This is a genomic window from Herpetosiphon geysericola, assembly GCF_001306135.1.
In the GTDB taxonomy this organism is placed as follows: domain Bacteria; phylum Chloroflexota; class Chloroflexia; order Chloroflexales; family Herpetosiphonaceae; genus Herpetosiphon; species Herpetosiphon geysericola.
Genome location: NZ_LGKP01000042.1, coordinates 1 through 115343, shown reverse-complemented (window position 1 = coordinate 115343; position 115343 = coordinate 1). Strand labels below are relative to the sequence as shown.

Sequence of the window (115343 nt, the reverse complement as noted above, 5' to 3'; positions counted from 1 at the left end):
CCAACGGTATATGGGCCAACCCATAAGTGGCTCTGGAATGCGCTTGAGGACGAACGAATGGAGCGGCTTACAGCCGCATACTATCGCCCTGCTGCACGCGACTTTGCTGAGCTTGGCTTGCGATGTTGGATGAATATTCAACCTGAGAAAGGTGATCGAAACAGCACCTTGTTGAACAGCTGTCTCTCACATCGTTGGGATCATGAACGCCCAGCTGCGAGCACGTCAAAATTGACAATTCCACCCGATGATCACGATTTCTGGCATGAAACAATTAAGCCACTCGTCGAAGCAGCTTGGGTTGCGCCTACAAGCCAGCGTGTCTCAGAAATAGCACTTGACATCCTGCAACACCTTGATATTGCACCTGAAAATAATACGATAGCCCTTGTACTTCAAGGCAACGCACCCGACGGTAGTCCAATGGGTCTCCGTGATAGTGATGATCCGATGATCGTCCTTGATGGACATATCGACAGCGAGGCAGCACCCACGCTTGTCGATGATCCTGATATTGAAGATATGCTCCTCTCCTCTGGAGCATTAGACATCGATCCAAGCGGTGGCACCTTATGGCCACAGCCCTATCATGAGCTTCAAGAATCCATCCTGGGAGATGTACGTCGGCTCACCAAGGAACTCAAAGTACAGACTCCAGATAGAGACCCTATTGCGAACAATCGGCGTGGGCGGTTTGATAGCCGTACATGTGTCCGATCAAAGGGAGGGACTCCGGTTGTGCGTGAGGAAGATGAATCCGATGATCCAGGAGGTATGGCAATTGTCCTTCTCTTGGACGGAACAACCTCAATGGGGGGCGGATTGGAGGGCATTACTCCTGATGGCCGCCCGAGCGATATGAACTCCTTTAATCATGGCCGACTTCCCCACATGCGGAGGGCTACCCTACTGTTTGATCGAGCGTGCGCCAATCTGGCTATTCCACTCTGTATTGGTTATGCACGGGATCGCATTCAATCACCCCACTTGGATCGCTACCATGTCTATAGTCCTCCCTCACCAGTCATGTGGATTCGTGATTGGGCAACCCCACCTAATGCGGAAGGGCCACGCGCGCTTATCGCAGGGATGTATGGCGATGGTGGTGTTGAAGCAGTAAGCCAATCACTTGCCATTGCTCAGCAGAAACTCCGTGAACGAACAGAGGCGCGTAAACTCATTATTTACATTCATGACGGCCAGCCTGTCGATGAACCCTGGGAAACAGTTCGCGACAATGTTGTCCGTGTGCGGCGACAACACACGCTGGTCATTGGCCTTTTTATCGGAGATCAAGGCTCTATCAGTTCTGTTCAACGAATCTTCAGTCCGGAATGGACCATTGGTGTTGCCAATCTCAATGAATTGCCGACTCGACTGGGCCGTATTCTCAAAAAATATCAGACCACCAAATAACATCTTCGGAATGCCTCCTGTTTCATCGATACGTGCGGTAGGCATTCCGCACTGGAGCACACAATGACCATGTCATGGAATGACCTGTTGGATGGTGTTCATGCACGTCGTGCCCGCATCGCGGAGCTGGAACAAGAAATTCGGGATGCAAAGACGGTTTTTGAAGCAACCATTGCGAAACAGAAAGCAGAACTCAAGCGGCTTGAGGCGGCTGATAGTGTGGATATCCAACGACTAACAATAGAGGCATTAGCCAACGTAGGTGCTGGCGCTTCCAATACGTGGGGAGGGGTACAGCTGCGGCGAACCCTCAAGCTTGTAGTTAGTGATGAAGAACTCGCAATAGCAGCGCTTGATGGAATGGATATCGATGGGAAACCATTGATCAAGCGGACACTGGATAATCGCCTTGCATTAGCCTTTGTCCAGATGCGACTGCGGGAAGGATTCCTAGTAGACGGCCTTGAGGTCTGTGAAGACATCACGGTCGCGATCCTCAAACACACGGAAAATCCGCAACTCCAATTGCCGGAGCATAAGCGCTGAGCAGCAATCAAAAGCACACCGAAGCTGTCACATCATGGAACAGCCTCGCCCATCCTCATGATAATAGAACAGGAGAATTGTACACCATGGCTGATCATACACTGTTGAAATGGCAGATCCTCGCTGATGCGAGCACATTAGTGGTGGCCGTAGCTGAGGCAGAAGCGCATGCGATCGCCAAAGCCGCAGCCCTCTTTATGATTCGTGGCGATGAATTTATACAGCTGGATGGAACGCTTATAGCAGCTTCATCATTGGATGCCAAGCGCCTGAAGTCACCAGAAGGTTCAACCAATATGGTAATGGCAGCCATTGGTCTGTTATATAAGCGCAACAAGGCACAGACGACTATCAGTGATTATTGGGAACAGTTTGGTCTTTGGTTCAGCTACGTTGCGGAAAGCCTGAGCAGAAAACAACAACTTGATACCTTGATCCTTCTACTGTCTGGCCATGCCAAGCGCATCAGCGAAATAGTGTTTGAAGTCCAGGGATCACGGCTGACACCCTATACCGTTACATTAATGGATAAGGATGGTAATCTCGAACACGGATACAAATGCACCTGTATGGGAGCTATACCGGCGTTTTCCGCTGGCGCTCCATGTAAACACGCGGCAGCCTCCGCTATTCTCGCCTATGCTGCCCAGTGGGATAACCATACAAACATCATTGATACCAATGAAGCAGTGATGGCTGCTTAATCAGAACAACTCGGGGTGGTCAAGACCACCCCGAGTTGTTCTGATTTAAAGTCCTGAATTTAGCTCACAGCTTATTAATCATAGGCAGATCGAAATCGAAGATACTTTCATAGATCCTCTTTAATGGAATACCATATGTGTGAGCATAGTATCCGGAAACTTTCTCACATATACGGTATAAATATACATAGATACGCCTGATGTGAGTTAGACTTCTTTGATCACGGTAAAGGTGAGGACATCAATGCCAAATCGCGCACGCAACACGGCCTTCACGACGAGATGCGTCACCTTACTGGCAATGCGCGTTACCAAGCCTTCCACCGTTTTGGCCAACAAGCGCTCACTGTTCCGTCCCGTGTTTTGCAGTTCATGAAACGTCCCTTCGATCCGTTCGCGGATCGACCCGAGCAGGGAATCAAATGGCGCAGGATTCTGCCGTTGGTTGTGGCGTTTGGCCGTCCAGATGCGATTATCGGTGGTGGCTCGGACTTCCTGATGCCACTGTTCACCGAGAAATCCTTTATCCGCCCACACGTCGGCATTGGTGATCTGGTCCAGAATTTCGTCCGCAGCGGCGCGCTCATCGGTATGGGCCGGTACAAGGTCATAGGCCACCGGAATGCCATCGAGGGTCGTGAGCATCACCAGTTTATACCCAAAATACGGTAATTTTCGGCTGGCACAATAGCCATAACTCGCGCTTCCAGCGAAATCGCTGCGGGTTTTCGGACGCGTATAGCCCATGACCGGAATCGGTTTGGTATCAAGGATGACCTGTGGGCCGTCCACCATGGCCCATGACGCGAGCCATGAGCGACGTACGGGTTCGAGCAGACCACACAGTCGGCGGGCATGGCGATTAAATTGACTTTGGTGCGGCAGGGTTGGAAATAGATCGCCATGCGTTGACCGGAGAAATCCTAAGAAGCCGCGTTCGCTGGGAAAGGGTACCAGATCCATTGCCAACAAAATGGTGAGCACCTCGCTTGGCGCGAGGGCGGGAGCCGGCCCTGGGGCAGCTGCCTTGGGAGAACGGTTGGTTGATTGATACCAATCATCAACCAGCACATACAGCATGGTCATCACATCAGAAAATGGTATACTAGGCATGGACGGAACTCCTGTTGATGGTTGGTAAGCACATCCATCGTCGGACTTCCGTCTTGCTTTGTCAAGCGTTTCTTTCGTCATAACTCACATCAGGCGTATAGATCTTACCGTATATGCTCTTGAATGTAGGAGCTATCATCAACCAGCAAATCAGCTCCTCGCACAGTAATGCGATGATCACGAATCCCTTCAACCTCATGGATGAGGGCATTTATATGGTTAATGGCAACATTAATTTTACCTCGCTGATACGCAGTAATAGCCCCATCAACCTTCGTGGTAAGACCATTCACAATACCATCACGATCAATTTCTTTCAGCACTCGAAGACGCAGTATCGTTGCTCGTAAGCGTTCGAGATTCGTTGATAAGGAAAATGGAAGAGACTGGCTTGACGTCCACCCCGCAAAATCCTGGGCAACGACAGAAAGTGTGTGTTGTCCTACAGGTGGCCATAAGAGTTCATACGGGCGATTTTTGGTGATTGCATCTCCCAACAGATTTGCTGTCACTGTATACACACCTGAAACTCTGTCAGTGGCTGTATAGTTGAGTGTGAGCATATCGAGACGAAGGTAATCTAACTGATTCAACCATGCGTCTAACTGTGGTGGAGTTTTATCGATTTTCACCTGTTGGGAATGATCTTGCTCAATATTTCCAGCACGATCAACCGAGCGAAATTCGAGTATATGGACACCTTCACTTTCAATATATAATCTCTGGTTATACTTCATCCACTGACTACCATTAATGCGATATTGGGTATAGTCAATGCCTGATGTTGCATCATAGGACTGAAATATTACTTCCACCGTTGAGGTAAACCAGCCATTCTGCCCCAATGTTCCAGTTATGGATACTGTTGTTGTTGGTGGCGTTTTATCAAGTTTGAAGAAAGCCTTTTGCAGATCCTCTTGAGCTCCTGCATTATCAGTAGAATAACAGGATGCTTGATTATCGCCTCGTTCCTCAGAGATAATAAATTGCTGTGTGTAGGTAAACCATGTCGTGTCATTTATCTGACAAAGCGTATGTGCTATACCAGTCAAATTATCAAAAGCCTGCGTGGTGATAGTAATATCTTGGGTATACCAGCCATTATTTCCATTCGGAATGATAGGATCAGGAATAATGTTAGTCTTAGGAGAAACAAAATCAACCGGCCAAAGATTCTGACCGTTTGGTAATTGAAGTGCAGGGACATAACCTTCACTAGGTATCACGAGAGAGAGGGTTTGACTTTGTTGAATCGGGACTTGATCATACAAAATGCCCTGCCATTTACCTTGATATGGACGAATAAAGAAAAGGGAAAATGGAGCACTCGCAACTCCATGAATGCGATACGTGTAATCGGACGAAGGTCCCCAAAGATCTTCCCCAATGCCTCCATCCGACTCTGGAATGACACTATACATGCCACCGAGCGTATTGGTGTGTTTATCAAGAATATTTCCATTCGTATCCTGGGCTTGAAGTTCAATTGGTGAAAAAGATTCGACACCCATACAGGCTTCGGGATTGAGGACTGAACCATTCCAAGCCTGACAGTCCGTAAATTTAACTTGGGCACTTGACCCAATAAGCCAACGCGGATAGCCATGCACGATTCCCTGCCATACTCGTGGCTCAATGATAGGAGGCGTTTGTCCTTCTGGACTCGTCACAATTCTCCGACCATACATCACATAATATGAGCGGTGTGCTGTTGCTTGGCCATTAACCCCGACACCGGCGATACTATATACCGTCCACTTTACGTTCTCATTATCGATTGGAATAAAGTTATCGATAGTAGAAACATCGGCTTCATCGAGATTATTGTATCCTAGTGCTATTTGGCCAACCGTCAACGCCACACCAAACCAATATGGCGCTGGCAAGAAACCAAACGCATTGAGCATTGCATCGTCGGTCCATTTCCGCTTGGCCTCTTCGTCTTTAATGCTTTCCCAAAGGCGGACATCCCCCTCTGTTACCTGAAATTGCCCAGTACTGAGGGGAGTGGGACGATATGAGAACCGGACATTTCCATATTTTTCAGTTGCTGTATTACTTGGACATATGCCACTTTCATGACCGTTGTACCGACCACGACCTCCTGTAATAGAAAGGTTAATGCTTAAGGAACGCACATCAATCGACTTAAACACTGGCAACGAATAATAAATATCGGTGCCGCCATCAGAAGCGATGGTTCCTGACTTCGTTAACTGATAGCGCCCTACTGTATCACCGTAGCTGCGGAGGCCACCATGCGTAAAATCAGGAAGGGACGCTTGATAAGAGAGATCGCCAATATGAGTTATTGTATGTGGCTCCCACCGTGCAGACGAACTTGCTGCTGCAGCAGTATCAACCAGCGCTCGAATGCGAATTTGATACTGTTTTGGGGATACACCACCAATATCTAGGCGGATTGGTCTATCCCATTCATTATTCCACCAATCAGGATTTTGCAACCTACCATCATGAAAGAAAGATATTTGGAGGCACCCCGGCTTCGTTGTAAATGCTGTGGAACGAGTAGCGCTACATCCAACGCTATTACATGATCGAAATTGCACGCTATAGGTATCACCAGGATACAGGCGCGAAATCCACAGCTTGTGTTCATAGCCAATAACGCTTTTAATCACCTCAATGTTATCATCTGGATCAATATCAATTAGCTCCGTACTTGCAGGTCGATCAGTAGTCCATCGAACTTCGGCTGAGGTGGAATGAACATTAATAAATGGACCACTCAGGATAATCGGAGGCGCTTCACCCGGTTGCCAATCCATCTCATAAAGTGCAGAAGTTGTCACAGATCCTGGCATTGATGAAGAGAACGTTGGACAGGTTGAGGGATTCTGAGGTCGAAAGTAAGCTGAAATTCTGTACTGCTGATTTTGTGGAGCCGGAGGAGATTCAAGCGGAAAGGAGAGGTCATAGCGTTGTGATGCTATAGCTGTATATGTTAAGCACTGATAGCTAGTATATCCTCCAAGATGCGACGAGCTTGGTGGTCCTATGGTGACTAATAAGGTCCCTTGCGAAGGAGCTGAGAGATTGACAGAAAGATTTATGGTCGTATCCGTTCCAACTTTACTGGTGCCTGGATTAGGAGAATTAATAGTAATAGCAATATAGGGATCAACCGCAAGAGCGCGTTGTGGGCGTATGAATCCACTTAACATGAGAAAGATTAGGATACCAAAGGAGAATAAACGGCGTGAAACGGGGCTCATGGAAACCTCCTTTGAATGTGAATGGTTGTCATTGACAATCACTTTACGTAAAAATATCTTAATATGTTTCAATATTCTTTCTATTCATGTAAAGGTTTGGCCATATCCTCGTTCGGAGGGTAGAAGCAGAATAACAAGAGTCTCGACATTTGTCCTTGCCTCTCCCTAAGATCATAGTGTATAATCAAACCTGTTGCTTGATTGGCACATACTATTTGGCTGTGATTAACAATTCATTACCTAACCAGCGCCCATTAGCAGCCGTTAGCGCCCATCACCAGGCCGATTTTTAGGCCAACATGATCGCCCTGACCGCCCTAATCGCCCTGATTCTGTGATGAAGACCTTCATCATTGCTTATGGTTATTCCATCAAGCAGCCTATGGCTCCTTGACAACCATCCATTATGGACATCCTTACTCATTGTGAGCGATGTACAGGTTATGGAGTCATAGCTCCGAGCCAACCGTAGCGTCCGCAGGACTGGGATAATACCTCGCTGACTCGCGTGTTGGTACGTTTCTTCATGTTCCCCCGATCCCAACGGGGTTGAGCTTTTATGGATTCGGTGCTCGATCTGCCAACGCCAAACGTTGCGAGGTGATCGCACTCCCATCTGCCAGCATCACACGACGCTGGTTTTCACACCTTCGCCAGAGTACAAGCAGGCTAATTACCACTGGATAATCAATCCAGCGGTGTGTCGCATTGCACTTCCGGCGTTTTTTGTTTTAGTCATGCGGATCTACTCCTAGCAACCTCTGTGGTGTCACTATGTGCGCCCATACGGGCGCAGGAGGCTAAGGAATGGCCAACCCAAAGTTCTATGTTGGGTTGCCAAATCCTGCGCACGCAACCCATTTTACCCATGCAATGATCAGCATCAACCGACTGATTACCCGATCCCAAGATGGGACATATGCACGTCGGCGGGATGGATTACTTAAAATTCGGCGCAAGCCAATTAAAAGTTCTATCTTCCTCGACTGCGGTGCATTCACCATTCTTTCCGACTACAAAGACTACCCAGAAACAGTCGAAGAGTTCTGTGAAGCAGTGCTCCATATTGCGAATTTATGCAATGTGGAGGCTGTCTCGTCACAGGATTTTCTTTGTGATCCGCATTTTGTAACACTCACAGGGCTGAGCGTGATAGAGCATCAACGCCGGACTATTGAGCGGTTTGATGCCATTCGGGCTATCCTCCCTCCAGAAATCACTGTGGTTCCAGTGCTACAAGGCTACCAGCCTTGTGAGTATCTAGAACATCTCGCTGCATATGGCTCTCGACTGACCCTTGGTATGCGGGTTGGCATCGGCAGTCTCTGTAGGCGCAGCGCAAAACCGAAGCTCATTGAGCAGATTCTAGTGCCTATTTTTGATGCACGACCAGATCTTCAATACCATGGTTATGCCCTCAAAACACGCAGCCTCAGCAGCAGTATCATTCAGTGCATCCTTCACAGTGCAGACAGTATGTCTTGGAGCTACGCAGCCCGACGTGAAAAGCGCAACCAGAATGACTGGCGCGAAGCAGAAGCATTCCGAGATCGAATTCAAACACAGTCAGCTACCGTACGTTCGTATCAGTATAAGATGGCCATATAAGCCATATCGACTCCGCTATTCTATTCTTCTATTTCCCCTTCGCCGGGATTGCCGTTGCGCAGTCACTTGGCGATGCGGTGACTGTAGAGGATTATTCAGATGTGTTATGGAAAACAGGCGCGGGCTAACTACTTCGCAGTCAGAGATGTATCAGCCTTCGAAGCTTGGTGTACATCGCTTGGTATGAGGGTTCACTCGAACCCTCATCAAAATCCAGGCCTAGTCAGCGTTTTCTTTGAAAATGGAGTCCCTATGGATACCCGTGATACAACAGGTAAGTATCATGAGCTTGATTTCTTTCAGGAATTAGCACCGCATCTTGCTGACAATCAAGTAGCAATTATTCTTGAAGTTGGAATTGAGGATGACTACCTATGCGCCTATGGGGTGGCTATGAATGCCGACGGCGAGATGCGGGAGATCACGCTTGAATCCATCTACGAGTTGGCACAAGAAATTGCGCCAACGCAAGCGGAGATCATTCGAGCCGAATATTAGATCATGGCCGCACGCCAGGAAATTATATATACAGCTGGAAAAACCAATCATACGATGGTCGGGCCGCTCTCATATATTGCTTGAGTGTCCCGATTAGGGTCATTCCATGGAGGCCTTACTCAGCCTCGTTCATCATATCGTTATACGCCGTCCCCTGCTACTCCAGGTGAACAGTCATGTTCCCGCCTAGGGTAGTAGGCGGACAAGGAGCAATTGCGATGAGCCTCAAAAAACCACCCACAAGACGAAAGCCAATTGAGAGAGCAACAATTGGACAGATTAAGGCTTGGCTCAGCGATCAGGAAGCCGATATGCTAACTGCTCTAGGGAAGGCAAATCGTATTCCCTCTTGGCCAATAACCTTTGAGAACTTGGCAATTGCTTTGCGCAGAGCCGGAGTGAAAAATACGGATACCATTCTCAACTCAACCGAGACATCCATTAATTATCTGTGCACGAAAACTACACTACTCAAGGAGTATGTACTGGTCGTGGGACATGTAAAGAATAACAGTACTTGGGTTCAAATAAGTTCGAGTGTCAGCACCGATGTGTATATCTGGGGAGCAAGATCAAGTTCGCTTCCACTCGCGTTGGGATTGCTGGTGTTGTGTGTGGCTTGCTATCCGCCTCCGAAAAACGCATTTGATGAAGGATACTTCTTTCAGGCAACACTGACTTGAAGATCTTCCTGCGCTGATCATTCAAGCTTGAATAAATCTTCTTGACTAATCGATCACAACGGGTGATGCAGAGCTGCATGACCCGTTGTGGGTTAGCAGTGCCACTCGTTCCTAGCCATAAAGGAACATGAGTATGAAAGTTTTGGTAGCAACAAACGAGACGCAAGGCCAACGATTGAATGACTTTTGTTGGACAAACATGTATGAGCCGGTTGGTTTCTCAAGTGAATGTGACCGAGAGGACGTTGATGGACGCTGCGGTTGCCGCCGCTGCATGGTAGGAATGCTTACAGGAAAGACCACAACCACAATGACCATTATTGATGATCCCACCGCAACGGCGCAGACACTTAAAGAATTGCTGCACCAACGAATGATCACAGGCGGCTGGGACAAATTTCTCTCAACAGAGGAGCTCCAAGCAATCATTGATGAAGAGATAGACATTCTTATCGCCGTGGCTAATTTCTTCACACTCGGAAGCATCGTTGAGCGACGGGGAGATCAATTCCACACCCGTATTCCTCGCACTTAAGGTCACAATGTAGCCTTTGCTCTCATTCTGCACGAGGGCGGCAATAATACCCCTGATGTCCAGAAGGAAAGTAAAAGAAGATTAATTCAATAATTATGTCAAATAAATATAATATGTTCATATTCCTCTCATTGGGGAATGCTTGACGAGGATGGTAAGAATGCAAACATCGATGTTTGATATGCCATGGCCACTCTCTATGAATCCAAACCGTAACATCGATTTGTTGCTGGCGACATACGAACCAACCAGTATCTGGATCAGCGTATCTGGAGGCATTGATAGCGATGCTACAGCTATTTGGGCGCGCCAACGGTGGCCAGATCTTCCTCTCGTTTTGTGGCACGCTTATCTCGCAGAGATGGATTGGCCGCAAACGCAAGACCACTTAGAACATCTTGCTATCGCTCTTGGCAATTGCCGTCTCATGATTCGACAAGCGGTGTATGAGAGAAGCGGCGGCATTACACCAGGTGGTCATGCAAGTCTGCGGCTTCGCCGCAGTCATGATGTGGACAAATTTGGCCCAGCAACCGATTCGGACTCTGCGGCGGTAAAAACGCTGTGGGATCTGGTCGCAGCTCGGTCTAATATGCCACCTACTTCGGGAATTCGATATTGCACGAAGTATTTAAAAGGCCAATTATGTGACCATGATCTCCGATCACATCGCAACGAACTTGGTAATCGGCCCATCCTCTTATCAGGTGAGCGCTGGGCGGAATCTTCCAAGCGTGCGGATGTGCTACACGCCGAGTGGCGGATACCACTCCAGCCCTCACGCCGCCGACCCGATGGACATGCGGTGTTGTGGATGCGTCCTGTTGTGGACTTAGCACTCTATCAAGTCACGCGAATGGTTCTCAATGCTGGAATATCTCCGCATTCAGGTTACGAACTCCAAGGAGAAACGTTGGCTGCAATGCTTGATCCATATCGCCCGGAGCGTGGCCGGGCACGTCTGAGCTGTGTAACCTGCATTTTCTCAAATCAAACCCACCTCCAGCATGCTTACAACACTGCGCCAGACTTAATAGGACAATACATAGATCGCGCGAAGGATTTTGAGATGGCAACAGGCTACACGTGGCAACAAGCAGGTCCTCTGCTCATCCATTAAAAACCACCTAATTGGGCGATGCACATATCTCGCCTAATGCAGACCATGGAGCATTGATAAGAAGTTCCATCAGATAGCTATCTCTATTAACCCTCGATCCATAGCTTCGCCTGGCCAAGACTGTATATTGAACAGCTCCCGGCCAGGGGGAGCTGTTGGAGTCTAACTATCATGACACCCACCTTAACTAGTCTCGTTGACACACAGCGATTTCGTCAGTCGGTCGTTCGTCGATTATTTACCAACAAACTTCCGGAAGCAATTGGTGAGTTGCTCCAAAATGCGCAGCGTGCTGGTGCAAAGAACATCTATATCACAACCCATGAAACCGGCTTTCGATTCCAAGATGATGGGCATGGACTCCGCGATACAACAGTATTCCACACGCTGCTCCAAATAGCGGCAACACACTACGATGATCCTACCGTCGAGTCGAACCAGGATCCCATGGGAGTCGGGGTTCATGCATTGCTTGCCCATACCTCGATTAAGTCCATTACCTTCTGCTCAGGCATCCTTAGATTAACAATTGATACTCATCAGTGGTGGACTGACGAAGTATACGCCTCCACATGGGCAGAGCGAATGGAATACCACCCCGAATCAGTCCAAGGTCTGTCCATCGAGGTGACCTGTACGTCCGAGTTAGTTTGTGAGCTACGATTGCTCTTTAATAAAGACCAGAACTATTATTACACCCCTCAGATTTGGATTGATGAAAAAAAGATCATCCCTCTACTCCCGCAATGGGCACAACTAGACCACGTCTTGGTGAGGACAAAGTTTGAAGGAAATACGCTCATTATAGGCTACAAATCCCGAATCGGCATTTGGGGAGGAGGACTTTCATGTATTAATTGGTACGGCCAGCTTATCAAAACATCACTCAATGCAGGAGGACTTTGTTTCTACCTCCACGTCACTAGCGGACGCCCAGTTAATCCTGTTGCTCCAACACGTGCGTCTCTTATTCAAGATGAGGCACTCAATATTCTGCATCGGTTTATTGGGCAGAAATTATCCAACTATCTCTTCGATCCACTCAATGAGGCATTTATTCAGCCTTCGTGGGTTCATGACTACTATCTATTCGCACCTAGCGATGCAGAGCAAGTTTCACCATACTTCGTTGCACGACAGTGGCCCAATGGAATGAAGGTTGAATCCGTGGATGATATGGGCCCTGAAGAAAACCTTATTCTACTTCGGTACACAGATCAACCACGCATTATAAACTCAGAGATTATGATCCAACATGGATCAGATAATAAGGGACAAGTCTACAGATATGGGATTCCAAGCTTCATACCGATGATTGGGACATCCTATGAGTGTCTTTGCGGCAATCGCGATCGGTTAAATATTCAAACGATCTGGTGGAATCCTGGTGATCGCCGTGCAGATAGCTTTAATGAGCCTGGTATATGGGGATTAAGTACGAATGCAAATCCACCAGAGATATGGAGTGAGGTTACCCGAGCCCCTGTTTATGGTTTTAACGATGCCGATTGCTGGGAGGTTGGTGCGGTTGATTTCATGGTTGGTTGCACAGATCCTCTAGCATTCTATCGACATAAGGCGTGGGCTGGATTTGATCAACACCATGAAGATCACTCATATGATGAAATTTATGAGTCATATGATGAATCGCGTATGGTTTACATTCGCCAGTTAATGGGTAATTGTATATCACCAGATTGCAATCTCTTTGATATTCAGCGCCATATGGAGAATAAGAGTTCACGAATAATCTCTATTCATTACCACTACACAGATGGATATATATTGCCATCAGCTATTACTACTAGAAATGAGGTAGGGCAAGAAAAAAAGCTTTCGCTTGTTGGCAGAGAGTAGAAGACAATCCCATTTTCTACCGTGCAGATCGCGTTCACCGTACACTAGTGACGCAATCAGCGCATCATTGGTGATAAATATAGTATGACAACTATAACTGATATACGTTTACCTATCGTGATAGAAAATGCAGATAGCATTATCGCTGTATTGCACACCACACTCATCAATCAGCACGTCTGTATTTTCTATCATAATGATAGCAATTCGCCAAACACATCGGTACTCACAGAATATACGCTAGTGAATATTGACCTAGAACATGCTGCCTCAGCATCCAGAAATGCCTATCTTCTTCTCAATTTCCGCAACTCTGATAATCGGTTGTACCAACTGGACGTTGATTTCAATAGTCAGCCATTGTTACCTTCCACGATGACAATTCAGCCTGATATGATCACAATTACGGATTACCGACGCAATTGTCCCTCTATTCAGACTGAATCACGTGAATGTGGATGGACTATCATCACGTGGATACCTGAAACGAAGATACCACAATCTTCAACATGAACGATCAAGTTCACACTAATACTTCTTTTTCTTCACGGGTACTTAAGATAAAGATAGAGCAGCAGTTGCCTGCATACAAACTAGCACATGCTAATTTGTATGCAGGCAACTGCTGTTGGGGAGTTAGACATCTTGGCTCGGCAACGCGTTTTGTACGAAGTATCTAAACAAAAAAATCACCGAATGAATGGTCAATTAACTATGCGAATCAACAAACCACGCACATCTAAGATGAGTGTAGCGAAAGTACAGACGATAAGCGATAGCATAGGTTCAATCTTTGACAAACGGTCACTAGCACAGCAGATTTTGGACATTCAGTCCGTTTATCTCCAATCAACAGTCCCGTGGGTCATCATGACCAGCCTTGGTAAAGACTCGACTGCAACACTCCAACTCATCTGGAGTGCCATCGAGGCACTACCAGCAAAACTCCGAAAAAATCATCTGTATGTTGTGGCTGGAGATACGCTCATTGAACTTCCGGCCTTTGCTGCACGCATTGACTCTATACTTATGCAGGTAAACGTTAGCGCTAAAACGAAAGGCCTTCCTATCAGTGCCCATAAAACTATCCCGGCCGTAAGTGACCGCATGTGGACTTGTGTTGTCGGCCGCGGCTATGGAATGCCAACAGCCCGCTTCCGTTGGTGTACCAGCCGCTTAAAAAGTACACCAAATGAGCGTTTTGTAAAAGATCATATAGTAAAGAGCGGTCAAGTAGTTATGGTTCTTGGTGTTAGATCAGCAGAATCGGCAGCGAGGGCCGCAAGTATTAAGAAACATCGAATCGATTCCACTTTTAGCCGGAGTGCTACCATGCCTGGAGCTCTGGTGTACACTCCCATCTCCGACTGGACGACAGATGATGTGTGGACATATCTACTTCAAGTTCAGAGCCCATGGGGAGCGAGCAATCGTGATCTCCTTGCGCTCTACCGACAGGCCAGCACTGCTGGTGAGTGCCCAATCGTTGTTGGTGACATTGGCAAAGGCCAAGCGTGCGGTAATAGTCGTTTCGGGTGTTTTCCGTGTACAGTTTCAAGTGGGAACCAGTCATTGCTTAACATTGTTGATCAGGAGCCTTGGATGGAGCCGCTTTGGGATATATATGAATGGCTTCGCGAAACCACGAAACCAGAGCGAAAACTAGAGTTTCGTGAGATCAACGCCACACCGTCCATTGTGGCACAAAAAAAGCAGCGACAGGACGGCAGCGCAATTCCAGGTCGTTATAAGCTTAATTTCCGTAAAAAGCTGGTACGCCGACTGTTGGAGATCCAACGTGATTTACGACGAGATAGTCCTTATCCAGGCCTGACGCTTATCGATGATGAACAACTGAGAGCCATTCGTTATCTTTGGTGGGTTGATGGTCTCGACGATGGTACGTACATCCCTCAGATCTACCACGAGGTTACTGGAACCAACCTCAGCTGTGCTAATGATCCGGTTACTGATGCCTATCTTCTAGAAAAGCCGATGCAACTGACGCAAGTATCTCTAGCTGGTTTTCAATCTAGCCTAGACCTTACATAATTCAAAGGCCGTGATCGTGGTGATCACGGCCTTTGAATTTTCTAATATGAGAGCAACACTATGATGAAAAAAAGCCTTTGAAAAAGAAATACGAATAGCGTATTCCGGCATCTAATATCACTCGAGCTGGAGGTGCTGTGTAATAAGTCTAGCCAACTTACCAATGGTTAATTGATCAAATGCAAGACGAATACCGGCAGCGGCATAGAGATCTGGCAATGATTTGGAACTTCCAAGAGAAAGAGCAGTCCTGTAATCTTCCAAAGTTGCAGGAAGATCATGTTGAGCTTTTTCCCATAACTGCAAGGCTCCAACGCCTGCAATTGCATACTCAATCATGTAGAAAGGTATTAGGAAAAGATGGGATACTACATGCCAATCACTACGTTGAACTTCTTCTAATCCGGTCCAGTCGATACCAGGCATAAATCGGTTAATAAGTTCAGCCCATTTCGTATTGATTTCATCGATTTCAATATTATCTGAAGCTTCCACATAAAGCCAATGTTGGAATATATCACTTATAGTGGACCAAAGTATTGATTTAATTAGCCCTTCAAGCTCATCAAAGGTCGCTTGATTTATTTCTTCCTCATTATAAAACCCACCATGTTGCGAGGTAAGGTAAGGAAGAATAAGAAGCTCTAATCCTTGCGAAGCAACTTCAGCAAATTCAATAGGCAGATCAATAGTAAACCAACATAAAGAATGGTTGTGATACGACAACAATGCATGAAAGGCATGGCCAGTTTCATGCAGAAAAGTCATAATATCTTGATTTGTTCCTACAGCATTCATAAAAATGTATGGGTGTCTACTGATTGGCAAAAAATAGCAATATGCACCTGGGGCCTTTCCAGGACGTGCCATTAGATCGAGCGGACCATTGCATATATATTTAAATAATCCTGATAGTTCAGGATCCAATTCGGTAAATATGTAACCAATACATTCTTGTAATCTATCAACTGAGGTAAAGGGACGTAGAGGCGACAGATTCTGTGGATAGGCACGCATATCCCATGGGCGGAGGATACTCAACCCTAGTTGGTTTTTACGCTTTTGAATCATCTTCAACCATAAGGGGACGATTTCCAATTCAATTGAATTATGGAGCTGGAAGCAATCATCAGGATTATAGTCTAGACGATTCATTTCCATCCACCGATAGGCTCTGTAATCCGGTAAATCTTTATTAGATGCGAGTGCTCGACGAAGATGAAATAACTTCAAGAAAAGAGAATCTATATTTTGTTTATCTTCCATACGACGATGAGTAACAAAACGCCATACTTTCTCACGTACATGGCGATCACCATCTTCCAATAAACTTTCCGCCTCGGGTATTGTTATTACCAACCCGTTATGGATAATAGTCATGCTTCCGGTGAGAGTCATATATTCCTGCGCAGTTATGTTAATAATGGACTGCAAATTAATATTTTCTTCATGGAATAGCTGTATCTCACAACGGAATCGTCGAAGTAGTTCTTGCATATTGACATTCATTTGAAGGTCGTGAATACTAAGTAAACGTTGCTTCAGCACATAAGCGGCGCTTTTCGCGCGGGGAGTTATCTCGTTCATAAGATGTCGATAGTTTTTCAATGCCTCACTATTGGTTATATCCTCGGTAGTCATTCGATAAGCCTGTGCAGAAGCCTCATGTAATACCATCTCAATCTTGCTCCAGCGCTGGAGCCATTCTTCGACCGTAGTTACCTCAAGATCACATTTTTCTAGATCTAGGTAAAGAGGCTCAATAGTACTCCAGTTATAGGGATCGATAAATAGAAGATCCATGGCAGATACAATCTTTCTTTCATAATTATTAGACTATCTTATAGAAACTCTCTTCAAAATGCCCAGATCTATAATAGTATGCATATGATCAAGATAACTACGACTTCAGGTGGAATATCACATCAATAAATAGTTAGAATGATGGATGGGGAAGATGAAATTGTGTACTTTCAGTGCAGACCTTCAATTTTAAAAGGCCTCTCCACAGCTTATTATGGGAGTAGGCCTTTTAAAAATTTATTCTTTAGAGAGTTCTCCGTCCGCCCACTATATCCGGGAATCCATTTCGTCCATCACTGTTCTCAACTTTCGTCCATCTAGCAAGATCCAATTGTCCCAATGCATCCAATTCTTCCTGACCAAGGTTATAACCCGCTAATGCTTGCTGAGGTTTTAGCATCATTTGGTTACGAAAACTATTATCTGTGAGAAGCCGCCCCAACACCTGTTCAATTGCAGATTGCATTCCTTTTAGACTCCTTTCAAATATAGAGATTGGTATATTATACAGAAATTACTACGAAGGAATAACCTTCTCTAGGAGATAGTAGTCTGGAATTCGGTTAAGCATCTCAAGGATACGTAATATATCCTGAAACTCCACCATTTTAGGTGCGTCTTGATGAAGAAGTACGGCTAGACTCAAGAACGAGTCACCCTCATTGAGCATCATCTTTAGATCAACAAAGCTCATCATGAGCATTTTTATTTGATCTTTGACAATAGGCCCTAGATGGAGTTCTGAGACTTTTGCTAGCTCAGTAATACCTTGAACAGCATCACAAGCAAGGTAAAGATCTTTTTCTAGACCGCCTAACCTTATGATCATGGTTTCTGCTATTGGACGCAGATCCCACAAGAGAATATCGCTACCGTAAGGGACAATATACAAATCGCTTTTAAAGTGAATCTGCTTCCACTCATCAACACTAGTTGGAATACACTTCGTATATTCGGCTACGTTCCGCTCATCTACATAGTCATATGTGAAGTAATATGCTAGGTTAGCTCTGCTTTCGTCAGATAATGCAGGATACACATAAGAATATGCAGGATACGGCCTAATATTCATTACTCCATTTTGTTCGCCTTGGACATAAAGAGGACTAAATCTATCAAGACGAACAGCTCCCGCCGTAATGGGGGGAGTAAAATGTGCAAGTAATGGAAGGACACTTGCCATAACTCTATATTCTTCTGGATCTTCACCTGGAAATCCCCACAGAATATTCCATGACGGCTCAATCCCAAATTCCTTGCACCATTTCAAGAGTTGAATATTTTGTAGAAATTTTATCCCTTTGCGCATTCCTTGCAAAATGGAAGTGCTGAGACTCTCAATACCTGGTTGAATCTTGGTTATACCAGCCTCACTTAATAATTGAAGCTCATGCTTCTTGAGGTTCGCTTTTACTTCATAGAACAACTTCAAATCCAGATTATGCTCTATGAGCGCTGGAATAAATGTCCTAAAGTATTTAGTATCTAAGATATTATCTACTGCAGCAATGGGTTGACCTGGATGATTATTAGCTAAATGTAACAATTCATCCAGCGCTCGCGAGCCCGTTTTACTGCGGAAATTCATAGTTATTCCATTAAGTCCACAGAAGGTACAGTGATTCTTTGCGCCCCACCAACAACCCCTTGATGTCTCAAAGGGGATAATTGATTCCAGATCATCAAGGCCTAAGCTGGATTTTTGGGCAAAATACTCTTCATAATTAGGAACTGGCAAGGAATCCATATCTCGTACAGAAGTAGCGTTCAGATAAATATTATTAACACCAATAAAACCAATGTTATTAGAAGTGTATACACCAGCTAAATCTGATAATGATTTATGCTCCAATATTCTGGAAATCAGTTCAGGAAAAACAATATCTCCTTCACCAGAGACAACAGCATCAATAAAAGGGAATTGTCGTATGACTTCAGCCCCCATGACACCTTCGCAGTTAGCACCACCGAGAATAATAGACACATCAGGGTTATGTTGCTTTATCCGCTGAGCCAAAGCTAATGAGGCCACCTGTTGCTGAAATACTGATGTAAACCCCACAACCCTTGGCCGAAGCTTCATTACTTCTTCTAAGCACCAGGCTAAGAATCCATCAACTTTATCTCGCAATTCGAGAATGCTACGGCAAAATTCCTTCACCTCGTGAGTCAGATCAGGAGGATTAGGAGAATTATTTTCAAGAATTACGTTGTCTATATAGTCATCGGTGTTGTAGCCAGGAAAGAAGGCCTTACTAAATATCCACTCCCCAACCTGATCGATAGTAGAATGCCTACCAAGTGCAATACTTTTATAGAGCGAGGGGCCAATCATCTCTGCAAAAGGGAGTGTAAAATGGATAATTTTCGAGGACACTTGCATAGAACTTAGGCTTCCACTAAGCAGACTTAGTGCTATCGAGGGATGGTTAAGAATACCAAAGGGCATACTGATTAATACGAGATCAATACCATTACCTTCATGCCGATCACTTCTATGTTGTGACATAATACATCTCCCTATTGGTTGGTAGATAAAGGCTCTCTATAAATTACCTGTTCAGCACTCAATATACACACTATTGGGTCGATTCTATTCTCTCGATAGACTTCACTATGGAGGCCTCCTTCAATATACTATGACAATGACGCATTTTTACCTATCTTAGAGGCCTCAACTATGTTGAAAATCAGGAGATTAAAAACTTTCCTTTTTTATAGCAGAGTTCTTCGTCAGCATAAACCTCACCGTTTCGTAGGTCACAAACGAGATCCCAGTGAAGATTCGATTCATTCGTTCCACCAGATTCAGGGTATGCCCACCCTGGAGCCAGATGCATGGTTCCACCAATTTTCTCATCAAATAATGTATGTCCTGTAGCATGTCTGATTCCATAGTTCAAGCCAAAAGCACACTCTCCAATATATCGAGCGCCAACGTCCATATCAAGCATCGAATTTAAGAAGTCCTCACCCCGATCTGCAGTAGCTCTTACAATTCGACCATCTTGGAGAGTTAATCGAATACCATCAACCAAAGTACCATTATAGATAGAAGGATAAGAAATAGTAATATGACCATTAACAGAGTTCTCAATAGGTGCCGTATAGACTTCTCCGTCTGGAAGGTTTTGCTTTCCTGCACAGTTAATCCAAGTTCTACCCTCGCAGCGATATGACAAATCAGTCCCTTCCGCAACAATACGAATATGTCGACTATTGTTGAGGAAATCAGTAATTTTCTGTTGATCAGCATATACTTGTTTCCATGCAGCAACAGGATCTGGCTGATCTACAAGACAGGCACTAAAAACAAATTCCTCAAAGCTCCATAGTGACATACCTGCATCCTGTGCATATCCTTCAGTTGGGTATAAAACATTACACCATTGTATTCTTCCTTCAGCACTATATTGGTTGAATAATTGCTGCTCTTTTTCTGAAGAACTATTATTTATAGCCATTTTATCTGAATCAACATGATTGAACTGCTTTGTATTTGTATCGCTATATAGATCTAGGTATTTGGTGAAGTATTCTATTTCTTGTCTCAATAAAGCAGGTACAAATTGAAGCTGCTCTGCCGTACCTTCTTTGAAGAGAATTTCATCAAAGAAGGGGTCACTTAGTCGTGGAACAACGAAAGCACCAGCATGCAACGCTTCCCTATAGATCTCGTAAAGGAGCGGCAGTGCGATTGTGCTACCTTTTATTCGTACAACATCTCTCGGCTTAAGATCCAGAGAGTATTGAGTAATAATCTGAGCCAATTTTTGTAGACGTGGATCAAACATATTTCTTACCCCTTATTAAGCAGAAAAAATATCATCTATAACGAACTGTTCAATGATCTCAGCCAATGACTTAGAACAGCCATTTTTCCATAGTATATCCCATTCATTCCCTAAATTTATCCGACCTATGTCTATCGTTTTCTTCATTAGCTCATGGGTAGGATTATGGGCAGGTATGCCAGAGCGATTACGAATCTTGTCAGCGGCACCAAATAATATTGCAGCTTGAGTCATTCTATCTAGCGATGCAAATGACAATGCTATACCTTCTAAACATAAAGCATTGTTATCCATATCAGCTAAATCCTGATTTATTATCAATGACTCCCTATACATTCTGTAAGATTTTAAATAATCCCGTTGATAATATGCAATTGCCCCAACATTTCGCAATGTGCAAACAATAGCTTGTGTATTACCTGTTTTTCTATCAATCTCGAGTGCCTCTTCAACATAAACCAATGCTTGATCGTATTTTTCTTGTAGAGTAGCCACATTACCCAGATTCGTAAGAGATGCTGAAATACCATCAAGATCGTCAATCTCTCTACGAAGTTGTAGACTTTCGCAGAACAGTTCAAACGATGTATCATAGTCTCGTAAGTACATGCATATCATAGCAAGGGATTCCAAATTACCAGATATACCTTTTTTATTGCCTAGGCCGCGATACACCTTAAGAGATTGTTCGTGATAATCTCTCGCCAGCGAATAATCAACCTGTATCATAGCAAAAATACCTGAAGCATCTAATGCTTTAGCAAATGCTATATCTTCTTGATAATTTCCTTTATTAGCAAGCACTTGATCAAGCCAATGGCGACCTTCTGTTATATACCCCCGTGTATACCAGAACTTCCATAGGCTACCGCTCATTTTAACCATAACATCCACAATGGTATGACTAATAGACCACTCTAGTGCAGCTCGTATATTCCCGTGCTCCTTCTCTAGGAGATTAAGCCAAGTAACCTGATTTTGACCACTTAAGTGCAGCTCAGCTTCCTCAACAAATGCCAAATAGTACATAGCATGACACTTTTGCAATTCCCCATCCAATTGTGCTAATTTCAGATGTTCCAATGCATATTCCCGGAGTGTTTCCAGCATAAAGAACCGAGGCTCGCCATCCTTCTCTTCACGTTGCTGAAGAAGACTTTTGTCCGAAAGGGACAGAAGAATATCAACAAGATCAATAATAGTTTCATCAAGTCCATTACATATTTGCTTCACTGCATCAATAGTAAATCCACCATGAAACACTGCAATACGACAAAAGAGATGTCGTTCATCAAGAGAAAGTAGCTCATAACTCCACGTTATTGCAGCACGAAGAGTTTGCTGGCGTGTAGGCAGATTTTGTGGGCCACCTGTGAGCAATGCGAGAGAACTATTCTGCAACCGGGACAAGAGTGCTTGAGGTGAGAAGTATTTAGATCGAGCCGCAATAAGTTCAATTGCCAACGGCAAACCATCCAAGCGTGTGCATATCTCTGCAATTACCCTCCCATTCTCTTCCGTCAGGCGGAATCTCTGATTAAAGGCAGATGCTCGCTGAACAAATAGTGCCACCGACGAAAATTCAGCAAGCTCATCAAGAGAATATTCGCACTCAATGTCGGGTAACGCGAGCGTAGGGATAGGGTATTCTCGCTCTCCATAGATTCTCAACGATTCACGGCTTGTAATGAGCACATGGAGATGTGGGCTATAGGAAATCAGATCACCAATCATTGTTCCTGCTTGTATCAACTGCTCAAAATTATCAAGAATCAATAAGACATGCTTATTAGCAAAATAAGATTTGAGCTGATCTACAAGAGAGTTACTACCACTTTCAGATATTCCCACAGTTTGAGCGATAGCAGAGACAACAAGGTCTATATCTCTAACTGTCGCAAGCTGAACAAAAATGACTCCATCCTTAAACGCTTTGTAGAGATGATGTGCTAAATATAGGGCTAATCGAGTCTTGCCAATCCCACCCGGTCCTGTAAGAGTTAGCATATTAGATTGAAGCAAGAGGCTGGATAGTGACTTCAACAGATCATTCCTGCCAATAATAGGATAGGCAGGAAGAGGTACATTAGGTGCAACACCTTGAAAGATTTCTGGTGTGATTGGAACAGGCTTAACGATATCTAGTGCGCCAGCGCTAAGATAGGAGGCAATCTTCTGTATAAGTGCCTTAAGGTGGCGATAAAAGGTTGCACGGTCCATGGCTAATGCATCAGCATACTTTTGAGGCTTTTCACCAGGTTCCGTAATAATAAGCTCTAAGGCCCTCTGCTCATGTGGTAAATAGGGCAGTTTTACAATTTGGCTAAGAACTGTATCTAGTCCCCCACGATCACGAACCCACGCTCTCCAGGGATCTGTAAGGAGTAGCTCTATTGGGTTTAACAAGAGCAATCTTATATGAGCCTCTGTCCATGGTTGCTCTTCTACAGATGTCATTTGTATTCTCTAGTCTACTAATTATTTCTGCGCAAAAAATTATCTAGATCATAACACGTTAATACGATGATGGTGGAAAGTCCCTCTTCCAAACAAACTAGGATGTATCGAATAGAATAAATTCGATTTAAACTAGAAAACAGGGTTGTTATATTTTCATATAACAACCCTGTTTCAAAAGGCTGTTTATGCAGCTGGAGCAAGTTCTGATCGGGTAACTTCTGGATGATTATGACCTAAAGCTTGCTTAATAACAGCCTCACGACTTCCGCTTGATGTTCCCCAAAAATCCTTTGCAACTCCCATATAAGATTTACGAATCTGATAAGCAGCTATACAAGCTGAAATAAAAATGGGATTATCAGGTAGGTCTTTTAATTTGGAATTTGCAAGTAATTCTGCTAACTCGTTTGGATCATAACCTTGAATTGGTGACTCTACAGTCTTCAAGAGTGCTATAACGGGAATTTTTTCGGTTTCTGAAACTACTATTTGTTTATTATCAGTAGTTTGATTAAAGGAGAGCATCTCCCATGAGCGATTCGCAATAGGAAATAGTCCTTGTCCTTCTGAACGGTCTGGAATATGTGCTAACCACCATTCACGTTGTACCCTATCGATTCGTGGTGCACGAATAGTTAAAACAGTCCGACCTTGTACTAGCGTAAATACTCCGGCTCCACCAGGTGGAATAGGTAACTCGGAGGGAGGAACACCAACAACCTTTTCACCAAATGTACCTAACTTACGTAGCGCCTGCGTGGTTAATCCAGTATTTGGTTCGTCTGCACTATCTGCTTGTTGATATCCAGCACATAATAACCCACATTGCCCACGCCATCGTGTGTCCATTCGAGTAACATTTTGAGCACCAATGATAAAGCGTATGCCAGCAGCACGACATGCCGAAAGCTCAACATTAAGCCAGTCACCTAATCCTGTCTTACCAAGAATGGACTCAAGCACAAGAAGTTCTGATACATAAACAATAAGAAGCGGTATTTGTTCCCCTTCATACTCTTCCCATTTTTCACATCGTGAATCCCATAGAATTTTTTCACGGCGCTGACGCTCTTGACGGACTGATAGAAGTGCGGACTCTAGTTCATGAGGTTGACGAGCAAATAACCACACATGCTCTTTTTCATACCAACCGCGTAGCGATAAACCATTCTTTCCATCAATAATAGCAAGCTGTAATTGACTAGGATTATAGCGATAACATAAGGCATACAACCAACTATTTACAAGTGAGTCTTTGCCTGAATCTGTAAATCCTGTCACCAAAACATGGTTTACATCACCGACAAAGGCACATGCTGTTAGTTTTGGCCCCGTTTCTGAAATAGACCAGCCTACAGGAAAAAGATAGCTCAGATCGGGATATAAGCGATCCATTTCTGCAATCGAAATGCGTAGATCACTCGGTGGGTTTGCCATAGCAATCCCTGCATTTGGCAGAATCGAGCCACTTGGAATCGTATTGTATCTAAATGAAGGTAATCCATCAGCACGATAGATCCCACCAACATGATCATGACGGTGATCAGTAGAAGCCAAAACTTTAGGTTCTGGTGAAATAACAACAGGTTTGTCAGTAATAATGGGAGAAGAATTATTTTGGTTATTCATACCTGATAATTCTTCCAACTCCCATGCGCGAAACCTTTGCCATCTGCGCCAAAGATCACGTCCCTGATAAAACCAAATTATGGCAAAACAGAGCATTATTAAAGATAAAGTTAAGGATAAACTCATATGTACCGCCTCGTATCAAAACAAAACTTACACTTTTACTCGCGTTGGTACACCATTTGAAATAATTTCCCAAGCTCGCCGGAGCAATTCTCCCAAATATGGCAATGCCCATCGTGTGATGAGTTCAGGTCCAAAGGCTAGTATGCCAGAAACAAGAAAAGTAGGAATCAGTAATCCAATGCCCTCTTTAGGAAATGTGATTGGAACAAAAAATTCATACGTTTTCCCAGATATAGTTAAAATTAATCCTGAAAACGATGTAGCCATATTCACTAATTGAATAAATGTAGCAGCGATAAAACGTTTAATAATGCTTTTTCGTAACGCATAATATTTATCTGCTGCCGAATCTTCTTGTGTTTGTTGCCATAACTCCAAAGCCTTATTCATTTTTAATCGTAAACTTTTACGAGGATAAGCGCCTAAGAATCCAGCAGTAAAAAAAATAGGAATTAGCCACTGTTTCCACAGATCAGCATCTCGAAACGATGCAATTTGCGCACCAACAAATCGGATAGTGAATAAACCATCTTGTCTCCACAAAATAGCAGCAAAGATGATCATACCAAGAGCAAGCAAAACCTCGAACGTCCAGTACATAACCGCGGATCCGCTCCATGATTCAACTAGTGGACTTTTTCGCTTCGGCTTTGTTGGTTTAGGACGTGAGATCGTCTGTTGTTCAGCCTGTTTTTTTTCTGCAAAAATCGGTACGGTTGGTAAAGTCTCTGATATGGGTGGTTTTAGAACTATTGTATCCGCACTTACTCGATCTTTTGATACTTCAGGTTGAGGAGTATACTCAACTGGCATAATGTACCCCTTACGTTGGGGCCGCAGCATATGGTATGATTTTTGCGGCGGCCTGGAACCATCAGGTTAGCCTTAACTCGCGCTCTAAACTGTCACGCTAGAGCGCGAGAAATTCTTGATTTAGTTTGTAGTATAGATTATATGTCAAACTACATCAATTTGAATAAAATCGGGCGTGTATCAATCATCCTCATCATCAAAACTCATAGAAAATCCTAAATCATCCATATCACTCATAGCAGAAATAATATTCTGTTGAATTAAATCCTCCTCATTATTTTTTAGATATAAATCATCTCCATTAAATTCTCCAGGGTCACTTATTACAACAGAATATGGTTTGAGTAATGCGGTAAGAGCATCATTTTCAGCCATAAAGACGAGGATAGGAGACACAAGATGGCGAAGTTCTTCGAGCAACTGGTCCAAAGGTAATCCACCATATTGATGTTCGCCCGCTGCCCATGCTCGAGGAAGCATCGTAATAAGTCCTTTTGTAACAGCCTCCGTTAATGCCTGTGTTTCGGTCGTTGCCTCACGCTGCTTAAGGCTTTGAAGAAGGTGAGGTAGAATAGTCTCAGCGAGTGTACTTAGTGGAACTGTTTTACGTATAGGCATGGTCCTAACCCTGTGCAGCAAAGTGCCATGCTGTTGTCAAGAAAGCTCCTATCGCATTGGCTTCGCTTGCTAATGATTCATCAATAATATGATATGTTTCTTCAGCCTCGTCACCCCATATATGATTTGCATGACGTTCAATCATCTCGCGAATGCCCTTATCCTTAGTTGCTCCACCAACAAAAACACAATATGCTGAGGTAGTACGCAAATCTTCCAAAATTTCCCCAGCTAAGTTTGCACCTTCACGTTCTGTTACTTCTGCCACAACTTTAGAAATATCTTGCTCTTTACCTTTACTGATAATTTTTTTCGTCCGCACGATCATTTGGGCTTTTGCAATATTAAGCCGTGATTGATTTACTCTACCTTGTTGGCTAATTTCTGATTGGACCCGTTTGACCAGTCCCTCTGCAACACGACGCATTCCATCACCTAATCGTCGTGCTACCATACGATACTTGGGCCGTAATGTGAATTGGGTGACTTGTGTATCTCCAAACCCGAGATCATATACATTCAATTCAGTTAATCCATAGGTTTGCTCTTTACCACTTGGGCTACGAGTATACATAATAAATGAACCCATAGTTTGTGACTGCGTTCCAAACTTATCAAAATATAATACCCATTCATGACTATGCCCATCTTTATCCTTCTCTTGAACTTTATACCATTTATTAAAATAATGTGTTTTGAGGGATTTGCGTGTTGCTGGAAGAATGCCTATATTTTTCTCACCGGGTTTAGGCAGAATAATTTCATTATTTGGTAAAGCAAATGTAGATACAATATTATAGGAACCAGGCTTTAACCCCAGAGCACGAAGAAACTGAACACAAACAGCTAAATCAAACTCGATCTGTCGAACATCAGTTAAGCGTAAATCAGTGGAGCCAATCTGGAGAGACTGACCACCAACAAACGCTTCTTCGCCAATCCAATAAGGTTGTCCAAAACTGGACCATGAGCCATCACTCAGTTTTGTAGCAAGCCCATATGTTGTAACACGCTCTCCAGCACGAACTTCTTCAGCAGATCGATAAACATTAGGAACTTCTCGTGTAACAATTGTTCCGTCAATTCGAGAAGAGGCAAGCTTTGCTTGCCCATTACCCCTATCCCAGCCAATCTTAATTTGTGTGATCTCGCCAACCACATTTATTCCAGATAAAGTAAAACCTTCCTCTCGAACCTTCTGCTTATTCAATAGGAGTTGATAAACTGTTTGCACATTCATAAGGCTTCCTTAGATATAAGATGCTAATAGATGCTAATAGCATCATTATATAGTTTTTCAAATTCATAGTCAAGCATCTATTAGCATCTATTAGCATCTATCTATAAAAGCTCGCTCTTATTCGCTGCTCCATTCGCTCAAGCGAGTAAGAGCGACTCGCGGAGACTCTCTGGAAGCTCAATAACCCATGAATTATCAGATTTTTACGGATTCACTTAATTCGCTCACAAATAGGATAAATCTCTTTGTTGACGCACATGATCTACTCTGCTACGATAAATAAAGCGTTAATAAAACACGATGGTATCGGGCTCCTACCCCCAATACCATCGCTAACCTCCTATCCTGACCAACCAGGACTTGAGGCTGTCGCAATCCTACCATACTAATTGGAAGGTGCGAACGACTGCCCACCAGGTTTCACAGCAAGGTGGTATTAACGTTCGATGATTGCTCACGTAAGCTTCACAGCCTACGTGAGCAACCTGAACATAGTCGTTCGCACCTTTAAAACATATAAACGAATATGCTACTATAAAATGACATAGATCCATGACAACCTACATAGGTATATACAATGACTGAAATTAGTTTTGTTCCTGTCCAAGAAGCTATCCTATTAGCTGATTGTTCAGGCCTTACAATTGAATTAGTACAGCAACTCGCACGGCGAGACAAAGTATTAGTCTTCGCTGATCATCCAACCTTGGGTATGCTGATCGAGCCTTCTATATTGATAGAATTGGCAGTAGAGCTTAAAAAAGTTAGATGTGATGCTTATGGGAAATATATTTCAGGGTATGAAGCCGAACAAAAATATGGTATTAGTAGAGTGAGCCTTTTACGATATCGAGATCGTGGAATAATTAGAGTTAACGAAAATGATCTTTTATACCTCGAAGACGTTGCCTTTGTAAGCAAACTGGCCGCCTATGTTAAGCCAGCCCCTGGTCGTTCTTTATTTCCAGATAACTATCTAAAACCATCGACTCTATCCTCAAACACGTGAAAACCATCTACATTCGTAACATATTACCTTGACAATGGTACAAGGTATGATCAATAATTCTTTAACGATAATCCGACATATTTGAAGAAAGTCTAATATCACTCTAGTAGCATAAAAAGTTAAAAGCAAAACGTGCTATTAAAATCAATAGCACGCATCGCCACATAGCGAAGATAGAGCCGTAGCCTGGAAAACTTGTCTTTATCTTCACTAACCATTCTAGGTATTTCCTAGGAAAGGACTCTTTATGTGCTTAATTATAGCACATAGTCTTTATATTGCCGACAGCATTTTCAATAAAATTAATAGCAATTCTCTCGGCTGTACCATAGATCTGATCTATGAGCTGCAAAATACCCCTTCTCGTAAATACGACGAAGTGAGGGTTGCTCATGCGTGACCATCTTCTTCAGCACCCCCTTCTAACACGTATGCCACGATGTGAACAGTGTGGTGGCCTCTGTGGATCAAATCCGGCCAACTGGCCCACCGAACTTCCCATCGGTATAGCTCGCTATCTCATCTCAACTATGCGAAGCTGCTTCGTACAACGCATGGTTATTCAGTGGGAACAGATTTTTCAACGGCCTATATCAGCGGATCTTCGTTCAGCTTGGGAATCAACAACGTGGCCAACGTGGGAAGCATTTCTGGCGGGGAATCTTCGAAACTGGGAAGAAAATCGCTGTCCCGCTTGTGGTTCAACTGATGTCATACTTCGGGGCTGTGATGAGCACACGTTTAACATCTCCGATGAAGCGCGTATTAAACTACGCACCAAAGTAGCCCAACATACAGGAATCAGCGGTGCAGGATTCCGAGCCTTTACTCCAAGTGGGTGTCATGTCTGTGATCAATGCCGCAATGAGTACCGTCGGTCGGTTGACGAGGTCTTTGCCAGCTCCCATTCGCCAGCATCACGATTCTGCCCATTAGCTCTTTTAAGTGGTGCGAGCTTACATCGCATGGATACGGGAAAGATGCTGGAGCAATGGCAAACGATGCGGGGAAGCCATGTTGCAGCCTATCGTCAGCGGCTTCTTCAATCAAACAGTCACTCTCTATCATCAGATGCAACCCAAGAAGGGCCGTAAATATTTACGGCCCTTCTTGGGTTGGCTTCTTTATTATTTGAGCTGAAAGGAGCGCGAAAAATATGAAAAATCACAAGCAACCTGATAAAAAGGTGAAAATTCACCTGTGCGATTACCTATGCGATTACCTATGCGATTACCCATCCGGTCGGATTTGTTCATCGCATCATAAAGGTCTAAATGCCTCGTTCCAGACCTCCTACATCCTTATAGGCGTGCAAGCGCAGCGCAGCACCACCACATCATTCTCTCATTGCTGTTTTTCAAACGTTGTAGTACTGGCGCAGCGGTGCTTTTGTTCTCTTCTTCGTCGCCTTTTTCAGCTAACTCCCAGCAGCCTTGAGAATCCCTTTTCAAAACCTTTGATGTGTTGCTTGGTGAAGTCTTGGATTATTTCTCGAGTATCTATTGTGTATGCTGATGGCAATACATGTACTAATCACACTCTATGTGCTGGCTAAGCAATATGTATATGGAGAGAACGTATGCTGTATAGATTCACAATGTACTAGATCAATCTCTTTATCAAACTATATGTGGCTGCCGTCGCTACCAAGCTAACCGTCGTGTATGCATTTACCAAACAGGACATATTTGCACTCGATCTCAATCGTGCGACAAACTTGCGACTCAACTGATAACAAAACGATCCGTTTTCTATAGACTAACGAGCGTTAGTTTGCCTTACAAGGAAACATATACCATGACAGTACGCACAACAGATTCTTGCATAGACATAGCACGCACAACAGAGCAATTAGCTTTGCTCCATTACGCTGCACAAGCTGAAGCCCAACGCTTTGTCGAGGCAGTCACACGCTTGGCTGCAACAAACCCGGATAAGGCAGAACAGATTATCCATAATCTTGTTGGACTAACGAATAATACTCAAAGTTTTGGAACCGAGACTGCGGTACATACACTTGATCTACTAAGTGATCGGAGCAATCAAGGAGGATTACATGAGGAAGACACAGACTAAAAAAACGAAGGACATGCTCTTGCCGCCAAGCTCAGCACGTCCTTCTTATCAATTAGCCCCTTACCCATACGGTCATAAATAGCACGTACAAGTTGTTCGAAGTATATCATAGGGTTGAGCATAGTTCAATCCATATGAATGCTGCGAACGTGAGGAGTTTTTCTCATGTCCCAGGCAACCCAACAAATCTCAACGCAAGCACCTAGACAGGCGATCGGATCATCTTTTGATACGTCTGCTCCAACAGACACGGCCGCTGTACTCGAAGACATATCCTTCCTCCAAGTAGGATACCGTCGGGATCGTCCCCCAGTCCGCGACTACTGGTCGTATCTTCCCATCAAGCTCCGCAATACAGCTCCAACACCTTTACACCTTGGAGTTTATCTTCTGTTTGCTCGACAATGGGGACTTAGATATAGCTCTATTCACATCACTGATCAGGCGATCTGTGCATTTACTGCATTCCCTTGGAATAAAGCAAGTCGTGGAAAGGTGCATCGAGCCAAGCAATGGCTTATCAAAAAGGGGTGGCTCTATTGTGACAGGTTAGGCAGCTGCCGTCGGCCACGCTACACCCCCACATGGGGAGTCGATACAACCGGGAAGCCTCTGCCTTGGATGTATCGACCACAAGAACGCCATGCATTAAGTCAGCCTCGAGGCCGCGGCTACGAAGCCATCAAAGTTCCCGTTGAGATGATCGATGATCTTATTGGTGTAATTGACATCGATACGGGTGTAGTTGAGCGCTATTGGGCAGTACCGCTGATCGATCTAGTTGATCTGGGACACTATGTCCGTCAAAAAGCAACACCAACACTGATTAACTTAGGGGTTATCACGAAAGAGGGAGCTTATCTCCCCGTTCCCTCTCGGGAGGTGCTTCTACAAAAAGCCCTCCGTGGCGAATTAACCCATGTGATTGAGAACAATATGCACACGCCGGTGAAATTCAGTAATAGTGGCCTAGGTGCACTCCAACAGTATTTTCCTAGACTCCAGAGCGAGCTACGGTTTGTTGTCACATCACCACTATTCACCAGCGAGGATCAAGAACGGTATAAGGAGATCATAGCAATCCAGGTGGCCGAATTAGAACGTGACACACAGACTGCTGGCAGGGTAGATCTTACACTGCAGATGGCAGAGGTAGCGGCCATAAGCGATCATAATCAGACACTTAGCCCATCTGCTCCCGTGGAAACAGGGCAGGCTACCGATTACGATAAAGCACATTGTTCATCGACCAAGATCGACCCATTGATCGGTGAATTGATCGACCCATTGATCGGTGAATTGATCGACCCATTGATCGGATCAGCCAAGGATGAAGGATCGGATCAAGATTACGTGGATAATGAGCTAATTAGACCATTAGAAAGGGAGGAATATAGTGTTCCAGTCGAGACAAAATCCGGCTCATGGAGTATAGAATCTCATGAACCTAATCAATCTGATAGACCTGATCCATCCATGGACACTAGCGCTAAAGCGCCAAAAAGGAAAAGGAAGGGAAAGCCTATCGTTTTTGAAAAGAGGAACCAAGGATCTAACTATCAAGAAGCCTTACAACTTCTAAACAAGAAGGGAGTCAAATTCCTTGCAAAAAAAATTGCCCGCGCCGTTTCAATTGACATAATAAATAAATGTATTACTGAGGCTGAGCGGCAGCAGGCGAGTGGCTATGAGATCAACGATTTTGGCGCGTGGGTGGCGTCGTTGATCCGCGATACCCAGTCTATCGGTTTCGCTGCTGCCTGTGCACGTCGGCAGCCACGGAAATCAGCAGACAACGACGGTGCAGCACATAATCTCAACACATTTGATATCCGAAAGTATGAACTTGGAGGAAAATATGCAGCTTTCTTTGGTGAACGTGAAGTGGTTGTGCCGAAGCCTACGATGCTACCCGATGAGCGCTCTATAAATACTGAAGAAAACAGCGCTTTACAGGGAACTATCTCCTCTGAAGATTTGACAAATAGCCTTCGGATAATGCTCCAACAGGCCGCGCCAATAGCATCCATTGCAGGTGACCTCTGGATCGATCCAGAGGCTTGGGCTGAAACAGGGGATATACGCCTGTGCTGTGCCAGTGCCGCAGCATATTGTGAAGTAAGTAAGTATCACACGCTCATTCGTTCGTGCGTTGAGTCCTTACCTGGTATATCAGGTAAAGTATTCCTGAGTTGGGGGTTTGCTAAGGACTTGGAATCAGCTATCTCTGCTGCCGAGCTATGGGCACGGGTATCAATATTGGCGCAAGAAATGGTTAATGGCGCGGACAAAGATCTTATACGACAGACACGATTTATCTCCAAGCAAGATAGGATTGTCCACATTGGTGCATTAACTATTAGTGTCAAGTCTAAGCTGGAGGATCGTCTTATTCCTGTATTTCGCAACGCATTTGCCGAACTAGGAATAATAGTGAATATTCGAGTGCTTATGATTAATCGGTAGTTATGGTCATATTTGAAGTAAGTTCTATATTATTTTCCTATAAAGATTGTTCTTTATAGCAGAACAATCTTTATAGGAAAATAAAAAATACTAATGTAGGCCTTGATATACGTGCGACAAACGTGCGACAGTCCCTATAGCCATAGAGTTGTGTTTTTTATAGACTACCGATATAAGAGTTTTCAACTGAAATAGTGAAGGTAGCACATATGATGATGCCACAAGCAGCCGAGCAAAGGTCACCAGGAATAAGAATGTCACAGTTTAGGTGCCAGTCGACTGTACCGATGACACAGCGATGTGCTTTAGTAATTGGCGAACTTGATGTTGCCTTTACCAATACTCTGCATGAGGTGGGAATCTCGGTTATTGCGGTGCCGTCGCTGGTAACAGGAGAAGCCCTTGTTATTGCATCCCTTGCCTATGAACTTGTAATCTCATCAACTATTGTTATCTTGGCGCCAAAGGATACGTATGGCCAAGACACATGGCCGCTAGCCGCACAATTGACTATTTGGATGCAGGAAGCGGTGATTCAACCCGCATGGATTGTTATGCCAACAAATGAGCTATCAGAACAAAGCCGTACTCGTGCGGAACGGGCTGGATGTGTATGTATCAATGCACCGAAAACGCGTGAGGAACTCACTACATTTGTGACATCAACCTTTGATCAGTCTGTTGAACTTGATCGTGTTGACCCTACATTGGATGCGAGAACGCAGGCATCTATTCGTCGGGAGCGGGCTGGGTTTCGTGATGCAGCGGTAGTGCTGTATGACACTATCCGTAATCAGCAGCAAAAATCCAACAGAATGTGTGTTCCCACATCTGAGGATATGTGGAATGCACTTCGCTTACTTATAATCCCTTCGGGTTACTTGAAGGATGACTCAATTCGACAGCAATCGCTTACCGTTTATGCAGCATTAGGTGGCAAGGATCGCACGCGCCAACTTCTCCGTGAATTTTCTGAAACACTTGAAGGGAGTGATAAACGAGGTCTTATCGCACTCTTAGCTCAAGGTGGTCGAGATAATCTTGCCAAGACTATTGGCTGTCATCCTGATAATGTGGGGCGCATTTGGCTACGCCGTATTGCACCCCTATTCGTTGACTGGTTGACCTTACAATAAGTAACACTGGTCGCTACCGCTCGTTAAACTGCGGATTGCTGTCCATATATTCCCGTCCATGCTCTTGCGCGAGCGTCGCTTGCTCCCTGCCAATCCACCTACAGGTTGCATGTCTATTCGGTGAAAAATGGCCCTCGGATTAAATAATATTACTGGTGTGGCACGCGGTAGCACGAATATTGGGTTGTGAAAGAGCTTAAGTGTAAATTCCCCCTACGCATTAAGCTTATTTTGAACCTAAAGTCGGGATAGTATTTCCTATACTAGTATCGTATCGGAAACGCCTAAATTGACATAATAAAACACTTTTTCGTTACTGTTGCTAGTTGTCTGCCTTCATTGCTGCTCGTAACGCGGCGATATTCTCGCGTGTCTCTTGTGTATGCCGATGCGCTGCCCCCAGCACCATTTCCCGTACCGCCAAAGCCCATTCAAATAAGGGCAGCGCCTCGGCATATCGCCCTTGCTGCACTAAGACCCCAGCCAGATTGTTCACACTCGTCGCCGTATTCGGATGCTCCGCCCCCAACACCGATTTATTAATAGCCAAGGCCCATTCAAATAAGGGTTGCGCCTCGGCATATCGCCCTTGCTGCACTAAGACCGAAGCCAGATTGTTCACACTCATCGTCGTATCCGGATGTTCCGCCCCCAACACCGATTTATTAATAGCCAAGGCCCATTCAAATAAGGGTTGCGCCTCGGCATATTGCCCTTGCCGCTCCAAGACCGAAGCCAGATTGTTCACACTCCGTGCCGTATTCGGATGCTCCGCCCCAAACACCGATTTATTAATAGCCAAGGCCCATTCAAATAAGGGTTGCGCCTCCCCATACCGCCCTTGTCGCGACAAAGCCAACGCCAGATTGTTCACACTCTGCGCCGTCGAGGGATGCACCATACCAAAAACCATTTCACTTAACTGAACCGCCTGGCACAATTGCTGTTCTGCTTTGCCATAATGACTTTGCTCTATATTAATCAGCCCAGTCAAATTAAGTGCTCGAATTTCCTCTTCCTTCGTTGGTAAACATTCTCCCTTTTTCCAGGGTTCAGGGGCATAAAACTGCCCCATCATCTGCTGTGCTTGCGGATAGTTGCCTTGTTGGTAATACACATAACCACATTCTACGAGGAGTCGATAGTATTCCCGCACCGCATGTCCTTTTTGGAGAATCTTCCTTATCTAATTCACGCAGCTTTGAAGGATTTGCCGCATCTAATTCACGCAGCTTTGAAGGATTTACCGCATCCAATTGCCACACCAAGGGCAGGATGGTCGTTGGCCGATACGTTCGCCGCAGATAATAGGGCTTCGCTCGCACATGCTGCCCTGCCGCTTCATACAGGGACAAAATCTGCTCAGCAATATCATCATACATACCGCCATACACCGTTTCGAGCGCTTGGGCCGTCGCCGACTGCTCCATCATCTGCTCTGCTGCATTGCGGGAATTAGGCTGCTGATAGGCACACCACAGCGTATTATTGGTAAATTGATAGCGATTGACCGTAATATCATGGGCCGCTTCCAAAAAGCCGCTATCCTCAATCAGGGCTGCTTCGGTGGTCGTTTCCCCAAGGCAGTAATCAATCGTATCCATCAAAACATCGGCATCGCAGCCAATGACATGAGCTACGACCTGCGCTGTCCAGACGAAGCCTTCCAGAGCCGCAATGCCCAACGCATGATGAAGGGTTTCTCCATAAAGGATTGCAACAGGTTCTCCATGAACGAGGAGCTGCTCTCTGTCCGCAAGCCGTGCGTCAATCAGTGCTTCCATGCGCGTTCGATAGGTGTGCGGCGCTTCGATAGGTTTGGTTAATCGCCACTGCTGCTGGTGTGAAGCAATCCATCCTTGATCACGCCAATCATCCCACAGATATTCCACCAGACCAGGATGACCACCCGACCATTGGTGCAGCATCGCAGCCAAGTCACTCCCTGGTTCGATGCCCAGCGCCATGGCAATCTCGGTCTGACTTACTCCCTGACACGAATGCACAACGGTGGGATAGCGGGATTGGCCACGAATGGCCATCGCAGCGCGGTGGGATTCCTCCGTCACTGCTTCCCAAGGCGCGGTCATCATGAGCGTCGCTATTAACAGCAGTGGATAGGATGCGTGGCCACGGCTCGGCAGCCCGCGCAGCAGCGTAATCCATGGTTCCGGTGCATATTCCCAGCCATCAAGAATCAGCACGAGCGGACGATTTCCTGCATACAGCACATCATGCAGCGCTCCGGCTCCATCCACCCCCCAGCGGGTGATCGTGGGTGGAATCGCAGCAAAGGAGTCCCATTGTTGAGCAATGAGCTGAAGCCACGGATCGCCTAAGACCTCGGTGTTCTTTGGCCATTGGGTGCGAATTGCGGCTGCATAGGCAGGATCAAGCGGTGGGAGTGTGGTATCAGGGGCAAAGGAGAGCACGATCATCTGGCCACCATCGGCCACCGCCGTGCGACCAAGTGCGAGGGCCACTGGCAAGCGGCCCATGCCGCGTGCGCCGGTTAACACCGCCCAAGTGGGGGTTTTCGTCTGGCACATCTCCGCCCATGTCGCGTGTAGTGCTTGGTGGATTGCCATATAGCCAATGGGATGACGGGTGCGTGGCAGACCCACCGGTCGAGGACGGGCGGCGGTTCCCGTCGTCTGGACAAACCAAAACACGACTCCGGTATTAAGCCCAATGACGGGGCCATAGACGGAGCTATTGGTCACGCGGACATCCCCCGTCGGGCCACGGTTAAGATGGTGCGTTCCATAGGGAATCGTCTGGTGCTGATCAAGCGCACGCAGGAGCGCTGCATGCTCGGTATCACTGAGGGTCGGAAAGAGGCGCTGGATGGCACGGATACGGTCATCGGATTCACCGGGCTGCGTCATGGACAACCTCCAAATAATCGTGGGACACGGGATGCAGTCCATGCACGCGATCAGCATGTGTTCGAGCGCGTCATGGTTGGGCATCTTGCATCGTGGGAGGGAGTTTTTATGTTCTTCCTGTATAGAGATACCATGGATTGCAATTTCTGGCATATCCAACCCAAGACTTCCGCAAGGAGGGAGTGTTATTCCATCGTTGTGACTCAGCAGTAACGCGCAAAATTGTAAGAATTACTCATACAAAAAGCGAGGACTGATATAGCGGTCTTCTGCCAACAGCGCCAGCATTGGAAGTTCGTCAGGAAACTGGGGGAAGATTGGGCGCAACTGAACCAGTGTCCGTTGGCCAGCAGTCGGCTGGCAGCGGCGCGCCGCAATGCTCACATCAAGATAGGCTAAGAGCGCATTTTTAGCAGCAAAGGCATTAAGGCCGTGACTATACACCATCATGACCGCCACCGCTAAAACAAGTCCCGCCTCGACGATGGACGATTCAGTAATCCGTGTTCCTTGATGTACATAGCTATGCCCCCCAAAAAAGTTTGATGAGCTAGGTTAGCGGAGCGATGTGACTAAACATACATCGCTCCGCTAGAGAGCCGATAGAACCGGTGAAAAACTTAGCGTTGCAGCAACGGAAGGTAGATGTCATTCCGCGGTGTGTTCAAAACACTCCACGTCTGGCCTCCATCGCTGGTTTGGAACAGCGAGGTCGTGAACGAGCAAACCGTCTGGTTTGAACAGCTTCCACTGTTTGTGCGTGCCCATCCCTGATCAGCATTGGCAAACTTCAACTCCACCACGTCGCTGGGCAAAGTAGACCCAGCACTCGGCCCACCAACCACCCAGTGATCGATATCTGCGACCGCAACGGGAACTGTCGCACCGACTTCGATCCCGACTTGAAGATCCCGCGTTTCATCGAGCAGCCATGTCGCGCCAGCGTCGGTTGTCCGGTAGAGCTCAACCCGTGACTGATCAGCATCGCCGCGGATGACGGGAAACGCCCCATGCTGAGTATCGGTGAAGGTTGGCAGCATGTAGCTGCGCACCTCGCCTGTCCCGGCCTCGGCCCCGATAGCCTGCGCGATCCAGGTTAGGCCGCCATCGCGAGTGACATAGGCTTGATCGCCGGCCGGGCCGCCAACAAGCCAGCCGTCGCTGGCTGAGCTAAAGCGCACTGGTGCCCCAATCGGCACGTTATGCTGACTCCACGTTGCACCGCCATCAGTTGTCTTAAACAACTGTCCCTGGCTGAAATTCACCCCCGACGCAGATTTGATCACAATTCCGCCGGTCGTGGAGTCGATAAAATCAAGGTAGCTCATGCTCGGAGGCGCGACTCCGTCAGCCTGTGTGAATGCGGCTAGCGTGCTTACCTGCCAGGACGCGCCGCCATCAGCCGTTCGGAAGCAGACCACCTCCGCGCCGCCATCGGCGGTACGCACGGCTACCATCCAGCCGTGATCGGCATCACGGAAAAACACGCTCTGAATATCAACTCCGTCAGCTAAGACCGGCGTGATATCGCGCCAGCTCGCGCCCGTATCCGCAGTCCATAGCAAACGTTGGCTGCGCAGCACCCAGCCTTGTCCCGGCAGGACAAGGTTCATCGCTTGGATTGACAGCGATGCCGTCGTGGTATTCAGTCCAGCCGATGCGTCGGTGTCCACCGCGTCGGCAGTGGACAGATTAGTGGCGATGCTTTGGGCAATGCCGGTTGCCACTAATCCGTCCACCGCATTCGAGTCAATGTTGATGGTCACGCCGCCCCACGTTTCACGGTGACCACCGGCATACTGGCGGATACGTCGGTGATTGCTCCAGTTGCCGTCCGGGACGCATGGTAATCCGTACACGCTCGCGCCGGAGTCGTAGGAAGACCGATACCAGGCCGCGATCCAAGCAACATCCGGCACATTCGCCAGCGAGGCCCAGTCGTTGGCCGCCGTCCCACAGGCCGAACCATAAATACCAGCTTTGTTGTTACGTGAGTGTAGTTGACTTACCCAGCCGTCCAAAAAGGCCTTGACTGCCGCGCGACACCCGCTGTCGTTAGTATTGTAGGCCTCCATATCGTAGTAAATGATGCTCTGAGCGTTGTCCGCATCGGTAAGGCCCAACCCTCCGGCGGCTGAAATCGCTGCATCGGCCTCTTGCGTACCCTGATTGCGCGCCGTTGCCACATCGCTGCTGATGCGTGAGCCAAAGCCAGTGCATGGAGCCTGCGGGCCAACCCAGATCGGGATAAATGTCCAGCCTTGCTGGCTCGTCGCTGCCACCCAATCGCGGGTCAGATTGTTCTGGTGGCAGGCGCGTGCGGAACCACCGATATAGATGCCAATATTGCGGTAGGGGCTGCTATTAACCCACGTCTGCATCATGCTCAGCGACGGCGCCGTACAGGCATCGAATCCTTGCCGCTGGCTCAATACCGTATGGTTCCCGCCGCTACCGCCAATCGGGTCTGGCGGCGTATTACCTGGACGGCAGCGAATGACACCTCCTGAGTCGATCCTGCAGCTGTCGCGGCGCGCCCGCGCCAGAAAATCGCTATCGGACAACGAGCCGCTCATCACGGTTGAGTAAAAGCGAAACGTTTCGCCGGGGACAGCGTTGACCACGGCGCGGTAGTTCGGCGAGCAGCCATTGATGGCGCCATAGGTCTGGTCCCACAGCACGGCGCCGCTGCCAATGGCCTCGCTCCGAAAACGATAGTTTGGACCTTGACCGCAGATCGTTAGAAATACGGTCGTACGGTTGTTCTCCGCTGCGCCGCGCAGCCGGGTGTCAGTATGCGCCACCGGTTCGGGAGGCGTATCGCCCTGCTGACAGCGGATGATGCCGCGCGATTCAACAATGCAGGAGTCACGGCGCGCTCGTGCCAGAAAATCCGCATCTGCCAGAGGACTGTTCATCACCGTCGAGTAAAAGCGGAACTTCTCGCCCGGCGCCGCCGTGATGACCGCTCGGTAATCTGGAGAACATCCATTGAGTGACCCATAGGTATAGTCCCAAAGGACTTGCCCGCTCGTGATTGACTCACTACGGAAGCGATAATTCGGCCCGCCACCGCAGACCTGGAGAAAGATCGTCGTTCCGCTCCATTCGGCCGCGCCGCGCAGGCGTGTATCATCGTGATGAGCGGACGCCTGCGTGCTGACGGTGAAATTCCACGTGCTTGACCACGAACTGGATGCTCCCCCATCTCCGGAGCGCATATGCCACGAATAAGCGCCGTCGGCGGGAACGGTCACGCTGGCGCTGGTAGCCGTCTGCCAATTGATGGTTGCACCCCAAGACCGATCAGTATTCCAGACCTCGCCGGAGTAATCGCGGTAGGAACGTGGCCCGTTATCTGGATCACCAGCATCTTGCCAGCCAAGTGTGATGGTGCGGCTGGCGAGCGTGGCACCATTGGCAGGAGCGGACAGACTGGGTGGGTTAGGCGGCTGATTTACGGCATTGGCAATGGTCACAGTTCGGGCATTCGAACTCCAAGCACCAGACATAATGCTGTGGCCGTCAACCCGCAATGTGTAGGTTCCATTAGGATAATTGCGGGTATCAAAACTCAGAGAGTAGCCCGAGTTAGTGAACCGCGTATCGCCATACGCAGCGGCGACATCGGGCCGACTGATGCCATAGGTGGCTGCGCCAATAAAGCGATCACTGGATCCATCGATCAGATGAACATGGACTTCACTAATACCGGAATTTTCGGTCGCCGCCAGATCTAGGTACCAGCCGCGAACAGTGATAGCATCATGCAGCGTCTGGTTGTTCGACGGTTCGTTAATGTCCGATCCTGGAGACGATACAGATTCGCGCTGGCACGTGATCGTACCAGCCGCACCGTTGTCGACGCGGCAGAAATCCCGCCGTGCCCGCTTGAGAAACTCCGCATCGCTGATAGGCGCGTCGAGGACCATGGTGTAGAAGCGAAATTGCTCACCCGTTCGAGCGCCAATAATCGCGCGATACGAGAATGGCAGACACCCGTTGATCGTATCGTAGGTTCGATCCCAGAGCACCGCCCCGTCGGCGACACGCACGGATCGGAATCGATACTTGGCGCCGGCACCACACAAGCGCAACCAGATTGTTGTCCCACCATTATTGGACTCATACTGACCGCTCAAGCGTGTCTCAGAATGGCTGGAAGCCAACGCCTGTCTGGGAGACAGCATGACCAGTGCGCCGCCGAACACGAATACCAATATCAAAAGCAGGCTTGAATACCGAAACCGTGCATCCATTGGAATCCTCCTAGCGTGGTATCTGGACATCCCATGGCTGATGAGGCGAGAAGAGGTGGTCTATCGATTCCCCTCCCGCCGGAAGAGTAAGACGACAGCATGGTTAAGAACTCCAAAATTTCAGCACCTGGTAGAGTGGAGATGATGGTTCTGGAACGTTGAGCGATCCATACGTCGCGATAAACGCTGACAAACCGTATAAATATCGCTTGATAAAGAATATTCCAGAACCATCATTTACGATGCGGAGATCATGAGCTCTATTGAAATACAAACCATGCCTTTTTTGTATATTCTTTATAGGTGAAGTAATGCGTATCGATAGCACCGTAGTGATGCGCAGACGCGACGGTTATTTGATACTACATGTGTTATTGCCTAAGTAGGTTACCGTTGTATAACTCCAAAATGCATACCGACTAGAAGTGGAAACCGTACATTCTCGACGACCATATCCATCAAGATCAAACTTGATCTTGATGCCGTTTTTGAGTGTCCATGTGCGGCGACCACCATCAACAAGTGCTCCTGTATACGTCCACGGGGTGAACGATGTTTGAAACTCGTTACTTCCATCAGTGTATGCAACAGAGATAAAACTAATATATGCAGGCGCATTATTATGGATACCAGCATCGAAAAAGACGGCTGTTGTATTTGACCAGAAATTCCGATCGGGATCATCGCCGGGTGTTTCAGTTGGAACAGGCTCTTTCACAGGCGTTTCAGTTGGAACAGGCTCTTTGGATTGGGCATAGGCCGAAGGGTTTGGAACCACGAGGGCAGTGATAGTAAAAAGGAACGTGAGAATGATCTTTGAGATTTTCATAAGGTCTCCTTCATGAATAAATTTGGTAGTTCATTTTTGTAGGGTCGAAGGTGGTTTCTCAAACCGTCCAATTACCGTGTTGGTTCGAGCCTTCGATCTTAATTTGGTAAAGTTACTTCCGTATACCGCCATTTGGATCTGTTGCCCATTTCAGGCAGCATGTACTGCGTTGGGAGCAGTGGCTAAGCTCCTTGCTATGAGCATCAAGAAACTAGTTAACATCATTCCTATGGCATAGGCACATTTCTCCTTATTCCTTAACGACGCGCATTTATGGTTGGTTTTGGTGGGATGTAATAGTATGAGGATACACTACCGCAATCGACCGATATCACATATAGCGGATAACCGCTATATGTGACCGATATCACATATAGCGGTTATCGAGGTGATTAATAGGCAATAAGATGCTATGATTGCCAATATACTCGTGCTGCCTCGGTTCGATTTCCAACGCCAAGTTTTGGGAATATGGCCTTAAGATGATTCTCAACAGTTGAGATTGAAATGCCAAGTTTGTCCGCAATCTCCTTATTTTGGAGACCCTCCGCCACTAATTCCAGCACTTTCTTCTCGCGTGGTGTCAGATATTGGATCGTCATTGCCATTCTCCGGATAACGAACCGTCGTCAGTGCACATGACGGCGGTCAGTCTAAACTCTTGGCTGCCAGAGTGAATGCCTTTAGCATAGACAAAGAATCCGGTTTTAGTAGGAATCAGCTATAGATCGTTTTGGATCGCGGTTATAAAGAGGAGGCTACTGGTGTCGATACCCCCTACACCTTTTGGAGAACTATTTCGGCGATATCGGGAGGCAACAGCATTCAGCCGAGAGGAGCTTGCGCATAAAAGTAATGTGCCGCTTGGCACGATCAAGCGATGGGATAGAGGGAAAACGCAAACTGTCCAAAACTGGCGGTATTTGCTTCAAACAGCCGTTGTATTAAAGCTGGCACGAGGCCAAACTAACTCGCTCTTGACTACCGCAGGTCTTCCATCGCTTGAGCTTTTATTTCAACAGGTGCTTGATGAGAAAGATCAAGCATTGTTTGTTTCTTGGAAAAGTGATATCACGCACCTTAGTGGCATGCAGCAGTTACTCAATGAGATACCCCTAACAGTTGTCCCTCCAATTAGCGCACCCCCGTCTGGTTCACGAATACCTTTTGCCGCAAATCCACACTTTGTTGGCCGTGATGACGTGTTAATGACCCTCGCGCATCGCTTTTATGCGGATGCGGCACTTGACTTAGGATCGCGAGTGATCCTTGCGGGACTGGGTGGTGTTGGTAAAACGAGCATCGCTGTAGAATTTGTGCGTCGATATGGATGTTATTTCAGTGGTGTTTTCTGGCTAAATTTTGGAGATGCGGCGGCAATAGCACGCGAGGTTGCAGCGTGTGGAGGGCCGGGATTTCTCGAACTCTACCGCTCTAATGGTGATTTGACGCTTGATGACCAAGTGCGTTTAGTTCAAAACGCCTGGGAGCAGAACATACCGCGGCTCCTTGTTTTTGATAATTGTGATGACCCTCTCCTCGTGCAACAGTGGTTACCAATGACTGGTGGTTGTCGCGTTCTTATCACAAGTCAACGCCAGCGCTGGCCATCGAGTTTCGATATTCCTGTTTATCGTCTAGATATTCTGGATCGTTCCGCAAGTATAAGTCTTCTCCAAGGACTTGCCCCACGGTTATTATCGAATGAGGCGGATGCTATTGCAGAAGAGTTGGGTGATTTACCCTTAGCCTTACAACTTGCCGGAAGCTATCTCGCAGAATTCAGGTGGACAAGCAGTGAGGACTATATCAATGAGCTGCGAAATGCTATGATTATGGCCCATCCTTCGCTCCGTGGCGAACATGAAAATGACATTTCTACGACCAAGCATGATCGTGATGTTGAACGAACCTTTCTGATGAGCTATCGACGACTTGATTTACAGAATGAACGAGATCGTATGGCCAGTGCGATTCTCATACGAGCTGCTTGTTTTGCTCCAGGCATGCTCATCCCCATTGAACTTCTTCTTACGAGCGTCAATCTTCGCCCTCAAATGATGCAAGGTCAAGCTGCAATAGGTCGGCTAGCCGATCTTGGATTAATGATTGTGGAGGATACAGGGGTGCGTTTGCATCGCCTCGTCGCGAACTTTGCCCAAGCAGTCATTCTCGATGTAACTGCGCAATCAACGGTTGAAGAGTCTCTGATTACCCATGTGAAGAACATTAGCCAGAATGGTGATGTTAGCAGCATGAAACGTATGCTGGTTCATCTTGAGTGGGTTATTCATCGTGGAGCGAATCGTGTTGAGACTGCAATGGCACAGCTTTGGTTCCACTGGGGACTCTGCCTTAAAACAATAGGTGATTTTAGATCAGCCCAACCAGCCTACGAACATGCCCTGCGTCTTTATGAGATAACATTCGGCGATATGCATCCTGATACCGCAACCTGTCTTAATTCCCTGGCCGAGGTGTATTGGTCTATGGGAAACTTTGCTATGGCACAGACACATTATGAGCGTGCCCTTGCAATTGAAGAGGACCTGTTTGGAAGAATTCATGCGACAACCGCGAAAACATTAAATGATCTTGGTGCAGTGGCATATAGTCTTGGTGACTCTAAAACTGCATGCATGCTCTGTAAAGAAGCCTTGTCTATTTTTGAGACAACACTCGGCTCTATTCACGCCGCGACTGCCGAAAGTCTTAATAACCTTGGTTTGTTTCTCATAAGCATGGGGGATTACGAATCAGCGTATCTCCCAAGCGAGCAAGCAATTGCCATTTATGAACAGACTGTTGGCCCAGTCCATCCTGATATGGCAACAAGCCTCAACAACCGTGCTCTGTTAATGGAATTTGTTGGAAACTATAGCGAAGCCTATGAGCTTTATGAGCGGGCGCTTGCGATTCGGGAACAAATTCAAGGACCAAAGCACCCTGCGACAGCGCAATCATTCCACAATTTAGGTGCCTTTATGCATACTACAGGCAAATTTAATCGTTCATTTTATTTTTATGAGCGTGCTATCGAGATTTTTACCGAAACGTGGGGCATTAATCACCCGGATACAGCGACATCTATAGGAGCGCTTGCAACCTTGCTGGATTCGATGGCTGATTATAAACGTGCCCGTCGTTTCGCAGAGCAAGCATTATCCATTCGAGAATCGGTTCTTGGTTCTCGGCACCCCGATGTTGCGATTAGTCTTAATTGTCTTGCACGTATACTTGAGGGCCTAGGAGAATATACTAGCGCAAAAGCGCTCTATGAGCGTGCATTGGTGATCTGTGATGAAACTGAGAACGATTCGATTAAAGCGATATACCTTAACAATCTAGGTCGCACGCTTCAGAGCATGAAGGACTATAACGCAGCACAACGATGCTATGAGCAAGCCGTGAGCATGCTTAAAGAAACACTTGGGGAACGCCATCCTGATGTTGCGTATGGACTCAATAATTTAGGATTACTGTATCAATGTCTTGGAGATTATAAAATAGCACGAAGCGTATTGGAGGAAGCGTTATCCATTCGAGAGGCTACCGTTGACCCGGATCATCCTGATATTGCAACCAGCCTGAGGAGTCTCGCTGAACTCTATCAAGTAACTGAAGAGTATACGGCAGCAAGAGTGCTGCTAGAACGAGCGTTGAATATTCAAACGACCATGCTTGGTGCTACGCATCCCGATACACACAAAACAAAAAACCAGCTTGTTACATGCATGGCGGCTCTTGATAGGGGTGAACAAATGGAATAAGCTACAAAATTTACGTGATCAAGACCTAAGGACTTTATAACTTCTTGAGAGTTGTGGTAAGGATTTCCATCAACGTGAGGTTGGTTTTCGTGCCCTCCAAAAGCACCTCGATACCACCAATTCTGGGGGCAAATTGATTTTTCATTTCTTTGCTGCCTTGGCAGAGTTCGAACACGATCTCATTCGTGAACGGACGACCGGTGGCCTCGCCGCAGCGCAAGCGCGTGGAAGGAAAGGCGGACGATACACCACTGTGATGACGCACTGGTCATGGATACTGCATGACCAGTGCATCGCTCCCATGGTTTGGGATGCGTGGGTGAATGGTTGCTTGCCCATGTGCCGATGCTCGAATTGCCGCAGCAACCTCCTGTGGCCCCACATCTTTCAGCAGATAGGCAATCGCCCCAGCCTTGATTGCAGGAAAAATGTCGGTATCCTCCACAAATGAGGTCAGCACAACCGCCTGCGACCGTGGGCTGATGCGCCGCACCTGCTGCGTCGCCTCAATACCCGACATTCCTGGCATGGAAAGATCCATCAAGCGTTTCCGGATCAATCCGCGCGTGGTCAAGCAAAAAATGACGAAATTTCTGCGGAAAGGCCCAGACCATGCGCAGCGGAACCAGCCAAGGGGATGTTTTGACGATGCCATTTGTCGGGTCACGCTGACGGGTGATCCGATCCGTGATCCCGGACGACCACCACCCTTCCAATGGACGCATTGCCCAGCGCCCTACCCCTTATTTGAGTGGTCTTGCGTTTAACCCCTTATTGACAACTACATAAACTTAGTGTATTTTCTACGGTATTCTAATACCGTAGAAAATACAAATGGAGGTGCATTTTCTTGGCAGATGATCAGCCACCCAACAAAAGAAAACGGGGACGGCCTGCAGGTCGCACATCAGGTGGATACCGTATATGGGTAGGTTCACCATTTGGACAGACCGACAAAGAACGCGAAGCTGAACAGCTCTTCATTGAGAATATGCTGAGTGTGGGCGAACGACGAGAAGCCTTGCTTAAGGCTGCTATAGCTAAGGAGAATAAGAAGGAGAAAAATGATTGTGGAGGGCAGAGTTCGGAGAATTAACCAACTTCTTCTCCGTTCGATGGGTATACAATCCGAAATCCATCGGATGTCCATCGGATCTTTTTCTAAAAAGTACTGAACTCAACGATTCAATCTGATACTCTAGTCATGGCTGGATTAGTTTTATAGAACACCATGTCACGAAAGGAGAAAATCACATGAAGTCCATTCATATGAAGGGCATTCGTTTTATCGGTGTTCTCGTCTTGATGCTCTTGGTGATTATTGGAATGTTGGTGCATCCATCGGTGCAAGCTGCAGAGCAACGGAAATGTTTTGACGTGGCACTGATTCCAGATTGTATTGAAGGTCGATTCCTCCAATTTTGGGAAGATAATGGTGGCGTAGCGGTGTTTGGATATCCGATCACAAGTGCGTTCGAGCAAGTCAACGAGGATACCGGCCGGGTGTACCTCACACAGTACTTTGAGCGCCAGCGCTTCGAACTGCACCCAGAGAATAATGCTCCCTACGATGTTCTTTTGGGTCGGCTGGGTGCTGTCAAGTCGGACTGGACAAGCCCAAATTGGCGCGAAGAGGATGCTCGAGCACGTTCCTATGGTTTTCCTGAGATGCCCCTCTATTTTGAGGAAACCAAACAGAATGTTGGCGAGAATGTTTCGGCATTTTGGCAAACAAATGGTCTGGAATTTGATGGCCAATCAGGAAAGAGTCGAGCCGAGAGCGTTGCCTTATTCGGAATGCCATTACGTGCAGAGAAGGGGAGCTCGGCGAAACCCTACACATGGCAGGTTTTCGAGCGTGCTATCTTAGAATATCACCCTGAAATCACTGGTAAACCGACGCTTGGTGATAGACTGGGCGTGTGGTATGTGCAAACTAAATGTACGGGTCGAATGGGAGACAATTTGTTCAATTCCGAGACGTGCGATCGCGTTTCTGGCATCGCCTATCCCTAGTCTATACCAACAATTAGACCCCGGAGCGGGGGCAAGCGCTTAGAAAGCTGTCAGTTGACGGGCTTGTACTTTTCTCTATCACTCAGATGGAGAATACAAGCCCGTTTTTAATGCAAAGGAGTCGCGCATGTCTGCACACCATAAAGAGTTTATACATGAGTCTGCGCAGGCATCGCGCAGACCAATGTTCTCCATTATTTCGCCTGTTCTATCGGAGCTTCCCTCTGACGAAGATATAGACACTTGTACCCTCATCGTTCCTCGTTATTTTGTTACAACATTGAAGGAGATTGCAGAATTATTAGAAGCAGATAGAGCGTGTGGTAAACCAAGCGGCTTTGTACGACAAGCACGGCGAGGATTAAAGCGCCTCCTGAAAGACGTACCAGCTTAATCCAGAAATGACAATTAGACCCCGGAGCGGGGGCAAACGCTTAGAAGGCTAACGCCTGTTGATCCACCGAATGTGGACTAACAGGCGTTTTTAATTTGATTTCGTTGTGGAGGTTTTTGATGGATCTATATCGACTCAAACGCTTCTTTTCTCATTGGGCTGTCTGGACAGGTATCGGGGTTATGTGTTGTGTACTACTCATACGTGCTCTGGTGTTGCCTCGTAATCCAGTTGGTTATATTCCAAACGTTGAGAATCGGCAGCTGCAATCTCGTAATACCACATCGGTCATCGTTAGCCCAGCAGGGAGTGAGGTACAAGCACCAAGCATCAATTTGCCAGCATTTACGATGATCTCCGCGCTGACTATGCCGGTCGAATTAGACCTGTCTCCAGAAGAACAAGCTTCATTTCGCTTAGTGGAGTGGCTGCCGCTCACTAGTACACTCCAACTGCAGAACGATTCGGCGCAAGCTATGGCCATCATTTCGGCATTTAATACCTTACGTACTGATAAGCACATGCAACCACTGGTTCTCGATGAGGATCTTCTCCAACGCGCTGGCGCGATGGCTCAGTCCCGCTTGGCATTCCGCCTCTATAACGAAGACAGCACTGTTTTTCGGATGCATCAGGCGGTATGGCTGGAATCTTTTGGTATCACTGAAGGTGGCCCACTCTCGGTTGATATGATTCCCCTACCGGCTGACATTATCGCGGCTCAGCATAATGTCGATCAACTCACGTCTCTTCTTGAGGATGGAGCCTATGGCCCATTGTCATCTGCTCGCTATAGCCGGATCGGCATTGGTGTAGGTAGAGTCGATGGTTGGGATACTGGAGGGACGCTCGTCGTCCTATTCTATTAAGGCTAAGGAGAATCCATGCGTCACTTTACATTACCCCATATGGTTGCAGGGGTTGTGGCTTTTCTAGCAGCACTATTCATTACGTTTGGATATACTGAATCAGTGGCAGCATCCTCGTGCAATGAGGCATTGAATCCTGGTGGTTGGTCGAGGACTACCATTTGGGTTGAAGGTCAAAATTGGACTGCGAGCACACTATCAAATAACAGTTATCGAGCTGAAGTACATGAAACCAACCGTGGTGGTGCTCCATGTACTGGCAGTGATGGTATTCGCTGGTGGGGCTCATGGCGTAGACCTCCGATTGGTGTTGGCCGTTCATCATCAATTCAGGACCCTGGCTATGGTGACAATCGGGTTGATCGTGAACAATGGCCTTCAAGTATCGTCGGGATTTCTATTCCTACTCCACCGCAAGGCCTGTACGCAGCTGGGGAATGGTATCCCAGTTATGATCCTAATGGCAACGGGTATGAGGATGTGTTCCGTCATGACGATGTGCATGTCTGGAATGTTCCACCGCAACCTACGCCAACACCTACTCCGATCCCGACTGCAACGCCGCAGCCCGGAGTATTGGCCATCAGCGTGATTGCCTGTGGCAATCCATTCCAAACACGCATTCAACTCGCAGATAACTCGCAAGGTTTCGATGGTGTCTCTTCTGCATCATTTTCCGTCAATCATGGGCAGACGGTAACAGTTTTGGCGGCAGGCTATGGTGACTATCAGACAACCACTGCGTTGGGTCGCGCAGGCCAGTCTATTACCATTAACATGAATCGCCTATCAAATGCTGGCCTCTGTGGTGTCAATCCATCACCTACTCCAGCTTTAACACCCACCATCCCACCTCCATCATGCCCTGGGGCACCCGCAATACCAAATGTTTCATTATCAGGTAATTTAGATACACAGAGTCCGGGCCGACTTGTACCAGTTGGCACAAATACCTTTTCATGGGGGGCCGTACGCTCACGGTATGGACAGGGAATGTTTCTTAAGGTGCGTGAATCTCAAGTACCATTTGATCAACTCAGTGCTACGCAGATTACTGCTCTGCCAATACTCTATGCGTATGATCAGCCCGCTGATCGCTATCAATATGCAATCAACTGGAATCCATCAACAAGTTGGACAAATGATGGGCCTCCAGGAGCCCCCTACTATGGTGATTTGGCTGGTATTTATCCATTTACGCATGCTGGACAAGGAGTCATCCTCAATAATGCATTTCGTCATGCTATCCGTAACAGTGGTGCAAATCATATCGAGGATGGTTACTATATCGTAACTGATGGAGTCCCACCTCCATCATTCTCAAATCACTGGCGTAATTTTTGGGAACTGAAGCCAAGTGGTCCAAATCCTGAGCTAAGCGTGCCAACCATTGCTGGCCGTTACTATCGGGTTGAGATTTTTGGTCAATCAACTGGTTGTGGACAATGGCAAAACGGTTTGGTTCAGTTTGCCTACTTTCGAACTACTGACCCATCTATCACAATTTCTCTTCGACGAGCAACAATGGCTGGCGCAGATGCTGGACCAATCGCTAACCAGTCTATAACGTGGCATAACCCTACATTCGGCACGAATACAATACTTCGGTCTGATTCTAATGGCAACGCTGTTCTCGCATGGCCAACGACGATGCCAGTTGCTCCCAATAATTATATCAATCTGCGCCCTGATCTCGCTGAGACAGATTTCGTCTGGAAAATTGAGGGCAGTTGTACAACCCAGCCTGGTGTTCTGACTGCGCTCGATGCTGGCGCAGCAGGCCCTGCGGGTGCACTACGAAACCTAACTGCTGGTGGATGCAGTGCCATTTTCTACTATATCCAAATCCCCACGATTGATGCCCGGGTACAGAAGCGCAATGTTGACGGCATATGGCAGGTCTTTAGTGGCGGCACCCTCTCACTCCTAGGTTCGCAAGGCGGCACAATCGCTCAGGTGACACCTGGTATGGGGGCAACCACATTCTCCTTGACAGGAAACCAGTTGCGTCCTCGCGTGGGCCAGCTTGGCTGGACGCTCATGTATAGCCCTCCCCCGCCCCCTGCTTACCTTATGTATGAGCAGATCGACCCAACGCCTGGAACGAATAGTGTGGTGGACAGTGATACAAATGCGCTCCGGTTCACACCAGGCAACTCTGTCGGCAATGTATTCAATTTAGTTGAAACAGCAAACCCCATATTTGCAACAATTCGTGGTCATGTCGAACTCAAAAAGATTGATGGAACAACTGTCCGAGGCCCCTTTGGAAGTGTTTCCTTGCGTAACACAGGGGGTAGTCGTGTTACCTATAACATCCCGGTTAGTGCAGAAGGATCATTTGAAGCGCGTGTTCCAATGGCAACGCCACCAATAACTACCAATATTACTCTTTCATTTAATCGCATGGCGGATCTGAATGCCTATGTTGATGAGGTTGTCGGTACGGGGACTTGGGGATCAACCAATGTGTCTTGGTCTGGAAATAGAGGAACACTGCAAATTGATGTTCCATCCACGGGAGGTACAGCATTGGGTTATATCTTCCGACTGCGTGAGCTACCTCCTCCCCCACCAGTGCCCATTCCCAATGGAACAATGCGGCCACGATACCATGGCTATCTTGATCCAGCGAAGGGTGTTACCTTGGCAGACAGTCCAACGATGTCGTGGCCGCACGCCGAAACCGGCGATTTCATGCCCTATGTTGAACTCCAACCACTTGGAGATCCACCGCCCGGCTATCGCTATGAACAGGAGGTTGTGGCTTGGAGCTATAACGGTTCAATGGGTATTGAGGCGCGAAAAGCTGATGGCCTTGGTCGGACTGGCTGTCGGCCAGGGGCTGATGCGCCGCCAGCAGGCATCGATACATCCTTACTGCGTGGCTGTGTGTTTCGCTATAGAGATAACCCTAGTGCGGCACAGATGGGCGCTCAGGCACGTTTACACTGGAGTGTACCCAATGCTCCCAACGTTGCGCCAAATGTGTACGCCTACCGCCTATCTCAAATTCGGGCCGTCGATATGAAGGTCAGCGCACTCGTTGAAACCCGTGTGGTGTTTACTGCCACAGGGCAAACGTGGAAGCAATACACGGTCATGGACGGAACCTTTGTTATCAACATGCTCGCTGTAGTCACCACCAAGTGAGGCCCGCGTGGAAGTAGAAATCTATATTGACGAACACGAACGCCGCTATCAGGTCATCCTAGGTGCCGACAAAGTAAGTCTTTGTCGTCATCACAATGTAATCCCATCGGCTTGTTCCGTTGGTATACCGGTGGAAGTTAATACGTTTCCTATCCCGATCTTCTTCACCCTCAATGCCTGCGGTACTGGTGAATTCACTCCCCGTGAGATTCCCACAGACCTCACAGCGTTTACTCTGGCATGGTCTGCACTTGGAGTTGAGGTAGAAGAACAACTGACTAATTCTCGGAAGAAATGTGCTGGACGGGGGCGAGTGTACGTTCTTGGTGGCATCGCCAAACAGCATGGAGAAAGAAGTTATCGATACTAATCGCCAGAGCAACAGATAAGGAGCGGGATAGCAGCATGTCTATTCCACCAACGGAATTGTATGGAGACACCTCTAGTCACTATAAGGAGTCCACGATGCACATGTCCCAAATTCTTCAGAGGCTCAGAGTAATGGGGCTTGGTCGTAGCCAACGAAAAGTCCACGGCCAAGCGCTTGTAGAATTTAGTCTGATTCTTGCACCCTTGATGATGATTGTGCTGGCTGTGCTAGCTTTCTGGCCAGTCTTTACCGCGCGTGATGCGGTCGCCTTTGCTGCGGCCTCCGGTGCCCATGAAGCGGCAATCTCGGGGGGTGATACTGATCGTGTGGAAGACAGCGTGGATGCCATGTTGTCTACTGCTGCCTTTGATCTTGATACTCGCCAAGTGTCGGTACAATGTAGTGGTGGCTGTGCACGCTACCAGCCGGTGACCGTCCGTGTAAGTGTGCAGATCAAGCCTTGGATTCAACTCCCGTTTATGCCACAGTATTTCACGGTATCGTCCCAGTATTCCCGCGCCTCCGAGGTTGACGGCGGTCCTGGTCGCTCCATAGGAACACCACTTCAGGCGGACAACCCATCGACGGATATTCCTGTATGGGATGTTCCAGGCTCCAGCACACATATTCCAGGAAGCGCAAATCAAGAGAGTATTGATCAATGAAACGATTGACGCTTCAGCAGTTCCAGCAACTGCGAAAAAAAGTACTTCCACGACGTGCACAAGGCGGGGTTCTGGCCGTTGGGGCCGCCTTCATGATGGTTATCATGCTCATTGGTGGCCTAGGCTGGTTTTATGCGCAACGCGTCAGCCAGATCCAACGCGCCGAATCAGCAATTCGTGAGTCAACACGTACCGCAGCGCAGATGTGGAGCTATACATCCTTTGGATCAGAGGCTGCGTTCCGTGACTCTGCGGAGGTGGAAGCTCGTGCTACCCAAATGCTCGCGCTCAATCTGGCGAGTGTTCCTGGCCTCGTTGGGAATCCCCTTGATATTGCGCGGGGTGCGACGTGGATAGTTCTTCCACGTGGTGGGGAATGTAATGGTCAAATGCTTTCCTCTGCAGCATTATGTGGTCGGGTTGAGGTTCCCATTCAATCAATTTCTCTCGGATTTGGCGATAGTACTGCAACGATTACTGTTGAAGCAGCCAGTCGTCTCGATGTGGTGACTGGCTCACCGTAGAAATCCATCGGATGTTCATCGGATCTTTGGTGCTATTTGGGTTACGCTCGATGTTCAATCTGCTATGCTAAATCACAGTCGATAACCAAAACCCGGAGCGGGGTCAAGCGCTCAGAAAGCTGTCTTTGGACGGGCTTGTGTTCTCCGCTCATCGTGAGCAGAGTGTGCAAGCCCGTTTTTGTTGGTTTGAAATGGGTATCAAGGAGTTGTTCATGTCGTTTACACCACAAAAAGCCATCCGCCGTTCGCCACTCCCAATCCTCTTGACGATCCTCGGGATTCTGGCTGTTGCATTCGGGATCTACACCAACGTAATGAATCAGCGCACGGAGTTAGTTGCTATTTGGTCGCGGGATGTGCCCGCCGGAGTCCAGATTACCCTAGAAGATCTTGGAACAATTGCGGTTCCGATTAACCGGGTTCCACAGCTGGACGGCGTGAGTAATCCTGAAATCCTCGTGGGCACCTGGTCAACGCGGAATGTTGGCAAGGATGAACTGGCAACAATGGCTCAGGTATCCATGGTACCACCTACACGGCCAATGTACCCAAATGGCAAGGCACTACCACAGGGGATGGTGCCATTACCATTCTCTACCACTACCGTTGGTCCGCTGACCGATCGCGATTATCTGAACATTGGTTTTACTGATCCCACCGGTGACCAAGATCGATGCCGCGAAGTCGGCGGTACACCGACGAATGGTGATGTCACTGAAGTGCTGACTGAGGGTAGCATTCCTGAGGGCGCATCTGTGCTTCCTGCCAGTGCATCAAATGTCAGCGCTAATGGCGAACCTATCCCCTATACCTGCATGTTGATGACCAAGCTGGAAGTCCTGTACGTGGACGGAACCAAAGGCGCTGCCTTCCTAGCTGGCACGCTCTATCAGAGTCAAGCATTGTGGACGGTCAGCGCAATCCCTGGTGTCAGCCTGTTCGGACAACGCTACAGCGGTGATTCGGAGATGGCTCCGGTCATTGGCCGCATGGAACCCCAGGATCTCAATGCCTTCGGTCTGAGCGGTGCCTACAGCGAGACAAACAAGCTGTTGCCTGGCGTTCGCACCACGCTTCCCGGCGCGCCCGACACGTTGGATACCACTGGCAAGACGAAGTAAATCGCTGTTGCGGCGATAAGGAGAACGATCTCGTGAAACATACCGCGCTCCTCGCTACATTAGGCGCGCTCGTCGCGAATGAGGCGATTGATTGGGGCATCCCTGTTCGAGAAGCTTTGCTCAAGGCAGGGATGAAAGATATTCCGACTGCCGAGGAATGGAAGCACATCCCCTGGTGGGGGCCGATTGATAATGTGGTTCGGGATTCGCTCGTCCACGATATTTGCCTGAACGGTCCAGGTCGCGATATCGTTGTCGATCGATCGGGGATTCGATCTATTCTCCCCCTTGCACTCCACCGGGATTGGATCATTTGGCTCCAGAACAAACTACTCGTCAACCGCATGGGACCAAAAGAGGATCCGACAACGTGGGGCAATTTGTCCCATGAAAAACGACTTGGTGTTGCCCGTGGCGGCACCGGCCTACGGCGGCTACGCTATACAGCGACACGGGAAGGCCTCACGCCTGACGGACCCAGCCTTACCCTGCGCATTCTGCCCGATGAGTTCGCTAGTCTCGATGATCTTGTCGCTGCGCACGTGCTTCCAAAGGATGTTGCGGAGATCCTCCGTCGAGCAATTCTCACCAAGCACGTCAATATCATCATTTCTGGCGGAACCGGGTCAGGCAAGACCACACTGGCCGCTGCGCTCAAGCGTGAGATGGGTGAAATGCGGTGTGTGGTAGTTCAGGACATCCCAGAGCTGCCTACCGGCGATCCGTTCAACGATGTCGGGTTCGTGTTAGAGGATGGCGATGAGTTCGCCTTCCTGGAGGCCGTTCGCTTGGCGCTCCGACTGAATATCGAACGCGTGATTCTCGGCGAAGGTCGTGGTGCTGAACTCTGGGCCATGATTCAAGCCGCCTCAACCGGCCATCCTATTCTGACAACCCTCCATGCCACAAACGGCATTGAAGTGTTTTTACGGATGGAGAGCTACGCAGCTGCGGCCCGGCATACTACACCAGCAATCGTACGAGCCAACCTGTCCGCGCTTGATGTCATTGTTGTGCATATGGACTCCGATACGACGAAGCAGCGGCGGGTAACCCAAGTTGTCGAATTACGGCGTGGCAGCTCGTCCACGCCTGGCGACCCCTACGAATGTGCCATTGTCCGCGAGTTCCGGAACGGCCGGTTAACCATGATCGAACCCATTCGTAGCGAATGGGCGAAGGAGCGATAGTCGATGAAAATCTCATTCGCAATGCGCGAAGCAGGGTCGATTGGGACCCTCATCGCATCTCGGTATCAGAGTGTGACCCAATATAGCAGCGAAGCGTATGATACTCCCATCTCGCTGCTCGAAACTAATGATCGCTTGCTTGATGCGGTTGTGCTCGATGATCGCGTGGGTTCACCGGCTGAACTGCTACGCCTAGTTGATCTGGGACTCACCGCCCGAAAACGAGTGCTGGTAATGATCACTGGGCCAGCGCAACGCGATATGCAGGCCCTCCAAGATCGTGGTGCGCTTATCTCGCCAGCGTTGGATGATAATGCCCTCATCAGCTGGGTTGCGGAAAACCTCGGCCTAGTCGCGACAATGACATCTACCACCAAGGTACTGGGTTTTGGCAGCGGCAAGGGTGGCGCATCGAAAACCACCATGGCTTGTTTGACCGCCGAGGCCTTTGCCTATCGTGGGGGCAAGATCCTCATGATCGAAAACGATTTGAGCAATGCCTCCCTGCGGAGGCAGTTTAATTTTGGGCGGGAGGCTCTTCCCTTCACGGATCTCGCCTCCCGCGACGATACACGTGGCTGGACGACCGAGTCAGTGAGGAGCTTTATCCGTTCAAAGCAGATTGTGATCAACGGCGAACAGGTGAGCATTGACTTTCTTCTGGGTCCATCTACAGCCGCCAACCTGCACGATCTGAAACCCCACCAGTGGGATGCCTTGTACCAGATCGCGATTCAGCTTGGCTATGATGTGGTGATCTATGACTGCTCACCCGAGTTGGCCCGCCGGCCCTACCCGTTGAAGATCCTAGAGTTTGGCGGCTCAGTTGTTATTCCCTGTCCACTAGGCATTCTGGAACGAGAGGGGGCGCGGAACCTCATGGATATGGTTCGGGAATACCAGCTCCCCCTTGACCGATGTTCCCTACTCTATGTAGAACCTGAAAAAGGGTCTGTATGGGGTGATCAGATGCCCCTGATCCAGAAGATGGCAACGCAGCAGTTCCCCCAGGTTCATCAACTGTCAATGATTCCCCGAGATGCCCGAGCGATCTCGCAAGCCGCAAAACGTCAGGTTGAGACAGGCCAGTACTGGTCTCCATTGGCGGTTGCGCCGAACAGCAAACTGGCACAGGCAGTCTGGGCCTATAGCGACGAACTGGCCAAGGCCGTAGACATCGACCTGCCTCGTACTGCTCCGAAACGCTCCTGGTGGCAGCGGTCAGTATTCAACCGCAATAAGCTGGTGCCTGCTACCATCGTCGCTGACGGAGTGATGGTTCCCGAGCCGGAGGTTGCAGGATGACGCAACCACACGCACGCTCCTATGGCGACAACGAAGCTATTGATGAACTCACCTACTTTGGGAGCCGTCGAGCTGCTCCTCCGGTCACACACACGCAGCAGAACCGTGAAGAGCAGCCCGTCCACGTGTCCCCAGATACATGGGCCAAGATTTTGACGGCTGCTGAGGATGTTTTGCGGGATAAAGACCTGTTTAATCCCCGCCTCCGTGATCCACTGCTCCAGGACATCAGCGAGCGTCGGCGCGAGGTAGTACAAGTACTGACCAATGCCATCCGCAGCGCACTACGCCTGCGTGAGTCCAATCCCGGAGCGCAGGGTACGCGGGTGGCGCTCGCTGATGTTCCCTCGACTGATGAGGGCACCCTGCTCCGGCTGTACAACGACACGATTGGGTGGGGTAGCATTCAGCAATATCTAGATCTCCCCGATACTACCGAAGTGAAATTTGTTGGTGACAAGGTGCAGATCTACACGGCAGGTGAGGCCCCAGCCATTGTTCCGAATCCACTTTCAATGGCGCAGTTGGAGCGTCGCGCCCGACTGTTGGCAGAGGATGCTGGCGAACCCCTGAATAGCCAGGAATGCCAACGCAGTCTCTCCCTCCCTGGTGGCACGCGTGCCAGCATCACTGTTGCACCACTGACGAATAAGCCTCTGCTCATCTTTCGCCGTGGACGAACCGTGCCATGGACGCTTCAGACACTGATCGAGAAGGGGTCGTTGGATGAGGATACTGCTGATCTCATTCGCTATTTCTTGCGTGCCCGAATGTGTATTCTGGTATCTGGATCAACTGGTTCGGGTAAAACCGCCTTTCTTGAGACACTGCTGCAAGAGATCGAAGGCCACATAGTCACTATCGAAGATGGCGCACAGGAAATTAAATTGCTGGACAAAAAACTGTGGACTCCTATGACGGTGGATGCCGTCAAAGACAGTAGCGCCTTGGTGAACGCCGCCATCAATGCCCTTCGCCAAACGCCTGATGCCATTGGATTTGGCGAAACCCGATCCAAGGAAGCTGGGGCTATTCTCCAGATGGGAATGACGGACCACATGACGATCACCACCATTCACGCGCCCGATCCTCGATCAACCCTACGCCGCTTTGCCAGTTGTGCGGCCACGGCTGGTGCTGTAGCCTACGAGAACCGCTTTGATGATGCTTTGCGCGACGCCATCGGGTCATTTAGCCTAGTAGTCCGGGTGGAATACTTTGGCGAATTGGGCCGACGGCTGGTAACCCAGATCCAGTTAGCCTCTGGCGTGCATCGGGATGCCACGGGTGGCTTAGAGGCGACGATGATTCCTCTCGTTGACGTCGAGGTAGACCGCGACTCGCATCAGATTAACTGGAAGCATCATGCTAGACTCGATGCTGACGGCCATACGCTTGTCTTTCACGATGGGGCCACGCTGCCGGAGCACCTAGCAATCCGCATCAAGAATGGTCTGGCACGTGCTTGGAGCGCTGGTCACACGGGACAAACATCACACACACGAATGGAAGATGCCGTGCGCCGCGGCTTCGCCGCCTTGGATAATGGACAGGCAACCCAAGCACTAGCTGAGGCGCAGGTTGCATGGGGCATCAAGCGCGATCAGGCGCGCATTTTACCGCTCGTGCGTGATGCGCTGGTGCATCTTGCCCGTCCAGCCAGTCAATATCACAAGCAAGCCATTGCCCTCTATCGGGCGATAATGAAGGAGGTCAAAAAACGGTGTTGGGAAGATGCACATATGAGACTCAACGAGGTTCTCCGTGATCCTGCGCTAGTTGCCTATCCCCCTGCTGATCAGAGCTGGGATGCCGTCAGACGGACCATCGATGTCGGCATGGCCCAATGTCGGTCACTCGATATGATGATCCAACGGATCGATGCACGGATCTCCTTTGGTGCAGCTCGAGAAACCCTCACTGAGCTGCTGCAGCTGCCAATTGACCTTCTGGATGCGCCGCGCATGCGTACACGTCTGGGAGGACATCTGAAGTTGATGGAGGCGCTGCTCGCGCTAGGACAAACCGATGCTGCAGCGGTCGATGCCGTGCGAGCACAATATGCGGCAGCTGAACGTGCTGCCCTGGAGGATGAAAGCGAATGTTGACAACAGTATTTGCCAGCATGGTCCCGGTTTGGTTGATCAATGGATTGATGCTGCTCGTGGCAGGGGTGTTTCATGCACCCCTGACCCACCTTATTGAAACTGCTCGTATTCATCGGGTGCGCAAGTTCTATGGGCGGGTGTCTGGTCTGGAGAGTATGATCGTACCACTTCCCACGCTCTCGGGGTTCCAGCTCATCATGGCTGCTCTTGTTAGTGGTAGCTTATCGAGTCTGATAATAGCGCAAATAGCTGGGTCGGTTTGGTCTAGTGTACTGGCCATCCCCATCACGATTGGGATAGCGTGGATCATTCTGAATGTAATGGAATTCCGGCAAACACGACGGATGTCCGAGCAAGTCGTCGATGCAGCCACCCAAGTGGGTTCGTTAATGAATAGTGGAGTAACACTGCTCAATGCGATCAAACAAGTTGGTGAAGGTATCCACGAGCCACTTGCGACACCATGGCAATGGATGACAAATACAGCTGGAACAGCAGTTTATGATCCTGAAACCGGTGAGAGACGTTTTACAACCCTTGGTTCGACAGCGATGACTGTTGGAGGGCAGACTACCTGCAAGGATCTGATTCGCTTTCTGGAACATATTGAGGGTTCAGAGGATCTACCGCAGGCATCGGCCCGTGACCGAATGTTAGCTGCGAGCATCGCACTCCAAGAGACCCGCCTCCGTGAGAAGGGTGTGCGATCGAAACTTGCCCATGCCCGCGTATCTTCATTCGCGGTAGTTGGTGTTGGGCTTGGGATTGCCACATTCTTGCGCTTCACGATGACTGAGCGTTGGGATGCGGCATTCAGTGGCCCATTTGCGTTACCAGCTATCTTGTTTTTTTGCCTCGTGTATATCGCCCCGATTGGTGCAGCGATTAAGTTGAGCCAAGTGCCGAATGTTGATTTCTAGGAGCATATCATGATTGGAACGTTGTTAATGGTTAGTGGTGGGGCCATAGTTACATCCGTAGGTTGCTATCACTTAGAAGTTGTGCGGCAGAAAACATTCTCAGTTGTATCTCCGCAACGCCTCCCTTGGCGGATGTCGCGACATGCCTTTGGTCTGGTAATCGGCAGCTTTTTGGCGATGCTTGTTGCGAGTATGATCCCAGCGCTGGGCATTGCAGGGAGCGCACGACTGATGATGTTTGTAGGAGCTGGGGCAGTATTTCTGGCGTTCGGATTTGTAATCCCGCGAGCACCACAAGTACGGGAAGAGAAACGACGCAAAGCGATTCGCCTTGCGTTACCTGCTGCATTGACCCAATGGAGGATTGGCTTGCAGTCCGCAGGTCCGAAAACCACGCTCTTGACCGTAATGCAGAACTATATTGCGGTTCCGCGCAAAGAACGTGCTGAGCTCCAGGCCTTGATTCTTGCAGCGTTTGCCGCGATGGATGCGGGAGAAACGCGCACGGTTGTTGATCAGAAGAGCGGCCTTCCTACCGAGGAACGCCTCTTATTTGCAGAGGCGCTACTGCAGGAAGCACGCAAATCAGGGAGTGCCGAAGCTATTAACGTCATGACGATACTTGCCAATGCGGATCGCAATGGCGGCATTAAGACGGCGCTACCGGCGCTAGAGCGGGCCAGTGATCAACTGGCCAAGATCATCGGCCATGAGATGGACGAGATGATCACCAAACGTGGCCTTAAGATGATCGGCGCTGCGGCGCCGGCAGTTATGGGGTCTGTCATCCTGATCCTGTTCATCATCAGCGCTGGTGCGACGGCGGGATTCTAGATGAGTCTTACAAATCTCTTTGCCCAAACCTCTGTGGCCCCGACCGCCACAATTCAAGCATTTCTGCCTGCTGCTCCATCGGCCCTGATTGCCGATGCGCCTACTATTCCGCCAGCAACGTTGTTGCCAGCAGCATCTTCTCCAGATCGCCAAGCAGCCTACCAGATTATCGATCGTCTGATGAACTTCTGTGGTATAGAGGAGACGAGGGATCTGCCATAAACGTGACAGATCCCGATAACCGAAACCCGGAGCAGGGTCAAGCGCTCAGAAAGCTGTCAGTTGACGGGCTTGTGTTCTCCGCTCACTAAGAGAGGAGAGTTCAAGCCTATTTTGTTTGAAGGATCGAATATGCCTATATACCCAGGAAAACACCTGATCCCACGTATTATTTTAGCAATCGGCATCCTTATCTTGCTGGGCTGTGGTGGCCTGGGTGCGATGTCCCTAGGCACTATCCGGCCAGATCCGGTTATAGTGGAAGGCAAGTCGCTCTGGCAATGCCCAACTCCCGTTCCTATCGAGCAAACAACAATTGCACTCAATCCTCTAGGAACAACAACCATCATCACCGACACATTCCCCACCGCAACGCCCTACTATCGCTCTGACTATTTTTTTCTTGGTCAGGATATCTACGCAGGGCCACTGCGGCTGACGATCTGGAGTATTGAGGATGCTGGACCTGCCCCAACCGCCAACGGTGGGATTATCCGCGTTGTTGATGCGGAGATTGCATCCACCATCCCTATGCTGCTTGATTTGTCGGCACAGTTGGTCATTCGCGAAGTACGCTCAGCCGATGGCTCAGGGCCACGTGGATTCTGGCGCTCGGATAGCACCATACAAGCCGTCTATGGTGTCCTCCCTACCCAAATTCAGCCTGGACTGCCTTGGCGAGGAAAGGTGGCGATTCGTACCCCCGCAGGCATGCCCACCCTCCTTTACTTCTATCGTACCCCAGCAGATGCACAGTCATCGCAGGCCGTCAGTGATGGTGTCGCCGTTATCAATATCACAGGCGATCCATTTTGTACGGAGAATATTGTCCGACAACCAGGTGGGATAGGAGGTCTCCCGCCGATGGGGACACCCGAAACCATCAATGGAACACCCATTGGGGTGCCGCCTGGTCAGAATGCGCTCGTCGCATTTGCCACGGCCCATATCGGCTATCCCTATGTTTGGGGAGCGAAAGGCCCGAATGCATTTGACTGTTCGGGGCTCTTGTTCGCAGCCTATCAATCTATTGGGATTTCTATCCCAGCAGGAACACGAGGTGGCCCAGCACCTGGTCAGGGATATTATGGTGCTGCGATTAGTGTGTCAGAGCTGCGCCCTGGTGATGCGGTATTTTTTGCGACTGTTCCCGGTGACCAACCAACGCACGTGGCCATGTATGTGGGTGACCTGAATGGGGATGGGAAGGGTGATCTCATTGAAGCAGCTTCCCCAACGCTGGGAGTCATTTTTACTTCAAATTGGCTCGAGCGGCCATTCTATCGGAATGCATATTGGGGCGCTCGCAGAATGCCCGGCTTTCCATACTAGGAGAGGAACTATGCGTCGTATTGGATGGTTCTTTTTGATAATTCTTGCTATGGTAATGCGGTTATCTAGTGCCTCCATGGTGGCGGCTCAGGAGGCTGCGACGGTCACTGTCGAGGTTCAGATGAGTGACGATGCCACACCGCTTCGTGGGGCTACCATATCGCTTATACAGGGGGCAATCACCCTAGAGGGAACAACGGATGCCAACGGTGAAACGGTATTTGCCGTTGCAGCTCAGGGCTATACACTCCTTGTGGAAGGCCGAACGCCCGATGGATTTCCGCTCCAGCTTGATGCCTTCTACGCGGCGCGGGGTGGTATGCCCGTATTTGCTACTGCTGGGGTATCAACTGTTACCCTGATAGTGGATGACGTCGGCATCGTGATGGTCGCTGCGCCGGCAGTTGAGATCCGGGAGACCGGCAGTCAGCGCGCAGTCCCGCTTACTGAACCTCCTATGGCCCCAATTCCACCGCTCAACCAGGCCGATTTATCTGGAGTGAGTTCCTTGCCAACCTTGGTCTATCTGACGGCAACAGCTGCCCCTGTTCGAACGGTAACACCACGTGCAATCCAGCCAGTTGCGGCTCAACCGAGTGCCAATATGAGCAATCCACTAATTAGGTGGATCTTGATTTTACTTGGTATTGGTGTTGGCGCTGGATATTGGTTCGTCGTCCGACCACAACGGCTGCGTACCACATCCAGGCACCGGCCACATACCAGTGAGGTGAAATAATGCGTGTTTTTGCTACTCAGCATCAGCGCTCTGGTGGGTCGATGACCCATCCTCGAAAGACGCTTTTTCGATCAGGTGTGTTCTTTCTCAATCTCAGCTATAGCCGGCAGCTTCTGTCTTCGCTATCACCATGGCTTCGTACAGCAGCACAAATTGTCCTCATGCGTATGTGGACGATCCTCGTCGCGCTCCTATGGATTCGACTCTGGTTTTCGGTTACCCGTGCACTTATCGGTGGAATGCTGATTGTGCTGCTTGTTGGATGTGGTGCTGCTGGAATCCCTTCACCAACGATCCCTATAAATCCTGTACAAATCGTGCCGACACACGCAAGCAATTCCAGTGCTGGACGCTGGCTCACCGATGGAACCCGTCGGCTAAGCGCAGAGGCAGGGGCTATTCGGGGCATGGTGGGGGCGCTCGACGAACGGATGCATCCGCACTTTGTCTATCAAACGTCCATCGAGTGGATGGATGAAAAAGATGAAGGTGGTGTCATTGTAACAGGCACCACACCCGCTGGTGATCGCTACGAGCGGCGCCTGTGGACAGCAAAGAAAGGCTATGCGACCAATGGAATTGGTGTGCGCAGTGATCGTATTATCGTTACCGCTGGAACAACGCCGCCAGAAATGAGATCGGGACTTGTACTTCTGATCTGGCAAAGCAGGGACGGTGGAAAAACTTGGGGTGATCCTATCCAGAGTCCTTTTAGTTCCAATGCCTACCAAGCTGATGTTTCTTGGACTCCGGACGGCCGTGCGGTTTTGGTTGCCAGTATTAACCATGGCAATGAATTGATGCAGACACAGATAGCCGTCGAGCAACCGAGTGGTCAATGGCAGATCCTTTCCCCTTTTCCATCGGTGCGTGGTGGAAATTATCACACGGTTTGGATGCGTGATACAACGGACTTAGAACAAGAATCACTCCCAGCGCTGGTTGTCGTGGCCAGCAGGGATGGTGGATTTATGGTAGGACGATCGACCGAAGGAACACATTGGGACATCATAACTGTTACCAGCGTGACAGCCTATACTCCCCGCCTGATTGCAGCTGATGGAACCTTATTCATCACCCACCACACATATGGACAAGCAGGTCTCTGGATTGGACGTTCGGACGATGGTGGGATGAGTTGGACGGTTACTAGCGCCTTCACTGGGATTCTTGATTCACCAACGAACGGAATATCGGTCGAAAATGCCCATCTGCTGTGGGATTCGCATACCCAACATCTATTTATGGTGGTCGTGCGATTTGACCGTGCCGCACGGGTGCGTCGCATCGTCGTTCTCAGCGCTGCTCGTGATCAGGTGTTGGCAGGAGATGAGGCATGGACACCAGATATCGTAGAACATCCATGGATGCCAATTACCCTAAGCGCAACCCATACCGATCAAATACGTCCATTTATCGTTCAGCGCGGAGCTATTGCCCTTGCTGGGTGGGAAGGATGGTATTTCCCTCGCGATCGACACAATGCTACTGATGCCGATTTTCGCTCGTCGAGTGAGCCATCCTATGCAGTTATTCGTGTAGCAAACCTGACCGAAGCATGGATGGCCGAGCAGAATCGAGGGACACGATGAACAACGATCAGTTGCTTGATGCTCAGATGAAGCGGTTGTTACTGGATGTGCTGCAATTCATCGGCGTTGATAATTTATGGATGATCTCACGTATGATGCTGATGGGTTCAGGTTTGATAGAGTGGATCTCTAGCGGTATTGCCACGTTTGCTCAAGATTTTTGGCTACCTGGAATACTGAAATTCATTTCAACACAGCTCTATGTTCAGGTCACCATTATTGCATTCTTTTTTCTTATCCTAGGCTTATTTGCCAACGGTGTTGGTGCCCGTGTTCAGTGGGTTCGTCCTGGTGGATTTTTGCGCTGGATGGCCATCCTCTATATTTTGGTGGTTGCAGGTGGCCCGGTGTTTGGATTACTTGATGAGGCACGGCGGAAGGCTCCAGGGTTTATTCTCTCGGCGGTTCCTCTACCACAGATCCCTGTGAGTGCTATGACAATAAGAGCCGATGGAGCAGTGTATCGTCCGCTCGACGAGAGTGATGCCTTCCATGCTGCACAGGCTCGAATTGTCGCACCACTTCGCGATCGCAATAGTGACGGATCGTATGATGTGACGGATATTGCCATGGCGACATGGCATGCAACGGCTGCGGATGTCTATAATGGTTCGGAAGCATTCAGCATTGAGACAGCAAATGGTCCTGTCTCGATTGAGGGGCTGCCGCCAGCGTTTCGCTCGTTGTTCTTCGGTGGAGGTGATGGCAGCCTTCCATGGTATCAGAGCGATTTCTCCACTGACCCCAATGGAGCGCAAAAACGGGCCGAGGCACTAACCCTCGGTCGAGTTGGTACGTATCAGGCATTCGTTGGCTTCATCGCATCAGCGAGCGCCTTTATGGTAGCCCTCATCGGATTCCTCTTTACGTTGGGCACGCTTGCCCTCTATGTCATGTTTGCGTGTTTTGCCCCGCTTGGCCTCTTTGGAACCAATGGAATTTTTGTAGGTGGCATCTTCAAGGGATGGGTCTGGCTCTGTGCCTGGAGTATTGGTGTGACCGTCGCCTCTCGTATGCTGACAGTCCTCTTATTTGGTGTTCCCGAGGCACTTGGGATTGCAACAAAATATCCGCTGTCGCTGGTATTCTGCCTCTTCTATCTCTATCTTCATGTGAGGCTGTATAAACTTAGCTGGTATCGCATTCGATCCACGGTTGTGCCCCTATCAAAAATGGCTGTGCGTGGTGGTAGGGCTGAGTTAGAGGATATTCCAGCAGAGAAAGACATCGAAGACCGACAGAAAGCCATGGGTTTTGATGACATCGATCTTGCTGGGGGCGCACAAATTGGCATGAAGGTTGCTACCACGCATCCAGTTATGGCTGGTAATTCCGCACTCTCAGGAGCCCTCCATGGGGCTAGCTCAGGCTTTGGTCTCTACAACTTAGTCAGTGCCGATATGGAGGCTGCACAGAAAGCGAGAGCAACGCACGATACGACTGCAGTTGTTAAGAGACAGGCCTTCACCAGTGCTGTTGAGACAGGTCAAACGGTATACGGTCGACTGTCCTTTGACTCATCGACGGCAAAACCAGGCCCACAAGATCCCGCAAGGATTGTTACTGGGGGAACAGCGGAGGCTGGTAACCTCGTACAACAAGGATTTGCTGTTCGTCAGCACGATTCTACCCACCTCCAGATCTGGCGACCATTGCAAGGCACAAAAGGTTGGGGTGCTGGACATATGATGCCAGATGCACCTGAGCAGGCTCGGCCACTGTCTATAGCGCAACGTGGAGCATTAATCGCTGGTCACGCAGTAGGCCTCACCGAGGCTGGAATGATTGGTCTTGCGCATGAGCATGGTATTGCGCCTGAGGCACAGCATATTGGTGAACTCACTCCCGTTCAAGCTGGCCAGGTTCGGCAGTTGGTACAAGGCATGACTGCGAGCAATGCGCGTCTGGTTAATGAGATGACGGCATTGGTTGATATTCCTGGTCTTTCAACTCAGACAGAATCTCCTCCAAGCCTTGTTACTGATGACATTGTTCCCGCAGCAATGAGTCCTGGTATGGCGCTGCGACAGTCGGTAACGCTTGAGGGGACTATTGATAGTGCGCGACTGTACCCTATTATAGGTGCGCAAGCTGAGCAGATTGCCGCGATGGGAGAACGCTATGGTATCCAGCCTGTGACGCGGGCGGTTGATGCTGCGCACCAAGCCTATGCAGCGATTGCAGCAAATGGCACACTCTATTCACAAACGGCCTACAATGTTGCGCAGGGGCGCATTCCAGCGAGCGTGAGCCAAGCGATTATGACTGCCAGCCCTGAACTGGCAGTAAACACCCCCCAAGCTGCTGTTGATCGGCATATTGTATCCCAGGTCGCCCTCGCCGCACGTGCTCCACTGACAATAGACACCATAGCCGATTCAGTTGGAACAACAATCACTGCAGGAGGAGATCTCCAAACGCTCTCGACGGTGAGCGGTGTTGATGCTCGCCAATTCCGAAACCAGGCTACTCATGTTGGGCAGTACCTAGACTGGGCCAAGTCGCATGACATTCCACCAACTGATGCTGCGCAGATGGTCCGTGATCGAGTCCAGCACGGTTCGGTGGCTGAGACGACTGCCAAATCTCTTGCTCCCACTATTCGTGCACAGGGTGTTGCTATTCTTAAGGACTTTCCATCTGCTGATCAATGGACAATCCCACTTATGGATAGTGCTGGCCCCTCGTTCGATAATGAAAACCTTAATATTACATCATCAACTGTGCGCAACGAAAGTGATGCAGATCGAGAATCACTTTCTCCTACATCAGATTTCCACTTGGAACCAGACTCTTCTGTTTCTGCAGAACAGGAGAGCAACGTAACTGACCTTACAGCATCGTTAATGCTGGAGCAGGAGGAAAACATAGATTGGGTTGGAAATCTCACTGAACGTATCAATGCGCCGATTGACCGCGCCATGGCAGCGGTTGACACCCAGGCAGGTGCGGTTATGGCACAGGTTGATCATGGCGTTGATCAGGTTGGTGTTGTCTTTGAAACAGCAGTCGCTGATGGAGCGGATGGAGCAGGCGTTGTGTTCAACAACACCTCGATACATGTCGATGAAGGTATCGATCATGTTAATGATGCGTTTGATGCAATCAGCAATGTCAAGCGGCCTCCTGTTCGACGTGAGGTTACCCGGCCGCAGCAGCGTGTCGAACGCCGGCGTGAAGATGATATGATTCGAGTACCACATCAGGTTACGGTGACCCCCCAGATGGAGCGGACCGTTGAGCGACGCCAAAGGCAGTCGGTTCCAAAAGATCCTCAGCCATCAGGACATGGATCTTCCCCGAGTAAGCAGCGGCCACCAAAAAAACGAACGCAGGAATCATAGGCAATTAAGGAAGTAAATCCATCGGATGTTCATCGGATCTTTGATGCTATTTGGGTTACGCTCGATATTCAATCTGCTATGCTAACCATAGTCAGTAATCGAAACCCGGAGCGGGGTCAAGCGCTCAGAAAGCTGTCTTTGGACGGGCTTGTGTTCTCCGCTCATCGTGAGCAGAGTGTGCAAGCCCGTTTTTGTTGATTATGAAGGCGGCATACCCATGTAACGTATCCAAATCTGAGTGCTCTGTGCATAGTGGCTATCACGCCATAAAGGAGAACCCATGAAGCAACGGGTTATAGGAATCCTCATATTCTTGGTAATACTAATCCCAATCTGGGCCTTCGTTCTTCCTACTGTTGGGGGGGCACGTCAAAGTTTAATAACAGTTAGCATAACACTAACGGAAACTCATGTTCGACCTGGGCAAACGCTAAAGGGTGTTGTTGGGATTAGAACCAATGTTCCAGGAGCATTGACATTCGATCTTACCCTTTCAGATGGCTTGATTCTTCAATCAATCGAATCACTAGGAGGAAATACCTGTGTATCATCAGGTCAAACCGTATCTTGTAGCGCTGTAAGTATGCAAAACGGCATCCCTCAGCAACTTACAGCTCTCTTGACTGTGGATAATACAGTCGCCTCAGGTTTGGAGTTGACAGCGACAGCCACAGGTACAATCAGCGGCACAACCGTCGTAGCGAAGGATACATCCTTCGTGATTGGAACACTGGCAACCGCTACATCCTCGATCCAGCCTACGGCAACGAGTTCTATCGTAGTGACCACTGTTCAGTCTACGGTAGGCTCGTTGCCAACAACCATAGCAACAATTAATGGTGGAACAGACACCACACCAGTCATAGAGAAACCTGTGGTTCCATCAGATGCACCGGTTTCTGTCTCTTTTGACCCGGCTCTCGTCGATCGATTTGAGAATAACTATGATCCCTTCCACGCAACACTGATTGCACCTGGAGTGGTCATTACAGGCCTCAATTTTGTAGCCCCAAGCACGGTGCTCACTGGAGACGTGGACTATGTGCAGTGGTTTGGCAAAGCTAATCGTTGCTACCAACTGGAGACTCAGGAGCTTCATCCCGATCTCGATACAAATATTGAGATCGTGACGGCTGAGAATACTATATTGGCTGGGAATGATGATAGGACAGCTATCAATCCCGCAAGCAATGTCCAGTGGTGTCCCATCAGTGACGGAACCGTATTCGCCCGAATTGCTCAAAACAGAAATGTCCCACTTCCCGATCCTCGTGGCAAAACCTATGTGCTTACACTCCACGTCGTGGAGGTACCACCTACACATACACCCATTGAAGCCCCGGCTCTTCCCGCTCCTGTAGGCGTACCAAAAGAAGCAAGCGTAAACGCACCCGCTTCAAATACTCCTGTTCCTATCATCTCTATCACAACGGGCAACGATAAGCCATCAACCATAGTGAACTGTGATCCACTCATTGATGCGCCGGTAGAAGTTGAGAGTACTGATATTACGGCGGGCATTGAAACATGTGAGAGCAACGTGCAGATCCCTGATGTTGAGATGCCAACCGGTACCGTGCATGTTGCCGCTTCTATGACTGCAATCTACAGTGGCCCAGGTGCACAGTATTCCCGGCTAGCCATTCTGTCGACAAACACGAATCTTCAGATGACCGGTCGCTATCGAAATGGCTGGGTGGCGGTGCGAATGACAACGATTCCATTGATTGGCTGGGTATTTGCCGCCCATCTCCAAGTTGACTCTTGGGATTCTCCCAACACGCTTCCTGCCTCTATGCCGACACTTGCTCCAGTATTAACCGATCCCCTGACATCAACCCCTTCCACTGTTGCTCCGCCCGTCAGTGACAGCACTGGAACAGCATTGCAGATCCAAATCCAACCCAGTCAACGGATTAATGTGGTCGTACAAATCTGTAGTGGCAGTGATACGACTACTCGTTGCGTGAGTGGGGATAGTATCACCCATGCCCCAGTAACGATCACGACCCAGACTGGCGATGTGATTGCCGCTGGAATTACCGACAGTGCAGGCCGTTGGATAGTCCAATTGCCACGCAGTGCTGGCAAGGTCATTCTTAATGCTCCTTTGCTTGGGCGTACAGCAGAGATTGATCTTGGCAGCGGTCAGGGGAGTCAACTTATCCACTCATTAATTGTGCGACGGGTTAATATTCCGCCGACATTTCGATAAAGAGAGGACCGACGTATGAATCAACACGCGATCCACGCGGAATTTGAACGGCACCTTGATGTGGTTCTCAATGGTCTTGGGGTAGCTGATCGGCTCACGAAATTGCGAGCTATGCACGTTGCTTGGGAGCGGGAAGGCAGCGTCCCCGTCAATGGCAAGATCGTTTCACTAGGACCGCAGTATCGCGAGGTATCCTATGACCTGCCAATGATTGAGAGAAATGGCACTTCTGCTAAAACGCTGAGTCACGGGCGCAAGCTATTGGGTGCAGGTCTCATTGTGATCATGGCTCTCCTTTTAGGGCTGCTCTTTTCTGGTATTGGCGATGCTGCAATTGCCGGACCACGTGTTCCATCGCAACCTGTAACAGCTGCTGATGGAGCAACTGCGCCAGTGTCGCTGGGGTTTGCTAACAAAACCCTTGTTGTTCGGGCCTTCGATCCGGCAGCGGGTTGGCCGGATGTGACAGCTGCCGAGGTGAAGGGAGCCGCTCTTTGGGGTAAAACCACAATCAACATTACGTTGGGCGTTGATGCGAGCGAACTAGAAGCGGAGTTGGATGCCCTCACACCCGGCACCGAGATCCGTGTGCAGCAAGCGCAAGGAACGATCGTACGCTATCAAGTTGTGGAACAGATAGAGGCATCAACAACGGATATTAACTATGCAGCGCAAAATCAGGTGGCGCTTACCATTGTTGGTATGTCGGCTAATTCTAAGCGGCGCATTATTCGTGCGCTTCCTGAAACGATTCCTGTTCCAGTCACGGAGATGGAACATAGCCGTTTCGAGGTACACTCGCCTGTCTGGGAACAAACTCCTGGTAAGCCCCTGATCTTATCGTTCGCGCTGGATATTACCGTTCCTAGTGGAGGTGAAACTATTCCCAAACCCTGGAATCTTGATGTGCAATTTCCAGATGGAAGTCATCAAACAGTCCCCATTGCGCCAACTGAAGAATCCTCAAAACAAACGGTAGCATTGAGTATTTCTGATGTGCAGCAGGATACCGTAGAACTTACACTTATCCTACCGGGAAACGTGCGCGGTACCGTTGCATTTGCTGTACCGCCGAGGCCAACTGCTGCTGTCCGGTTTGACTCTGCGCAACGCACCAACGACCAGATCAGCGTGAAGCTTTTCATTCTTCCCGATGGTCCAGTGCAGTTAATTGATACCGCATTTGCGTGTCGTTCGTCCGCAGGCATTATCCCATTGATTCTCGACAATCTGGTATTTCCTGCCGTGATAACGGTACAAAAGGAGGTGATTGGACGATGTAGTCTTCCTGCCACATTCCATGGTCAAGTAGAAGTTATTGCATTAGAGGATCGGGCCATTGTTTCTCTTCCATGACGTGGGTTAAGCGTCAGTGATAGAGATGTTCTCGTTACCTCACTTATTTTCGTATCGGAGGTTCTCAGATGAAAATCGTGATTGCAGCTGGATGGATTAGCCAGTTAATTGAGAAGATTGGTTTGAAGGAATTGGTGTTGGTGCTCGCAGTGCTCGTTGTTGGCGGGATGATTCTAGCCGTGTTTGCTGGTAGTTTTGTCAAGTCTATCGCGAAGAATATCAACTTCGGCATGATCGTTGCCGGTATTCTCCTGACGTTCATTGGTGCATTTCTGATCGAGTCGATTACGGCGATTTTCGTCTTTAATTAGAGACTCTCGCTGATCCCTGTTAGCCCAGCGTGTAAGGACAGTCCTCTTGCACGCTGGAAAGGATTGAACTATGAGTGGCTCGGAACGATTTTCTGTGAAATTCTTCAGCGAGTTCTTACATACACCACGGCCCATCGCCAGCATTCCTGGCATAGGCCAGATAAGCATGCAGCAAATGATTCTAAGTCTGGGCATTGGTCTACTGGTGGGTGGACTCTGCAATCTGCTCTTTGGGCCAGTGATCTTTTTTCTTTCATTCTTACTGTCATCGTTAAGCTCGGTGTTAATTCTCTCGAAGGAGCAAGATCATATCAAGATCGGTGAGCGCATTATGGCTGCCATAGTCTACCAGATGCGACGTCGGATTGCCCCAGAGGAGTTGCTTTTTATCCCTAGTGATGAGGCGTTCAGTACTACTGATATGGATGCACATCGACCAGTCCTACTTATGGACGAAAATAACCAAGTAATGAGTATGCATCACGGAGGTCGTCGATGACTATCGTGACACCGCTCGCATTTCGCGTTGCTGGACGGAACCTGTTGTCAATCAATGAACGTGATTGGAAATATGTTATCAGTCAGTTTGGTGGTTTGATGGTGGGTATGCCCTACCGCTGGCGCTGGATATCGGTCTCACGGCCAGCAAGTTTGGATGGCCAGCGGCGGCAGATCCGCGCCGAGCTCGATGTGCTTACACGACCCGAGCAGATAGAGGCACGTCAGGCAACCCTCATGCAACTCCATGATATGGAGCGGGATGGAATCCACGATATCAGTCATTATTTGCTTGCGTGGCCTGAAACAGCGCAACAGCGCCAGAGCCTTCCTGCGCTGCTCCAGAGTGGCATCATTGGTCGAGTGATACCACTTAGCTCATTTCCAAATGTCTTTGGAGCCAAGCGCTATACCACGACGGGTCATGTTCTGCAATCAGTCGATGGGCACCATGCATGGCGGGGCTTCTTGAGCGCACAATTTCCAGGATCAGCGTCTCCAATGATGTTTCGCTCAATTTTGAGCCAGACATTCCCGGTCATTTTAGTGGTTGATGTCGCAAGTTATAGTCAAGCCGATGCCCGCAACAAAATCTACACGGCGATGAATGGTTTAGGAACGAGCTTCGCGATGTTTCAAGAATTTAACGCTGCCCGCAACGCAGCACGGGATGATATTGTGACGGCTGCACGCATCATTGAACAGGGATCACTCCTTCATGAAGTGCAGATTGCTGTCTTAGTTGCGGGCGAAACTGAGGATTCCGCCATTTTACATGGTCAACAGATTAAACACACCCTCGACGCAACGATTCATATGCGGCCATTGGAGGGGTATCAGAAACAGATTGGTCTATTTGCAACCCCACGGCATACGCATGAGATCCGCATTAATCAACGGCCGCACAATCTGGTTACTCACCAGTTGGCACCCCTTGTCCCTGCAGGTATTGCAACTGATCGGCGTGATAAGGGTTTGCTGTTAGGCCGTGATAAAACACAACGTCATCCACTCCGCCGAGAGCTCGCAAAGATTGCTGCAAAACACGCCTGCATTGTAGGAATATCTGGGAGTGGGAAATCTACGCTGGCTACTGTCTATGCACATCGTTTAGTTGATGAACAAGCAGTCCAGGTAATCGTGATTGATCCGCAAGAGAATTTTCATGCCCTTGCAGCGACACATCCCGGCTCATCCTTCAATCGTGTATCACTCTATTCCCAGGCTGGCCATAAACCATTGACGATTAATGTTCTTGATCCTATCGTGGATAACCTCGAAATTGGGTTAGTCGAGCAGGTTGAGCATGTCCAAAATACGATCAGTATGTTGAACCGCGAACCACTCACTCCAACCCAGTCAATGCAGTTGAGTCGAGCGCTGACGAAGCTCTACAAGGGGTTGTACGGAATGCCGCTCGATGATGCTGCCACAATCCCACTCCTCTCCGATCTCGTCGCAATTATCGATCGTGAGTTGAACAACACAGGCTTGCAGGACATTATTGCACAATGGATTGAGCCTCCCCTTGACAGCGTGTTCAATCGGCCTACAACACTGGACCTGCGTATGGTGCCAACTACACCCGTGATTATTTATGAGATTGACCGGAATATGCCAGAGCGGTTCAAGCGATTTTTTACGACACTCATCTGTGCGGCAATTCAACGTCAAGTGCGCCGTACACCGCGTGAGGGCATCATCATTATGGATGAGGCTGGCGTACTCTTGAAAGATCCCATCTTTGAAAACTTTGCCGAAAATATGGCAAAGACCATCCGCGCCTATGGGCTCGGACTCTGGATCGTCGATCAAACGCTGGAACTGCTCAAAACCCATGCTGGAAAGGAAATTTTTCAAAACACATTCATTACCGTTATTGGCCTTATGAAAACGGATCAAGGTCCGCTTTTACAGGAACTCTTCCCAATGCTCACGGATGCGCAACGCCGCAATACGATCGGTATTGATGATGATGAGGAAACAATTGAGCGCATGGCAGGCCATTTTACGTTAGTTTTGAATAACAAGGTATTCGAAATCTATAACGATCTCTCTCCATACGAACGACGATTGATAACGGTGAAAAAGACGATACACGCTGGAGCAGGCGGAGTATAACGAAGGAGCTATCTATGCGAGTATTTGATTCATTCTTAGGGCGCACAATCACAACAGAGCCAACCAACAACACCGTTGCAGCACAGGAACGTTTTCATTTGTGGGGGGCATTTCTCCAGCAGAAAATTGGTGAACTGGAGGGGCTCGTAGGTTTATCTCCACAATCTGTTGGAGTCATCAACAGCGATCCTGCTTCTGATGCACGTCTTGGTGATCCAAAACCGCTTAATATGGCCGCATTTTCCTTGGTTGAGGATTAGATGATGGTTATTGTGCTTCTCATCGTGGTATTTGTGCTCAGTATAGTCGCAGTGCTGGCATATCGTCAGGCGCATGAACGGGCATCATGGGTTCGTTATCGTGTGCGTCTGGCCCATGGGACAGACATACCGCGGGTAGAAGCACAATTTCTCGGTTTATGCTATCAGGCTGGTGGTGGCGAGATCTGGGCAGTACGGGAAGGACAATCCTACGCTTTCGTTGTTGCTTTGCCGAAGGCATGGGGTAATCGATTTGAATACATGATGACACGCTATGCACCAGGGAGTCATCTTGCTCCAGTGCGTGAACTGACATCACCACAGGCACCCATATGGAGCAAGATTACGTTCGAAACAACCACTGCACACTGGCCATTCGGGATGAACGCGTCCCTCGTTATGATCGCCATTACAAAGAACGGGCAACGAGCGATGTTTGCTGCCGATTGTGGTGAGCCACCATCCGTTATTGCTGCAAGGAACTGGCGTAAGCGCAATTTGCCGATGCCTCGATGGCTTCGTCGGTACGGTCTTGCGATCGTACGAAGCCTTTTAATCATTCCATCTATGACGAAAAATCAATCCACGGGTTTATTTCCAAATCCCACCCTTGTACCCGGATCTGCGTTGCCCGTACTTCCTTTGCATCGAACCCAGATCCGTGCTCGAACAGGTGGGGTACTCCGTCTTGGATACGCTCACGACGGCGCAGAACCAAGCTTGCCACTCGGTAATAGGCAAGCCATCGAAATTGTCGGTGGTAGCGAGGAACGTCGCCCGCTCCTCGTCCATAGCTTGAGGGCCATCCTCCAAGCTGATGCCAGCCTGATTGCCTTTCTTCAGCCAGAAACTGTCGATGTATTGCTATCATCGTCTGACCAGTTACGTCGGCGGATGCGGATCGTTGATTATCGGAGTATGGCGACAACGGCAACCCTCGATCTTTCGATGCTTTTAAATGATGATCACATAGTCTCTCTGCTTGATGAAATCATGCTTTTTGAGCCGCTTGATCCCGTTCGTCGTCTTATCCGACCAGCACTGCGGCATTGGCGCAATGATCGCGCACCGCAACAGATTGGCCTTCTTCTGGCAAGACTCCTTGATCCGCCACCTGAAGTGAGTGCGCTGGCACAAGATGAAGACGGTGGGGAGAATTTCTTTAATTGGCGCACCTATGGTGCCCGCTGGCAGATGTGTCTTCAGCCGTATATCGGACGAAAGCTTCTTGGGCTGTTGACGGCACCTGGTGAACAGGTGGCTCCCCTCATGGAAGCTGGTGGTGCATTGATTATCGTTCAACCACCAGACCCAAAACAGCGTCGTGCATTGCACCTCATCTTGGAGGCTATTATCAAGGCTCTACCGCCCGTAAGCCGTCCTATCATAGTCGCATCCGAGGGTGAGCAAAGTACTGATCGACTGGCTATCGACCCTCATGCGTCCTTGTGGACGAGCAGTACCTGGGGAAGCATTCCTGCGTGGCGGATGGCTACTGGTGGGATGCATGGCAAAGCCATCCCGTCCACTATTCGAGAATTGGTGCAGCACCCGCTGGCTTTAACAACACTGAAACAGCACTGGTTTCTCTGTGGGCCTGATGCACAGGAGTATGCAGTAATGCTTCAGCCCGGCTCCGTATCTCCTACTCGTCTAGTTCATCAAGGCGAGTTGATCCCACTCCCAACCATGCGGCCAATGGTCATGCAGACAGAGCATAATCCTTCAAGAATGGAGGAGGAGGAGCGTGCTGCCGCAGCCCAAACAGTGCTTGCGTCATTACGGCGAATTGGGGCAATTCACGGTGCGATAGGGACGATCGAGTATGTGATCGCTCATGAGGTGAAACGACGGCCCGTTGAATCCATTGAAGGGGTTATGCAAACAGAACAGACAGTCGAAGTGGCGTTACGGAATGTGTCTCCAGTAATGGAAGAACACCTTCCTATGTATCTTGCTGATGGGGCAATCGCAATGATCGATGCGCAATGGACAATGACTGACGCAACAATACGATTTCTCACAGTCAATGTGCGAACGATGCACAAACCTACAATCCCAGTATGGACGTTCCGCCTTACGGGAATCGATGGTTCTGAGCGAACCTTCCTCTGGGACCGTCTTTCACATCTTCTTGTGACTGGTACACAGGCGATACAGTGTGTCCGAGCTATTCTGTGTGATACGCTCTCAGAAGCAGATGCCGATCACACCGCACTCTTTATCCTAGGCGATATTCCTGATTCACTCACGGCATTTCTTCATGCCCCTCAGTATACAAAACTCGCTGAGAGCAAGAGCGTCTGGAATACCCTCTCACTGAATGATCAAATTGATGCGCTTTTAGCAACACATCTTGTTCCTGACTCAGATACTCGGGAGCAATTTGTTATCCTCACTGTACCAGTACTCCTGACATTAAAAATGGTACAGGCAATCATGCGGCTACTCGCGCGTGCGCATCATCGCCCAATTGTCGTTCTCTTAATTGCTGAGGAACCAGGAGCAGAACTCATACCGTTGACAAAGATTCTCCCAGTTCTGTCCAGCGCCAATACTATGGTGACCCTCCGAATTGAGCACGATCTTCAGCATCAATGTCGCCTTCCGGCAACTCTCGATGATCATATGCTGCTTTCATACCTAACCAGTTTGCCCCAACGAAAATATGCAAAAACCGTAAAAGCAGCCACCGATCCATGGACGTTTTGGCAGGTGGAGCCAACTGCCCTCGCACCTGCGATTCTAGGAGAAGACCCTATCCCCTTCACGGTATCAGAGGTTGATAGATCACAATCCTATACGACTTCTCGTCACCCTACGGGTAATCTGCAACAGCTTCATCAAGAGAATTCTTTAGGTCTCCCTCCAAGCCACCTCGATTATAGGGCATTACACACGATTGTTACGAGAGCATTGGCTGATTCTCGCCGACAAATCACGGCCCGCATGGTTATTGAAGCCTTGCCTGAGTACGACATCGATGAGCAATGTGGATGGGCCATACTAGCCCATGTCCATGACCGAACCGGAGTGTTATTGAATCGCCAAAGTGGCCGTGGTGCCTATCGCATTAATCCGAAGCTGAAAACGGAGGCTGATGTGTGGGCAATGTTTAACCACCGTGTGTCAGATGTTCCATTATCGGATGGAAGAGACAGCCAAGACGATGAAGCTGATGTGATCAACGCGCTCTATTTAGAATTGGAGTAATGGATGACAACAATTGCACCATCATCACGACGCACTATGACTCGCAGGATTGCACTCCATTGGCGAGGATGTGTCGGTTCCATTTTAATAGTGAGTCTCCTGATTATTGGAGGCAGTTATTTTTTACTTTCAAAGGTTCCATTCGCAGGTCCAATGCTGACCTTTCGCACGCTCATTAACCGCCTGATGCTGACAGGAGTCGTCATTTGGGGAATCTATCTCTTTTGGGTTCTGCTTGCAATGGTTGAAAGTGTCTGGATACGGCAGCAGGCACGCCACCAGACTCCGCTTGGACGCGGAGGATTCCTCGGCATTCGGCTCCCCAAACCGGCAGCCACCGACCCCCATGGCGCGGCTGCCGCCCGTAGTGGATATGGAGAAGCAGTGCAGGCTATTGACCCATTTCGCACGCTTGCGACAGCGCTGGCGGCGCACCAAGGCGATGCCCGAATCTCTCTGGAGCTTTGGAGTGGATCAGATGGTCGAGTGCAATGGGGACTCTGGTTACCAGCAGAGCCAGCACTCGTATTGACAACCCAGAGTCTGCTCACGGGTGCTGCACCAGGGATTGAAATCCGAACGATGGATGATCCACTGCAGGCAGTTGGACTATGAAGGAGATTGTATGACTGGCAATCCTCAATCACATACCACCGATATGGTCAATATTCCGATTGTTGCATGGCGTGAATGGCAGCTTGCCGCCGATTCGAGCTACCCATTGGTAATGGCGACCGTTGATTCAAATACCGATCTTATGGGGCCACTACTCGGGAGCCTAACGCCACTAACGGGAGTACAGCATGTTGGTGTGCAGATCATTTTGTCTCCAACCAAGGGACGATGGCAGTGGTGGGCACGGATGCGAGCAGCAATCATGCTCGAGGATGCAAAACTCACTGATCAACCGCATCTCAAGGATGTTGGCGCAGCAATCCAAGCCAAGGCTGCGGAAAAGGGATTTCGAGCCGTTCTGCGGGCAGTGGTTATTGCAACTGATCCTGAGGTTGCGGAGCGACAACTGAAACAGGTATCCAGTATCGTAGCACAATACACCCAAGAACGGGGCGATGTCACACAAGCCTGGAAGCAAAGTAGCGGTGGTATAGCCCGCCGTGATGCAGGGCATTTAGCCCATTTACCAAGACGTGACCTTCCATTCCTTCCCGCCCGGAGCATTCCGCTCCCACCACTGTGGCCCGAACAGCATCCCAGTATTCTGGTTCCCTCTGAGATTACCTTGCATTGGCATTTTCCAACACAACGGGATGTTCATATCGCGCGATGGCGGAGGAATCGGTATCTCCCGCCCGATCCACGCATCATTGTTGGTCCTATCGATGAACCACCGCCATTCTATGATGCGATAGTCCCAATCAAAGACCGGATGATTCGCGTGGCACGCGGTCGTCGTCCAGACGGCACACCCATTTATCTCGGCGTACCATTAGGAGCCTTCAGCACCCATGGCCACATCATTGCTCCTTCTGGCTCTGGCAAATCGCACTTGACGAAGGTGTTGTTAGGTGAGGTGTTTCGGGTTGGAGCTGGCGCTATTCTTTCAGATTTCAAGGGCGATACGGTTGATGACGCTATCCTCATGGTACCTTTGGAACGAGAAGGCGATGTTGCTATTTTCGACCCCACAGATACTGAGTGGCCAGTTGGATTGAACCTCTTGGATGCCCAATCGCTTCCGACGGGCGTTGATACGGATACACTTATTTCCCTCGTTGAATCGACCTTTGCTGCCATGGACGAAAACTGGCAGAAGTCCGTCGGCATGCAGCAGTTCATTGGCTGGGGAGCGAAAGCACTGATTGAAGGCGAGCCAAATGCAACTCTTGCCCACCTATCCGTATTCTTTCGGTCTGAAGAATATCGAGCGCGTATTCTCGCGAAGATACGCGATTACCAGACACGCTATTGGTGGGAGAATGTCTATCCAGATCTCTCCGAGCAACAAAAGAACTCGATGGATGCCGTCCAGCGACGGATTGATCAATTCCTCATGAATTCGACCGTCCGTCGTATTACGAATCAGCCGCGGACAAGCATTCCCATTCGTACGATGCTTGACCAGCGGGGCATTCTCTTCGCCAAATTACCGGTCGAGCGTATCGGAGAAAAAGAAGGTGCTTTTCTCGCGACACTGTTTTTGAATCAGATTGTTGCCGCAGCGTTTAGTCGCCAAGAGCTCAAGGAACCAGAACGGGAGCTCATCCTCGCATTTCTCGATGAGGTGCAAGTCATGGTCCGCCAACGCGATCCCTCATCGTTGACGAATATGCTGGAACGGCTCCGATCATTTATGGTGGGGGGATTCTTCATCCATCAACATACCGGCCAGTTCATGACGGATTTGCTCAAGGCAATTATGGCCAACTGTGGCGCACGCTTCATTGTTGGCACACGCGGCGATGATGCCGCTGTCTGGATGAGCCAATATCCGAGTTCGGGCCTGACCAAGAGTGACTATGAGAGTATTCCAGCCCGACAGGAAGGCTATGGCCATGTAACGCTGAGCACCGGTGAAACCGTTGAGTTGTTTTCATTTGAACCACTCCCACTGTGGCCACTCCCTGATCAGCGCGTTGTGCCGGTTGATGGCGTGTGGCAAACAATGACCGCAGACCAATTGACGCCAGAGGATGCGCAAATGGATGCATGGATTGCAGAGTTGGCAGAATTCAGTCCAGAAGATGCCCTCGCGTTGTTATATCGCGCACCAGAGGCGCACTGGCAGGCCTATTTGCAGCGCTGTACCCAGCATCGAGCGTGCCAGCGCCGAGCGATCTTGGCGCAGCCAGGCCTCATCCCCGACAAACGGACGCGCGTGTTGTGGCTCAGTCGGCTGCGCTATGCACGTCCAGCGATTGAGGTGCAGGCTGAGCAACTGCGACTCCTCGCAGCGTTTCCGAAGACGACCAAAAGCTCGATACCTGCAAAAGGCCATGGGCTACCAAGTAATCCATCATCGGCGCAGGGTAGTGCAGGACAACGCTATATGCGTGGTACGGGTCAAGAGGCAATTCCTGCAATGCCAGCGCCGCAAAAGCCTGGAGCCTTTAACCGGCTCGATGGAAAGGTCGGTGTGTAATGGGAATGCCACCGATACCCAAAGGCTACATCGTGCCAGGAATCCAGCTCGACCGAAGGCTCCAAATCCTTCTGGCATTCGGCATTATTGGGCCAATGCGACGGCATCAGATCCAACGGATCGCAGCGCCAGATCTGAGCCGGGAGGGATTGGCCCATCATTTGAAGATGTTGCGAAAGTCAGGTCATCTTTGGATGGAACCACTGTCTGATCCGTTTGGGCAAAAGCCCATTAATCGCGCGTTTCTGTATGCCTTAACCCAAAAAGGAAGCACGCTTCTTCGTGAGTATGTCGGCATACCCAAGCCACCATCACCCCGTGATCGTGATCGATTAATTACGAAAGAAGGGGCACTCGAGTCAACCCAGCGGGCTATTCACAGTCATATGTTAGACCAAGCAGAATTCATTACCCGATTAATTAGTGATTTGCGTGCGCTTGATCGTTTTGTTGGGATTGATGTTTGGCCCGAATATACTGCACTCGGTCATATTCGTATTGATGCGTTGATCATTATTCGATATTCCCGGCAGGGAGCATTGCATGCACTTCCTGCCAATAAGCGCTCAGCGCGATGGATGCCCTGGCTCATTCCCGACGATACCTACCCCCTTGATGATCGATTTCATGAGGAACGTCTCTTTGCATTAGAGATTGATCGGACGACCGAGGAGCTATCGGTCATTCGTGAGAAAGGTGCCGATTATCGAACGGCATATGCCACTGGCCTTTGGCGGGATCTCCTTGGCACATTTCCTATTCCAACATTTGTCGTGAAGAGTGAGACGCGACTAGCGAACATTCATCAAGCCTTTAACCGTGGCTGGTGGAACAGTCAGCCACCACAGGGACGAGCATGTTGCTATGCAGCAACATTCAAACGTCTGCCACATTCTATCGTTGATGGGTATTGGGTAGACGATGTCGGAGCAACGATATCACTGTGGGGTGATCCGTGGGAAGTTGTACCGTCTCACCTCCCTATCTACGGCCTGCGGAGTTGAGCGTTGTCCTGCTACCCATCCATACATAGATCGTGTAGAAAACTGAGAATGTATCGTGTGGTGTCGCATGCTTTTTTTCATCCATGCGACAAACGTGCGACGGAAACCATAGGCATGATCGTCGCTTTTCTCTACACTACTGGCATTAACCGATTGATGACCAGCGGTAGGAATCGGACATCAATTGAGACACAGCGAAAGGAACATTAAGCATGAACGTCGAACAAGCGTCGTACGACAGTACGCCAACTGGGGTTGGTTCCCAAGATGGTGATGCTGTTGCAATCTTGGATAGCACGCCCCACACGGGTTTCATTCAGCATGGTGTCAGCGATCTGGATGCTGCAGTGGTAGGTGCCGATGTCGTTCTGAAGAGCACCAGCCACATCGTGGAACCCATCGACACGGATGAACGTGACCGACCTCGCCGTACCAATAAGAAGGATCGGCGTGATAGTCAGCACGAGACTGAGACTGCCCCCGTCGAAAGCCAACGTGATTCAGCACCGACCCAAGATGTCGATTCCAAACCCGTTGTTATCACACAGGTCCCGCATACGTTGGGGACGGGCGATGAATGGCCAACCAATCGCGTCCTGCTCCGTGGGCGTATCGAGCAGCCAAAACGGAAAGCGATGTGGCTTAAAGGTCTTGCATCGGGGGGGGCCAGCTACCAGCAGCGAAACCTGCTGGTTGTTGAACCGGGCATGGACGACGATTTTGCAGACTTGGCCCCAAAGAAGCGGATTGCCTTACTTATCCCCGAAGGGTTGCCGCATACGCAGGTTCAGATGCTGGCACAGGGTGAGGGCAAAGAACCGCGTGAGGGTTGCCTTGTGTCCATTGTTGGACGCATGGTGCTGGAGAAGGTACGTGACCCACGCTACGAGCGGGAAAGCAACTTTGGTGGCGAGATGGTGACACGGCTCTACGTCAAAGTGCTTGAAGTCCGCCTCATTGATGAGCAAGCTGCGGATGTGGCCCTGATTCGCATAAATGGCGTGGTTGAAGAAGTTCAACGGCTCAATGGCCCACTCAATGGCTCAAAGTTCGCCTCTGGCACAGCACAACAATACCATCAGGTAACGATGGTGACGTGCGAGAAATTTGCTCGTCCTGAGCCAGGTGCAGCTCCGCGTGAAGTCAAAACACGGGTGAAGATGTTTGTCCCTATCGATACGGATAGCGCAGCGATGCTGCTGGTTCCTGGTAATCATGCCCAAGTTGAGGCGGAATACGTCCTCACAACGGCGTATCTTCCCAAGGGTCATGCGCTCTTAGATCAGGTTGATCCAACGAAACTGGATTGGTTGCGATCGCGACCCAGCGAGCATTTAGTGGTGACGAATATCATTCCCGCCCCTGATGCGCAGCCGCTTGACGGGGATGCTCAGATCGCCGCGCGGTTAGCGGGGCGGCGGCCACTCCGGCGGCGCAAACGGAAGTCGCGTGCCGAGCCGAGTCAGACGCTGGCCTAACAGACGCAATTAATCGCTGTACCAGATGGCGAGCACATGCATAGTTCGCCATCTGGCATTCGGGATGTGCAACGAGGAATAAACGATGACACTGATGCATGGGCTTTTTATTCTGGCAGTCCTAGGGTGGCTCTGTGCCACCGGTGCGCTATGGCATGCCCGGCGACGCCAAGAGCCATGCTTGCAAATGCAGATGGTACAACCGACCGAGGTTGAGCTGCGGCTCCAGCAGGTCACGAACGTTCCGACTCCAACGCACCGCTATGTCCCAGGCAATTCCACCACACGGCCGCTGAGCAAACGCCTTAACAGGTTGATCGGCGAAAGGGTATGATGGAATGCGGCAGAGGGTCTTGGTTTTCGACCAGAGCGCGCAACGCCGGCAACGATTATTGGCATGTGGTGTGGCATCACTGGCCAGCATTCTAGTTCCCATCGTTGTGGTGCATGACAGACTTCCGGCGCATCGTGAAACGGTGAACCAATCATCCTGCGATTGGTGAACACTATTCCATGAATCACGCCGGATTCGTTAGGAGTGCGATGACGCACGTTTGCAGGCACATGATCGATGTGATGATCGACACAATGAACTCCCGTTCTTGTTTGCTCTTTCTTCTTTTTCTTCATTGACAGCGACCATCACAGAACGTATCACCGATGTATGCAAGGATGCATCTGAAGCGACCATGACAATCTGAACCCGGAGCGGGGTGAAACGCTCAGAAAGCTGTCTTTGACGGGCTTGTTCTTTTCCTCTCTCGCAATGAGAAGAAAACAGCAGGCCCGTTTGGTTTTTAATGATGATAAGGATGTGTTGCATGAATACTTCAGAAGAATCGTATCCTGTCCACCGTCTCATACCATCCCTTTTTATCCTGATTGTTGCTGGTATGGTTGGTTTTCTTCTTTCTTCAGTCCAATCGAACGCTGCAGCCGCATCACAACCATTGAGTCTGCGGCCTGGATTTCCCGCACTCCAGCCCTACGGTTCATTTTTTTCCTCTCCAACGGTCATTGATCTCACCGGTGATGGTGTGCTTGACATCGTGTCAGCTGACAGTACAGGCTGCGTGTGGGGCTTTACGCCTACTGGTGGCTTACTCCCCGGTTTTCCTTGGAAGACCGGCGGCATTTGTGATAATGCCCCACGGATCAATGGCTCGTTAGCGATTGCTGATATTGATCGTGATGGTAAGCTCGATGTCGTCGCCGGGACACGTGGCACGGGATCGAGCGCTGGACAGCGTGGCAAAGTTTTTGCTTGGCGGCGTGATGGGACGGTGCTTCCAGGGTGGCCAAAAGAGATGGACTGGGCCGGAATCACGAATGGGAATACCCCCGAAGTGATGAGTGTTACCATAGTCGATATCGCTGGCAACAGCAACTTGGAGATCCTCGCCGCAACGACCAACGAGGCTGGAAGCAACACGAACTATGCACCAAACCTGTATGCGTGGAATGTGGATGGTTCGCCGGTACCGGGTTTTCCACTATCAGCCACAAAGGGATCGGGATTCTTCGGCCAGTTGGCCGCTGCGGATCTTACGGGTGATGGCAAGGCCGAAATTATCATCGGTCGTGATGAAATGTACATGAATGCCTATACCGGTACTGGTCAACAGGTGGCAGGCTGGCCCGTGCGAACCTATCTTGATGGCGCTGCTCAGACCTGGGGCCGCGATAAATATATTGAGTTCACGCGCTCTGCTCCAACCGTCGCAGATCTCGACAGCGACGGTACCCCCGAAATCATCGTCGCGGGGAAGGTTCGTGACCCGCTCCAAGCGCATCAGAATACCTCGACCGCATTAATCATCCTTGAACCGAATGGGCAGCGGCGGCCTGGCTGGTCTATCGGTCGGACGGTTGGATCGCCCCTACGGTCGAACTATTTTACGCCGAACAATCCGGTCGTTGTTGTTGATCTGGATCATGATGGTGTGCTAGAGATTGTTGTCACCTTCGACGATGGCACGATTCGGGCATATCGTGAGAATGGTGTCCAGCTCTGGTCCTATAATTATGCCAACGGACGGGCGCTCTATGCGAGTGAGGTCGCGGTTGGAGACATCACTGGGGATGGCGTGCCTGAGATAGTGTTGGGCACCTATAGCTATGATGGCTCAGCCAATAATGCTGTTGGCATGTCGGCACTCAACGCGCGATCGGGGCAGCTCCTCAGCGGCTTCCCGCTGGCGCTTCCTAATGAGGGGAACAGCACGACCGCAATACAAGGCGTTATTGCGGGTCCAACCCTCGCGGATCTCGACGGAAATTGTTCCGTTGAGCTTATTGCCCACTCAAAGGGTGGGGCGCTGTATGCCTGGAACACGCTCGGGCGGGTACAGCCTGGCTCGATGCCATGGATAACCGCGCGCTTGGCCCCGCAGCGGCATGCGAATCGTGTACCGGTCGCGTCATCGGCAAGTCAGACCTGTGGTGTGCAGCCATCAGCCACCATGACGCATGTTCCGCCTACGGCAGCTCCTTCAGCGACGAGTATTCCACCCACCGTGCCTCCATCGCCCACGATACCACCGGTTCAGGTTACACCGACCCCGCAGTCCAGTACAGGCCCAAGCATCACCAAACTGACCCTGATCAATGCTGATACCGATCTGCCAATCGCTGGTTTTGAGTCGCTTGGGAGCAGTATGACGTTGAATTTTGGCAGTTTGCCAACCCACCGATTGAATATGCAGGCATTCACGAATCCTGGGACCGTTGGCAGTGTCAAATTCGTGCTCGACGGTAGAATCACGCGGATTGAAAATGGTGCCCCCTATGCCCTCGCTGGCAATAATGGGAACGATTATAGCGCATGGACGCCGACTATTGGCCCCCATACCCTTACCATCATTGCCTATACCGGAATGCATGCATCCGGAACGGCTGGTATACCCCTGACGATCACATTTATGGTGAGCAGCCCGCCACCAGTGCCGCCAGCATCGGCACTGCCGAGTAGTGAAGGCATCGTCTTCCTTCCACTGCTCGTTGGCCGAGCAGCGACGCTTCAGTCGCTGTAGCTGATACCAATGTCTAGGCTTTTGCACAAACCGTGGAGCATAGTGACAGGACTGGCAGGATATGACTCCCATTCGCGTATTTATCCATGCGTTGCAGCATGCGTTTGATGCCGCCAACCTTAAAAGCACGACCTTGGAAATGCTCAATCCTTCAACCGACGTGGTGACCCTAGGCCTCCAATTTTTCATCGGCACGGTGGAATGTGCGGTTGCGGTCATGGAGACGCATCATCAGGGTCGTGCCAAGACGATTAAATCCATATTTCCTCGAAAATATCGAACACTGAAGCCCTTGAATATCACATTTCGACTTGATCATGAATGGCCGATGGTCGATATCTATGCACGGATAGTACGGCTTGAAGGGCGGCTTAAGGCAATACACAATGACACGATCTTCGGATTTACGATTGAATCGGGTCTCTCTGCCGATGAAGCGCAGGCGCTGAGTATTCACTACACGGAGTATGTGCGTGAAGGGGATATGGATCCCCAATGCGAACCGCATCGTTCGGCGATGCTAGCGGCATTGACGCGGGATATTGTCCATATGGGAGAGCGTATTTCCGAGTGGTTTGAAGAAGAATCATCATCATCGCGTCATTAAGCGCATGAAACCCAACTTAATTCCTGGAGCGAGGATATACGTTCAGAAAGCTGTCGAAAGGCGAGCTTGTGAGTTCATCTCTCAACAAGATGACAAGACAAGCCCGTCTTTTCTTTAACGAAGGAGTCCATACAATGGCGGTACAACCATTAGTTAATCGTGATGCAAGGATACGATCATCATTTCGGCTTCGGCGTATTCGTATTCGAAGCCGGAGTTGGAGACCCAGGCATGCTGATACGCAAGCAATACCGAAGACCGAACTCCCGGCCAACCAAGCCGCGCGAGCTGCTTGGGTGAAGCTCGGTGGTCGCCAACGCCACGCTATCCGATGGTCATTCAACGCGACACTCCATCGAGCCGCTGCGACGTATCGGCAACAGCGTCGCTCATGGTGTACACGATTACGATTATCGCCACGTGGCGCAATGCATGCAGTCGTGATCGGCTTCGCGTTCTTTATTGCCGTGTCGGATGGGTTCTCGCTGTCTTTGGGATCGCCAAAGGCAGTGCCTTCAGCGCACGTTCCGGCCAAGAGTGAGTACGCCGATAGGACAAAGCCGCGTATCCCGTTTCCGTACCCAGTACCAGCAGCAACCCGGCGTGATCCGCGCTTGAACGGGCTGGATAATGGACCACGACTGGTTACACCAACGCAGGAATCAGGGCCAATGTTCGTCGATGCGTATGTGATCCAACCACATGATACGCTCCGTGCCATTGCCACACGGTACGGTCTCCGCGTGGAATCGTTGGTCGGCTCGAACACGCTCGGCGCATGGATCACCATTGGTGACACGATTCGCATTCCCCGGCGTGATGGGGTAATTCATACCGTTGTCGTCGAGGAAACGGTGAATCAGATTGCTCAGGCGTATCAGGTCGATGCTGCCATGATCCGAACCTACGCACCAAATCAGCTTGATCGCGGACAGGCGCTTCGCCCAGGCCAAGAGCTGTTTATTCCAGAGGCGCCGTTGCCGGCTGATCGTCGGCCATCCATGGATCGAGCTGATAGCGTTGCAACACCGATGGTCATGGTTCAAACCGATGCGCAACTGTGGAGCGGACCGGGTACTATCTATAAAAGGACAGCGACGGTGCAGCATGGTGCGCAGCTGAGGGCGGTAGCTCACCATAATGGATGGCTCCAAGTCCAAGCAGACGCTGGTCTCATGTGGGTTGAGCAGCACCAGATCCAAACACCCGATAGTGTGATCGAGCGTGTCCCCGAAGCAACCGACCTGCCGCCAGCACCACCAACCTGGTTCTGGCCAACGATTGGTTCCGTCTCGTCTCCATTCGGCCAGCGTGCGCTCACGGTCAATGGTGGAACATTTCATAATGGCATTGATATTGCCAACCGTGAAGGGACTCCGATCTATGCGATTCGTCGCGGCACCGTAATCGAGGCTGGCTGGTGTCGTGGCTTCGGCTATTGTGTGAAGTTGCAGCATGACGATGACTTTACCTCAACCTATGGGCATATGATGAGTCAGCCACTAGTTGTTGAAGGGCAATGGGTTGAAGGGGGAGAACCTATCGGACTGATGGGAACCACCTATGACGCTGCAGGGGGAGGATACTCCACTGGACCACATCTCCATTTGACGCTGAAGGTCGATGGACAAGCCGTTGATCCGCTGCGCTGGCTTCCATCATCACGATAAAGACGAAACCCATGTGTGTACTGCATGAGGCAAAGTAGACATAACAATTTTTTCGTATCTAAATAATCCTACAAGCCAATGTGGAGTACGGCAACGATTCGTTCTTATAAGGGCCATAGTACATAAATGATGAGCAGATATCAATTTTTGCTCTTTCAGTCAGCATGAGCAGACCTCCATCGGCAAAGGTGTACATCATGATATCCGCTCATCATTATGAACAGACATGAATCAATAAATGACCCAAAAACAGGATTCATTGCCGTACCCCATTGAGGGTGTATGTGCGTAGAAATCAACGGTTTTAACATACGCATTAATCGGCCAGTCTCTCTATCTTTGATACAAAAGCTTCAAGTTTTCGATACAAACTTGACTATTTGAGCGTAGGACAGTTTCATTATGTATGATTCCCTACAATTTCCACGCTCATTTATAACGTTGTTGCCAGTGTCGTGTGTGAACCGCTATGACAAACCGCGGCGAAAAGGTGTCGATGTTGTGTAGCACGAAGGCGGCTATGGGCCGCTGACTCCAAGTTTTTCGCTCTCTCTAAGGTTCCGATTGTTATCCGCCTTTTCCAACTCTTCTAGTACCCGTAGGATCAATAACGAATCTTGGTTATCAAGTTTGACACATAATCCATTCCAGTCGCGCTCGCCTATCAAGATGCGCTGAACAGCATTACTAATATTCCAGCCATTTGCCTCAAATTTGGGTAATACTTGCTCAAGCGCTATTCGCGCCTGTTGATGGCCATGAGTTGCTGCAACAATCGCTACGATCAAATCTCCATGTTGTTGATCGATATGCCAGCGATTGGCCGTATGGACGGCAAACGCTGTTCTTACTTGTTGGCGATACTCTACTGCTTGTGCTACTTGACCTGCTTGATCAGCTAAGTCGGCAAAAATACTCAATATTTTCCATACCTCGGCGATTGCAGGATCAAGACCTTTGAAAATATTTAGTGCTTGTTCCGCATAGCTTTGGGCGTCAGCTAAACGGTTCGGCTGCCACGCGCCGGCTTGAATTTGGCCGACAATGAGCGCAGCAAGATTACTGAGCCAACGAGCACGCTCTATTGCTGGCAGATCCGGGGTTTGTAATGCGCGTTGATACCAGTTCTCAGTCTCACTTGGCCTGTCTGCTGTTTCAGTTACAATTGCCAGTTGATTACAAGTTTGGGCAACCCCAAGGCTATCGCGCAACCCTTCACGGATAGTCAAGCTCTGGCGATAATACTGTTCGGCGGTCTGCCAATCGTTTTGTTCTTGGGCAACCATGCCAAGTTGGTGATAAATACCCGCCTCACCATGTGGCTCGTTCAATTGTTGATAGATGTGTTGGGCTGCATTATAATTTTCTGTAGCCTCTGCATACTGGTGTTGTTGAAACGCTAAATTCCCAAGTTGACCAAAAATTACCGTTTGGCCCCGTTGATCCCCAAGTTGTTTTCCAATCGCGAGAGCTTGCTCATAACAACGCTTGGCATCAACAAATTGGCCTTGATCGGTGTGGCAATCCGCAAGCTCCGTTAATAATAGCGCTTTTTGTCTAAGATACGTCTTGTTGTGTGGTTGTTGGCTGAGGAATCGCTCAATCAAGGTTAATGCTTGATGCTGCACCTGCTGGGCTTCAACAGGTTCGCCTAAGAATCGTAAACAACGGCCAATTCGCGTAATTGTTACACAATGCTCATATGAACCAATACTACGCGGCTGATCGGCTGGCTGTTGCTCAATGCGGACTAAAAGTTGTCTAAAGCATTGGAGTGCTTGAGCATAACGGCTTTGAGCAAATTCCGCCTCGCCAAGCACTGATTCATGCAGATATTCAACTGCCGAAAGCTGTTCACTAGGAGCAATATGCGAGGCAAGTTGTTGATTGAGCAGATTGCGCTCACGTTGCATGCCAAAAATATCATAAAAGTAGTTCAGAATATCAGCCATATCAACCGCAACAGCAATCTCCTTGAAGCGCAATAACCCGTGGATTGCTCGTTGCAGGTTGGGAAGTTCATAGTGTACCAAAGCCCGAACTACTTGTGGATTTTGGCGATCGTGCTGATAACAATACCTTGATAACCGATAATAATACACAGCAAAGCGTTGCTCCAGTTCGGTGCTGGAAGGCTGCTGGCGCAAATAAGGTATAAGAGTTGGGTGAAAACGCAAAAATGGCGCGGTAACATTTTCAATTGCCACAGGTGCGATTAATGCAGCATGTTCAAGAGCAACTCGGAGTTGTTGCCACTGTGCTACAGGAATCTCGGTAATTGCTAAAAGATCATCTTCACTTGCACCGCCTTCAAATGGGGCAAGCCGAGCCAGCCACTCACGGTGCTCAGGGTTAAGGCGGTGTAACGAATAGTTAAGCGAGGCTTCCAGCGAGCGATGGCGTTGAGTCGGGCTAGTTTCATCGGTGAATTGATCCAAAGCACTGCTATAGTCGCTCAGTAGTTGCTCGATACTTAAGCTAGAGTCGCGCAAAGCGCGGAGGGTCAAGCTCATCGCTAGCGGGTGATGATCAAGCCGGGACAACAGGGTGCTTAGGTGTTGTTTTGGCGTACGTCGCCGATCAATGGCCAACTCGTCAAGCAACGCCGTGGCAAAGTGGTAGGCTGCGGGGGCATCCAAGCCGTGCATGGCAATGATGCTGGTGCATGGTCCTTGCTGCAAGCGACTATCGTGCAAATCATAATCACGGCAGGTCAAAATGATGCCCGTCCCCGCTGCCCGCAAGCCTAATACACAATCCCATAAGGCGTGGCGTTCTTGGGGTTCCAACACATGCCGCTCAACACTGCCCGCGTTGGGCAAAATACTCTCTACATTATCAGCGATGATCAGCAGCGGCTTGTTCTGTAAGTGCGGCTTGAAACGCTTTAAGGCTGCCTGTAAATCGTGCGAATCGGTTTCAGGCAACGCGTAATGACGGGCAATTGCGCTCAGCAAGGCCATTTGGCTGCCGCCATGTTCAAACGAGAGCAGCAATGCGCCGTGATAGAGCTTGGTTTGGGTCAGCCACACGGCGGCTTCGCTGGCGAGCCGGGTTTTGCCAATACCGCCAAAGCCATAGAGCAAGACGATTTTGTTGTTGAGCAAGGCCCGTTCCATCTGCAAGAGCTCTTTGGCACGACCAATAAACGGGCGTTGATGCGGGTTTTCTATAAAGCCCGATAGCTTCGTTGGTTTGGATCGAGGTGGGTTACCCGTTGGGATAAGATTAATCTCACGTTGCTGATAAAAATGGGGTAACCACCAATCCTCTAAGGTGATTGATTCTGCATCCTTGTCTGGGTTCCGTGCCAAATATAAGCGCACAGGCTGGCTTTGCAAGGCTTGGCGTGCTCGCTCCAAGGCCAGTGATACCGAATCTCCCTTGGCGATCAAACCATAGAATTCGCCGAAAAAGATCGCCGTGGTTATCGGCAGCACACTGGCGCTCATTGCGACCACGGCTGGTACACCTGCCGTCAACAACTGAGTTGCCACACTCCCTAAGGCTTGTTGCCGTTGGTAGTCAATATCGTTGCTTTCGCTCGTATCCATCACACTGGTTTGGCAGGCATCCAACAAGACCAAGCGCACGCCAGCACCATTTAGTAACGTAGCAAAGCGACTGGCTTCAACCGTATCAACCTTGTAATCACCTGTTTCGAAAGCCAACATCCCTTGCGGCACTGTGGCCAATGGATAGAGATCTGATTGATTACTGGCTGATTGATTGGAGGGAAAGCTGCCATGGCCATCGAAATGCAAAATATGGACAGGTTTGGTGCCATCTTGCAAGCGCCGGGACAGATGATCATATGTCGGTGGACGCAAAAACTCCAGCTCGATTCTGCCAGACTTGAGTTTTTGGGTTTGTTCTAAGTGGTGCAAGTGGCCAAAAATAGTTTGAACAGAGCTACGCGGATCAAGAAACTGTGCGTTATCAGGCCGTGCCACAACGACGAGCACCCGTAAGGGCATCGCAAACTGCTGCGCCATCATTTTTGAGCGGACGGTTGAAACAGTACGATAGATTGCAACGGGATTAATGCGTCGTTGATTCAAAAAGCCAAAATCATCGTGCAGCAACTCCCATGGCACGCTCAGTACGGCGGGGATCAGGCTCAAAATTTGCAGGGTTGGAACGCCCATATCACCCTGCATCCATTCAGCATAGATTTCCGCCGCACTAGCGCTTGATCTAAAAATCGCTGCAAAGAGCGTCTTCCCAAACGAGGCTAACTCCGCTTCAACCCGAGCAGCACGTTCACGAAACCCATAAAATGGCCAATCTAAATAATCTTCAAAGTACCACCGAAAATCGGCTCGTTGCTGGGTATTCGGAATGGCAGGCAAGATTCCGTTAGCACTACGTTGATTAAAGCGCAACACCCATTGCGTGCCAGCGGAAGCATCAGCGGCAGGGGTACATTCGAGCGTGAGGATGTTGGATTGATTCATAGAGTCGCTCCTCAACAAGCACTACACCGTCATCCTATCACGCTCTACGAGTAAATAAGAGTCTATCGATATTCATAGACCATTCATTAGCCATGAATTCCTAAGAGTGACTTGAGAAGTTCTTGATCATCATGGACTAAGTTTATGCTTTTTCCATCACTGGTTGTGATTTGAATATCCGGTTGCGGCATTGATTGAGCTGCACGATCGCGGGCGGCCGATAAAAACGTGAATATTTGCGCCACTGATGCAGCAATACCAACACCGTGATTAACAATCTCTACAACGAGTTTCACGTCGTTGAGATCTTTTCGAGGAACTGCTTCAAGGATGTGAATATGGTCAGCTAGGGTCTGTTGGAATTCACTGATAAACCAATTATGCGGATCATTAACACGAATAATAAGGTGGTGTGGACTAGACTGTTCAGGAGTCCAAGTATTCATTATAGTATCCTTTGATAGAAAAACCCTTGTATTGTATGCTGTAATAGAGGGCATTTTGATAGGAGCATGATTTCATAAATAATGATGACCCTATCATTTTTTCTAACGGTCTACTCCTAATTTACCGCTCTTTCTGTTATTCAGATTATGATTTATCCTTAAATCTTATACTACTTTTAAAAAATAATGAATCCTTGATTTCAAGTTGAGTACAGCATTCATACCAAGCATGCTCTGCTGTCAAGCAGTATAATCACTGTCCTTCAGTAGATCATAAACAAATAATAGCAGATCATTGTCTTGTAAAGAGCAGAGGATAGTCTGATACCACGGTACACACTTAGCCACAACATGATGGAGGTTGCTTGGGAGATTACCATCGTTCATGGTGTTGGACATCGAGATCCCTTTCGTTAACAGGGAGTTGTTCCTCTAGAACAAACTGAACGACCTCGGGATGCTGACGAGCATAGTCGCGCATCAGTTGAACGCGGAGCACCGTCGGAGGATGCGTATCATTGACATAAGGAAAGCGTATATCTACATCTTGGACGCGTTGGTCTATGCGTTCAAGACAATCTGCGAGAAGTTCTGCATACCCATGCTGTGCGGCAAACGCATCAGCACGATACTCCATTGCGTGACGTGCTTTCCGCCACCATAGACCACAAAGCATGGCTCCTAGTCCACCCCCCATAAGCTGTAGGAGGCGCCAAAACACGCCATAGAAGAGTAGATCGCTTACCCCAGGCGCTATCTTTTTATGAGCCTCTGCAATACTGCTATTCGTGAAGGGTTCAACACCTGCCATTTGCCGACACCAATCTGCGGCATCATGAAAAGAGGGGAAGATAAGTCGATATAATGCCAAGGCAAGTCGTGCATCATCTCCCTGGAGATGCCCTAATTCATGCGCAACAATGGCGGGAAAGAAAGGCGTCTCAAACCACCCGCTGTCTATATAGAGTGTTGTTCCAGAAACATAGGCATCCCCACCGAGACTATCATCAACAATCAACCATGTACGAGGCCGGATTATCCATGCAGGATATGATGCCAACACCTCTCGAATCAACCGTTGCTCATGAGTTGCCGGTGGACGGGCATTAACCATTTGCCGGTGGATAATCCCAAGATCGCCCGGAGCGCCAAAGACAATCCGGAGACTTCGTATGAGGGGGAAAAGGGCAACAAGAAGTCCAATAGAAACAGCTACACTCATTGACCATCCACTAAGATAGCGAAAGCACCACCATAGAATGCTTCCACGAACGCAGGCACTCACACATTCAACGGTAAAACCAATCCAATATAATCGACGTGGATTCATAGAAACCTTTCCCCTTCTTGGCCTATGGGAAACCAGTGTATGATTTTGGGTACAAGAAACGTAGAATTCATATTTTTATTAAAACGCTCGGAATGACCACAAACTCACGATAGAATCACCCTTCTGGCGTCAATTTCAACCGAAATCGACGAGCACACGCCATTCTTGGGCAGTTCTGTAGCAATAAAACCTCGAAAAAATCACGACAAAAAGTCGCCTACCGGATAGAGATACGCTTTTTAAGGCTATTTTTACTGCTTTTGACCTTACCGTATACGAGTCCCAAAATCATACACCAATACCAAGGAGCCCAGATCGGGGCTTAACCCAGCTAGCCCCGAAAACTTGTAGCGAACATTTGTTTTATTTATTTTAAAATTGAAATCATTGTTTATAATTTTCCAAAATTTATTCTTCCAAAGGTAATATTTCTAATCTATCAATATAAATACTACCAAGTGATTCAATGGCTATGCCTTCCCCAAACAATATACTCTCATCCGTTAACGTAGTGAATTCCTCACCATCAATCTTAACGATAAAATTTCTTCCAGAAACAATTAATTCTAAATCATAATAATAATCACCATCTGGAAATATGTTTTCTTTAATTAAATAGGAACTTAAACCATTTGATTCACCTTGAGCAAGAGATCCCCAATAACATGTATAACGACCACATTCCATTGTATATCCTTGATCAATCTTATTTTTTCCTGCTGTTGCACGAAATATAATTCTATACTTATTACCTTTCATCCTTAATTTAAGGCGATATTCATTAATACTTGTTGATAAAAATATAATTCCCCTACTACCAAATAGTGATGCAGAGTTAATAACAAGTCCATCTTGCAGGAATTTCCATTCTGGTCGAGGCGTAACGTCAAAACTATCAAAAAAGTAGCCTTGTGGCGTTACTGTTGGGGCAGGTGTCTCGGTTATTGTCGGCGTAGGGATGTCGGTTGCCGTTGGGGCAGGTGTCTCGGTTATTGTCGGCGTAGGGATGTCGGTTGCCGTTGGGGCAGGTGTCTCGGTTACCGTTGGCGTAGGGACGTTGGTTACTAGTACAGTAGGCTCATCCAATGGTGATACTCCTCCAGCTAGTCCTGTTGGTTCTGTTACCAAGGGGGTAGTATTGGTCGTTGGTGATATTTGTCCAATACCAAGTGCTGAACGAAGTGATGGATTGAGCGCAATAGCGGTGATGCTTCCGCCAAGAAATACTACTATCAGGAGGAGCACCATCCATGGATAGGGTTTTCTCCCGTTCAGATCCCGAGCCATCTCCTGTGGTGTCGCATACCGTTGGTTAATATCATTGTGTGTTGCTTTCTGAATAATCTTGATGAGTCTCGGATGAGGTTTAGGGTTGATACCCTTGAGATTCAACACGCCATTCGGACATTGCACCTTATAATCTGTGTTTGTCAACATTTCCCATAGCGTAATACCAAGTGCATAGAGATCGGCTCGAACATCCAAGACACGCGTAAAATCACTTTGTTCTGGTGCCATATATAACTGGGTACCTGGATGTGATGAACCATGGATGCCTGTCGTTTTTGCTAAATCTTTATCTTGGGCTACACCAAAATCACCAAGTTTTGCCGATTCAACCGTGCCATTGTGATCCAAGATAAGCAAAATATTCGATGGTTTGATATCACGGTGGACGATTCCATGAGACCAAGTTTCTTGGAGTGCAGTACAGATATCTATGGTAACTTTAATCGCTTGATCCTCGGACAATGCCCCATATTTTTTGATATATGTATCAAGCGAGCCATCAGGGAAATATTCACAAATCAAATAGCGTTCTTGAGTCTGTGGATCAATCTCGACGTTATAGGCGGTAACTATATGGGAATGAAGCATCTTGGCCTGGATTTTTGTTTCTTTTTCAAATCGAGCACACTCTTCATGAAAGAGATGATACGATGGTAATACTTCTTTAACTGCAACGACGCGATTAAGTGCTGTATCTTTTGCTTTATAGACTAATCCCGCAGCTCCTTTACCAATGATATGAACATCGGTGAACCGATTTGATTGAACCAGAAAGCTTGTTGGAAAAGGCATAGAATACTCTCCTAAAGTCTTTGCGTCCCAGTTGTGTTCATTGGAAGGCAGTCATTGATCACGATGACCGTCGCTCCCATTCGGATAATGCTGCCCATATGAAGGATCGCATGTGTATGATGAATGCGCACGCCATTTACTTCCGTTCCATTCGTGCTCACATCTTCGAGTCGTATCGCCGCATCAGTCACCATAATGCGACAATGCGCAATGCGGCTAATGGCCATATCATTGAGCGCGAATATATGTGGTTCCCAAACATCTTCTGGTAACGTACGCCGAATCAGTAATGACCCACGAGAAGGCAAACACATTAATTGACCTCGATCAATTCCTTTATCCACATAGAGATATCGTTTAGCTTTATTGATTGGTATTGGCGATGAATATTGATATGAGGATGATAGATCGGGCCGTTTTTGCTGCTTGGGTTTTGGCCAGGAATGTGGTGTTTGAACAACGGCATCAAGATAATAAATTAATGCGCCTATCGGACCGAATATAATGGTTGGAGGAAGCCACAAGATGATCTCCCACCATGCTCGTTGGGTTACAACGCGTAGCGTGACACTACCGACCGAGGCTCCCCAGCATAAACATATCAAGATAGTAAAGACGTTCATCGTTTCTCCAAGCGTAATAGACTCTTTTGAGTATAAAAAGCTTAGGGAAACATACAACTTGCAAATGACTTGCAACTTCCTTAATAATCTGATAAGTCTTTACACAACCAACCGGATACCTTCGGTACGAATGGTTTGTAGAAACGTAAATCCGCCGCTCGCACTACGGATTTTGCTGCGGATTCGTGAGAGTAAGACATCAAGCTCCGATCGGCGGCCTCCACTATACCTATCATCTGGCCAAAGAGCATTGATAATATCGGTATATGTGCAGAGCATCCCACGATGCCAATAGAGATACTTCAATAGCGTAAATTCGAGGCCTGTTACTGAAATGTAGTCGCCAAAAACCATGACACGTTGCGATGATTCATCAATGTCAAGTGGCAAAACCTGTGTTTTATCATTCAGCAGAAAAATGATTCGAAAAAATTCGTCAGAGCGATTCGGTATTTGAAAGATCGTTCCGTGACGAAGTGTATGCGACTGACCTATCGCTAATTCTTGCTCAAATAATCCGATTCTATACTGTCCTTTTATATTTTCTAGAATATACTCCTGATTGGTATAGACAATGCGTGCATGGACACGCGAAACTGAGAGTATATCAAGTTTGATATAGGGCTTTGTTTCATCGGGAGCAGGGCGGCCAAGATAGGTCACTTCATGTCGTAAATAGATCGGGTCCCACGTCGTATCACGATCAGCGGAATATGTGATTAGTAAATACCCTATATCAGCCATGGATACTCCCTCGAAAATGTGTTAGCAAGCCATTTTTGGGTATGTCTATGTCAGCCTTTTTGAAAGGATATAACCTGGGATAGTCTTAGCGTTTATCCTGTTGAATATAGGCCGCAACCATCCGTCGATGGACTCCTAAAATACGCGCAATCGCACTGATGGAAATCTTTTTCGACCGCAATTCTGCAATAATCGCCTCTTTCCCCGTCAGTTTGGTGGTCTTTGAGCGTGAGCCTTTTGGCTGACCAAGCCGTTTCCCTTCACTCCGTTTCCATCCCAAGGCTTCTTTTGTCCGTTGTGAAATCATCGCTCGCTCAATTTCGGCGGACAGACTAAATGCAAAGGCCAATACCTTGGAGTTGAGGTTGTTCCCCAAGGTATAGCCTTCTTTGAGGACTGGACGGTGATCTCACGCTCCATCAACGTATACAGGATACTCATCACCTCCATGAGGCTGCGTCCAAGTCGGCTCAACTCGGTCACAATGAGGACATCATGGCGGTTCATCACCGCGAGCACCTGACTAAACTTCCGCTCACCGATTTTCATTGTTCCGCTGGCGGTTTCGTCGATCCAGTAATCGATGGTGAGTTTGTGTGCGTCAGCATAGTTCAGAATCTCAAACCGCTGCTGGTCGGTTGTCTGTTTGTTGGTGCTGACGCGCAGATAGGCATAGTACATGCGTCTATCCTTTCATCCTACGCGTTGGCTGCGCAATAAATCCTCAAATTTGAATTATTTTAACCAGAATCTGCTGAAAAGAAAGGGGGATTTTCTGCATCGGTATTTGTTGCTATAATACGGTCGTTTTTGGGGATCACCTCTATGCCACCGACCCCAGCCACCACCACGCGGAAGAAACGATTGCACCTGCTTGAGGAAACCGACCGTGCCGCTCTGTATGACCGTCCTATCTTCAATGATGCGGATCGCCTGATTGCCTTTACCCTGTCGGATGCCGAAGCGGAGCGCTTTCCTCGGTTATCAGATGATCTCCTCCATGCCTGGTTTATCCTCCAATTGGGCTATTTTAAAGCGAAGCAACGCTTTTTTCCGCTCGCCCTGCCAACCATGCTGGATGATCTTCAGTATATCCTTGCGTATCTTGGCTCGCCCATGGAAACTGCCGATCTTCGCATCCCCAACCCCCATACCACTAATAGGTCTATGCCCAACATTCCTGCGGCCAACCGCAGAGTTAACATAATAAAGTATTTTCCTGTCTAATATATAGACATATCAGACAGGATTGGCTGCCTTAATCACTCATAGTCTGATACGCATGAACGTATGGCGAAAATATTCCATCAAAATGCGCGAGAATCCATCCTTTGCCCTTGGTCGCATCGACGTTGGGTTGACCCCTACTGGTACGACACGATGGATATAATGCTCGTCTCATTTCATAGATTGAATAGCTATGATAGACTTGCCTATCATCCTGTGTGTGAGGGCGTAATATGCGACCAATAACCGATAACACCTTGTTTTATGGTGATAATCTTAAGATTCTGCGCGACTATATCCCCACAGAAAGCGTTGATTTGGTATATCTCGATCCACCATTTAACTCCAATCGTACCTATAATGTACTCTTCAAGGACGAACGTGGTAACGACTCAGAGGCTCAGATTGTTGCATTTACGGACTCGTGGAGTTGGGGACCAACTGCCGAACAAGAATATAACGAACTTGTTACCCAGGGATCTCCAGCCATCAGTGATATGATTAGTGCACTCCGTGGGTTTATTGGGAGTAACCCGATGATGGCCTACCTGGTGATGATGGCATCACGGCTGATGGAGTTGCACCGTGTGCTTAAACCAACGGGGAGCCTGTATTTACACTGTGATCCGACGGCAAGTCATTATCTTAAGATCATTCTTGATACTATTTTTGGTGCTGATCACTTTTTAAATGAGATCGTATGGCACTATACAGGCGGTGGACGTTCAAAAAGCTATTTTTCTCGAAAACATGATATTTTGCTGTGGTATCGCGTTGGCCCACGCCATACCTTCAATGTTGATGCAATTCGACAGCCGTATAAAGCGACGAGTCAGTATGCAAAGAGCGGAATCATGAGTGCATCAGGGAAACAATATCAGCCACATCCTTTAGGGACTCCTGTTGACGATGTGTGGGATATTCCTATCATTAATCCACTAGCACACGAACGACTCGGCTATCCTACCCAGAAGCCGCTTATCTTGTTAGAACGCATTATTCAAGCTAGCAGCAATCTTGGCGATATAGTGCTCGATCCCTTCTGTGGCGGCGGAACCACGATCGCCGCAGCACAAAAGCTTGGCCGACGCTGGATCGGGATTGATATAACTCATCTCTCCATTGCGCTCCAAAAATACCGCCTTGCCGAAATGTATCCAGGTCTCACGTTTAATGTCATCGGAGAGCCTGAGGACGTGGGTGCAGCTCACCAGTTGTTCAACGATAATCCGTATCAGTTCCAATGGTGGGCATTATCGATGATTCATGCCCGCCCGTACGGAGCCGACGGTAGCAGCAAGCAAGGTAAAAAGGGTCCTGACGGAGGAATCGATGGGATTATAAATTTCATTGACGATGCGGCTGGCAAGACTAAAAAAGTTATTATTCAGGTTAAGGGTGGCAAGGTGCAGGCCAGCGTTATTCGTGATTTGATTGGTGTGCTCGATGCGACAAAGGGAGTTATGGGTGTCCTCATCACCCTAGAGCCACCGACAAAACCGATGCGCGATGCAGCAACTACCGCAGGATTTTACGAATCGCAGAGCTGGGGCCGAAAATACCCACGAGTCCAGATTGTGACCATTGCCGAGCTCTTTGCAGGTAAAGAGATTGCGATGCCGCCCGCGTATGGCACGTTCAAGCAGGTGCAGCGAGTCGATCCGGATACATCAAACCAGCAAGATCGGCTTGATGTTTAGCCTCAATGTGATAATCATGCAGAGGAGTATCTGATGTGGATTCCTAAAAGCGAATATGAACTCCAGCAAGCCATTGATCAAGGACTGGATGAGAGCAGCATCTTTGATGCGAAACGTGAAATAGCCACGAAATCGAAGTCAATTGCGATTGATATTGCGGCGATGGCGAATGATGGTGGTGTCATTATCTATGGGATTGGTGAGGATGAACACGGGCGACCCAATCAACTGGTGCCCATTGATCTTAAGGGCGCTGCTGATCGCCTCACGCGCATCGTCCAAACCTGTCTTCAGGAGCCACCCCAGATTCATATTTCTACGATTCGTTCCGACATTGATCCGGCCAAGGGCTATCTGGTGGTGGTGGTTCCGCCATCCCCGCGGGCACCCCACCAAGTAGTAGTCGACAAAGAACTTCGGTTCTATGGTCGCGATACCCGGAACAACATTCCGTTGGGCGAAGGGCAGATCGCGCAACTCTACCGACGTCGGCAAGAGGCCGAACAGGATCGATCGTCCTTGATGGGCAATCTTGTGCACGAGTTCGCTGTTGCGCCCCATCCAGATTATGCATTTCTGTACCTCGGCATATGGCCCATACTTGCAGCGGAAGGGCTGATGGACCAGATTGTTCGAACACAAGACGAGCAGCATGATAGCGTGTTCTTTGCGAAGTTGCTTGGTCAGGCCCAGCAATACCAAGCTATTCCTAGTGGATATTACCCAGAATTTCACCAACCCTCGAGTATCCATCGAACGACAAAAGGATGGTTGATGACGTTACATGACCAGGATCGAGGGAAACCTGGCCGGCGGTATGACAGCGCTCTCGATCTTGATGTCCACGATAATGGTCATGCGCGTTTATTTTGTGGACGCGCCGCAAGCCAAGTCAATGGAACGCTTCAGCTTTTCGAGGGGACGGTCGCAGGTCTTACGACCCATTTTTTGTGGACTATGGGTCAAATCTACTCGCGAGCAGGGTACGTCGGAACAGTGGATGTTGGCATTATGGTCACAGGAATGAAGGGGGCGCTGTCCAACGCCCTTGCGAACACGCTAGCCGAACCAACTCGGATGACCGAAGATGTCTACACGCGAACCACCCGTATCAGCACCATCGGACTGACCGAAGCAAGTCGCAATGTGGCGCGGACCTTAGTCATGCCCTTGGTTCGTGCCTCAACCCGCAGCCTCCGTGATCCATTCTTGGATCGGTAGCGCTGTCGATAGAAAAGTAAAGGGGTATGGCACCGATTCGTGTTTTTTAAGGCCATTTGTTGCTTGATGTCTCCTCGTCTTAGTAGCAGACATCAAACAGCCAAGATTTAGCGTTGGAGATGTCTTCTAACTCTTTTTTGATCGATCTTCAGCATGGATTAATGCTCATTTTATGCATTCTGTAATATGGCCTTAGCGGTGGCCGTCCGGGGTCACGGATCGAGTCATCGGTCAGCGTGACCCGACAAATGGCAGTGTCGAAGCACCCCGTTGGTTGGTTCTGCGGCGCGTGATCTGGGCCTTTCCGCAGAAATTTCGTCATTTTTTGCTTGACCACACGCGGATTCATCCGGAACCGACGCTTAGGGCTTAAACGCACGGCTCCTCGAAACATGGCAGCAAACGTATGTGCGCATACGAACGATGGCGACCCGTTGATTATAGGAAGGAGGTTTAACCCCATATTAGCGCGACAAGGCTAAAAGGGCTAGAACCAGCATTCGTGCGGTATGCGGCAAAGTAACTATAACGGAGTAATGTCATGTCTAATAAAGAGCGTTATCAGACATGAATGGCCTATTTAAGCACTCATGATGTCTGATATCGGGGTTGAACGCAGATTCCCCCAGTTTTCTCTAGCGAACGGATGTGTTCCTTGATATTCATGACAATCCTACGATGGAATACCCGATACGAAAGGGATGAATCGCGTCGAGGCGAACTATACCACCGCACCATACTAAACAAACGACCGTTTAACTGGTATGCCAGCAGCCCGCTGGATTATCGCGCTTTTGCTGTGATTCAGCGCACGTTTGTGTCCCAAAGAACCCATCGATGAAATCAAGAGACCACAAAACCCGTTGAATGATGGGTACTGTGGTACGATTTTAGGCTGAACCGATGTTCACGAGAGAAAACCGGGGATATGTGCGTTTAACCCCAAGACCACTCAAATAAGGGTTATGGTAGCTGGTATCACTGCATCTGAGGGCATCGCGACCATCCATGGGATACTGAACGCATCCCACTGCTTTCCTTATCCACGGAGGTCGCGATGCCCTTTACCATACGGCAACTTTCGCCCGATGACAAGCTCGCCAGCCAGTTGACCGTCGATATCTTTGCCCGTGTGCTTCCCACCACCCTTATTGATCAGGTGCTTGCGGAAACCCACTGCATCGAACAGCGCCATCGTCGGCTGACAATGCGGACGATGGTCTGGCTGCTGATTGCCATGAATATCTGGACGCACTGCGCGATCCCCACCGTCTATCGCCATTTGACCCGTGGCCTGCGGTGGATCTGGCCATCGGAGCCACTGCCACCGATCCCCCAGAGTGGAGCGTTTACCTATCGACGCTATCAACTCGGCGTTCATCCCCTCCATACGCTCATGCGCCGGATCTGCCGCCCGCGTGCCACACCCACAACGCCTGGAGCCTTCTTGTTTGGGTTACGACTGATGGCGCTTGATGGAACCATCGAAGATGTGGCCGATACGCCACCCAATGCGGCGTATTTTGGCCGTCCAGGCAGTCGGCGTGGCCCTGGTGCGTTCCCCCAAGCCAAACTGCTCTATCTGATCGAGTGCGGAACGCATGCGATCGTGGATGCGGGAATTTGGCCTTGTCGCACCTCGGAATGGTCGATTGGCAAACGGCTCCTGCGTTCTGTTGGCCCAGGGATGCTCTTGTTGTGGGACTGCGGCTTTCATTCGCATGCCTTGCTCACGGCAGCGCAAGACCGAGGTGCGCAGATCATCGGGCGCATTGGCAAACATCTGCGTCCACGCGTCCAGACGGTGCTGGCGGATGGGTCTGTCCTCGTGACCATCTTTCCACCCAACCACGGTCGTCTGGAAAAGCTCTCCGGCATGACGGTTCGCATGATTAGCTATCAACTGTCCATGCCCGCCTTAGGCGATCCAACGACGGTTCATCGGCTCATCACGACCCTGCTTGATCCGGTGCAGTATCCAGCGCGGGCCATCATTGGCGCGTATCACGAGCGCTGGGAGGTGGAACTGATGATCGATGAAATCGATACCCATCAACGGGCAACCCAGCAGCGGTTTCGCAGCCAGAAACCAGTTGGGGTTATTCAGGAGTTTTATGGTCTTGTCCTTGCCCACTATGCCATTCGCGCGGTCATGCACGATGCGGGAACCTATGGGGCGTGTGACCCAGACCGCATCAGTTTTGTGCTGGTGGTGCAGGAAATCCAAGCCACGCTGCGCGAGTTTCAACAAACACCCACCGCCGACCATGAACGACTGTATCAGCGGCTGTTAGATGCGTGTAGTACGATGCGCCTTCCCAAGCGGCGTTTTCGGATTAATCCGCGCGTGGTCAAGCAAAAAATGACGAAATTTCTGCGGAAAGGCCCAGACCACGCGCAGCGGAACCAACTCAGGGGATGTTTTGACGATGCCATTTGTCGGGTCACGCTGACGGGTGACCCGATCCGAGACCCCGGACGGCCACCGCCCTTCCAATGGACGCAGTGCCCAGCGCCATAATCCTTATTTGAGTGGTCTTGCGTTTAACCCCATATCCCTCCAAATAAGCACTTTATTTGATGGCTGATAATCATCAGCATATGGCGAACATAGCCCACCAGAATGCACAAAAACCCATACGTTGCCGTTCACCGCATCAACGTTGCGTTTACCCCTATGGGATATCTGCGTTTAAACCCCAATTTGCATGACATAAAGAGGTATGGTAAGGATTACGGAGAAACGGGCCACGGAGACTCCTTCAGCCTGTGAAAACGATTCTGTTGCGGGTAAAATGCCGTTTGCTGGGCATTTTTGCGAGAAATCTAAGCGTGCGCCAGGAGATTCTTACGATAAATCCGCCATAGAATGAGCGTTCTGTTGCGGATTCGCGCTGTTCAGGGAGCCGTTTGGCCTTGATTTTAGCGAGCGGCCCGTTTGTCCGTAATCCTTACCATATATCATAAACGCCGTCTGGCCATGCGCTGGTTTGCCTAGGCACTCAGAGGATGGCTTGCCGAAGCCATTGCAAGCGCTGAAGAAATAACGGTCGCTCCTCAGTGACAATCTCTTGTTGAATGCCTTCTTCGAGCAGTGCCATAATTTGATGATCCGCGATGAGTGGGCACATGGCGACGATATGCTGGATTTCCTCAAAGGATTTAGCTACTTGAAACGCCTCGAAGGCAATCTCAAGTAGTTTATCGATAGAATGTTCGTTCATTGTTGGGTTGATTGCCTGCTTAATCTCGCCGATCAGAGCATGGGCTGGTAGCAAACCAGCGGCTGCTGCCTGTTCGAGGTGTATCAAAGCGGTTTGGAGTTCTCCTCGTTTTGTCAGTAAGACACCCATGCCCAAGTGGGCCTGAGGAATTTGATCATCAAGGTCTAAAGCCAACGTTAAGTCCTCATGGGCTTTATCAAGTTCGTCAACGAACGTCCATATACTACCGCGAAGCGCAAGCGCAGGAGCATGCCGTGGTTCGATCTGAAGAGCTTGAATGACGGCTTGAAAGGCTCCGTCAAAATCATCGCACTGCATCAGCAATGTGGCGTGTAGCACAAGGACATCGGGGATCTGGGAGTCTATTGACAGCGCACGTTCGGTATCGCGCAGCGCTTCATGTGGGCGTTGGTATACGCCGCCATATAAGAGAGCCCGTTGCGAGAGCAAGAGTATCGAGTAAGTCCCCTGCGCTATTGGTATGATTCTGTCGATATATTGAAGTCCCTGATTGATTTGTTGAAGGGCCTCGCCATAGCGCTGCTCCTGTACGTAGCAAACGGCGCGGTTATAGGCTAACTGTACAGCGAAGATAGGCTGTGGGTTTGGTATAAGCTCCATGAATGTGTCAAGGTCGGCGTTTGCTTCTTCTAATCGGCCCAGCGCGATTTGGACTCCGGCGCGAACGAGATAGGCTGGCGCAAAGAGAGTCATCTGCGCGATGGCTGTATCGCAATCGGCTAGAGCGCCCTCTATGTTTCCTTGCATCAAAGCGATGGACGCGCGGCCGACATATGCGGGTACAAGATCGGACTCGAGTTGGACAGCCCGATCATAATCCGCTTGAGCGACGACTATGCGCCGCTCAAGCATAGCACAGTCAGCCCGAATGCTGTAGGCATACCCCGACTCCGGATTTGCTTCAATCGCCAATTCGGCATCAGCCACCGCATTCTGGAGATCGCCAAGTGAGAGGTGAAGGTTTGATCGATACGCATATGCATTGGAGGGCGCTTCGTTGTAAGCGATTGCCTGGGTAAAATCCTCAAGTGCCGCTTCATATCGCCCCAGTTCGATGTGGACCATACCCCGTAATTCGTAGGCCAGGCCAGCTCGGGGATCTAAACGTAGAGCGCTATTGGCATCCCGCAGCGCTTCGTCTAATCCTGTTTGACTGCCGAAATTGTGCGAAAAGCCGCGCTGTTGATAGGCGAGGTGCTGAATGCGCGTCAGATGCGCTTGGTTATCGGGAAATTCCTGACTGAGCGACAGGCATTCGGTGATAGCCTCGGCAAAGCGGGTGTGTTTAATCAGGATGATTAGATAGAGGCGATGGATATTGAAATCGCTCCGTTCCAGGGTACGGGCGCGCTCAAGAAGCGTTATAACCTCCTCGTTGTAATCAATCGTAGCGAGCAATGTGCTCTTGAGCCAAAGCAGGTTGGTGTTCCAAGGGTCGAGCATAAGCGCCTGATGCGCTTCTTGGATTGCCTGATCGAGCTGTTTTCGGCTTTCATAATACTTCGCCCGCCAAACATAGTCGTCCACATTGCGCCCAAAGGTCAGCGGATCGTAACCGGCACTGGTGCGTGCATCAAGCTCGCGTTCGCGTTGCGAGGCCTGTTCCCACCAAGCAATCCATCCCGTAGAGTTGTCAGCGCTTAGCCCGTAACGCGTTGGCCAGCGTTGCTGGTTGGCTCTTCGCTGAATGTCCGCGTATTGGAAGGAATTCTCGTCAAGTGCGAAAACACGATCAAGATCTTCCTGTGCATCCTCAAATCGTTCTAGATCAAGCAAGATGTCAGCTCGTTGCAAGAGCAGCCCGGTTGACATGGGATAGCGACTCAATCCCTCGCTGACCAATTGTAGAGCGTAGTCCGGAGAAGAGCGCCAACGCCAGCATCGGATGAAAATCGGCATGAGGACTGGATTGAAATCAAAAATCGCCTGATTAAGTGCGACAGCACACTGAATATCGTTAATGATTCGTTCGATCATATCATCGGGCGGTGGTGGCGTATCACTGGCAAGATTCAGCGTGCCGTGGTAGCTCGCCATGATGATCGCCCGTCCAGCCCAAGCATCAGCTAACTGGCTGTCAAGTGTGAGTGCCCGATTGATACATTCAAGGGCATAAGCGTAACTCGAATCATCCTCCGGAACGGTTACCATCGCTTTGAACATCCAAAACCGCGCGTCGTGCGGATCAGTGGCCAGTAGTTGATCGATGTATGTGTTTCTTACTTGTTGCGCCTCTTCACCATCCGCTTCAAACAGCATCACGATCTTCAAATACTGGCCTTCTTTATAATGTGGATGGGCATCCAACAGAGCATTGCAAAGCTCCCACGCATCACTCCCATAGCCGAGTGTGAAGAATGAAAACGCCTTTAGCAAAAGAAGTTGAGGCGGGACTTCGTATGCAGGGGGTTGCGCAAGGACAATTGATCGGGTTCGTGCCAGATATGCCAGCGCTGCTTGCGCTTCATCCCATCCTCGATACCGATCCTCCGGATTGCTGGCTAAGCACCGTTTGATCCATGCTCTCAAATCCGAGGGCACACGCCAGTCGATATCGGCGGGGATATAGCCTGTGCTATGAAGCTTGGCCAAATCCGCAAGCGCTTGTGAGATGACTTGTGGACTCGACTCTTGCCCTGGACGCACGACAGGAAAGGCTAGGCGGCCTGTCAGTAGCTCGTAGGTGATAGCGCCTAAGGCGAAGATATCGCTGCGGGCATCGAGCGGGGTGCCACGCACCTGCTCCGGGGACATATAAGGGATGGAGCCTGCTTGCGGATTGGAGAGCGCTTGGACAAGACCAAAATCGGATATACGCATGGTACCACTTGAATCAACGAGAATATTGCTTGGTTTTAAGTCGCAGTGCACGAGATCTGGCATTTGGCGCGTGACGAATATCATAGCAGTGATTATTTGCCAACAAGCCACGACGGCTTCGTTGTTATTAAGTTGACCACGCTCTTGCAGAAGCGTGTCTAGGCTAAAAGACCGTTGATCGGAATCGACTATGGCCTCGGACAAAATGTACGGTTGTTCGCCTACCATCAGAAACCCTAAAGCCGGGACAATGTAGGGATGGAAGCCTAATCTTAACCAAACCAGAGCTTCCTTGCGAAACATATTGCGCCTATTGGTATCCCACGCCACTGTATTATTGAAGGTTTTGAGTGCTACGGTTCCCAGACCGACTTTGCAGAGGTAGACAATCCCCTGTCCGCCTTTCAAAACCTGAAAAACATGATATTCTCCTAGAATAATATCGCCGACCTGATATTCGATCATGACTGCTCCCTTCGCAAACTCGTTCTGCCAAAGAATGGATGGAACTTTTAGTGGGGAGAGATTGATAGCAACGTGACCTATTGAGGTAATATATCACTTGCAAACGGCCGAGGCTAGGCAACAGAACTTACGATATGATGAGAGTCGTTGCAGTCGTTCGCGATTTTCGCTTATGACAAAGATGCAATTAACCAACACTGTAACGACAGGTTGCTCTGTAAGGAGGGTTTTATGGCTAAGTCGTATGCACAAATTTTGACTAAAGACCTCCGGGAAATCCTGAACATCCATCGGAGAAATCTAGGTATGCTTGAAATTCAAGCCTCTCAAGTTGGGATTCACATCTCCACGGAGTTAAATAATAGTATTTATCGCGAACAGCAAGCGATTGAATCAATTATGGCTGAGTTCGAGTTGCGCCAAGCAGAACCTATAGCGATGGCTGAAATTAATGCCAACGCTCCATATGCCTACTTGTCCTTGATGAAGGATAATCAACGCTTAAGTACGCACGGACTTGCGTTTGATTATGTGACAATTGGGCGATCTCAATGTGCCATTATCATTGCGCAAACGTACGGTATGGTGAGTAATCTTCACTGCGCAATAATCAGGCAAGGCCGACGTATGTTTATTCAAGATCTTGAAAGTCGGAGGGGAACATATCTCAACGATGATAAAATACAAGATCGCCTTCAATTGAAGGTTGGCGATCAAATCAGCTTGGGACCGAACCAAAATACTGAATCAGCGGTTTTATTATTTCACCAATATGAAAAGGTCATTCCAACAAAATAGCTTTTTCGCAGAGGTTATCGACCGCTAATGATCCAGGCAATGATGTACCTGATAAACTCATGCGACCCTTCGTCAATACCCATGACCGTTATTTAGTGATGGGCAGAATGGTAGAGTAACTGATTAGCATTCCCGTGCGCTTGGTTGTTCGCCAAGGTCAAGCCAATGCTTTGAAAGGCTTGCGTGAGTCGGATAGCGCTGCGCTGGCAGGGAGTTGGAAGTGTCGCGTTCAATGAAAATCTATTGAGGACACGTCCCATGCGACAGCGAAACCGCCGCACCTGAAGGCATGTTCTCATCATTGTGCAGCTTAACAACGTTTGTACTTTATTGGTGCGGGTATTGGGACATCGCTCAGAGTGGGTGTAAGATTACAGATTGCGTCCGCCAGATCCAATTGGGTTAATGGGGTACAAAAGCTATTTGACGATTTTATTACGGGGTTCAACATAACTGAGATTATGGTGGACATTCATACGGAGGGGCCAAATAGCTCTTATACCCCAAAAGAATATACTGATTCCTTCTCGGTGCTTGTTTCTATTTTAGACTTTAAGATTGTGATTGGAGTGATATCATATAATCAACATACGCAAACCCATGCGCCGTAATATCGTAGGTAGGAGTTCCTTTTCTGGTTCGACTAGCCACCAGAAGACCTTCGCGTGCGAGCGCGTTTAAATCACCGTGGTAAACAGGAATTTTTCGTTTAGCAAAGCCAGGGTGATGAATATAATCTGGCCCTTCATTTACCTGCAGCAGGGTGACAGGCTGGCGCTCGAACCGTGGCAATGATCGTTGTGCTTGGGCAATATGCGCCAATAATGCACGTTGTTCGTCCTCAAGTAAGATAAGTTGATACAATTGCCGACCGACTGTTTTCTGAGGATTGATGGGTTGTGGTAACTCGCCGCGCCGATCAAATTCAGCATGAAGTTCTTTTAAGATTAATTGTTCGTTTTTGATCTCATTCTGCGTGAGTAGCGGCACGGCAGCCGAGCCATACTGTGCCGCCTGTTTTTCAAGCAGTGCGAGGTTAAAACGATGAATATCCCATAATTCCGAGAGATTGGCGAGCGGGAGATAGCCATAGGATTCCTTCATGGATATAACTCCTTATAAAATAGATGAGTTGAGAATACTGACTCTTCAACTCATCAATCTTCTCAGTTTATTCCACTAGCATACAAGACGATGGATTGGCATTAAATTCTCTTAAGAATAGGGGCTGATTTGTGGGACAAATCAGTACCCTAACATCCAAAAAAAGACTTAATCCAGCGGCAAATCTAAGTGTTCCCAGTGCAGATTGTCGAACGCCATTTCAATCGATTCATCAGGATTGCCCGCAGCGCTACGCCCATCATCCGCAGTTGCAAAACAGGCATAGCGATAGTGCGGATTTGCCCGTGTACCATTATCAAGGATTTGAACGGTAACGCGTTGCACCCGTCCATCCGTTGCATTTCTCACGATTTCAAACGTTTCTACGACTCTCGCTACCTCACGTACACCATCGATCTTGGCTAATTCGGTAAATAGCGCATCAATTTGCATCTTATCCTCCTTTTACAGTTTAAGAGTTTTCTTATAGGGCTTACGAACGAATCACCTGATCCTCAATGATTGCCTCGATATAATCATAGGCTTCAACCTCGGTACCTTCAAGCACAATTTCGTTACCGTTGAGTACATACCATATACCAATGGGCGTATCAAAATTGGTTGATTCATTCGCCATATACTTAAGCCGTAATCCAACAGTGGCTGCACGATCATGAATTGTGGTTATATAGTCGCTTACCTGCTCACTCCACGCTTCGAGATCACCCGGTTTGAGTGTGAGTGTGGATGGATAGGCAAGGAGCGTACTTGGTGGCGTGCTATGCTTCGGCTTTCGGGAGTGTCGGTTAGCTGGCATCAGTATCCTCATTGATGTGTCTCGTTCTCCTCTTCATAAAGCTATCATAACATAGAAGTACATGTTTTAATCATACAAAGGTGGGTATTTTGACGGCCGTCAAAATACCCACCTTTGTATGCAATATCTTACCAATGATGATTAATCATGCACAATAGATGGACAGGAGGATCTGAATCAAAATCTATAGGTTTAAAACGTTATAGTCCAGTCTCACTATCTGACACACATCGCTAATTTGTGATGAAACTTGATACATTCAGCATGGGGAAATCTCAGTATTTGTGACGGCCTACAATAGCAGTGATTTTCTGGTTGTAGAGAAAAATTAGATCTTAACTACTTCATTATCGAAAGATACGGATGTATTGTATTATAGAAATAGAAAGTCAATACGATGAATATAATCTTCAATGGATTAAGAATAGAGGTTAGCCCAAATGAATGAAATAGAAAAAGAGATCGAATCCCTTCTAACGCAGCGCAGCACGCATAATGATAATTTACGATATCTTAATGAGGTTAAGGCTCAATATGGGATTAATATTCCAATCGAAATACGTAATTCAATTAATGGTATACAAAAGGAAATAGATTCTATCGACGAAAAACTTATAAGACTTAATCACCTTCCTGAATCATTATTTTCTATTAATATTCTTGAGAGAATAGAAAAAAATAGAACGCGTCATTGAAAATATCCAAAACGTGTTTAATCAATATATTAAACCTTCGGACTTTACTTGGGGTGAGCAATGGTATCATTATGATGATGAGAAAATAATTCTGCGAGATAATACTACTTATTTTTATAAAGATTTAATTCAAACTGAAAGAAGATTTGAAGTTGCATTAGTAAATTCGCTCGATACCATACATATGGTACTGTATATTCATAATTTTACAAGAAGTTTCACCAATCGAATCTATGAAAATACTAGTGATTGGGACCAAAAGAAATTTTACTTATTTACTATGAAGAGTACAATACCTGTCTTTTCATCACCAGATAATCAAATTGTCTATGAAAAACCGGTATTTTCATTAAATAATAGGTTTATTGCCTATAGCTTCGCATCCGATTTCTCCCCATCCTCTATTCCAGGTACGTATATCATTGATAATGAAGGCAAAGCGCCAGACCATAATCTAATAAATACGGTAGATTGGAAAGAAAGTATTGCAATTTTTGATATTTATTCACAGACGATAAGAATTCTTTGTACAGAGACGTGTGAGAATGGCTATGCAAAATGGGCTGAGGCAAGAAATTTCTTAAATATCCGATTTGTTAATAACGATAGTGCCTTATTTTGTGTAACTGGAACTCGAAGAGGACTTGAAAAAACATGGTACATCCCATTAGATGGGAGTGAGATAAAACAAGAAATGAATCCTTTCTGGGATGAACAATGATCATAGACTACCTGATTGAATAGATCTATACGCCTGATGTGAGTTAGACTTCTTTGATCACGGTAAAGGTGAGGACATCAATGCCAAATCGCGCACGCAACACGGCCTTCACGACGAGATGCGTCACCTTACTGGCAATGCGCGTTACCAAGCCTTCCACCGTTTTGGCCAACAAGCGCTCACTGTTCCGTCCCGTGTTTTGCAGTTCATGAAACGTCCCTTCGATCCGTTCGCGGATCGACCCGAGCAGGGAATCAAATGGCGCAGGATTCTGCCGTTGGTTGTGGCGTTTGGCCGTCCAGATGCGATTATCGGTGGTGGCTCGGACTTCCTGATGCCACTGTTCACCGAGAAATCCTTTATCCGCCCACACGTCGGCATTGGTGATCTGGTCCAGAATTTCGTCCGCAGCGGCGCGCTCATCGGTATGGGCCGGTACAAGGTCATAGGCCACCGGAATGCCATCGAGGGTCGTGAGCATCACCAGTTTATACCCAAAATACGGTAATTTTCGGCTGGCACAATAGCCATAACTCGCGCTTCCAGCGAAATCGCTGCGGGTTTTCGGACGCGTATAGCCCATGACCGGAATCGGTTTGGTATCAAGGATGACCTGTGGGCCGTCCACCATGGCCCATGACGCGAGCCATGAGCGACGTACGGGTTCGAGCAGACCACACAGTCGGCGGGCATGGCGATTAAATTGACTTTGGTGCGGCAGGGTTGGAAATAGATCGCCATGCGTTGACCGGAGAAATCCTAAGAAGCCGCGTTCGCTGGGAAAGGGTACCAGATCCATTGCCAACAAAATGGTGAGCACCTCGCTTGGCGCGAGGGCGGGAGCCGGCCCTGGGGCAGCTGCCTTGGGAGAACGGTTGGTTGATTGATACCAATCATCAACCAGCACATACAGCATGGTCATCACATCAGAAAATGGTATACTAGGCATGGACGGAACTCCTGTTGATGGTTGGTAAGCACATCCATCGTCGGACTTCCGTCTT

The 115343-nt window shown here is 48.8% G+C and carries 86 protein-coding genes and 2 pseudogenes (1 of these 88 running past the window's edge); 56 read left to right on the top strand and 32 right to left on the bottom strand.

The annotated features are described in order from the left end of the window. From SE18_RS25760 to SE18_RS25750, 3 genes are all read left to right on the top strand, one after another. Positions 1-1416, top strand: partial view of a vWA domain-containing protein gene (locus SE18_RS25760; RefSeq protein ID WP_054537359.1) — the 3' portion only. It extends 327 nt beyond the left edge of the window; the window shows 1416 of its 1743 coding nt (coding positions 328-1743); its start codon lies beyond the left edge, outside the window; the stop codon is at positions 1414-1416. Positions 1417-1479: 63 nt separating this feature from the next. After that, entirely contained in the window at positions 1480-1962 is a 483-nt protein-coding gene (locus SE18_RS25755; protein ID WP_054537358.1) for a hypothetical protein, read from the top strand. A gap of 86 nt (positions 1963-2048) precedes the next feature. Continuing rightward, a complete protein-coding gene (locus SE18_RS25750) occupies positions 2049-2666 on the top strand; it encodes a hypothetical protein (protein ID WP_054537357.1) in 618 nt (205 codons plus the stop codon). Between the two features lie 207 nt (positions 2667-2873). Here SE18_RS25750 and SE18_RS25745 read toward each other — a convergent pair whose 3' ends face one another. Together SE18_RS25745 and SE18_RS25740 are read right to left on the bottom strand one after the other, a co-directional pair. Then, positions 2874-3779, bottom strand: a complete 906-nt coding sequence (locus SE18_RS25745; protein ID WP_054537276.1) for an IS982 family transposase — start codon at positions 3777-3779, stop codon at positions 2874-2876. Positions 3780-3883: 104 nt separating this feature from the next. Then, positions 3884-7015 carry an OmpL47-type beta-barrel domain-containing protein gene (locus tag SE18_RS25740; RefSeq protein ID WP_152976770.1) on the bottom strand — a complete coding sequence of 1044 codons (3132 nt, stop codon included), beginning with the start codon at positions 7013-7015 and terminating at the stop codon, positions 3884-3886. A gap of 807 nt (positions 7016-7822) precedes the next feature. On the opposite strand from SE18_RS25740, the gene SE18_RS25735 reads away from it, so the two are divergent. The 7 genes from SE18_RS25735 (at position 7823) to dndC (ending at position 15368) form a co-directional block, all read left to right on the top strand. Further along, entirely contained in the window at positions 7823-8623 is an 801-nt protein-coding gene (locus SE18_RS25735; protein ID WP_054537355.1) for a deazapurine DNA modification protein DpdA family protein, read from the top strand. A gap of 252 nt (positions 8624-8875) precedes the next feature. Then, complete coding sequence (locus tag SE18_RS27345; RefSeq protein ID WP_152976769.1) at positions 8876-9121, top strand: hypothetical protein; 246 nt, start codon at positions 8876-8878, stop codon at positions 9119-9121. Positions 9122-9339: 218 nt separating this feature from the next. Then, positions 9340-9804 carry a hypothetical protein gene (locus SE18_RS25725; RefSeq protein ID WP_054537353.1) on the top strand — a complete coding sequence of 155 codons (465 nt, stop codon included), beginning with the start codon at positions 9340-9342 and terminating at the stop codon, positions 9802-9804. A 133-nt stretch (positions 9805-9937) separates the two neighbouring features. Next, positions 9938-10339, top strand: a complete 402-nt coding sequence (locus SE18_RS25720; protein ID WP_054537352.1) for a DUF7715 family protein — start codon at positions 9938-9940, stop codon at positions 10337-10339. A 160-nt stretch (positions 10340-10499) separates the two neighbouring features. After that, the gene (locus SE18_RS25715) at positions 10500-11459 is read left to right on the top strand and encodes a hypothetical protein (protein WP_054537351.1); all 960 of its coding nucleotides are present in this window, start codon (positions 10500-10502) and stop codon (positions 11457-11459) included. A gap of 171 nt (positions 11460-11630) precedes the next feature. Next, a complete protein-coding gene (locus tag SE18_RS25710) occupies positions 11631-13316 on the top strand; it encodes an ATP-binding protein (protein WP_054537350.1) in 1686 nt (561 codons plus the stop codon). Positions 13317-13961: 645 nt separating this feature from the next. Continuing rightward, on the top strand, positions 13962-15368 hold the full coding sequence (dndC, locus tag SE18_RS25705; protein ID WP_160319559.1) for a DNA phosphorothioation system sulfurtransferase DndC: 1407 nt from the start codon (positions 13962-13964) through the stop codon (positions 15366-15368). A gap of 117 nt (positions 15369-15485) precedes the next feature. Here dndC and SE18_RS25700 read toward each other — a convergent pair whose 3' ends face one another. The 9 genes from SE18_RS25700 to SE18_RS25660 all read right to left on the bottom strand — a co-directional run bounded on the left by SE18_RS25700 (position 15486) and on the right by SE18_RS25660 (position 27851). Then, on the bottom strand, positions 15486-17171 hold the full coding sequence (locus SE18_RS25700; RefSeq protein WP_054537348.1) for a M3 family oligoendopeptidase: 1686 nt from the start codon (positions 17169-17171) through the stop codon (positions 15486-15488). Positions 17172-17415: 244 nt separating this feature from the next. Beyond that, entirely contained in the window at positions 17416-17637 is a 222-nt protein-coding gene (locus tag SE18_RS25695) for an Os1348 family NHLP clan protein (RefSeq protein ID WP_054537347.1), read from the bottom strand. Between the two features lie 51 nt (positions 17638-17688). Beyond that, positions 17689-19680: a RiPP maturation radical SAM C-methyltransferase gene (locus SE18_RS25690; protein WP_054537346.1), complete on the bottom strand. Its 1992-nt coding sequence runs from the start codon at positions 19678-19680 to the stop codon at positions 17689-17691. A gap of 181 nt (positions 19681-19861) precedes the next feature. Then, the gene (locus tag SE18_RS25685; RefSeq protein ID WP_054537345.1) at positions 19862-20965 is read right to left on the bottom strand and encodes an aminopeptidase; all 1104 of its coding nucleotides are present in this window, start codon (positions 20963-20965) and stop codon (positions 19862-19864) included. Positions 20966-20980: 15 nt separating this feature from the next. Beyond that, positions 20981-23422 (bottom strand): ATP-binding protein, encoded by a 2442-nt coding sequence (locus tag SE18_RS25680; protein WP_054537344.1) that lies wholly within the window; start codon positions 23420-23422, stop codon positions 20981-20983. Between the two features lie 186 nt (positions 23423-23608). Beyond that, positions 23609-25180, bottom strand: coding sequence for an FtsK/SpoIIIE domain-containing protein (locus tag SE18_RS25675; RefSeq protein ID WP_083470166.1), 1572 nt, complete (start codon positions 25178-25180; stop codon positions 23609-23611). A 27-nt stretch (positions 25181-25207) separates the two neighbouring features. Then, positions 25208-25993, bottom strand: coding sequence for a hypothetical protein (locus SE18_RS25670; protein ID WP_054537342.1), 786 nt, complete (start codon positions 25991-25993; stop codon positions 25208-25210). A gap of 180 nt (positions 25994-26173) precedes the next feature. Next, the gene (locus tag SE18_RS25665; RefSeq protein WP_054537341.1) at positions 26174-26611 is read right to left on the bottom strand and encodes a hypothetical protein; all 438 of its coding nucleotides are present in this window, start codon (positions 26609-26611) and stop codon (positions 26174-26176) included. Between the two features lie 4 nt (positions 26612-26615). Next, positions 26616-27851 carry a hypothetical protein gene (locus SE18_RS25660; protein WP_054537340.1) on the bottom strand — a complete coding sequence of 412 codons (1236 nt, stop codon included), beginning with the start codon at positions 27849-27851 and terminating at the stop codon, positions 26616-26618. A 577-nt stretch (positions 27852-28428) separates the two neighbouring features. Here SE18_RS25660 and SE18_RS25655 point away from each other — a divergent pair. The 4 genes from SE18_RS25655 to SE18_RS25640 all read left to right on the top strand — a co-directional run bounded on the left by SE18_RS25655 (position 28429) and on the right by SE18_RS25640 (position 34538). Next, complete coding sequence (locus SE18_RS25655) at positions 28429-28860, top strand: hypothetical protein (RefSeq protein WP_054537339.1); 432 nt, start codon at positions 28429-28431, stop codon at positions 28858-28860. Positions 28861-30657: 1797 nt separating this feature from the next. Further along, a complete protein-coding gene (locus SE18_RS25650; RefSeq protein ID WP_054537338.1) occupies positions 30658-30936 on the top strand; it encodes a hypothetical protein in 279 nt (92 codons plus the stop codon). A gap of 165 nt (positions 30937-31101) precedes the next feature. Beyond that, positions 31102-33402 (top strand): hypothetical protein, encoded by a 2301-nt coding sequence (locus SE18_RS25645; protein ID WP_054537337.1) that lies wholly within the window; start codon positions 31102-31104, stop codon positions 33400-33402. A gap of 209 nt (positions 33403-33611) precedes the next feature. Continuing rightward, the gene (locus tag SE18_RS25640; RefSeq protein ID WP_054537336.1) at positions 33612-34538 is read left to right on the top strand and encodes a hypothetical protein; all 927 of its coding nucleotides are present in this window, start codon (positions 33612-33614) and stop codon (positions 34536-34538) included. Between the two features lie 322 nt (positions 34539-34860). Here the strand turns inward: SE18_RS25640 and SE18_RS25635 are convergent, their stop codons facing one another. The 6 genes from SE18_RS25635 to SE18_RS28410 all read right to left on the bottom strand — a co-directional run bounded on the left by SE18_RS25635 (position 34861) and on the right by SE18_RS28410 (position 43116). Beyond that, a complete protein-coding gene (locus SE18_RS25635; protein ID WP_236706999.1) occupies positions 34861-35655 on the bottom strand; it encodes a tetratricopeptide repeat protein in 795 nt (264 codons plus the stop codon). After that, positions 35591-37426 carry an ATP-binding protein gene (locus SE18_RS25630; protein WP_152976768.1) on the bottom strand — a complete coding sequence of 612 codons (1836 nt, stop codon included), beginning with the start codon at positions 37424-37426 and terminating at the stop codon, positions 35591-35593. Before SE18_RS25630 ends, SE18_RS25635 begins: the two co-directional genes overlap by 65 nt. A 231-nt stretch (positions 37427-37657) precedes the next feature. Beyond that, complete coding sequence (locus SE18_RS25620) at positions 37658-37876, bottom strand: hypothetical protein (protein WP_152976767.1); 219 nt, start codon at positions 37874-37876, stop codon at positions 37658-37660. A 170-nt stretch (positions 37877-38046) separates the two neighbouring features. Continuing rightward, a complete protein-coding gene (locus SE18_RS25615; RefSeq protein ID WP_054537331.1) occupies positions 38047-41685 on the bottom strand; it encodes a glycoside hydrolase domain-containing protein in 3639 nt (1212 codons plus the stop codon). Positions 41686-42037: 352 nt separating this feature from the next. After that, on the bottom strand, positions 42038-42514 hold the full coding sequence (locus tag SE18_RS25610; RefSeq protein ID WP_054537330.1) for a hypothetical protein: 477 nt from the start codon (positions 42512-42514) through the stop codon (positions 42038-42040). Positions 42515-42924: 410 nt separating this feature from the next. Beyond that, the gene (locus SE18_RS28410; protein ID WP_054537329.1) at positions 42925-43116 is read right to left on the bottom strand and encodes a response regulator transcription factor; all 192 of its coding nucleotides are present in this window, start codon (positions 43114-43116) and stop codon (positions 42925-42927) included. 162 nt (positions 43117-43278) lie between these two features. On the opposite strand from SE18_RS28410, the gene SE18_RS25600 reads away from it, so the two are divergent. Both SE18_RS25600 and SE18_RS28090 read left to right on the top strand, forming a co-directional pair. Further along, complete coding sequence (locus tag SE18_RS25600; protein WP_054537328.1) at positions 43279-46284, top strand: tetratricopeptide repeat protein; 3006 nt, start codon at positions 43279-43281, stop codon at positions 46282-46284. A gap of 61 nt (positions 46285-46345) precedes the next feature. Next, positions 46346-46528: pseudogene (locus SE18_RS28090) on the top strand (recombinase family protein); the annotation flags it as partial. A 24-nt stretch (positions 46529-46552) separates the two neighbouring features. Here SE18_RS28090 and SE18_RS28085 read toward each other — a convergent pair. Both SE18_RS28085 and SE18_RS27655 read right to left on the bottom strand, forming a co-directional pair. Further along, entirely contained in the window at positions 46553-46813 is a 261-nt protein-coding gene (locus SE18_RS28085) for a response regulator (RefSeq protein WP_054537327.1), read from the bottom strand. Beyond that, positions 46791-47009, bottom strand: coding sequence for a hypothetical protein (locus tag SE18_RS27655; RefSeq protein WP_160319558.1), 219 nt, complete (start codon positions 47007-47009; stop codon positions 46791-46793). The genes SE18_RS28085 and SE18_RS27655 overlap by 23 nt, the downstream gene beginning before the upstream one ends. Before the next feature lie 125 nt (positions 47010-47134). On the opposite strand from SE18_RS27655, the gene SE18_RS25590 reads away from it, so the two are divergent. The 33 genes from SE18_RS25590 (at position 47135) to SE18_RS27045 (ending at position 89844) form a co-directional block, all read left to right on the top strand. Then, positions 47135-47380 (top strand): hypothetical protein, encoded by a 246-nt coding sequence (locus SE18_RS25590; protein WP_054537326.1) that lies wholly within the window; start codon positions 47135-47137, stop codon positions 47378-47380. Between the two features lie 158 nt (positions 47381-47538). After that, positions 47539-48300, top strand: coding sequence for a hypothetical protein (locus tag SE18_RS25585; protein WP_054537325.1), 762 nt, complete (start codon positions 47539-47541; stop codon positions 48298-48300). A gap of 127 nt (positions 48301-48427) precedes the next feature. Then, on the top strand, positions 48428-48694 hold the full coding sequence (locus tag SE18_RS25580; protein ID WP_054537324.1) for a hypothetical protein: 267 nt from the start codon (positions 48428-48430) through the stop codon (positions 48692-48694). Between the two features lie 119 nt (positions 48695-48813). Further along, the gene (locus SE18_RS25575) at positions 48814-49563 is read left to right on the top strand and encodes a hypothetical protein (RefSeq protein ID WP_054537323.1); all 750 of its coding nucleotides are present in this window, start codon (positions 48814-48816) and stop codon (positions 49561-49563) included. Between the two features lie 15 nt (positions 49564-49578). Next, a complete protein-coding gene (locus SE18_RS27340; RefSeq protein WP_152976765.1) occupies positions 49579-52716 on the top strand; it encodes a hypothetical protein in 3138 nt (1045 codons plus the stop codon). 7 nt (positions 52717-52723) lie between these two features. Beyond that, positions 52724-53086, top strand: a complete 363-nt coding sequence (locus SE18_RS27335) for a hypothetical protein (protein WP_152976764.1) — start codon at positions 52724-52726, stop codon at positions 53084-53086. A 95-nt stretch (positions 53087-53181) separates the two neighbouring features. Beyond that, positions 53182-53751 (top strand): TadE/TadG family type IV pilus assembly protein, encoded by a 570-nt coding sequence (locus SE18_RS25555; protein ID WP_054537319.1) that lies wholly within the window; start codon positions 53182-53184, stop codon positions 53749-53751. Further along, positions 53748-54275, top strand: a complete 528-nt coding sequence (locus tag SE18_RS25550) for a hypothetical protein (RefSeq protein ID WP_054537318.1) — start codon at positions 53748-53750, stop codon at positions 54273-54275. Before SE18_RS25555 ends, SE18_RS25550 begins: the two co-directional genes overlap by 4 nt. Before the next feature lie 212 nt (positions 54276-54487). Then, on the top strand, positions 54488-55396 hold the full coding sequence (locus tag SE18_RS25545) for an SAF domain-containing protein (protein WP_054537317.1): 909 nt from the start codon (positions 54488-54490) through the stop codon (positions 55394-55396). Positions 55397-55428: 32 nt separating this feature from the next. Next, the gene (locus tag SE18_RS25540) at positions 55429-56586 is read left to right on the top strand and encodes an ATPase, T2SS/T4P/T4SS family (protein WP_054537316.1); all 1158 of its coding nucleotides are present in this window, start codon (positions 55429-55431) and stop codon (positions 56584-56586) included. A gap of 3 nt (positions 56587-56589) precedes the next feature. Continuing rightward, on the top strand, positions 56590-57891 hold the full coding sequence (locus SE18_RS25535; protein ID WP_054537315.1) for a ParA family protein: 1302 nt from the start codon (positions 56590-56592) through the stop codon (positions 57889-57891). Further along, positions 57888-59999, top strand: coding sequence for an ATPase, T2SS/T4P/T4SS family (locus SE18_RS25530; protein WP_054537314.1), 2112 nt, complete (start codon positions 57888-57890; stop codon positions 59997-59999). The genes SE18_RS25535 and SE18_RS25530 overlap by 4 nt, the downstream gene beginning before the upstream one ends. Further along, positions 59993-60919 carry a hypothetical protein gene (locus SE18_RS25525; protein ID WP_054537313.1) on the top strand — a complete coding sequence of 309 codons (927 nt, stop codon included), beginning with the start codon at positions 59993-59995 and terminating at the stop codon, positions 60917-60919. The genes SE18_RS25530 and SE18_RS25525 overlap by 7 nt, the downstream gene beginning before the upstream one ends. A gap of 9 nt (positions 60920-60928) precedes the next feature. Further along, positions 60929-61753: a hypothetical protein gene (locus SE18_RS25520; protein WP_054537312.1), complete on the top strand. Its 825-nt coding sequence runs from the start codon at positions 60929-60931 to the stop codon at positions 61751-61753. Then, positions 61754-61975 carry a hypothetical protein gene (locus tag SE18_RS25515; protein WP_054537311.1) on the top strand — a complete coding sequence of 74 codons (222 nt, stop codon included), beginning with the start codon at positions 61754-61756 and terminating at the stop codon, positions 61973-61975. Between the two features lie 129 nt (positions 61976-62104). Next, on the top strand, positions 62105-63304 hold the full coding sequence (locus tag SE18_RS25510) for a C40 family peptidase (protein ID WP_054537310.1): 1200 nt from the start codon (positions 62105-62107) through the stop codon (positions 63302-63304). Between the two features lie 10 nt (positions 63305-63314). After that, complete coding sequence (locus SE18_RS25505) at positions 63315-64043, top strand: hypothetical protein (protein ID WP_054537309.1); 729 nt, start codon at positions 63315-63317, stop codon at positions 64041-64043. Continuing rightward, complete coding sequence (locus tag SE18_RS25500) at positions 64043-65635, top strand: hypothetical protein (protein WP_054537308.1); 1593 nt, start codon at positions 64043-64045, stop codon at positions 65633-65635. Before SE18_RS25505 ends, SE18_RS25500 begins: the two co-directional genes overlap by 1 nt. Then, a complete protein-coding gene (locus SE18_RS25495) occupies positions 65632-68979 on the top strand; it encodes a hypothetical protein (protein WP_054537307.1) in 3348 nt (1115 codons plus the stop codon). Before SE18_RS25500 ends, SE18_RS25495 begins: the two co-directional genes overlap by 4 nt. A 280-nt stretch (positions 68980-69259) precedes the next feature. Next, the gene (locus SE18_RS25490; RefSeq protein ID WP_054537306.1) at positions 69260-71194 is read left to right on the top strand and encodes a hypothetical protein; all 1935 of its coding nucleotides are present in this window, start codon (positions 69260-69262) and stop codon (positions 71192-71194) included. Between the two features lie 15 nt (positions 71195-71209). Further along, complete coding sequence (locus tag SE18_RS25485) at positions 71210-72550, top strand: hypothetical protein (protein ID WP_054537305.1); 1341 nt, start codon at positions 71210-71212, stop codon at positions 72548-72550. 68 nt (positions 72551-72618) lie between these two features. Next, entirely contained in the window at positions 72619-72861 is a 243-nt protein-coding gene (locus SE18_RS25480; protein WP_054537304.1) for a hypothetical protein, read from the top strand. 70 nt (positions 72862-72931) lie between these two features. Further along, positions 72932-73360: a hypothetical protein gene (locus SE18_RS25475; protein ID WP_054537303.1), complete on the top strand. Its 429-nt coding sequence runs from the start codon at positions 72932-72934 to the stop codon at positions 73358-73360. Continuing rightward, positions 73357-75480 carry a helicase HerA domain-containing protein gene (locus SE18_RS25470; RefSeq protein ID WP_054537302.1) on the top strand — a complete coding sequence of 708 codons (2124 nt, stop codon included), beginning with the start codon at positions 73357-73359 and terminating at the stop codon, positions 75478-75480. The genes SE18_RS25475 and SE18_RS25470 overlap by 4 nt, the downstream gene beginning before the upstream one ends. Before the next feature lie 14 nt (positions 75481-75494). Continuing rightward, on the top strand, positions 75495-75740 hold the full coding sequence (locus SE18_RS25465; protein ID WP_054537301.1) for a hypothetical protein: 246 nt from the start codon (positions 75495-75497) through the stop codon (positions 75738-75740). Further along, a complete protein-coding gene (locus SE18_RS25460; protein ID WP_152976763.1) occupies positions 75741-78953 on the top strand; it encodes a hypothetical protein in 3213 nt (1070 codons plus the stop codon). A gap of 3 nt (positions 78954-78956) precedes the next feature. Further along, the gene (locus SE18_RS25455; RefSeq protein WP_152976762.1) at positions 78957-79568 is read left to right on the top strand and encodes a hypothetical protein; all 612 of its coding nucleotides are present in this window, start codon (positions 78957-78959) and stop codon (positions 79566-79568) included. Between the two features lie 10 nt (positions 79569-79578). After that, entirely contained in the window at positions 79579-82053 is a 2475-nt protein-coding gene (locus SE18_RS25450; RefSeq protein WP_054537298.1) for a type IV secretory system conjugative DNA transfer family protein, read from the top strand. Beyond that, on the top strand, positions 82053-83057 hold the full coding sequence (locus SE18_RS25445) for a replication-relaxation family protein (protein ID WP_054537297.1): 1005 nt from the start codon (positions 82053-82055) through the stop codon (positions 83055-83057). Before SE18_RS25450 ends, SE18_RS25445 begins: the two co-directional genes overlap by 1 nt. Positions 83058-83269: 212 nt before the next feature. Continuing rightward, positions 83270-84535: a hypothetical protein gene (locus SE18_RS25440; protein WP_054537296.1), complete on the top strand. Its 1266-nt coding sequence runs from the start codon at positions 83270-83272 to the stop codon at positions 84533-84535. 821 nt (positions 84536-85356) lie between these two features. Then, positions 85357-87567 (top strand): FG-GAP repeat domain-containing protein, encoded by a 2211-nt coding sequence (locus tag SE18_RS25430; RefSeq protein WP_054537294.1) that lies wholly within the window; start codon positions 85357-85359, stop codon positions 87565-87567. A gap of 61 nt (positions 87568-87628) precedes the next feature. After that, positions 87629-88174, top strand: a complete 546-nt coding sequence (locus SE18_RS25425) for a hypothetical protein (RefSeq protein ID WP_054537293.1) — start codon at positions 87629-87631, stop codon at positions 88172-88174. A 428-nt stretch (positions 88175-88602) separates the two neighbouring features. Beyond that, positions 88603-89844, top strand: a complete 1242-nt coding sequence (locus tag SE18_RS27045) for a LysM peptidoglycan-binding domain-containing M23 family metallopeptidase (RefSeq protein ID WP_160319557.1) — start codon at positions 88603-88605, stop codon at positions 89842-89844. Positions 89845-90362: 518 nt separating this feature from the next. Here SE18_RS27045 and SE18_RS25415 read toward each other — a convergent pair. The 7 genes and pseudogenes from SE18_RS25415 to SE18_RS28405 all read right to left on the bottom strand — a co-directional run bounded on the left by SE18_RS25415 (position 90363) and on the right by SE18_RS28405 (position 100207). Continuing rightward, positions 90363-94301 (bottom strand): tetratricopeptide repeat protein, encoded by a 3939-nt coding sequence (locus tag SE18_RS25415; RefSeq protein ID WP_054537291.1) that lies wholly within the window; start codon positions 94299-94301, stop codon positions 90363-90365. 86 nt (positions 94302-94387) lie between these two features. Continuing rightward, complete coding sequence (locus SE18_RS25410; protein WP_054537290.1) at positions 94388-94747, bottom strand: hypothetical protein; 360 nt, start codon at positions 94745-94747, stop codon at positions 94388-94390. 373 nt (positions 94748-95120) lie between these two features. Then, positions 95121-95969 carry a M48 family metalloprotease gene (locus SE18_RS25405; RefSeq protein ID WP_054537289.1) on the bottom strand — a complete coding sequence of 283 codons (849 nt, stop codon included), beginning with the start codon at positions 95967-95969 and terminating at the stop codon, positions 95121-95123. Positions 95970-96485: 516 nt separating this feature from the next. Next, positions 96486-98159 carry a serine/threonine-protein kinase gene (locus SE18_RS25400; RefSeq protein ID WP_054537288.1) on the bottom strand — a complete coding sequence of 558 codons (1674 nt, stop codon included), beginning with the start codon at positions 98157-98159 and terminating at the stop codon, positions 96486-96488. 11 nt (positions 98160-98170) lie between these two features. Further along, a complete protein-coding gene (locus SE18_RS27040; RefSeq protein WP_083470160.1) occupies positions 98171-98782 on the bottom strand; it encodes an FHA domain-containing protein in 612 nt (203 codons plus the stop codon). A 99-nt stretch (positions 98783-98881) separates the two neighbouring features. Next, positions 98882-99526 carry a winged helix-turn-helix domain-containing protein gene (locus SE18_RS25395; RefSeq protein WP_054537287.1) on the bottom strand — a complete coding sequence of 215 codons (645 nt, stop codon included), beginning with the start codon at positions 99524-99526 and terminating at the stop codon, positions 98882-98884. An 85-nt stretch (positions 99527-99611) separates the two neighbouring features. Beyond that, a pseudogene (locus tag SE18_RS28405) lies at positions 99612-100207 on the bottom strand (recombinase family protein). A 144-nt stretch (positions 100208-100351) separates the two neighbouring features. Between SE18_RS28405 and SE18_RS25385 the strand changes: the two are divergent. From SE18_RS25385 to SE18_RS25375, 3 genes are all read left to right on the top strand, one after another. Then, positions 100352-100753, top strand: a complete 402-nt coding sequence (locus SE18_RS25385) for a DUF4158 domain-containing protein (RefSeq protein ID WP_054537286.1) — start codon at positions 100352-100354, stop codon at positions 100751-100753. A 233-nt stretch (positions 100754-100986) separates the two neighbouring features. Next, the gene (locus SE18_RS25380) at positions 100987-102453 is read left to right on the top strand and encodes a DNA methyltransferase (RefSeq protein WP_054537285.1); all 1467 of its coding nucleotides are present in this window, start codon (positions 100987-100989) and stop codon (positions 102451-102453) included. 33 nt (positions 102454-102486) lie between these two features. Beyond that, positions 102487-103674 carry an AlbA family DNA-binding domain-containing protein gene (locus tag SE18_RS25375; protein WP_054537284.1) on the top strand — a complete coding sequence of 396 codons (1188 nt, stop codon included), beginning with the start codon at positions 102487-102489 and terminating at the stop codon, positions 103672-103674. Between the two features lie 1039 nt (positions 103675-104713). Here the strand turns inward: SE18_RS25375 and SE18_RS28080 are convergent. Continuing rightward, positions 104714-104929 carry a hypothetical protein gene (locus tag SE18_RS28080; RefSeq protein WP_236707004.1) on the bottom strand — a complete coding sequence of 72 codons (216 nt, stop codon included), beginning with the start codon at positions 104927-104929 and terminating at the stop codon, positions 104714-104716. On the opposite strand from SE18_RS28080, the gene SE18_RS25370 reads away from it, so the two are divergent. Further along, positions 104834-106195 (top strand): IS4 family transposase, encoded by a 1362-nt coding sequence (locus SE18_RS25370; protein ID WP_236707002.1) that lies wholly within the window; start codon positions 104834-104836, stop codon positions 106193-106195. The two genes, SE18_RS28080 and SE18_RS25370, sit on opposite strands and share 96 nt — an antisense overlap. 481 nt (positions 106196-106676) lie before the next feature. On the opposite strand, the gene SE18_RS25365 is transcribed toward SE18_RS25370, so the two are convergent. After that, a complete protein-coding gene (locus SE18_RS25365; protein WP_054537282.1) occupies positions 106677-110204 on the bottom strand; it encodes a protein kinase domain-containing protein in 3528 nt (1175 codons plus the stop codon). 231 nt (positions 110205-110435) lie between these two features. Between SE18_RS25365 and SE18_RS25360 the strand changes: the two genes are divergently transcribed. Continuing rightward, positions 110436-111002 carry an FHA domain-containing protein gene (locus SE18_RS25360; RefSeq protein ID WP_054537281.1) on the top strand — a complete coding sequence of 189 codons (567 nt, stop codon included), beginning with the start codon at positions 110436-110438 and terminating at the stop codon, positions 111000-111002. Positions 111003-111554: 552 nt separating this feature from the next. Here the strand turns inward: SE18_RS25360 and SE18_RS25355 are convergent. The 3 genes from SE18_RS25355 to SE18_RS27650 all read right to left on the bottom strand — a co-directional run bounded on the left by SE18_RS25355 (position 111555) and on the right by SE18_RS27650 (position 112743). Beyond that, positions 111555-112106, bottom strand: coding sequence for a hypothetical protein (locus SE18_RS25355; RefSeq protein WP_054537280.1), 552 nt, complete (start codon positions 112104-112106; stop codon positions 111555-111557). A gap of 168 nt (positions 112107-112274) precedes the next feature. Next, on the bottom strand, positions 112275-112559 hold the full coding sequence (locus SE18_RS25350) for a YbeD family protein (protein ID WP_054537279.1): 285 nt from the start codon (positions 112557-112559) through the stop codon (positions 112275-112277). A gap of 40 nt (positions 112560-112599) precedes the next feature. Continuing rightward, positions 112600-112743: a hypothetical protein gene (locus tag SE18_RS27650; RefSeq protein WP_160319556.1), complete on the bottom strand. Its 144-nt coding sequence runs from the start codon at positions 112741-112743 to the stop codon at positions 112600-112602. A 620-nt stretch (positions 112744-113363) separates the two neighbouring features. Between SE18_RS27650 and SE18_RS25345 the strand changes: the two genes are divergently transcribed. Continuing rightward, positions 113364-113618: a hypothetical protein gene (locus tag SE18_RS25345; RefSeq protein ID WP_054537278.1), complete on the top strand. Its 255-nt coding sequence runs from the start codon at positions 113364-113366 to the stop codon at positions 113616-113618. Between the two features lie 13 nt (positions 113619-113631). Beyond that, complete coding sequence (locus SE18_RS25340; protein ID WP_054537277.1) at positions 113632-114339, top strand: hypothetical protein; 708 nt, start codon at positions 113632-113634, stop codon at positions 114337-114339. 43 nt (positions 114340-114382) lie between these two features. Here the strand turns inward: SE18_RS25340 and SE18_RS25335 are convergent, their stop codons facing one another. Next, on the bottom strand, positions 114383-115288 hold the full coding sequence (locus tag SE18_RS25335; RefSeq protein WP_054537276.1) for an IS982 family transposase: 906 nt from the start codon (positions 115286-115288) through the stop codon (positions 114383-114385). Positions 115289-115343 lie beyond the last annotated feature (55 nt).

Bases quoted from the DNA above. Each gene is read 5' to 3' on its own strand.
- SE18_RS28410 (WP_054537329.1), bottom strand. From the start codon at position 43,116: ATGACGATCCAATATCTGACACCACGCGAGAAGAAAGTGCTGGAATTA.
- SE18_RS25335 (WP_054537276.1), bottom strand. From the start codon at position 115,288: ATGCCTAGTATACCATTTTCTGATGTGATGACCATGCTGTATGTGCTG.
- SE18_RS28085 (WP_054537327.1), bottom strand. From the start codon at position 46,813: ATGCCAGGAATGTCGGGTATTGAGGCGACGCAGCAGGTGCGGCGCATC.
- SE18_RS25630 (WP_152976768.1), bottom strand. From the start codon at position 37,426: ATGACGCAGCCCGGTGAATCCGATGACCGTATCCGTGCCATCCAGCGC.
- SE18_RS27655 (WP_160319558.1), bottom strand. From the start codon at position 47,009: ATGCGTCCATTGGAAGGGTGGTGGTCGTCCGGGATCACGGATCGGATC.
- SE18_RS25550 (WP_054537318.1), top strand. From the start codon at position 53,748: ATGAAACGATTGACGCTTCAGCAGTTCCAGCAACTGCGAAAAAAAGTA.
- SE18_RS27345 (WP_152976769.1), top strand. From the start codon at position 8,876: ATGGATACCCGTGATACAACAGGTAAGTATCATGAGCTTGATTTCTTT.
- SE18_RS25480 (WP_054537304.1), top strand. From the start codon at position 72,619: ATGAAAATCGTGATTGCAGCTGGATGGATTAGCCAGTTAATTGAGAAG.
- SE18_RS25475 (WP_054537303.1), top strand. From the start codon at position 72,932: ATGAGTGGCTCGGAACGATTTTCTGTGAAATTCTTCAGCGAGTTCTTA.
- SE18_RS25530 (WP_054537314.1), top strand. From the start codon at position 57,888: ATGACGCAACCACACGCACGCTCCTATGGCGACAACGAAGCTATTGAT.
- SE18_RS25710 (WP_054537350.1), top strand. From the start codon at position 11,631: ATGACACCCACCTTAACTAGTCTCGTTGACACACAGCGATTTCGTCAG.
- SE18_RS25690 (WP_054537346.1), bottom strand. From the start codon at position 19,680: ATGTCACAACATAGAAGTGATCGGCATGAAGGTAATGGTATTGATCTC.
- SE18_RS25585 (WP_054537325.1), top strand. From the start codon at position 47,539: ATGAAGTCCATTCATATGAAGGGCATTCGTTTTATCGGTGTTCTCGTC.
- SE18_RS25395 (WP_054537287.1), bottom strand. From the start codon at position 99,526: ATGGCTGATATAGGGTATTTACTAATCACATATTCCGCTGATCGTGAT.
- SE18_RS25665 (WP_054537341.1), bottom strand. From the start codon at position 26,611: ATGCCTATACGTAAAACAGTTCCACTAAGTACACTCGCTGAGACTATT.
- SE18_RS25410 (WP_054537290.1), bottom strand. From the start codon at position 94,747: ATGAATACTTGGACTCCTGAACAGTCTAGTCCACACCACCTTATTATT.
- SE18_RS25640 (WP_054537336.1), top strand. From the start codon at position 33,612: ATGATGATGCCACAAGCAGCCGAGCAAAGGTCACCAGGAATAAGAATG.
- SE18_RS25575 (WP_054537323.1), top strand. From the start codon at position 48,814: ATGGATCTATATCGACTCAAACGCTTCTTTTCTCATTGGGCTGTCTGG.
- SE18_RS25615 (WP_054537331.1), bottom strand. From the start codon at position 41,685: ATGGATGCACGGTTTCGGTATTCAAGCCTGCTTTTGATATTGGTATTC.
- SE18_RS25515 (WP_054537311.1), top strand. From the start codon at position 61,754: ATGAGTCTTACAAATCTCTTTGCCCAAACCTCTGTGGCCCCGACCGCC.
- SE18_RS25655 (WP_054537339.1), top strand. From the start codon at position 28,429: ATGACTGAAATTAGTTTTGTTCCTGTCCAAGAAGCTATCCTATTAGCT.
- SE18_RS25675 (WP_083470166.1), bottom strand. From the start codon at position 25,180: ATGAGTTTATCCTTAACTTTATCTTTAATAATGCTCTGTTTTGCCATA.
- SE18_RS25350 (WP_054537279.1), bottom strand. From the start codon at position 112,559: ATGCAAATTGATGCGCTATTTACCGAATTAGCCAAGATCGATGGTGTA.
- SE18_RS25505 (WP_054537309.1), top strand. From the start codon at position 63,315: ATGCGTCGTATTGGATGGTTCTTTTTGATAATTCTTGCTATGGTAATG.
- SE18_RS25430 (WP_054537294.1), top strand. From the start codon at position 85,357: ATGAATACTTCAGAAGAATCGTATCCTGTCCACCGTCTCATACCATCC.
- SE18_RS25490 (WP_054537306.1), top strand. From the start codon at position 69,260: ATGAAGCAACGGGTTATAGGAATCCTCATATTCTTGGTAATACTAATC.
- SE18_RS27045 (WP_160319557.1), top strand. From the start codon at position 88,603: ATGCATGCAGTCGTGATCGGCTTCGCGTTCTTTATTGCCGTGTCGGAT.
- SE18_RS25470 (WP_054537302.1), top strand. From the start codon at position 73,357: ATGACTATCGTGACACCGCTCGCATTTCGCGTTGCTGGACGGAACCTG.
- SE18_RS25445 (WP_054537297.1), top strand. From the start codon at position 82,053: ATGGGAATGCCACCGATACCCAAAGGCTACATCGTGCCAGGAATCCAG.
- SE18_RS25745 (WP_054537276.1), bottom strand. From the start codon at position 3,779: ATGCCTAGTATACCATTTTCTGATGTGATGACCATGCTGTATGTGCTG.
- SE18_RS27340 (WP_152976765.1), top strand. From the start codon at position 49,579: ATGCGTCACTTTACATTACCCCATATGGTTGCAGGGGTTGTGGCTTTT.
- SE18_RS25425 (WP_054537293.1), top strand. From the start codon at position 87,629: ATGACTCCCATTCGCGTATTTATCCATGCGTTGCAGCATGCGTTTGAT.
- SE18_RS25385 (WP_054537286.1), top strand. From the start codon at position 100,352: ATGCCACCGACCCCAGCCACCACCACGCGGAAGAAACGATTGCACCTG.
- SE18_RS25545 (WP_054537317.1), top strand. From the start codon at position 54,488: ATGTCGTTTACACCACAAAAAGCCATCCGCCGTTCGCCACTCCCAATC.
- SE18_RS25500 (WP_054537308.1), top strand. From the start codon at position 64,043: ATGCGTGTTTTTGCTACTCAGCATCAGCGCTCTGGTGGGTCGATGACC.
- SE18_RS25415 (WP_054537291.1), bottom strand. From the start codon at position 94,301: ATGAATCAATCCAACATCCTCACGCTCGAATGTACCCCTGCCGCTGAT.
- SE18_RS25555 (WP_054537319.1), top strand. From the start codon at position 53,182: ATGCACATGTCCCAAATTCTTCAGAGGCTCAGAGTAATGGGGCTTGGT.
- SE18_RS25520 (WP_054537312.1), top strand. From the start codon at position 60,929: ATGATTGGAACGTTGTTAATGGTTAGTGGTGGGGCCATAGTTACATCC.
- SE18_RS25715 (WP_054537351.1), top strand. From the start codon at position 10,500: ATGCAAACATCGATGTTTGATATGCCATGGCCACTCTCTATGAATCCA.
- SE18_RS25750 (WP_054537357.1), top strand. From the start codon at position 2,049: ATGGCTGATCATACACTGTTGAAATGGCAGATCCTCGCTGATGCGAGC.
- SE18_RS25525 (WP_054537313.1), top strand. From the start codon at position 59,993: ATGTTGACAACAGTATTTGCCAGCATGGTCCCGGTTTGGTTGATCAAT.
- SE18_RS25355 (WP_054537280.1), bottom strand. From the start codon at position 112,106: ATGAAGGAATCCTATGGCTATCTCCCGCTCGCCAATCTCTCGGAATTA.
- SE18_RS25660 (WP_054537340.1), bottom strand. From the start codon at position 27,851: ATGAATGTGCAAACAGTTTATCAACTCCTATTGAATAAGCAGAAGGTT.
- SE18_RS25645 (WP_054537337.1), top strand. From the start codon at position 31,102: ATGTCCCAGGCAACCCAACAAATCTCAACGCAAGCACCTAGACAGGCG.
- SE18_RS25695 (WP_054537347.1), bottom strand. From the start codon at position 17,637: ATGCAATCTGCAATTGAACAGGTGTTGGGGCGGCTTCTCACAGATAAT.
- SE18_RS25455 (WP_152976762.1), top strand. From the start codon at position 78,957: ATGACAACAATTGCACCATCATCACGACGCACTATGACTCGCAGGATT.
- SE18_RS25580 (WP_054537324.1), top strand. From the start codon at position 48,428: ATGTCTGCACACCATAAAGAGTTTATACATGAGTCTGCGCAGGCATCG.
- SE18_RS25610 (WP_054537330.1), bottom strand. From the start codon at position 42,514: ATGAAAATCTCAAAGATCATTCTCACGTTCCTTTTTACTATCACTGCC.
- SE18_RS25700 (WP_054537348.1), bottom strand. From the start codon at position 17,171: ATGGATCTTCTATTTATCGATCCCTATAACTGGAGTACTATTGAGCCT.
- SE18_RS25360 (WP_054537281.1), top strand. From the start codon at position 110,436: ATGGCTAAGTCGTATGCACAAATTTTGACTAAAGACCTCCGGGAAATC.
- SE18_RS25740 (WP_152976770.1), bottom strand. From the start codon at position 7,015: ATGAGCCCCGTTTCACGCCGTTTATTCTCCTTTGGTATCCTAATCTTT.
- SE18_RS25365 (WP_054537282.1), bottom strand. From the start codon at position 110,204: ATGATCGAATATCAGGTCGGCGATATTATTCTAGGAGAATATCATGTT.
- SE18_RS27040 (WP_083470160.1), bottom strand. From the start codon at position 98,782: ATGAACGTCTTTACTATCTTGATATGTTTATGCTGGGGAGCCTCGGTC.
- SE18_RS25510 (WP_054537310.1), top strand. From the start codon at position 62,105: ATGCCTATATACCCAGGAAAACACCTGATCCCACGTATTATTTTAGCA.
- SE18_RS25620 (WP_152976767.1), bottom strand. From the start codon at position 37,876: ATGATGGTGTATAGTCACGGCCTTAATGCCTTTGCTGCTAAAAATGCG.
- SE18_RS25450 (WP_054537298.1), top strand. From the start codon at position 79,579: ATGACTGGCAATCCTCAATCACATACCACCGATATGGTCAATATTCCG.
- SE18_RS25650 (WP_054537338.1), top strand. From the start codon at position 30,658: ATGACAGTACGCACAACAGATTCTTGCATAGACATAGCACGCACAACA.
- SE18_RS25680 (WP_054537344.1), bottom strand. From the start codon at position 23,422: ATGACATCTGTAGAAGAGCAACCATGGACAGAGGCTCATATAAGATTG.
- SE18_RS25380 (WP_054537285.1), top strand. From the start codon at position 100,987: ATGCGACCAATAACCGATAACACCTTGTTTTATGGTGATAATCTTAAG.
- SE18_RS25345 (WP_054537278.1), top strand. From the start codon at position 113,364: ATGAATGAAATAGAAAAAGAGATCGAATCCCTTCTAACGCAGCGCAGC.
- SE18_RS25460 (WP_152976763.1), top strand. From the start codon at position 75,741: ATGATGGTTATTGTGCTTCTCATCGTGGTATTTGTGCTCAGTATAGTC.
- SE18_RS25725 (WP_054537353.1), top strand. From the start codon at position 9,340: ATGAGCCTCAAAAAACCACCCACAAGACGAAAGCCAATTGAGAGAGCA.
- SE18_RS25375 (WP_054537284.1), top strand. From the start codon at position 102,487: ATGTGGATTCCTAAAAGCGAATATGAACTCCAGCAAGCCATTGATCAA.
- SE18_RS25535 (WP_054537315.1), top strand. From the start codon at position 56,590: ATGAAAATCTCATTCGCAATGCGCGAAGCAGGGTCGATTGGGACCCTC.
- SE18_RS25400 (WP_054537288.1), bottom strand. From the start codon at position 98,159: ATGCCTTTTCCAACAAGCTTTCTGGTTCAATCAAATCGGTTCACCGAT.
- SE18_RS25485 (WP_054537305.1), top strand. From the start codon at position 71,210: ATGAATCAACACGCGATCCACGCGGAATTTGAACGGCACCTTGATGTG.
- SE18_RS25735 (WP_054537355.1), top strand. From the start codon at position 7,823: ATGGCCAACCCAAAGTTCTATGTTGGGTTGCCAAATCCTGCGCACGCA.
- SE18_RS25755 (WP_054537358.1), top strand. From the start codon at position 1,480: ATGACCATGTCATGGAATGACCTGTTGGATGGTGTTCATGCACGTCGT.
- SE18_RS25685 (WP_054537345.1), bottom strand. From the start codon at position 20,965: ATGTTTGATCCACGTCTACAAAAATTGGCTCAGATTATTACTCAATAC.
- SE18_RS27650 (WP_160319556.1), bottom strand. From the start codon at position 112,743: ATGGCGAATGAATCAACCAATTTTGATACGCCCATTGGTATATGGTAT.
- SE18_RS25440 (WP_054537296.1), top strand. From the start codon at position 83,270: ATGAACGTCGAACAAGCGTCGTACGACAGTACGCCAACTGGGGTTGGT.
- SE18_RS25405 (WP_054537289.1), bottom strand. From the start codon at position 95,969: ATGAGTGTAGCTGTTTCTATTGGACTTCTTGTTGCCCTTTTCCCCCTC.
- SE18_RS25465 (WP_054537301.1), top strand. From the start codon at position 75,495: ATGCGAGTATTTGATTCATTCTTAGGGCGCACAATCACAACAGAGCCA.
- SE18_RS25720 (WP_054537352.1), top strand. From the start codon at position 9,938: ATGAAAGTTTTGGTAGCAACAAACGAGACGCAAGGCCAACGATTGAAT.
- SE18_RS25670 (WP_054537342.1), bottom strand. From the start codon at position 25,993: ATGCCAGTTGAGTATACTCCTCAACCTGAAGTATCAAAAGATCGAGTA.
- SE18_RS25495 (WP_054537307.1), top strand. From the start codon at position 65,632: ATGAACAACGATCAGTTGCTTGATGCTCAGATGAAGCGGTTGTTACTG.